Annotated in this window: 111 protein-coding genes, 2 riboswitches and 1 other annotated feature (2 of these 114 cut by a window edge); of the genes, 84 read left to right on the forward strand and 27 right to left on the reverse strand. The window is 35.1% G+C overall.

Going from position 1 to position 115343, the window contains the following annotated elements; all coding sequences use genetic code 11:
• The 21 genes from DM447_RS06650 to DM447_RS06755 form a co-directional block, all read left to right on the forward strand.
• Positions 1–394, forward strand: the 3' portion of a protein-coding gene (locus DM447_RS06650) for a GNAT family N-acetyltransferase (RefSeq protein ID WP_112180464.1). 164 nt of this gene lie to the left of the window's left edge; only the last 394 of its 558 coding nucleotides appear in the window; the start codon falls outside the window, past its left edge; its stop codon occupies positions 392–394.
• Positions 395–433: 39 nt separating this feature from the next.
• Positions 434–901, forward strand: a complete 468-nt coding sequence (locus DM447_RS06655) for a GNAT family N-acetyltransferase (protein WP_112180465.1) — start codon at positions 434–436, stop codon at positions 899–901.
• A gap of 252 nt (positions 902–1153) precedes the next feature.
• The gene (locus DM447_RS06660) at positions 1154–1936 is read left to right on the forward strand and encodes a class I SAM-dependent methyltransferase (protein WP_112180466.1); all 783 of its coding nucleotides are present in this window, start codon (positions 1154–1156) and stop codon (positions 1934–1936) included.
• A gap of 347 nt (positions 1937–2283) precedes the next feature.
• Complete coding sequence (locus DM447_RS06665) at positions 2284–2808, forward strand: DinB family protein (RefSeq protein ID WP_112180467.1); 525 nt, start codon at positions 2284–2286, stop codon at positions 2806–2808.
• A gap of 201 nt (positions 2809–3009) precedes the next feature.
• Entirely contained in the window at positions 3010–3351 is a 342-nt protein-coding gene (locus DM447_RS06670) for a VOC family protein (protein WP_112180468.1), read from the forward strand.
• Positions 3352–3505: 154 nt separating this feature from the next.
• The gene (locus DM447_RS06675; protein ID WP_112180469.1) at positions 3506–4180 is read left to right on the forward strand and encodes an HAD family hydrolase; all 675 of its coding nucleotides are present in this window, start codon (positions 3506–3508) and stop codon (positions 4178–4180) included.
• Positions 4181–4706: 526 nt separating this feature from the next.
• On the forward strand, positions 4707–5201 hold the full coding sequence (locus DM447_RS06680; RefSeq protein ID WP_112180470.1) for a GNAT family N-acetyltransferase: 495 nt from the start codon (positions 4707–4709) through the stop codon (positions 5199–5201).
• A 261-nt stretch (positions 5202–5462) separates the two neighbouring features.
• Complete coding sequence (locus tag DM447_RS18505; RefSeq protein WP_241964574.1) at positions 5463–5696, forward strand: hypothetical protein; 234 nt, start codon at positions 5463–5465, stop codon at positions 5694–5696.
• A gap of 1054 nt (positions 5697–6750) precedes the next feature.
• Complete coding sequence (locus tag DM447_RS06695; RefSeq protein WP_112180472.1) at positions 6751–7299, forward strand: chlorite dismutase family protein; 549 nt, start codon at positions 6751–6753, stop codon at positions 7297–7299.
• Positions 7300–7605: 306 nt separating this feature from the next.
• Positions 7606–8178, forward strand: a complete 573-nt coding sequence (gene plsY, locus DM447_RS06700; protein WP_112180473.1) for a glycerol-3-phosphate 1-O-acyltransferase PlsY — start codon at positions 7606–7608, stop codon at positions 8176–8178.
• 310 nt (positions 8179–8488) lie between these two features.
• Positions 8489–8932, forward strand: coding sequence for an NUDIX hydrolase (locus DM447_RS06705; protein WP_241964575.1), 444 nt, complete (start codon positions 8489–8491; stop codon positions 8930–8932).
• A gap of 123 nt (positions 8933–9055) precedes the next feature.
• On the forward strand, positions 9056–9598 hold the full coding sequence (locus tag DM447_RS06710; RefSeq protein WP_112180474.1) for a GNAT family N-acetyltransferase: 543 nt from the start codon (positions 9056–9058) through the stop codon (positions 9596–9598).
• Positions 9599–9688: 90 nt separating this feature from the next.
• Positions 9689–9945: a binding site (T-box leader), on the forward strand.
• Positions 9946–10026: 81 nt separating this feature from the next.
• On the forward strand, positions 10027–11289 hold the full coding sequence (locus DM447_RS06715; RefSeq protein ID WP_112180475.1) for an MFS transporter: 1263 nt from the start codon (positions 10027–10029) through the stop codon (positions 11287–11289).
• A gap of 175 nt (positions 11290–11464) precedes the next feature.
• A complete protein-coding gene (locus tag DM447_RS06720) occupies positions 11465–11734 on the forward strand; it encodes a YesK family protein (RefSeq protein ID WP_112180476.1) in 270 nt (89 codons plus the stop codon).
• 82 nt (positions 11735–11816) lie between these two features.
• The gene (locus tag DM447_RS06725) at positions 11817–12593 is read left to right on the forward strand and encodes a class I SAM-dependent methyltransferase (RefSeq protein WP_112180477.1); all 777 of its coding nucleotides are present in this window, start codon (positions 11817–11819) and stop codon (positions 12591–12593) included.
• Between the two features lie 107 nt (positions 12594–12700).
• Entirely contained in the window at positions 12701–13201 is a 501-nt protein-coding gene (locus DM447_RS06730) for a GNAT family N-acetyltransferase (protein WP_112180478.1), read from the forward strand.
• A gap of 310 nt (positions 13202–13511) precedes the next feature.
• A complete protein-coding gene (locus tag DM447_RS06735; protein ID WP_112180479.1) occupies positions 13512–13973 on the forward strand; it encodes a GNAT family N-acetyltransferase in 462 nt (153 codons plus the stop codon).
• A 508-nt stretch (positions 13974–14481) separates the two neighbouring features.
• Positions 14482–14949 carry a GNAT family N-acetyltransferase gene (locus tag DM447_RS06740; protein ID WP_112180480.1) on the forward strand — a complete coding sequence of 156 codons (468 nt, stop codon included), beginning with the start codon at positions 14482–14484 and terminating at the stop codon, positions 14947–14949.
• A 180-nt stretch (positions 14950–15129) separates the two neighbouring features.
• Positions 15130–15858, forward strand: coding sequence for a phosphatase PAP2 family protein (locus DM447_RS06745; RefSeq protein ID WP_112180481.1), 729 nt, complete (start codon positions 15130–15132; stop codon positions 15856–15858).
• Positions 15859–15992: 134 nt separating this feature from the next.
• Positions 15993–16520: a DUF421 domain-containing protein gene (locus DM447_RS06750; RefSeq protein ID WP_112180482.1), complete on the forward strand. Its 528-nt coding sequence runs from the start codon at positions 15993–15995 to the stop codon at positions 16518–16520.
• Positions 16521–16701: 181 nt separating this feature from the next.
• Entirely contained in the window at positions 16702–17247 is a 546-nt protein-coding gene (locus tag DM447_RS06755; RefSeq protein WP_112180483.1) for a DUF421 domain-containing protein, read from the forward strand.
• A 418-nt stretch (positions 17248–17665) separates the two neighbouring features.
• Here the strand turns inward: DM447_RS06755 and DM447_RS06760 are convergent, their stop codons facing one another.
• Together DM447_RS06760 and DM447_RS06765 are read right to left on the reverse strand one after the other, a co-directional pair.
• The gene (locus DM447_RS06760; protein ID WP_112180484.1) at positions 17666–18616 is read right to left on the reverse strand and encodes a calcium/sodium antiporter; all 951 of its coding nucleotides are present in this window, start codon (positions 18614–18616) and stop codon (positions 17666–17668) included.
• 126 nt (positions 18617–18742) lie between these two features.
• On the reverse strand, positions 18743–19723 hold the full coding sequence (locus DM447_RS06765; protein WP_112180485.1) for a calcium/sodium antiporter: 981 nt from the start codon (positions 19721–19723) through the stop codon (positions 18743–18745).
• A 1616-nt stretch (positions 19724–21339) separates the two neighbouring features.
• Between DM447_RS06765 and DM447_RS06775 the strand changes: the two genes are divergently transcribed.
• Complete coding sequence (locus DM447_RS06775; RefSeq protein ID WP_112180487.1) at positions 21340–21900, forward strand: GNAT family N-acetyltransferase; 561 nt, start codon at positions 21340–21342, stop codon at positions 21898–21900.
• An 80-nt stretch (positions 21901–21980) separates the two neighbouring features.
• Complete coding sequence (locus DM447_RS06780; protein ID WP_112180488.1) at positions 21981–22853, forward strand: MBL fold metallo-hydrolase; 873 nt, start codon at positions 21981–21983, stop codon at positions 22851–22853.
• Between the two features lie 106 nt (positions 22854–22959).
• On the opposite strand, the gene DM447_RS06785 is transcribed toward DM447_RS06780, so the two are convergent.
• On the reverse strand, positions 22960–23562 hold the full coding sequence (locus tag DM447_RS06785; protein ID WP_112180489.1) for a TetR/AcrR family transcriptional regulator: 603 nt from the start codon (positions 23560–23562) through the stop codon (positions 22960–22962).
• 84 nt (positions 23563–23646) lie between these two features.
• On the opposite strand from DM447_RS06785, the gene DM447_RS06790 reads away from it, so the two are divergent.
• Positions 23647–24123, forward strand: a complete 477-nt coding sequence (locus DM447_RS06790; RefSeq protein ID WP_112180490.1) for a small multi-drug export protein — start codon at positions 23647–23649, stop codon at positions 24121–24123.
• Between the two features lie 197 nt (positions 24124–24320).
• On the opposite strand, the gene DM447_RS06795 is transcribed toward DM447_RS06790, so the two are convergent.
• On the reverse strand, positions 24321–24524 hold the full coding sequence (locus DM447_RS06795) for a helix-turn-helix transcriptional regulator (RefSeq protein ID WP_112180491.1): 204 nt from the start codon (positions 24522–24524) through the stop codon (positions 24321–24323).
• Positions 24525–24827: a hypothetical protein gene (locus tag DM447_RS06800; RefSeq protein ID WP_112180492.1), complete on the reverse strand. Its 303-nt coding sequence runs from the start codon at positions 24825–24827 to the stop codon at positions 24525–24527.
• A 362-nt stretch (positions 24828–25189) separates the two neighbouring features.
• Between DM447_RS06800 and DM447_RS06805 the strand changes: the two genes are divergently transcribed.
• From DM447_RS06805 to DM447_RS06830, 6 genes are all read left to right on the forward strand, one after another.
• Positions 25190–26014 carry an alpha/beta fold hydrolase gene (locus DM447_RS06805; protein ID WP_112180493.1) on the forward strand — a complete coding sequence of 275 codons (825 nt, stop codon included), beginning with the start codon at positions 25190–25192 and terminating at the stop codon, positions 26012–26014.
• A gap of 162 nt (positions 26015–26176) precedes the next feature.
• Positions 26177–26614, forward strand: a complete 438-nt coding sequence (locus tag DM447_RS06810) for a MarR family winged helix-turn-helix transcriptional regulator (protein WP_112180494.1) — start codon at positions 26177–26179, stop codon at positions 26612–26614.
• 93 nt (positions 26615–26707) lie between these two features.
• On the forward strand, positions 26708–27799 hold the full coding sequence (locus DM447_RS06815; RefSeq protein WP_112180495.1) for a YhgE/Pip domain-containing protein: 1092 nt from the start codon (positions 26708–26710) through the stop codon (positions 27797–27799).
• A gap of 195 nt (positions 27800–27994) precedes the next feature.
• A complete protein-coding gene (locus tag DM447_RS06820; RefSeq protein ID WP_112180496.1) occupies positions 27995–28522 on the forward strand; it encodes a hypothetical protein in 528 nt (175 codons plus the stop codon).
• A gap of 194 nt (positions 28523–28716) precedes the next feature.
• The gene (locus DM447_RS06825) at positions 28717–29820 is read left to right on the forward strand and encodes a hypothetical protein (RefSeq protein WP_112180497.1); all 1104 of its coding nucleotides are present in this window, start codon (positions 28717–28719) and stop codon (positions 29818–29820) included.
• A 22-nt stretch (positions 29821–29842) separates the two neighbouring features.
• Complete coding sequence (locus DM447_RS06830) at positions 29843–30337, forward strand: NUDIX hydrolase (protein ID WP_112180498.1); 495 nt, start codon at positions 29843–29845, stop codon at positions 30335–30337.
• Between the two features lie 55 nt (positions 30338–30392).
• On the opposite strand, the gene DM447_RS06835 is transcribed toward DM447_RS06830, so the two are convergent.
• Positions 30393–31094, reverse strand: a complete 702-nt coding sequence (locus DM447_RS06835) for a class I SAM-dependent methyltransferase (protein ID WP_112180499.1) — start codon at positions 31092–31094, stop codon at positions 30393–30395.
• 233 nt (positions 31095–31327) lie between these two features.
• Here DM447_RS06835 and DM447_RS06840 point away from each other — a divergent pair, with 233 nt between their 5' ends.
• Both DM447_RS06840 and DM447_RS18510 read left to right on the forward strand, forming a co-directional pair.
• Positions 31328–32284 (forward strand): tRNA dihydrouridine synthase, encoded by a 957-nt coding sequence (locus DM447_RS06840; RefSeq protein WP_112180500.1) that lies wholly within the window; start codon positions 31328–31330, stop codon positions 32282–32284.
• Between the two features lie 234 nt (positions 32285–32518).
• Complete coding sequence (locus DM447_RS18510; RefSeq protein ID WP_232824211.1) at positions 32519–32608, forward strand: putative holin-like toxin; 90 nt, start codon at positions 32519–32521, stop codon at positions 32606–32608.
• A gap of 300 nt (positions 32609–32908) precedes the next feature.
• Here DM447_RS18510 and DM447_RS06845 read toward each other — a convergent pair whose 3' ends face one another.
• Together DM447_RS06845 and DM447_RS06850 are read right to left on the reverse strand one after the other, a co-directional pair.
• Positions 32909–33679, reverse strand: coding sequence for a class I SAM-dependent methyltransferase (locus DM447_RS06845; RefSeq protein WP_112180501.1), 771 nt, complete (start codon positions 33677–33679; stop codon positions 32909–32911).
• A gap of 86 nt (positions 33680–33765) precedes the next feature.
• The gene (locus DM447_RS06850; protein WP_112180502.1) at positions 33766–35505 is read right to left on the reverse strand and encodes an ABC transporter ATP-binding protein; all 1740 of its coding nucleotides are present in this window, start codon (positions 35503–35505) and stop codon (positions 33766–33768) included.
• A gap of 266 nt (positions 35506–35771) precedes the next feature.
• On the opposite strand from DM447_RS06850, the gene DM447_RS06855 reads away from it, so the two are divergent.
• The 17 genes from DM447_RS06855 to DM447_RS06935 all read left to right on the forward strand — a co-directional run bounded on the left by DM447_RS06855 (position 35772) and on the right by DM447_RS06935 (position 55939).
• Positions 35772–36476: a response regulator transcription factor gene (locus DM447_RS06855; protein WP_112180503.1), complete on the forward strand. Its 705-nt coding sequence runs from the start codon at positions 35772–35774 to the stop codon at positions 36474–36476.
• The gene (locus tag DM447_RS06860; RefSeq protein ID WP_112180504.1) at positions 36473–37474 is read left to right on the forward strand and encodes a sensor histidine kinase; all 1002 of its coding nucleotides are present in this window, start codon (positions 36473–36475) and stop codon (positions 37472–37474) included. The genes DM447_RS06855 and DM447_RS06860 overlap by 4 nt, the downstream gene beginning before the upstream one ends.
• An 82-nt stretch (positions 37475–37556) precedes the next feature.
• A complete protein-coding gene (locus DM447_RS06865) occupies positions 37557–38321 on the forward strand; it encodes an ABC transporter ATP-binding protein (protein WP_112180505.1) in 765 nt (254 codons plus the stop codon).
• Entirely contained in the window at positions 38296–40200 is a 1905-nt protein-coding gene (locus DM447_RS06870; protein WP_112180506.1) for an ABC transporter permease, read from the forward strand. Before DM447_RS06865 ends, DM447_RS06870 begins: the two co-directional genes overlap by 26 nt.
• 50 nt (positions 40201–40250) lie before the next feature.
• Positions 40251–40598, forward strand: a complete 348-nt coding sequence (locus tag DM447_RS06875; protein ID WP_112180507.1) for a YxeA family protein — start codon at positions 40251–40253, stop codon at positions 40596–40598.
• A 174-nt stretch (positions 40599–40772) separates the two neighbouring features.
• A complete protein-coding gene (locus tag DM447_RS06880; protein ID WP_112180508.1) occupies positions 40773–41981 on the forward strand; it encodes an MFS transporter in 1209 nt (402 codons plus the stop codon).
• Between the two features lie 150 nt (positions 41982–42131).
• On the forward strand, positions 42132–44264 hold the full coding sequence (locus DM447_RS06885; RefSeq protein WP_162632614.1) for a LysM peptidoglycan-binding domain-containing protein: 2133 nt from the start codon (positions 42132–42134) through the stop codon (positions 44262–44264).
• Between the two features lie 145 nt (positions 44265–44409).
• Positions 44410–46443, forward strand: a complete 2034-nt coding sequence (locus tag DM447_RS06890; RefSeq protein ID WP_112180510.1) for a BglG family transcription antiterminator — start codon at positions 44410–44412, stop codon at positions 46441–46443.
• A gap of 300 nt (positions 46444–46743) precedes the next feature.
• Positions 46744–47205 (forward strand): PTS sugar transporter subunit IIA, encoded by a 462-nt coding sequence (locus DM447_RS06895; protein WP_112180511.1) that lies wholly within the window; start codon positions 46744–46746, stop codon positions 47203–47205.
• Positions 47202–48266: a PTS fructose transporter subunit EIIC gene (locus DM447_RS06900; protein WP_112180512.1), complete on the forward strand. Its 1065-nt coding sequence runs from the start codon at positions 47202–47204 to the stop codon at positions 48264–48266. The genes DM447_RS06895 and DM447_RS06900 overlap by 4 nt, the downstream gene beginning before the upstream one ends.
• A gap of 20 nt (positions 48267–48286) precedes the next feature.
• Entirely contained in the window at positions 48287–48595 is a 309-nt protein-coding gene (locus tag DM447_RS06905) for a PTS fructose-like transporter subunit IIB (RefSeq protein WP_112180513.1), read from the forward strand.
• A 33-nt stretch (positions 48596–48628) separates the two neighbouring features.
• Positions 48629–49897: a class II D-tagatose-bisphosphate aldolase non-catalytic subunit gene (locus DM447_RS06910; protein ID WP_112180514.1), complete on the forward strand. Its 1269-nt coding sequence runs from the start codon at positions 48629–48631 to the stop codon at positions 49895–49897.
• A 111-nt stretch (positions 49898–50008) separates the two neighbouring features.
• Complete coding sequence (gene tkt, locus DM447_RS06915; RefSeq protein ID WP_112180515.1) at positions 50009–52003, forward strand: transketolase; 1995 nt, start codon at positions 50009–50011, stop codon at positions 52001–52003.
• Positions 52004–52081: 78 nt separating this feature from the next.
• Positions 52082–52795 carry an HAD family hydrolase gene (locus DM447_RS06920; RefSeq protein WP_232824195.1) on the forward strand — a complete coding sequence of 238 codons (714 nt, stop codon included), beginning with the start codon at positions 52082–52084 and terminating at the stop codon, positions 52793–52795.
• A 34-nt stretch (positions 52796–52829) separates the two neighbouring features.
• On the forward strand, positions 52830–53360 hold the full coding sequence (locus DM447_RS06925; RefSeq protein WP_112180516.1) for a 5' nucleotidase, NT5C type: 531 nt from the start codon (positions 52830–52832) through the stop codon (positions 53358–53360).
• A 219-nt stretch (positions 53361–53579) separates the two neighbouring features.
• Positions 53580–54431 (forward strand): DegV family protein, encoded by an 852-nt coding sequence (locus DM447_RS06930; protein WP_112180517.1) that lies wholly within the window; start codon positions 53580–53582, stop codon positions 54429–54431.
• A 326-nt stretch (positions 54432–54757) separates the two neighbouring features.
• The gene (locus tag DM447_RS06935) at positions 54758–55939 is read left to right on the forward strand and encodes a DUF4317 domain-containing protein (protein WP_112180518.1); all 1182 of its coding nucleotides are present in this window, start codon (positions 54758–54760) and stop codon (positions 55937–55939) included.
• 48 nt (positions 55940–55987) lie between these two features.
• Here the strand turns inward: DM447_RS06935 and DM447_RS06940 are convergent, their stop codons facing one another.
• Positions 55988–57304, reverse strand: coding sequence for a methyl-accepting chemotaxis protein (locus tag DM447_RS06940; RefSeq protein WP_112180519.1), 1317 nt, complete (start codon positions 57302–57304; stop codon positions 55988–55990).
• A gap of 55 nt (positions 57305–57359) precedes the next feature.
• Positions 57360–58322, reverse strand: coding sequence for an HD-GYP domain-containing protein (locus tag DM447_RS06945; protein ID WP_112180520.1), 963 nt, complete (start codon positions 58320–58322; stop codon positions 57360–57362).
• 334 nt (positions 58323–58656) lie between these two features.
• A riboswitch (purine riboswitch) is annotated at positions 58657–58761 on the forward strand.
• A gap of 140 nt (positions 58762–58901) precedes the next feature.
• A riboswitch (ZMP/ZTP riboswitch) is annotated at positions 58902–58980 on the forward strand.
• Between the two features lie 108 nt (positions 58981–59088).
• On the opposite strand from DM447_RS06945, the gene DM447_RS06950 reads away from it, so the two are divergent.
• Together DM447_RS06950 and DM447_RS06955 are read left to right on the forward strand one after the other, a co-directional pair.
• Positions 59089–60285, forward strand: coding sequence for a phosphoglycerate dehydrogenase (locus tag DM447_RS06950; RefSeq protein WP_112180521.1), 1197 nt, complete (start codon positions 59089–59091; stop codon positions 60283–60285).
• 263 nt (positions 60286–60548) lie between these two features.
• Positions 60549–61220 carry a serine/threonine protein kinase gene (locus DM447_RS06955; RefSeq protein WP_112180522.1) on the forward strand — a complete coding sequence of 224 codons (672 nt, stop codon included), beginning with the start codon at positions 60549–60551 and terminating at the stop codon, positions 61218–61220.
• Positions 61221–61442: 222 nt separating this feature from the next.
• Here DM447_RS06955 and DM447_RS06960 read toward each other — a convergent pair whose 3' ends face one another.
• Positions 61443–61721, reverse strand: a complete 279-nt coding sequence (locus DM447_RS06960; protein ID WP_112180523.1) for a hypothetical protein — start codon at positions 61719–61721, stop codon at positions 61443–61445.
• A 194-nt stretch (positions 61722–61915) separates the two neighbouring features.
• On the opposite strand from DM447_RS06960, the gene DM447_RS06965 reads away from it, so the two are divergent.
• The 3 genes from DM447_RS06965 to DM447_RS06975 all read left to right on the forward strand — a co-directional run bounded on the left by DM447_RS06965 (position 61916) and on the right by DM447_RS06975 (position 63804).
• On the forward strand, positions 61916–62467 hold the full coding sequence (locus DM447_RS06965; RefSeq protein ID WP_198663156.1) for a DNA-3-methyladenine glycosylase I: 552 nt from the start codon (positions 61916–61918) through the stop codon (positions 62465–62467).
• A 137-nt stretch (positions 62468–62604) separates the two neighbouring features.
• Positions 62605–63384 carry a polysaccharide deacetylase family protein gene (locus DM447_RS06970; RefSeq protein ID WP_232824213.1) on the forward strand — a complete coding sequence of 260 codons (780 nt, stop codon included), beginning with the start codon at positions 62605–62607 and terminating at the stop codon, positions 63382–63384.
• 216 nt (positions 63385–63600) lie between these two features.
• Positions 63601–63804, forward strand: coding sequence for a hypothetical protein (locus tag DM447_RS06975; RefSeq protein WP_112180526.1), 204 nt, complete (start codon positions 63601–63603; stop codon positions 63802–63804).
• A gap of 71 nt (positions 63805–63875) precedes the next feature.
• Here DM447_RS06975 and DM447_RS06980 read toward each other — a convergent pair whose 3' ends face one another.
• Positions 63876–64259 (reverse strand): hypothetical protein, encoded by a 384-nt coding sequence (locus DM447_RS06980; protein ID WP_112180527.1) that lies wholly within the window; start codon positions 64257–64259, stop codon positions 63876–63878.
• Between the two features lie 210 nt (positions 64260–64469).
• Here DM447_RS06980 and DM447_RS06985 point away from each other — a divergent pair, with 210 nt between their 5' ends.
• Positions 64470–64742, forward strand: a complete 273-nt coding sequence (locus DM447_RS06985; protein WP_112180528.1) for a DUF1292 domain-containing protein — start codon at positions 64470–64472, stop codon at positions 64740–64742.
• A 94-nt stretch (positions 64743–64836) separates the two neighbouring features.
• Here the strand turns inward: DM447_RS06985 and DM447_RS06990 are convergent, their stop codons facing one another.
• Positions 64837–65943 (reverse strand): collagen-like domain-containing protein, encoded by a 1107-nt coding sequence (locus DM447_RS06990; protein WP_241964588.1) that lies wholly within the window; start codon positions 65941–65943, stop codon positions 64837–64839.
• Positions 65944–66352: 409 nt separating this feature from the next.
• Positions 66353–67189, reverse strand: coding sequence for a YheC/YheD family protein (locus DM447_RS06995; RefSeq protein WP_112180529.1), 837 nt, complete (start codon positions 67187–67189; stop codon positions 66353–66355).
• Positions 67190–67420: 231 nt separating this feature from the next.
• On the opposite strand from DM447_RS06995, the gene DM447_RS07000 reads away from it, so the two are divergent.
• The 6 genes from DM447_RS07000 to DM447_RS07025 are packed head-to-tail and all read left to right on the forward strand — an operon-like array spanning position 67421 to position 77948.
• Positions 67421–69043 (forward strand): diguanylate cyclase, encoded by a 1623-nt coding sequence (locus tag DM447_RS07000; protein WP_112180530.1) that lies wholly within the window; start codon positions 67421–67423, stop codon positions 69041–69043.
• 2 nt (positions 69044–69045) lie between these two features.
• Positions 69046–70092 carry a HEAT repeat domain-containing protein gene (locus DM447_RS07005; RefSeq protein WP_112180531.1) on the forward strand — a complete coding sequence of 349 codons (1047 nt, stop codon included), beginning with the start codon at positions 69046–69048 and terminating at the stop codon, positions 70090–70092.
• Positions 70093–71496, forward strand: coding sequence for a glycosyltransferase family 2 protein (locus DM447_RS07010; protein WP_112180532.1), 1404 nt, complete (start codon positions 70093–70095; stop codon positions 71494–71496).
• On the forward strand, positions 71493–74711 hold the full coding sequence (locus tag DM447_RS07015) for a hypothetical protein (protein ID WP_112180533.1): 3219 nt from the start codon (positions 71493–71495) through the stop codon (positions 74709–74711). Before DM447_RS07010 ends, DM447_RS07015 begins: the two co-directional genes overlap by 4 nt.
• A gap of 2 nt (positions 74712–74713) precedes the next feature.
• Positions 74714–75082 (forward strand): response regulator transcription factor, encoded by a 369-nt coding sequence (locus DM447_RS07020; RefSeq protein ID WP_112180534.1) that lies wholly within the window; start codon positions 74714–74716, stop codon positions 75080–75082.
• Positions 75072–77948, forward strand: coding sequence for an ATP-binding protein (locus DM447_RS07025; protein WP_112180535.1), 2877 nt, complete (start codon positions 75072–75074; stop codon positions 77946–77948). The genes DM447_RS07020 and DM447_RS07025 overlap by 11 nt, the downstream gene beginning before the upstream one ends.
• 129 nt (positions 77949–78077) lie before the next feature.
• On the opposite strand, the gene DM447_RS07030 is transcribed toward DM447_RS07025, so the two are convergent.
• Positions 78078–78785, reverse strand: a complete 708-nt coding sequence (locus DM447_RS07030) for a lysophospholipid acyltransferase family protein (RefSeq protein WP_112180536.1) — start codon at positions 78783–78785, stop codon at positions 78078–78080.
• Between the two features lie 323 nt (positions 78786–79108).
• Here DM447_RS07030 and DM447_RS07035 point away from each other — a divergent pair, with 323 nt between their 5' ends.
• The 4 genes from DM447_RS07035 (at position 79109) to DM447_RS07050 (ending at position 84069) form a co-directional block, all read left to right on the forward strand.
• A complete protein-coding gene (locus DM447_RS07035) occupies positions 79109–80362 on the forward strand; it encodes an ATP-binding protein (RefSeq protein WP_112180537.1) in 1254 nt (417 codons plus the stop codon).
• A gap of 205 nt (positions 80363–80567) precedes the next feature.
• Positions 80568–80768, forward strand: coding sequence for a cold-shock protein (locus DM447_RS07040; RefSeq protein WP_112180538.1), 201 nt, complete (start codon positions 80568–80570; stop codon positions 80766–80768).
• Positions 80769–81303: 535 nt separating this feature from the next.
• Entirely contained in the window at positions 81304–81999 is a 696-nt protein-coding gene (locus tag DM447_RS07045; protein ID WP_112180539.1) for a TetR/AcrR family transcriptional regulator, read from the forward strand.
• A gap of 18 nt (positions 82000–82017) precedes the next feature.
• Positions 82018–84069 carry a CocE/NonD family hydrolase gene (locus DM447_RS07050; protein ID WP_112180540.1) on the forward strand — a complete coding sequence of 684 codons (2052 nt, stop codon included), beginning with the start codon at positions 82018–82020 and terminating at the stop codon, positions 84067–84069.
• A gap of 58 nt (positions 84070–84127) precedes the next feature.
• Here the strand turns inward: DM447_RS07050 and DM447_RS07055 are convergent, their stop codons facing one another.
• A complete protein-coding gene (locus DM447_RS07055) occupies positions 84128–84667 on the reverse strand; it encodes a GbsR/MarR family transcriptional regulator (protein ID WP_112180541.1) in 540 nt (179 codons plus the stop codon).
• Positions 84668–84929: 262 nt separating this feature from the next.
• On the opposite strand from DM447_RS07055, the gene DM447_RS07060 reads away from it, so the two are divergent.
• The 5 genes from DM447_RS07060 to DM447_RS07080 are packed head-to-tail and all read left to right on the forward strand — an operon-like array spanning position 84930 to position 89529.
• Positions 84930–86051 (forward strand): betaine/proline/choline family ABC transporter ATP-binding protein, encoded by a 1122-nt coding sequence (locus DM447_RS07060; RefSeq protein ID WP_112180542.1) that lies wholly within the window; start codon positions 84930–84932, stop codon positions 86049–86051.
• Positions 86052–86693: an ABC transporter permease gene (locus tag DM447_RS07065; protein WP_112180543.1), complete on the forward strand. Its 642-nt coding sequence runs from the start codon at positions 86052–86054 to the stop codon at positions 86691–86693. It begins immediately after the preceding gene.
• Between the two features lie 33 nt (positions 86694–86726).
• Entirely contained in the window at positions 86727–87638 is a 912-nt protein-coding gene (locus DM447_RS07070) for an ABC transporter substrate-binding protein (RefSeq protein ID WP_112180544.1), read from the forward strand.
• 48 nt (positions 87639–87686) lie between these two features.
• On the forward strand, positions 87687–88328 hold the full coding sequence (locus DM447_RS07075; RefSeq protein WP_112180545.1) for an ABC transporter permease: 642 nt from the start codon (positions 87687–87689) through the stop codon (positions 88326–88328).
• A gap of 19 nt (positions 88329–88347) precedes the next feature.
• Positions 88348–89529, forward strand: a complete 1182-nt coding sequence (locus DM447_RS07080; protein WP_112180546.1) for a M20 family metallopeptidase — start codon at positions 88348–88350, stop codon at positions 89527–89529.
• 295 nt (positions 89530–89824) lie between these two features.
• Here the strand turns inward: DM447_RS07080 and DM447_RS07085 are convergent, their stop codons facing one another.
• The gene (locus DM447_RS07085; protein WP_112180547.1) at positions 89825–90472 is read right to left on the reverse strand and encodes a glycoside hydrolase domain-containing protein; all 648 of its coding nucleotides are present in this window, start codon (positions 90470–90472) and stop codon (positions 89825–89827) included.
• A 435-nt stretch (positions 90473–90907) separates the two neighbouring features.
• Between DM447_RS07085 and DM447_RS07090 the strand changes: the two genes are divergently transcribed.
• Together DM447_RS07090 and DM447_RS07095 are read left to right on the forward strand one after the other, a co-directional pair.
• Positions 90908–91594 (forward strand): alpha/beta fold hydrolase, encoded by a 687-nt coding sequence (locus DM447_RS07090; RefSeq protein ID WP_277871512.1) that lies wholly within the window; start codon positions 90908–90910, stop codon positions 91592–91594.
• A 98-nt stretch (positions 91595–91692) separates the two neighbouring features.
• The gene (locus DM447_RS07095; RefSeq protein ID WP_241964577.1) at positions 91693–92562 is read left to right on the forward strand and encodes a metallophosphoesterase; all 870 of its coding nucleotides are present in this window, start codon (positions 91693–91695) and stop codon (positions 92560–92562) included.
• A 32-nt stretch (positions 92563–92594) separates the two neighbouring features.
• Here DM447_RS07095 and DM447_RS07100 read toward each other — a convergent pair whose 3' ends face one another.
• The 3 genes from DM447_RS07100 to DM447_RS18345 form a co-directional block, all read right to left on the reverse strand.
• On the reverse strand, positions 92595–93110 hold the full coding sequence (locus DM447_RS07100) for a nucleotidyltransferase family protein (protein ID WP_112180549.1): 516 nt from the start codon (positions 93108–93110) through the stop codon (positions 92595–92597).
• A gap of 80 nt (positions 93111–93190) precedes the next feature.
• Positions 93191–93487, reverse strand: a complete 297-nt coding sequence (locus tag DM447_RS07105) for an antibiotic biosynthesis monooxygenase family protein (protein ID WP_112180550.1) — start codon at positions 93485–93487, stop codon at positions 93191–93193.
• Between the two features lie 454 nt (positions 93488–93941).
• Entirely contained in the window at positions 93942–94106 is a 165-nt protein-coding gene (locus DM447_RS18345) for a hypothetical protein (RefSeq protein WP_157967393.1), read from the reverse strand.
• Between the two features lie 209 nt (positions 94107–94315).
• Between DM447_RS18345 and DM447_RS07115 the strand changes: the two genes are divergently transcribed.
• The 10 genes from DM447_RS07115 to DM447_RS07160 all read left to right on the forward strand — a co-directional run bounded on the left by DM447_RS07115 (position 94316) and on the right by DM447_RS07160 (position 101139).
• Complete coding sequence (locus tag DM447_RS07115) at positions 94316–95182, forward strand: hypothetical protein (RefSeq protein WP_112180552.1); 867 nt, start codon at positions 94316–94318, stop codon at positions 95180–95182.
• 112 nt (positions 95183–95294) lie between these two features.
• Positions 95295–96110: a metallophosphoesterase gene (locus tag DM447_RS07120; RefSeq protein WP_112180553.1), complete on the forward strand. Its 816-nt coding sequence runs from the start codon at positions 95295–95297 to the stop codon at positions 96108–96110.
• A gap of 155 nt (positions 96111–96265) precedes the next feature.
• On the forward strand, positions 96266–96805 hold the full coding sequence (locus tag DM447_RS07125) for a CueP family metal-binding protein (RefSeq protein ID WP_112180554.1): 540 nt from the start codon (positions 96266–96268) through the stop codon (positions 96803–96805).
• 328 nt (positions 96806–97133) lie between these two features.
• On the forward strand, positions 97134–97460 hold the full coding sequence (locus DM447_RS07130; protein WP_112180555.1) for a PadR family transcriptional regulator: 327 nt from the start codon (positions 97134–97136) through the stop codon (positions 97458–97460).
• Between the two features lie 4 nt (positions 97461–97464).
• Positions 97465–98217, forward strand: coding sequence for an HAAS domain-containing protein (locus tag DM447_RS07135; protein ID WP_112180556.1), 753 nt, complete (start codon positions 97465–97467; stop codon positions 98215–98217).
• 467 nt (positions 98218–98684) lie between these two features.
• Positions 98685–99062 carry a hypothetical protein gene (locus tag DM447_RS07140; RefSeq protein ID WP_112180557.1) on the forward strand — a complete coding sequence of 126 codons (378 nt, stop codon included), beginning with the start codon at positions 98685–98687 and terminating at the stop codon, positions 99060–99062.
• 78 nt (positions 99063–99140) lie between these two features.
• Complete coding sequence (gene fosM, locus DM447_RS07145) at positions 99141–99563, forward strand: FosM family fosfomycin resistance protein (RefSeq protein WP_112180558.1); 423 nt, start codon at positions 99141–99143, stop codon at positions 99561–99563.
• A gap of 49 nt (positions 99564–99612) precedes the next feature.
• Complete coding sequence (locus tag DM447_RS07150; protein WP_112180559.1) at positions 99613–100077, forward strand: hypothetical protein; 465 nt, start codon at positions 99613–99615, stop codon at positions 100075–100077.
• 105 nt (positions 100078–100182) lie between these two features.
• The gene (locus DM447_RS07155) at positions 100183–100428 is read left to right on the forward strand and encodes an alpha/beta-type small acid-soluble spore protein (protein ID WP_112180560.1); all 246 of its coding nucleotides are present in this window, start codon (positions 100183–100185) and stop codon (positions 100426–100428) included.
• Between the two features lie 102 nt (positions 100429–100530).
• Positions 100531–101139 carry a flavin reductase family protein gene (locus DM447_RS07160; RefSeq protein ID WP_112180561.1) on the forward strand — a complete coding sequence of 203 codons (609 nt, stop codon included), beginning with the start codon at positions 100531–100533 and terminating at the stop codon, positions 101137–101139.
• Between the two features lie 91 nt (positions 101140–101230).
• Here DM447_RS07160 and DM447_RS07165 read toward each other — a convergent pair whose 3' ends face one another.
• The 7 genes from DM447_RS07165 to glgB all read right to left on the reverse strand — a co-directional run bounded on the left by DM447_RS07165 (position 101231) and on the right by glgB (position 111215).
• The gene (locus tag DM447_RS07165) at positions 101231–101677 is read right to left on the reverse strand and encodes a hypothetical protein (RefSeq protein WP_112180562.1); all 447 of its coding nucleotides are present in this window, start codon (positions 101675–101677) and stop codon (positions 101231–101233) included.
• A gap of 321 nt (positions 101678–101998) precedes the next feature.
• A complete protein-coding gene (gene guaC, locus DM447_RS07170; RefSeq protein WP_112180563.1) occupies positions 101999–102982 on the reverse strand; it encodes a GMP reductase in 984 nt (327 codons plus the stop codon).
• Positions 102983–103133: 151 nt separating this feature from the next.
• Positions 103134–105563, reverse strand: coding sequence for a glycogen/starch/alpha-glucan phosphorylase (locus DM447_RS07175; RefSeq protein WP_112180564.1), 2430 nt, complete (start codon positions 105561–105563; stop codon positions 103134–103136).
• Between the two features lie 34 nt (positions 105564–105597).
• On the reverse strand, positions 105598–107022 hold the full coding sequence (locus DM447_RS07180; protein WP_112180565.1) for a glycogen synthase: 1425 nt from the start codon (positions 107020–107022) through the stop codon (positions 105598–105600).
• Between the two features lie 23 nt (positions 107023–107045).
• The gene (gene glgD / locus DM447_RS07185) at positions 107046–108152 is read right to left on the reverse strand and encodes a glucose-1-phosphate adenylyltransferase subunit GlgD (protein ID WP_112180566.1); all 1107 of its coding nucleotides are present in this window, start codon (positions 108150–108152) and stop codon (positions 107046–107048) included.
• A 13-nt stretch (positions 108153–108165) separates the two neighbouring features.
• Positions 108166–109299 carry a glucose-1-phosphate adenylyltransferase gene (locus DM447_RS07190; protein ID WP_112180567.1) on the reverse strand — a complete coding sequence of 378 codons (1134 nt, stop codon included), beginning with the start codon at positions 109297–109299 and terminating at the stop codon, positions 108166–108168.
• 2 nt (positions 109300–109301) lie between these two features.
• Positions 109302–111215 carry a 1,4-alpha-glucan branching protein GlgB gene (glgB, locus tag DM447_RS07195; RefSeq protein WP_112180568.1) on the reverse strand — a complete coding sequence of 638 codons (1914 nt, stop codon included), beginning with the start codon at positions 111213–111215 and terminating at the stop codon, positions 109302–109304.
• A 305-nt stretch (positions 111216–111520) separates the two neighbouring features.
• On the opposite strand from glgB, the gene pulA reads away from it, so the two are divergent.
• Together pulA and DM447_RS07215 are read left to right on the forward strand one after the other, a co-directional pair.
• On the forward strand, positions 111521–113626 hold the full coding sequence (gene pulA, locus DM447_RS07200) for a type I pullulanase (protein WP_112180569.1): 2106 nt from the start codon (positions 111521–111523) through the stop codon (positions 113624–113626).
• Positions 113627–114743: 1117 nt separating this feature from the next.
• Positions 114744–115343, forward strand: the 5' end (the start) of a protein-coding gene (locus DM447_RS07215; protein ID WP_112180572.1) for an EAL domain-containing protein. The gene runs 615 nt beyond the window's last position; only the first 600 of its 1215 coding nucleotides appear in the window; its start codon is at positions 114744–114746; its stop codon lies off the right edge, out of view.

Raw genomic sequence — 115343 nt, forward strand, 5'->3', positions numbered from 1 at the left:
AAAAGCTTTTGTTGAATCTATATTAAAAAAATATGAAAATAAACAGGTTTCACCGTGGGGGATTGAATACAAGGAAAACGGTAAATTCATCGGAACAATCGATTTTGTTTGGTGGGAACCTAGTCATAAAATTGCTGAACTTGGATATGTAATTTCTAAAGATTATTGGGGAAAAGGTTTAATTACTGAAGTTGCAAAGGAAATAATAAAATTCGGTTTTGATGAAATGGATTTAGTACGGATTCAAGCAAGGTGTGATGTAGAAAATATGGGTTCAGCACGTGTGATGGAAAAGGCAGGAATGTCTTTTGAAGGTACAATTAGAAAAGGTATGTTTGTGAAAGGAGAACATAGAGATTTAAAAAGGTACTCTATTTTAAAAGAAGAGTTTTAATTATTTCGATGGAATTTGAGTTTGAAGAGGGAGAATAAAATGGATATTAGGAAACTTAATAAAGGTGAAAAACTTCCTATCGAATTATTGTTACTGGCTGATCCTTCCATAGAAATTGTTGAGGAATATGTCAATAGGGGCGAATGTTTTGTAGCTGAGAGCGAACAGCAAATTGTTGGAGTTTATGTATTACTTCCAACAAGACCAAAGACAGTTGAACTGGTGAATGTTGCAGTCATAGAAAAGAAACAAGCTAGAGGTATAGGAAAACTGTTAGTAATGCATGCACTCAAGATAGCTAAGACAAAAGGCTACAAAACAATTGAAATTGGCACTGGGAATTCAGGTATTGGACAATTGGCTCTTTATCAAAAATGTGGCTTTAGAATAATTGGTGTTGATAGGGACTTTTTTGTTAAACATTATCATGAAGAAATTGTTGAAAACGGTATTCCGTGCAAAGATATGATTCGTTTATCTCAAGATTTAGTAGACGAGAAAAAATAATTCTTAACCAATTATCCGGTCGTTCCTTTTAATAAGGCTAAAGCAACTTTGTTTAAACTAAGAAGCAGGATGTTATTGTGTTTGTTTTTTTATCTACAGGTAAAACAGCTCAAATACAAGTTGGATATATAACACAACAACTTTAAATGCAAAAAGATCTTAAAAAAGAAGATAAGAACAGTGGGGACAAATAACAAGCTAATAAATGTTAGCATTAAAAATGAAATCCAGAAAAATACGAGGGGGATTACTATGGATACAACACAACAAAATAGCAACGCTTGGGATAAAAAAGTTGAAGAAGGTTCTAGGTATACCCAATCTGTAAGTAGCGAAATCATTGAACAAAGTAAAAATGGTGAATGGGAAATTACAGTGACTACTGAAAAATCAGTCCCGAGGAATTGGTTTCCTAAATCATTAGCTGGATTAAAGATACTTTGTTTAGCGTCGGGAGGTGGGCAACAAGGACCAGTTTTAGCGGCTGCTGGTGCAGATGTAACAGTTATCGATATATCTAAAAAGCAATTGAAGCAAGATGAAAAGGTAGCTGAACGTAATGGATTAACTTTAAAAACGGTACAAGGTGATATGTCAGACCTTAGTGAATTTGAAAATGAATATTTTGATATTGTTGTTAATCCAGTTTCTAATTTATTTGTAAAAGATGTTCGTCTTGTATGGAATGAAGTGTCAAGAGTATTGAAAAATAATGGCATCTTAATTGCTGGATTTACTAATCCTTTATTATGGATTTTTGATGATAAACAAGAAAGAAAAGGTAATCTTGATGTTAAACATCCTATACCTTCATCTACATTGGACTATTTACCCGAGGACAAAGTTCAAGACTATATCAATTCAAGCCAAACAATAGAGTACGCCCATACTTTAGAAGACCAAATGAAAGGTCAAATTGACGCAGGATTCGTTATTTCAGGTTTTTATGAAGATGATTTTGGAGGTTCAAGGGTTTTAGATAAGTATATTAAAACTTTTATTGCAACAAGAGCTATAAAGTGTAAGGTTGATTAAAATACCTTGTTTGGCCAACGGATGGTTTTATTGTGATAAGACGAAAACAAGGGGCCTAGTGTGACCGCTGAACGAGATGAGACTGCTTTTGCTTGGTAAAATGAAACACTGCTCATTTCTTTGTATTTTTGGTGCTCACGAAAATGGATTTGAAGAAGATTTTAGATGTGCTGATTTCATGGTGTTTAAATTAAAAAAATAAGCTGATTATATTGGATTTTGTTCAACAAGCGGAATGTTTTACTTTAATAATGAGCAGAGCCTATATAAGCATCGCTATTAAATTAACAACCATGAAAGATTAAGGTTAAAGTGTGAATATTATAAAGCTAGGGAGGAAATCTGGGATGTTTAAAGATTTAAAAGGTGAAGCAACTATGTCACCAACTGTGGGGTTATTATATTCCACTGTGAAAGAAAATAGCCAACGAATAAAATTTATTGTTGATGGTATGTCACAAGAAGAAGTAGATTACAAAGGACCAAATTACAACTTTAATAGTACCGCCCAGTTAATCAAACATATCATGTATGTTGATCTTAATTGGGTTTATAGAATAAAAGGACAACCACTTCCTGATTCCCTAAAAGAGCATTATGGACCTATGATAGATGCAAATAATAGACTTCCTATGGTCAAAGGGAAATCTTTGAACGATCTTATATCTGAATATGATGGTGTATTAAAAATGTTTAAAGATACATGTACACAATTAACAGATGCTGATCTAGATAATGTTGTCACTTTTGGACATGAAAACGAAAAGCAAGCAACCATTCGATGGGGCATATGGCATATGGCTGACCATAACCGTTATCATCAGGCTCATATCAATCAGCTTAGAAAGTGGTACCACGAAAATTTAAATTAAAGATGCAATTCTATAATCAGTGTGTCCTTTCTACAAATATAATGTATTTTCATGTTTAAAGTAATGTACTTAAATAAACGGGGCTTTCCTTTAACAAGGAATTCCACCCTTGTTCAACTATAGGGCAGGTTAATTGAACAACGTTGAAACTACCTAATATTAGAAATAAGCTATTAAATTCTTTAAAGGGAGTGTAGTTATATGTTTGAAAGGATAGACACTGTATGTTTAACGGTTAGAAATGTGGAGCAATCAAGTATTTGGTACCAGGAGTTAGGTTTTAAAGTAGCATTCAAAGGAGACGGTTATCAAGTATTCACGATTGGGAATAGTGGAGTTCCATTAACTATTGAAGAAGGAAGTGTATCTTCGCAAGAGAACTCAACTTATCCGATTTTTTTCACTACTGATATTAAAAATACATATTTAAAGTTAAAAGAAAAAGGTGTAGAAGTAACTAAATTAAAAGATGATGGCGACAATAAGTTTTTTGATTTTTACGATTTAGATAATAATAAATTGCAAGTTTGCTTTTGGGAGTAAAGCAGAAAATCCCTATACTTCAACGATCGGGTGCTTTAGTACAACATGGAAAAGGCATTTTTAATCCAATTAACGAGCAGTAGTGTGGAAGAAGAAGGGCATAAGGCTTTATTAGCTGAACAAAATAAAAAAGGAGATTTAAGGGGGAGTTTTAATGTCTATTAAAGCATTATTTTTAGACTTTTATGGAACTGTTGTACACGAAGATGGAGAGGTGATTTTAAACATATGTAATCAAATTAAAGAAAATTCAAAGACTGAAGCCACTTTAACTGAGATAGGAGGCTTTTGGTGGAAGGAATTTTCTAAGTTATTTGAAGAGAGTTATGGTGAAACTTTTAAAACACAAAGAGTATTAGAAACTATCTCTCTAAAAAATACACTTTCTCACTTCGGATCAACGCTAGATGATAAGGCATTAAGTGAATTAATGTTTAATCATTGGATGAAACCCTCTATTTTTGAGGATTCTTTAAAATTTTTTGAATACAATACCATTCCCATATACGTACTCTCTAATATTGATACTTTTGATATAAAAACGGCAATTGAATTTCATAAATTAAAAGTCAATGGATTGGTTACAAGTGAAGATGTAAATTCCTATAAACCACGCCCTGAAATGTTTCAAAAAGCTCTAAAATTAAGCAATCTATCAAAAAATGAAGTTATTCACATTGGTGACTCTCTTTCTAGTGATGTAAATGGTGCGATGAAGATAGGGATTAAGAGTGTTTGGATAAATCGAAATAAAAAGGTATTTAAAGATAAAGCTAAGCCGAACTATGTTATAAATCAGCTAGATGAATTGCTTGATTTAAAGGTTTAAGTGTAGACTTATTTGAATTCCTTGTTTAACGGGTGCTTTAGTTCAACAAGGGTAGTAGAATATTGTGCTAAATTAGCAGAATTGTTAAAAAATTGATATGAGAGGAATAGAGAAAAAAGGAGGAATTTTTCTTTTGAAAAAAGGTCTTTTTTATATTTTAGTAATTTTTTCAGTACTACATATCATTTCTTTTATTTATTCAATAATCCAATACGATAATATCAGAATACTTGATTTGGCGTCTACAATAGCATTTTTATGGACTGCAATTATAGTAAGGGAAAAATTGTCGATGGATAATTCTTATTAAAGACACAGGTTTGTTAAAAATAACTGAGAATTAAAATTGGTAACTTCTTTTATTAAAAAGAAAAAACAGATAAAGCCTTGGAACGTCGCTCCTCAAAATTGGCAATATCTCTGTTCAACAAACGGGTGCAAGAGTGGAAAAAGATGCAAGAATAGATGTCTTGATAAACTTAAAAACGTGAATATATAATCTAAATACAAAACAAGGAGAGATAATTTGAAAAAAATTCGGGAAGCAACAAAAGAAGATATGATAGATATATATATGATGGGTTATGATGTTTGGGGAGATAACATGTCATCTGAAGAATATGTAACTATGTGCCAGGATTCTAGTAAGTATAAAAAGGGGAAATGGTACGTTCTTGAAGCAACAGATACAAAGGAATTATTAAGCTCTCTCATCGTATATGAACTAAATCCTTCAGAAGACATAATTGTAAAAGGTATTGGTTCAATTGCTACTCCTTTAACATTTAGAAAAAAGGGATATGCTTCTTTATTAGTCAAAGAAACGATAAATGAATTAGAACAGGAAGAAGACTGTAACAACTTCTTCCTGTATAGCGATATTGGGGCAGATTTTTACAAAACATTAGGTTTTATTGAACTACCTAATGAAGGACAAAAATATAAAGACAGTGATTGTATGTATTATTCAAAAGAAAATGCTATCGACTCCATATCATTTGAAATCCCAGACTACTTTTAAGAGCCATCCTTATTGAAGTAATAGATTCTTTAGTTTACCAAGCTGTTACTGCCGTTATTGTTAACGTAGCAGGAATGAATGTTTAATAAGCTATTAGAAAAATTTTGTGTCTAATAAAAAATATCATAGGGATTTTGGGGTATATGGAATATGTGTGAAGGATGGGAAACTATTGGTGATAGATAAGAATGTGGTGCTTATATAAACCGATATGACCTTCATGGAGGAAGCTTAGAAGATGGTGAAACTTTATCCACTGCTATGAAAAGAGAGTTCCTTGAAGAAACAGGTCTTGAAATTGAAATTGAAATTGAAGAAAATATTGGAGTTATCGATATCAAACTCTCTTGGTTGTGGAGAGATTTTACGGTATCGGAAAAAGATGTATCGTTGGAAAATGCTTCACCACTTGTACTAAAAGCTTTTGAATGGTTAAGAACTAATAATCTAAGTATTGATGCTAATATTTATGAAGATTGGAAAGATTTAAAATAACTAAGTTTCCTAATTTAATTACTAACGGACAGTTTAACAGAGAAATCAGTTACTCTCTTTCTCTTATGAACTTACCTCAATCAACTTATCTATGGAGATGATTATTGTGAAAGTATTTCTTGGTCATGTTAGTTTTTTCATTGTTCTTATATTTCTCTCCCTGGTATCGTTTGTTATGATATTTGGCGCAGGATTTGGTGGAGATATTAACATACTCGTATTATTTACGCCTTTTACCTTCAGTGTGTTTTGGCTCATTGGTTACACGTGGTTTATTCTTAGAACAAATCCAGATAAGATAAACTGGGTACTTCATCCGTCTGAAAATTGGGGATTTATCATTTTTCTTCTTTCAGGTATTTTTACTGCATATTGTTTATTTCTAACATTATTTTTCGGGTTCATACCGATGTTTGGGTCCTCGATAATAATACTTATTATTTGGTACTGGTTACTTTATAGATATATAAAGAACAAAAACAAAGGTAAATATACGCAGTGGCTGCCGAGTACGATTTTATTTATCCTTGCTTTGATATATGCCATTCAAATGTTTAGGTTTTATCTTATTAATACTTGAAATATTGAATTCAGTTTAACAAGGGATCGCCAAATATGGCGATCCTATTTTTTATATTGAATATTATTTTTACATTTTATGTTAAAATAAACATGTTAACAGTACTACTTCAGGTAGTTTAACGCAAAAAGGATTTCAGGATGATTACAGCCATTGAAATGTACCACCTCTGACAAAGTATTTACCACCAAATGACAAGAAATGTACCAAATAATGACAGGTTGTTTACCACTGAACTCTTACTGATTATAGGGTAACAGTAACTCTTGTATTACAAAGTAAACTAAATACTGTGCAACAATACCTTCATTGATAGGTCACATTGTAAAAGCGATTCATAAGTATGGATACTGACAACTGGTTACTTAAAATAATTGGTAGATTTACTTACAACAAAATAGATATGTTTTCCAGATTATAGTAGTATGAACTTATATTATTAGGTTCTCATTTATTGAGAGATTGGAGTAGAAAATGTCAAAAATAGTTTCATTTGTTGGTGGATTTCAAGGACCATGGAAAGTTGTCCGAATTGAAAATGTAGTTGGAAAACCCTTGGAACCAGTTGAGAAAATCCAAATAGTTGATGGTTCTATAGAAATTCCTTCTTTCAACACAAATTGGATACTACGGGGTGTAACAAGCAACTTGCGTTATACCACAAGTCAAGAGAAAGAACATTTAAATAAACATTCACCGACACTTGGTAGAAAAGAAGATACTTGTGCTGCATTGATACCAATAAAGAAATCAGTCGAATGGTGGGAGCTTGCACAGGACGAAAGACGTGAGATTTTGGAGGAACAGTCTCAACATATTAATCTAGGACTACGATACTTGCCTGCCATTGCACGAAGATTACACCACTCGCGTGACCTTGGTGAACCTTTTGATTTTGTCACTTGGTTTGAGTATTCTCCAGATTATTCTAGGGAGTTCGAAGAGTTAGTATCAAGTCTTCGTACTACACTTGAGTGGAAGTATGTAGAGCGAGAAGTTGATATTAGATTGGTTTTAGACTGATTTTCCATAAGATAAACCAATAATCGTTTTTAAAAGTATAATTTAAAAATAAGAAGGCGTTAGTGATATAACCTTAAATTTCAAAAAAGCCCAAATATGCATTATTTTATGCATTTTGGGCTTTTTAGTTATTCAGGAATGCTTTTTATTTCATTGGTAAATGTATTGGCGATGTTTGGTAAAACACTTGTCATTTGGTGGTAAAAAACATGGCGTAGGTGGTAAATTTACTTGGCTGTAATCACAGGAAAAAATACAAAACAAATAGAAACGCAATAACAAACTAAGTGAGGAGATAATACCACTTTGAACATTTTAACTTTGATTTTAAGTTATTTATTAGGCTCAATTTCATTTGCTTTAATAATGGGTAAACTATTTTATAAGAAAGATATTCGAGGTTACGGTAGTGGTAATCTAGGGGCAACTAATACTTATAGAGTTTTAGGCTTAAAAGCAGGATTAATTGTTGCAGTTGCTGATATATTAAAAGGTACACTTGCTTGTTTACTGCCATTAATACTCAGTTCTACGGTTAATCCTATTGCATGTGGTTTATTAGCAATATTAGGACACATTTTTTCTGTGTTTGCCAGTTTTAAAGGTGGAAAGGCTGTTGCGACGGCAACTGGAGTTTTTTTATATTTAACGCCTTTAGGTGTTTTGGCTGGTTTTGTTGTGTTTGTGTTAACTTTGTTATTTTCTAAGTATGTATCACTAAGTTCAATGTTAGCTAGTCTAGCATTATTTATTTATAGTCTACTATTTGAAGATAAAGTTATCATAGCACTTTCTATACTAATAAGTGTATCAATAATCATTCTCCATCGACAAAATATAAAGAGAATTCTAAATGGAACAGAGAATAAAATAGTATAAAAATATTTAGATTGAGTATTATTAGTTCAGCTAATGGTTGCTTCAGAAGATGATTCTCAGAATAGAGGTGAAATAGTGCCGACTCCAATTATAATGCTCCTTATACTCATTTCGATCTTAGTATATAGAAGAGTACAGAACGGAAGTATGCAATTTACTGTTAAAAAGTTTATATGGAGTTTAATTATAACTATTGTATTTATTAACGTTATTATGTATTTCATTTTGTAGACATATTCGTAAATTGTTGTACTCAATGTAACGAGTGGTGATTTTTAAGAAGAATTTAAAGTTAAGGTGTTGTTTGATAATGGATATTATTACATTTGGAAAAAGGGAAGAAGGCAAAAAGTACATAGCAAGACCAGCGGTTTATAGTGTAATGTTCAATAGCCAGAACAATAAAGTAGCTATTATTCAAACAGGTGATGGACAGTTTTTTCTCCCAGGTGGTGGAATAGAAGGAAATGAGACACACGAGGAATGTCTAAAAAGAGAAGCTTTAGAAGAAATGGGAATGGACATTAAAATTGTTTATTATATAGGACGTGCTAATAGATATTTCTATTCTACAAATGAATTTAAGTATTATCTAAGTAAAGGCTATTTTTATGTTTGTGAAATTGAAAAAAAAGTTAGTAAACCAATAGAGGAAGACCACTTCTTAAAATGGATTGAACCATCCCAAGCTATAAAGATCTTGTTTCACGAACATCAAAGTTGGGCAATTAGTGAAGCTTTAAAGCAATTGTAGATTATTCAATTATTGGGTACAAATGTAAACGTGTGGCCGTTAAAAATAAATCTATCAATATTGAAAGAAGTTAAATATATGGAAAAACATAAATAGAACAATAAGAAAAGAAGGTATTATTTTATGTTGTTAAAATTAGAAACTAAAAGGTTAATATTACAACGATTTAAAAAAGAAGATGCAATTAGAATAAGAGACTTAGCAAATGATAAAGAGCTAGCAGATATTCTAGGTCTTCCTCACCCATATGAACTCAAAGATGCAGAAGAGTGGATTGCAATCCATCCAGAGCAAATAAAAAATGGAATTGAATATCCTTTAAAAATTACTTCGAAAGAGTTAAGTGAAGTAATAGGTACTATTACTATTAGGGTTGATAAAAGAAACAATAAAGGTGAACTTGGCTACTGGATAGGAAAGGAATATTGGTGTAATGGTTTCGCAACGGAAGCAGTAAATAAAATAATTGATTTTGGATTTAATCAGTTAAAATTGAATAAGATATGTGCTTCAGCTACTTCTAGAAATATAGCTTCAACCATAGTTTTTGAAAAAGTGGGTTTACTAAAAGAGGGTAGATTAAGGCAAAATAGATTCCTTCTTGATAAGTATGAAGATGTTGCTGTGTACGGTCTTTTAAGAGAAGATTATGTAAAAGGTTATTAAAGAAGAACATAGCAGATATGTTGTATATCGACAGTTTTGTTAATAATTTGCTTTACAATAATTATTAACGTTGATATTATAAAAACAATATCAAAGGCAATGAAGAGAAGAGTAGGTAAATCAATTCTTTACAGAGAACTCCAGTTGGCTGAAAAGGAGTAAGAATATGTTTATTGAACCAAGTCTCTGAGCATTACACTGGAACCTAACAAGGGGATAGTGTAACAGGAGCTCCTGTTATAGAGCTAGGGTATAAGTATTTTATTGCCGTACCTGACAAGGTTAATATGGTGACATATTAATAAACTGGGGTGGCAACACGACGATTATATAATCTCGTCCCCAAGACGAAAAGTCTTGGGGGTGGGATTTTTTTGTTGGTCAAAATATATCTAAGTCAGAAACAACAATATACGAGGAGGTTTACTATGAATATTAGAAAAATAGCTGATGCATGGAAGTATCCATCTATTTTATTATTTGGTATAGGGATTTCAAGTATTGGCTCGTGGATATATTTTCTTGCACTAAATCTAATCGTTTTTAATATGACAGGTTCTCCCCTTGCAGTAGCAGTGTTTTATATTATAAAACCTTTAGCTACGGTATTTACTAATTTATGGGCAGGGAGTGTCATTGACCGCATAAATAAAAAGCATCTCATGATTGCTTTAGATTTAATCCAGGGAACTCTGATTACTTGTTTAGCATATTTCACTTACACAATGTGGATAATCTATTTGCTTGTCTTTCTTATTAATATGGCTTCGTCTGTATATGGTCCAACTTCGGTTAGTTATATTACAAGGTTAATTCCAACCGAGCAAAGGCAAAGGTTTAATTCATTGAGAAGTTTACTCGATTCTGGTGCATTTTTACTTGGACCAGCAATTACAGGGGTTCTATTTATGATTGGCACGCCTCTATACGCTATTGGTATTAATGCGATTGCTTTTTATTTTTCAGCGTTAGTCACCTTATTTATGCCTAATGTTGAAAAAAGTCGCGTTAGCAAATCATTAGATCAACGATTATCATTTAGCTTATTAATGCAAGATTGGAAAGAAGTATTGCAGTTTAGCCGACAGTTTTTATATGTCATGACTGTTTATTTTTTATTTAGTGTTTTCATTGTCATACAAACTGCTATTGATTCACTGGAAGTAGCTTTCTCAAAAGAAGTTATTTCTTTATCAGATAGCGAATATGGCTTTCTTGTTAGTATTGCAGGTGCAGGGATTCTGATAGGCTCGTTGATGAATGTCCTATTCCTATTCACAAAAAGATTAGCAGTTTCTTTACTCATTGGAATAGGTTCAGTTACGGTATCGGTAGGGTACATTATTTTTGCATTCTCTACTAATTTCTTAGTTGCATCCATTGGGGTATTTATACTAGCGGTCTCACTTGCCTTTGCAAACACTGGCTTTTACACCTTTTATCAAAACAACATTCCGGTTGAAGTCATGGGGCGGATAGGAAGTATTTACGGATTTGTGGAAGCTTTATTGGTGATAGTGATTACTTTTATATTTGCTGTAACATCTCAATTAATATCCATTCAGTTTGTTGTTGTCTTTGGTGCAATTTTTATGTTTTTATTAACGCTAGCATTAATGTTACTTAGTATGCAACCATCAAAGAGTAAATACTACAGAACTACTCCAGAAGAAGTCAAAGAAATAATTTAATAAACCTAGCTTTTATGTACCTAAAACTTATCCAGGTAATTACAAGTATTTAAAAATATACCTGTCAATTTAGTTTTGCTACTTTTTTCTAATTAAAATAGGAATATTATGTTAAAATTAAATTAACGTTTGGTACTCGAAAGAAGATAGCTATAAGGTTAGGAGCTTGCGGATTATGCAAGGATTTGAAGTATTCATCTTTATTAGTTTTGCAGTTAATATATTATTGGTTAGTACCTCAATGTTTTTGAAAAGAAAAAAACAGGAGAAGTCTATCGGTGTAATTTCTGTTGGGCTAGTTTTAATAAGTATTGCAATAATTATTAGTAGCTTTTTTGTTGGTGGATGGGCCGGAATGGGATTAGGATTTATTGGTCTTTCCATTCTTATAGGTGCAATTACTGGGAGTCTTATTACTAGTTTAATTATGTATATACGAAAATGAAATGAACATTTTTACTAACTGCTGCTTTCTTTAATAATACGAAAATGCTAGTTTTGATAAAATCTAGAGATGAGGGATTGAAGTGGGAATTGATTTTCATAGTAAGAAGAATCGTATTACTTACACAACTCGAAACGCTGATAACTCTTGGATTGAAGTAATGAAGGGCCTTTTACCTATTGAGAAGATTTCAAATGCTTTAGATATTGGTTGCGGTGGAGGGATTTACTCTAAAGCTCTATCGGACATGGGAGTGGATTCTGTTACTGGTGTTGATTTTTCTAAATCAATACTTGAGGGTGCAAGAGAAAACTGTAAAGAATATAAAAATATTTCCTTTCAGCATGGGAATGCTTTTGAGACAAATTTAGACAGTGAAAGTTATGATTTATTACTTGAAAGAGCTTTAATACATCATATTGAAGATTTGCGCTCTTGCTTCATAGAAGCATTTAGATTGGTAAAGGATAATCGATATTATATTATACAAGACCGAACTCCTGGAGATTGTTTATTGAAGGGAAATGACAGTCACATAAGAGGGTATCTCTTTGAACTGTTTCCGAGGTTAGTTGAAAAAGAAACTAACCGAAGACATAGAAGCCAATTGGTGATGGAAACATTAAAAGAAGTAGGATTTAAAAACATCGAAGAAATTAAACTGTGGGAAACAAGAAGAGTTTATGATAACAAAGAGCAATTATTAAAAGACTTAAGCGAAAGAACTGGGAGAAGCATTTTACATGAATTAAACGATAAAGAATTAAATTTATTAATCACTCATATTGAAAAGTCGTTATCAATAAATACTAATATAATTGAAAAAGATAGATGGACGATATGGAAGGCAATCAAATAGAAATGTATTATTTTGATCTAAAGTGCCAGCTGCATTGATAAGGCGAATACAACCTTGTTTAATGATTTTCTTTCTCGTAAATAAGAGAGGATAGGAGAAAAATCTATATGATTCAAATTATGAAGGCTAATGAAAGCCATGTTGAAGGAGTTTCTAATATATGTATTAAAGGATATTGGGCGACATATGGGGAAACGCATTCAAAAGAGTGGATTGAAAGAGTTATTAGAGAGTTTTATAATCACGAGAGAATATTAAGAGAAGTAACAGAATTTAATCGTGATTGGGGTGGATATTTTGTAGCTGTTGAGAACGGAAAAGTAGTTGGTGCAGCAGGAGGAGGTATGATAGATGATGAAATCGGAGAATTATTCGTTATATACCTTGACCCTTCAAGAAGAAATGAAGGGATTGGCACCGAATTACTGAATGCTGTTACGAAACAGCAGAAAGCAGAATATGGAGCCACAGAGCAGTGGGTGTCTGTTCAAAAAGGTAATATGAAAGGAATTCCGTTTTATCAAGCAAAAGGCTTCAAATTTCAATTTGAAAAAGTTACGGAAGAGAATCCAACCTATATTAAATTAAGACATTGTAGGAAAATATAAAATTATTCTTCATTGAACTAATGGGATCGTCAATTACGGCGATCTTATTTTTGTATCTAAATATTAGTTGGGATTTTATGTTAAAATAATTATATAAAGAGTTACGGGAATAAAGATGAGTTTAATAGTACCTTTTCTTATAGTTACAGTTTATTTGATTTTTCTATTGGTCAAAAAAAGCCACGCATCAGGAATGAAATTTATGTTATTAGGATTAAGCATTATTTTATTATTTATAGGTTTAATAATTTCATTTGTAGGTTTTGCAAACGAATATATTACTATAAGTTGAGATAGATGAGGTGATATTATGGAAGTAGAAGTAATTGAAAAACTAATAACTCTTGACGAGATAGAGTTATTAAGAGAACCTTTAGAAAAATTACATGAATATCATAATAGTAAATCTGAATATTTTTCAGGTGATTATCCAAGGTTAACATTTGAAGATCGGATTCGCCATTATAGAGAAAATGCGAGATTTGGAGAATACAGGATTGAACTATTGTTTGAGACAAATACAATGCATTTAATTGCTTTTTCGGTAGTTTATGCCAAGAAATCAAGTGGAAAGATAGAAGTTTTATATGTTGATGAAGGTTATCGCAGTAACAACTTAGGAACAAAACTTATGGATAATGTAATTAAATGGTTTAGTGAAAAAAATATATACGATATTGAACTAAAAGTGGTGTACGGGAATCAGGCTGTATCATTTTATGAAAAGTTTGGATTTTTGCCTCGTTCAGTAATTATGGGGACTAAAACATAATAATAGTAAACAACTTATTCAACTAAAAGGCAGGTTGCTTCAGAACAATAGTTATAGTTGAAATAGTATATGCAATTTTACCATCGCTTCTAATTACAATGTACCAAGAGACATATGCAAGTGGTATTAATACTATTTCATGCGATGGTAACGGTGATTGCGGTTTTGAGTATGTGGATGAAGACTTTTTGAATGCGGAATGCCATCTCGTATTACACAATCGAGGCTGAAAGGCGAATGGAGTCACTAATGAATTTATCTGGTCCATATAGTATTACGGTAGAAGCTAATCAAGAAAAAATATTGATTTAATCAAATTACTAGATGTATCAGGTGTTCCAAGACATTTTGATGGTGGAACATCTAACGCTATTAATATCAAGTTAATAGATGAGGAAACTGAACGTATTTTATAGTTCATGAATGACGCTGGATTGTTTAGGATATTTAATACTTTTCTTCCATAAAAAAATAAAATCGATAATAATTATAACCAAAAGGAGGTAACATGGTAATCAAGTCTGCGATAGCTAGTGATGCACCAGTAATTCATGATTTAATGATCAAGGCATTTATGCAATATGAAAACGAAAATCCGCCATCAAGCGCTTTAGAAGAAACTGTACAGTCGGTTTCTACTGCTTTGGTACAAGGGGAACAGGCATTGATTGCTTTTGAAGAGAATAAACCAGTTGGTATGGTACGATTTCAAATTAAAGACGAGGGTTTATATTTTTATCGTTTGTCAGTTATTCCTGAAAAACAAGGAAAAGGCTTTGCAAAAAAGATATTAACTTCTTTAGAGGAATACGCAAATAAAGTTGATATAACTACTATATTATGTAAAGTCCGTCTGTCAATGCCTAAGAATATACAACTATATAATTCCATAGGTTATGCTGTTTATAGTGAAGAAGTTTTACGTAATCGAAAGGGTATCAATATTAAAGTTGTTTCAATGAAGAAAGAACTTTAGTTATTTAAATAACTGCTAAAATAGTTTCCAAGGGATCGTCGATTCAGGCGATCCTATTTTTGTACTTGAATAATATTGGGTGTTTATGGGGTTTCTCAATGTTTTCAATGTTTGTTTTAGCTATACAAAAAAAGGGGATTGGATAGGAATACATAAATTTATAACTTTAGGAGGATCTGAATGCTTTTCAAAGGAACCAACATTAAAAATCCCTCAAAAATGTCCATTGTCCTCATCTTAGTTGGCTTTGTCACGATATTTGGAGGTTTCTATTTTTTTCTTTCTTTAGCAGAAGAAGTACTGGAGAATGAAAGTTTTCAAATTGACGAAGTAATTAATCAGTTTATCATTTCAATTAACGCGCCTTGGCTAACTAATTTAATGGGGTATATTACGGAAACAGGCTCGGTTATTTGGATTACTATAGGAACGATTATTGTTGTTGTATATTTATTATTCTTCTCGAAAAAAAGTAACTGGATGGCTACTTTTCTTATCATTAACATGGTAGGAATCAGTGGCTTAACCAAAGGATTAAAACTACTGTTTGAACGTGAGAGACCTGAAGTGATTGCTCAGTATGATGGCACTGGATTTAGTTTTCCAAGTGGACACTCTACAGGTGCTGTAACGTTTTATGGCTTTATGATTTACTTAATCGCTGTCAGTAGGATTAGTCGATTTTGGAAGTGGATGATTAATCTTTTTCTCGGTTTTTGGATTGTTATCGTGTCCTTAAGTAGAGTAGTGATAGGGGTACATTATATAACAGATATTATTGCAGGACTAATCTTTGGCCTTGCGTGGCTACTTGTTTGTATAGCAGCACTTGAAGTGATGCTTTGGAGAAAAAGAAAAGATAAAAAAAGTGATCTTATCCTAAATGAGAGAGGTTTTTTAAAAAGATAATCAACGTAACTGATTTTACTGAAATCAGAGATGAAGCTGAATTATCTGCATTGTACATTATCGAAGGTCAATCAGCAATCTTGCTGATAACTAATCTTGATACTCACGGTATAACATACTAAGGAGAGAAGCCTATGTTTGAAACATTTCTTTTTGACAAGTGGGAGGATCTCTTGTGGATTTTCCTGATGTCTTTACTTATTTATCCATCCCTTGTTGCAATTCTGAGAGGATTTGGAAAACGAACATTAACGAATGTTAACATGTTCGATCTAATTATCACTATCGCGTACGGAAATGCATTATCGAGTATAATCATCACCCGTGAAGTTTCATACGTGGACGGATTCACGATTCTACTTGCTATGACGGTTCTGCAGGTCATCCTCTCCAAACTACAAATGTATTCAAAGACACTCCAAAAGTTAGTCAAAGCAAAACCGATTTTTCTTTACTACGATGGTGAGTTCAATGAATTAGCAATTAATCGCCAACGTCTGCAGCAAGATGATCTGTTGCAGGCTATCCGTAAGAAAGGAATCCGTTCATTTACAGATGTAACTGCCATAACACTGGAAGGGGATGGGACACTGGCAGTCATGCAAAAAGACAATGATGTTCCGCATGATGTCTTTGATGACGTCATTTGGCTGGATAAATAGAATTCAACCACTATTCTGTTAAGAATGACAGGGTTTCTTTCGACATTCATGAAACTCAATTTCTTAATTCTATTATCTGAGCTATAAATAGAACCACCGAGGGATAGTGGCAAAAATTGCTATAACAAGACAGACTTAAATACTAGAATGTTGTATATTTTTTACACAAGGGGGTTAGGTGATGTTCGATTCGTTACTGTTTGACAACTGGAAAGACTTGCTTTGGATTGTCTTGATGGGTGTACTGATGTACCCGACATTCCTTATCATTTTTAGGATTTTCGGAAAACGTTCACTGACACAGGTAAATATGTTTGATTTCATCATAACTGTGGCTTACGGGAATACCTTAGCGAGCATCCTGATAATTCAGAGCATCTCCTATATGGAAGGTGCTCTTATGATTCTAATGCTGGCGGTCCTGCAGTTTATTTTTTCAAAACTCCAGACCAAATTTAAAAGCTTTAGGAATTGGACCAAGGCGAAACCGATTTATCTTTATTCCCAGGGGGAGTTCAACCAAGAAGCCATGAGACAGGAGCGCCTCAAGTTTGAAGACGTAAGTTCGGCTGTGCGAAAACAAGGATTAGTGTCTTTTCAGCAGCTTGATGCGATAATATTGGAAGGTGACGGTACCATCACTGCAGTCATGAAAGGGGATGGTGGTGTGCCGGAATCAGTTAGTGATGTTTTGTGGACGAAAAAAACCGAAAGAACGCTTAAATAAAACGTAGCTTAAATTTTTCATTTATATGTTGTCGTAAAGTCTTTTACGGTAATAATGGAAGACAGTTAAATGCAGATTTAATAAAGATAGATATATTTATATTTCACTTTTTTTCTAATATATTTGATATAGTACTAATCATTGAAGAAGCATTTGGCTTATATGTGATTACGGACACTGAAATGTACCACCTCTGACATGTGTTAGCGTAACATTTTAATATATTATAAAATAGAGGGTTAGTTCCGTAATGGACTAACCCTCTCCATATAGCTATTGAACGATTGCGACAATAGTCATCATGAATTTAATGGAAAAGGTGCCAACCACTTTCGCCTGTTGTCGAACTTCGACATGTAACAGGACTGTGAATGACACCTTTTCTGGCATGGAATATTCCTAAGACAGGAATAACCTCTTAGTTTCTTATGAGGATAAAAATCATGTAGGCAATATAAGCAGCTGCCAACAAGCCTCCTTCAACTTTACCTATTCTAAAGTTGGTTCTTGAGAAAATAAGTAAAATAATTGTTAAAACATTCATCAAAAGGATATCAAAGAATATTTTATTATCTACTGCAAGTGGAGAAATAACCGATGAAATACCGAGCACGAATAAAATATTGAAGATATTGCTTCCAATGATATTCCCTACAGCAATTTCACTTTCTTTCTTTATTGCGGCAGTAACTGAAGTAATTAATTCAGGTAAGGATGTACCAACTGCAACAATTGTTAGACCTACAAGGGTTTGACTCATACCAAACGATAGGGCAATATCCGTAGCACTGTTTACGACTAGGTCTCCACCGAAAATAATTGCTCCGAGACCACCAACTGTCAAAAGCGTATTTTTACCCATTGGTACTTTTTCTTGAATGGTGTTTTCTAGCTTATCCCGGCTATTTCTAGCAACCTCAAAGATATAGTATAGGAAGATAGCAAAGAACAGTAAAAAGATTAATCCATCACTTCTCGTAATAAAGTTATCACCTAATTGCTGAAGGGTAACATCACTAATAAGGATTAGTAACGCAATGCCCCCAAGAAATGTAAAAGGAATTTCTTTTCTGATTGTTTCATTCTCAACCTTCAATGGAAAAATTAATGCGGCAACTCCAATGACAAATGTTATATTGAAAATATTGCTTCCAACAACGTTACCTATCGCAACTCCTGCATTCCCTTCCAATGCAGCAACAATACTTACTGTTGCCTCCGGCGCACTAGTTCCAAAGGCAACGATAGTTAACCCAATTAAAAGTGGGGAAACTCTAAGGGCAGTGGCAATTTTTGAAGCGCCATTCACAAAAAAGTCTGCTCCTTTAATTAGTAAAACAAAGCCGATAATTAACAAAACATAAGTCATTTATTATATTCCTCCATTATAGTAAGCGATCATAAATTATTCAGATATAGAAGTGATAGAGACAATTGATTATGAAAAAATCCAATTAAAAATAAGTGATGGTTTTCGAATAGACAGCTTTACATGTTAATTTCTTATTAGTATAAAAATCGTATATAGAATATATGAAACCACTAGAAAGATACCTTCATATTTTCCGATTTTAAAGCTTGTTCTTGAAAAGACAAGCACGGCGACTGTTAGTAAAATCATAATAAAAACATCAACAATTAACTTACTTTCGATACTAAGGGGATGAATAACAGCTGTCGTACCCAGCACGAATAAAATGTTAAAGATATTACTACCCACGATGTTTCCTAGCGCAATCTCACTTTCCTTTTTAAGAGCTGCGGTGACAGAGGTCATTAATTCTGGTAAGGACGTACCGATTGCAACAATCGTTAAACCAACTAAAGCTTCACTCATTCCAAAAGAAAGTGCTATATCAACAGCATTGTTAACTACCAGTTCTCCACCAAAGATAATTCCGATCAGTCCACCAATAGTTAATAAGATGTTTTTCGTCCATGAAGTGGTCACTTGCTCTTGCTCCACTTCTTCCACTTGTTTCTTTGTTTCTTCTTTGTTCTTCACTCGATTTCTTTTGGCAACTTCAAAAATGTAGTATAAGAAAATGACAAAGAACAGTAAAATGATCAGGCCGTCACCTCTAGTAACGAGGTTTTGACTAGCTCCTTGAAGTGCTATATCACTAACTAAAACCAGTAATACTACACTTACTAACAAGGTGTACGGTAATTCTTTTCTAATTGTTTCATTCTGTACTTTCATCGGATAAAGGAATGCAGCCACTCCAAGTACTAAAGTAATATTCATAATATTACTTCCAACAATATTCCCAATAGCTACACCAGGATTTCCCTCCACTGCAGCAATGATACTGACTGTAGCCTCCGGTGAACTTGTTCCCAAAGCTACAATAGTTAGACCAATTAACAATGGGGAAATATGAAGGGCTCGTGCAATACTTGAGGATCCATCTACAAATAAATCAGCCCCCTTGACCAATAATACAAATCCTAAAATTAATAAAATATAAATCATCAAATCCAACTTTCCTAATGTGGTTTCTTGTTCCTTTTATATTTTTTACTAAAGTAGTGCCCCTCATTCATTAAGAGTAAACACAAAAAAACCTTTACCGATGTGGTAAAGGTTTTAGAATAGAGCAGACCTTTACCTAAGTGCGGCAAAGGTCTTGCTAACAACGTATCGTTGCCAACAAAGCCGAGAGTTATGAAAACTCCGTAATGACGACTTTGCTGTAAAAGCTACTCCCCTAAGACAATTTAACTTGTTACTAAATCTTATACAAACTGTTTGATTTAGTCAACTCTTTTTATACTTTTCATTTAATTATGTTAGTTAAAGGAGGGGATGATAGGATTGCTCCTTAAATTCGTTATTGTTCTGTACTGTGTTTTTACAATAGTGATAATTCAAGGACTGGTAACTGTTGCAATCATACGCCACGTGCCTTATCTTCTTCGCAGTTGGTTGTTACTTATTCCACCTCATTAATAAAATGAGCAATATTCCAGCGTTCCCAATTTGTAATATTTGGATAAATACTGAAAGATTATTTTAAAGTATCACTAGAAACGGGATATAATAAAACTTGGACGAACCACTACTCTGTTTAAGCCAATCACCTTAAAATGTAGGATTGCCTGAGAGGTAAAATATATCTTGTGCTTTTTTGAAGGTCGCTATATGATATATCCACATGAACTAAAATGTTTGAAATTTCAGTTAAAGTGAGGTGGGTATGATGTTGGTGTATTTAATTGTTAGCCAAGTTTTATTCATTTGCTCGTTACTGCCGTGGGTTATTATTTGGGGAATGTCGTTTATGAGTTTTGACGCTGGTATTGGTCTTTATAATTCATTGTTTGTACTAACTATTACAGTGTACCCGTTGGCTATAATTATTTGTTCTATTTTAGCGTGGGTTTTCCGAGTCAAAAAGAAACGGTTTGCTATAATTATAAATTTAGTACCGCTGCTATGGGTAATAAGCTTTATTAGTTTTATGTATATAGTTGATTAATTTGCTATTTATGACGCTATTCTTTTTATAAGGATTGCGTTTTTTATTTTTAAAAATACTCAATCAATCTAGCATCGTCGAGAAGCAGAGGACGGTTCTCTTCTTACATATTTCATAAAGTGGGGCAAAGAAATGTCCCCTGCTTCTTACCCGATTTTCTTTGGGGATGGATTGTGTGCATTGTGGAAGAAGGAATAAACTTTTTCACTACTGCACAATAGAAAAATTATATTCAACAATCAGACGTGATTACGAGAGTATAACAATCATCATATCACTCATAGAGAACACATAAGCTTCTCATCCTCCAATACAAACTCCTTGTAAAGAGCTTGGATTTTTCTTTTTCTATAGAATCGTAAATATCATTTAATAACATCTTAAAATATGCATAAATGAAAATAGAAGATGCCGTAATGGCTAAGACAGTTTTTTGAAATAACTCGCAGCTCTGCGGTAAATACATAGACACCAAGTGGTCAACCCCTAGGCAATAGCTGGTAAAAAACATGGCAGAGATGGTACATTTATGTGGAGGTAATCAATATGGTCTTGCTTAATGTTTGAAGTGAATTAAAGCAGTCAAAAATAAGTTTCGGGAGATAGTGAAATGAAAACAAACAACTTACCGATAGTGCAATTAAGGGAATTAACACTTGCAGACGCGGAAGACCGTTATCAATGGTGTTTAGATAAAGAATTGACAAAACATTTGAATATGCCAGAGAAATATCCACCATTTAACAGAGAAGAAACACGAAACTGGATTAACATGTGCATAAACAAGACAAACGGATATGAACAAAAGGCAATCCTATCAGAAGAGGGAAAACACATTGGATGGGTTGATCTAAAGAACATGGATAGTTTAAACAAACATGCTGAATTAGGGATTGCTATTGGTGATAAAAGTTATTGGGGCAAAGGTTTTGGGCTAGCTGCAATGAAAGAGATGCTTTCATGGGGGTTTAATGAACTGGATTTAAATAAGATATGGCTTAGAGTTGAAGTGGATAATGATAAAGCAATTAAATCCTATAAGCGTATGGGTTATGTAGAAGAAGGGATTTTAAGGCAAGACCGATTAAGAAATGGAGAGTTTGTTGATCGCCTTCGAATGAGCATGTTAAGGAAAGCGTTTTTTCAAATGATTAATGATAAAAATGAATAATAAAACAGAGCCATCAAAACTTAGTTCACAATGATAAAATTGTTAGTCTAATAGGTTAGTAGTAGAAGGAGGGATCATGGATGCAACAGTTAAAAAGAATAGGAAGTTCATTTTGGTATATGACACCCGTTTCAGAGACAGACAGACCTACGTTAGGAATGGTTGTTGGCACTGAAATGAGCTTGATGATAGATGCAGGTAATTCAGATGCGCATGCACGTTTGTTTTTAGATAAGTTAGGTGAACATAATATTTCGAAGCCAGATTTCGTTGCAATAACCCATTGGCATTGGGACCATATTTTCGGAATGTCGGCACTAAAAGATTCTTTGTCAATTTCATCTTCAGAGACGAAAAAAGAAATTAATAAACTGACTGATTACGAATGGACAGATACAGATAAGGCTTTAGACGAACGGATTAAAGAAGGAATTGAAATTGAATTTTGTGCTACTTGTATAAAAAAGGAATATGGTGAAGAAAGAAATATACAGATTCAATTACCTAAACTAACATTCGATAAGCAGCTTGAAATAGATCTTGGTGATGTGACTTGTGTATTAAAACATGTGGGAGGCGACCATGCACAAGATGCTGTTGTAGTTTATATTAAGGAAGAAAAAATATTATTTCTAAATGATAGTATTTATCCAGATATTTTTTCCTCCAAAAATAACTATACATCGAAGCGTACGTTAAAATTGATAGAAGAATTAGAAGCATTTGATGCAGAAACATATATCCTTTCACATTCAGAAAATATGAATCGAAATGAGTTTTTGCAAGAAATAGAATTGTTAAAAGCAGTTGGGTTCTATACTGAGAAGTATGAAGGTGACGCTGAGAAAATAAAATCAGAGTATAAACAAACGGTAAATAGAGAGTTAAATGAAGACGAATTAGAAACAATAGAATATTTTATTAATGGTTATGAAATGGATAAAGAACTTTAGTAAGTTCAACCAAAATAAAAAGAATTACATGGGCGTAACCTTAAAGTAAAAGGTTTCCGCCCATGTAATTCTTGGATTTGAAAACAGAACAAACAAACTGTACTTATTAATTGTAGTTACAAATTCTTCGTAAATATTCTCTGATTTCTTTTTCAATAATATGATCGTCGTATAAGTTGGCGTAAATAACAGATTCAAATACTAAGCCGTGGATGAATATCGTTAATGAATTTGCGCTGTCTTCAATACTTATAAGTTTTTTAATGTACCCTTCTGTATGAAGCATCCTTAATACATCCTTTGCAAAATTAAGGTTTACTTCTCGAGATTTATCCTTCGTCTCGTGGTATTCTGGGTTCATTGTTGCCATTACGGAAAATTTCATCCAAATATCATTTTCCATTCTTTCTTCTTCTGTATTTGCTTGCACAATTTGTTTTATCATGCGAATTGCATTTTCAAACACATCCTGATCCTTCTGCATGACCTTTTGCATTCTTTCCTCAAATCGTTGATAGATAACATCCATTGCGACCATATATATGTCTTTTTGTTTTGGAAAAAAGTATTGAACAGAACCTAAAGAAAGGCCTGCTTCTTTGGCAATTTCACGTGAAGTTGCTTTTTCGAAACCTGAATGGTGAATAATGCGAAACATTGCTTCTACAATTTGATTTTTTCTTTCAGCATGATCTATTTTTTTAGGCATAGGATAACTCCTTTGATTTTTTAAGTCAGTTGTATTATAATTTTTGTAAGTCAAGTGACTTAATAAAATGAGTGAGGTAATTATATGGAAAACCTTTATCTTCAGTTTCTTTTTGTGTTTTTTGTAAGTATGGTTCCTTTTCTTGAAGTATTTCTAACTGTTCCAACGGCAATCATTGTTTTTAACTTTCCGCCTTTTGTAGCATTAATAGTAGCTATTCTCGGAAATGCGTTTAGTGTCTTTCTATTTATGTTTTTTGGAACTGAAATTAACAAATTATTTAATAAGATATATAATAAATTTCGAAAGAGCGAAAGTACGCCTAAGAAAATTAACCCTCGAATAAAAAGTACCTTCGATCGATTTGGTGCAATCGGAGTATGTTTTTTATCTTCTATTTTGTTTAGTAGCCAGTTAGGTGCTGGTGCAATAACAACTCTTGGGGCATCAAGAAGTCAAGTGTTTATTTGGACAAACGTAGGAGCTAGTGCAGTAGCGGTAGTGATGGCAATATTATCTGTAGTGGCAGAAAAATTAGTTTCATCACTAGTGAATCTATAGTGAATTATAAAAGAAAAGTAGAGTTGAAACAAGCTTAATCCTATAATTAGGTTTGGCATGTTCCAATTTGTAGAAAGTCAATCTTGTTTGAAAAACAACTACCTTTATTGGTTTCACTAGCTCGAATTAGTGAAAGATTCAGGATTTGATAACGTGTTGAGCAGTGCATTAAAAGACCTCGATATGAGGCCTTTTTATCACTTTCTAATAGAATTACTTATGAAAAGTTGATCTACTGAGGTGTCCAATACAGAGGCTAATTCAAACGCTAATTGTAACGTAGGGTCATATTTATCATTCTCAATTGCATTTATTGTTTGTCTGGATACTTTACAATGTTTAGCCAGTTCTTCCTGTGATAATTTAGCTGATTTTCTTAATTGCTTAATGTTATTTTTCATTTAATCACCATATTTTTTTCTGTAAAAAATTAATGTTGCCAGATATATAATGGAAATCACTGTCAGCAGAACTATCGGCGAATTTACATTACTATTATCAGAAGTGTTCCCTTGAATAGTTAGATAAATTGACTCTCCAACTTCTAAAAGTAACATACCTATAACTACGATAAATGCATATGATTGAGCCTTCGTCTTGATAAAATTCCTTCTTTCATCACCCTTTTGAGAAAATGGTGCAATAAAAATCAAAATTCCGCAAACTAATAATATGACAGAATACACAATTTTAACCCAATCCATTTTTGCTTCCTCCTCGTTAAAATGTAAAAAGTATTTGACATTTATTATTATAGCAACAGAATTAGTAATGTCAAATACTTTTTACATTATTTAATTATAATTAAAACAACAATCTTTTAGAAAACAGTCAAATCACAAAAGAACTGGATGAATTAGTGGAAGTTTTATAAAATCGAGAAAGTAAAATGGAAAATAATTTAATAGAAAGCATATGTTTTAAATTAAATTGAATATGGTATTATTGTTGGGAAACCCACCTTATATGAAAAAAGGTTACCAATGTACTCTCTATTTCAGGGAAGCCATTTGGGTTACATTTGGATAAAAGTAAATTTAATTCATCTTAGACCTGCGGTAATAATGTGAAAAAATGGGAATTAACAAAACAGTTTGATTCTTCTCATGGTACGGTTCGTTTTGAAGTGGTTGGGCAAGGTCCTCCATTGGTATTAGTACATGGAACTCCATGGTCATCATTCAACTGGAGACATATTGTTCCGGCATTGAGTGAATGGTACACAGTTTATTATTATGATTTATTAGGATATGGTCAATCCGAAAAAAAAGAGGATCAGAATGTTTCGTTAGGTATTCAAAATGAAATTTTAACAGAACTTCTTCAATATTGGGAGTCAGATTCACCAATTATTATCGGTCATGATTTTGGTGGTACGACCGCTTTGCGAACACATTTATTAAATAAAGTTCATTTCAAAAAAATGATATTAATGGATCCAGTTGCTGTTGGACCATGGGGTTCTTCCTTCTTTTCACATGTTAATAAACATGAAGAGGCATTTAGAGGAGTTCCTTCATTTATACATAAATCGATAGTATCAACTTATATTCAAGGAGCACTTTACAGTAAAATGAGTGACGAGACAAAAGAGGGGATTACACAATATTGGTTAGGAGAACATGGTCAGCCTGCATTTTACAGACAGATTGCCCAAGCAAACCAAACTTACACAGATGAAGTGGAAAATCTTTATAATGAAATTAGTATTCCAACTTTGATATTGTGGGGAGAGAAAGATGAGTGGGTACCCATTGAAAAGGGATATGCTCTACGTGAAAAAATTAGTGAATCCAAATTCAAATCTATTCCAGATGCAGGTCACTTGATACAAGAGGAAGCTCCCGCTATCGTATTAGGGCATATCATTAAATTTTTAAATGAAACTTGATTATGAGTGATAACTTTTACTATTATAGTAACATTGTATAAAATTATTCTAACGTAAGAATAGTAAAAGCAAAATAGATTCCAATTGACAACAGTTAACTTTAATCATATACTAGCATAGGCTATTAATGCATGTGCTAGTATTTAATAGGAGGTTTTAGTAATGCCTTTTGATATAGAGCAAAACTCAATCGGCTTCTTATTATCAAGAACTTTTTATACATATCAGAAATATCTAACTAATTTACTTCGAGATTATTCTATAACTCCAGAACAATTTGGCGTAATTCATCAATTAAGGAAACATCCAGGGATATCTCAAAAAGAATTGGCAGCTTTGCATGGAAAAGATCAAACAAGTATAGGTAAAACGTTAGATCGTTTAGAAAAAAAGGAATTGATAATACGTTCTAAAGATCCATCAGATAGAAGAGCTATTAAATTATTTATATCACCAAATGGAGAAGAGATTTATAATACTGTTTCTCCAATGGTACAAGATTTAAATAATCAACTCAATCAACTTCTAACTGACAACAAGTCAGAACAATTAATAGAATCTCTTAATGAGATATTCAACAATTTATCCAGTTCAAAATGAGCTGGAGTTTTTTACGCTAAATACATGCATAACCTATTATGTCCTATGCATGTATTATTACATCGTATTTTCATTATGAGAGGAATGTTATAAATGGATATTTATTCAACTTTTAAGGACTTTTTTAAAATTTTTCAAACAAAACTGGGATTGGTATTTGCTATTGGTCTTCCATTGTTTTTCACCGTTATTTGGATGACAGGTTATGATGGAGCCACGGAAAGAATTGATCAATTAACAGTTGGGATAGTTAATCAAGAAGGTGCGGATAGTGAGACAATTGCAGAGTCGATTGAGACTTATGTTCCATTTCAAACCGAACAATATGCTGACCTAACTAAAGCACAAGAGGAAATGGATGATGGTGAATTAGTTATGATCGTTTCAATTCCTGAAAACTTTATTAATGACGCCAATGATGGGAATTCGGAATTAACGTATTATATTAATCAAGCAAATTCAGAAATTGCCTTAGCTATTGCTGAATCATCTGTAGCACAAATAACATCAAGTATTAATGAAGGTGTATTTACAGATACAGATGACGCAATCGTAAGTACTAATATTGTAAAGACGAACAGCATAAATAATTTTGCAGTGACAATGCTTCCAATGATATTAGGGTTTGTTACGTATATTGGTGTTATGACGATGAATATACAATTTAACCTCTCATCTATGTTTATCCAAAAGAACCATACAAAATATCAAATATTTTGGGGAAGACAATTATTGCTACTACTTGTATCAATTTTTGGTTCATTAATTGTTACAAGTGTTGCCATGCTGTTCGCAGATACAGTAGCATCTTTTTGGCAGATGTGGGGATTTCATATATTAGTTTATATGGCTAGTATAAGTGTTACACAAATGTCGTTTGCTTTATTTGGTGGTTTGGGCGCATTATTTAATACAGCTTTAGTTCCCCTGCAACTTATGACAGCAGGTAATATCATCCCAGCTGACATGCTAACAGGCTTTTACCGCCATTTAGGCAACTTTTTACCAGCATCTAATGCGATACAAGGTTATATGAGGTTAATTTATAGTGGTGCTTCTATTAGTCCTTTTATTATGAATTTGTTGTTAATCACAGTTGTCACATTTGGCATATCACTTCTTCGTTTATATTCGAGTGAATTATCATTTAAACAGAAAATCAAAGCTAAACCAGAAACTACTTAAAAATTACGCAAAGCAGACTATTTATAGTTAGTTATATGTTTAAAAGCCAAAATATTATTTACGAAGGAAGTTGGGGATTTCAATTTATTGAAACTTCTCAATTTCCTTTTTGTAGTGTGAAACACTAATTTAACATATTTTTACTTTGTGTTATCATAGGTTGTATAGAAAATACGGTGATGAAGGGGTGATCTTTTGAAGAAACTTCTGCTATATATGGGGTTAGTCTTAATTTTACTTGGGTGTACGAATGTAGAGAATGAAGAAGAACAAACACAGCCTGTACTTAGTTTAGAAGAACAAATAGAAGAAGTAATGAATCAACATGATTATCCATCGCACACTATCGTAAACTATGAAATTAAAAATGATTTTATTTATGTATTCACAGATACGAACAGTTCATTAAATGTTGCAGTTCTAGAATACTCGACTGAATCAATAGAGTGGATCATGGATTACAAATCTATCGAGAAGATGTCTATACTAGATCCAGAATACGAAAACATGCCGGTTCTAACTGTTGTAAAAACCGAAGACGCTAATATAGCTAGTGTTAAAGTATTGGGAGAACCTGCAAAAGGACTTCAATATTCTAAAGAAGTTACCGATGACTACACAATAGATACTAAATACTGGATCCACTTCACAGAAATGAAGGAAGAGTATGCTGACTTCGAAAATCAAAACCTTCCTGTTAATTCAATCGAATTTATTGAGTGAAAACTTATAAAGAAGGCTATTGTGACGAAAAAAGTTAGACTTTTATCGGAGTAGAAAATCTACTTCGTTTTTTTACGCCAACCCCGTCCAAGTCGTAGTACTTATCCTGTTTCATTCTACTAGGCGTAATTGTTGAATTTAGTTTAGCGATTACAGTATTTTATTAACTATTTAACTATCTAGGGGAGATAATTATGTATACAGATAACATTTGGAACAGGGTTTTAGATAAATTGAATTTTAAAGACAAAAAGCATGATCACATAACTAAAATTGGTGAAGGTGCCTGGCATTCAGTTTATAAGTTAGACAGAATAGATAGCGATGATCTTGTCATAAGAATCAAAAAAAAAATAGCTTACGGCGAGTTACAAGAATTTGATGAGAATGAGTTAATTACAGAGTATGAAGCTACTAAGGCGTATTATGAACAGGCTAATAAAAATCATCAAAACATTTGTCCTACATATTTTAGATATTTTATAGAACCCGACATAGTTTTCACAGCAGAAACCTATATGGGAAAGGGACAGGAACTAGCATTGCTGGAACAAACAGATGGCTTTGCTTATGGAAAAAAATTAGGTCAATCTTTTAATCAAATACAAACAAGTAAGTCAGAAATAAAAGGCTTTGGAAATTTACACTGGAATGGGACGTATCTTAGTGGTGAAAATCAGCAAGAAAGCAATAAAATATGGGAGAATGATAATAATCATTATCTTATGGTGTTAGATTCCTTAAATGAATCTAGATTGAGTTTTAATAGGGAAATAGTTAATAGAAAGATAAAAAAATTGATTGGAAACAGAAGGAATTGCGCTCAAACAATATCATTAGTAAATCGGGATATAACTCCTGAAAACTTAATATTACATTCTGGAAGAGTATCAATAATTGATCCTTCACCAAAGTTGGATTTTGACTTAAAATTCGCAGCTTATTTTGTTTTTTGCTATCAGTTTCTCTTGCCGTCATATTCCAATGCCCCAAGGTACTTACATAATACATATGAAGAGAATAAAGGTATTCTAGGAGAAATTGCTGAAGGTTTTAAACAAGGTTATTTCTATTCTTTCAGTAAGGATGAATATATAGTTCAAGAAAAAAGATTAATGGATGAATATATTTTATGGATGTTACTTGAAACATATGAGCATTATGAAATTCTAAATAATACGCAGCCAAGCCATAAAGTGTTACAACAAATGGGAAGTAAGGAAGTTATTCAAAATAGGCTAGATTTATACTTAAATGAGTTAGAAATATTATGTTCTTCATTTAATTATGACACATAAAACTTAAAGGGTGGATATTCTTATGCCAATATCGGATTACTATAAAAAACTTCGTGGGAAAGTGGGTACAGAATTAATATTTATGCCAAGCGTTGCGGCAATTATTAGGAATGAGGATAATGAAATTTTGTTTCAATATCCTAAAGAAAGTGAACACTGGAGTTTACCATCGGGAGCAATCGAACCAGGAGAGACACCTGCGCAAGCACTTATTCGTGAAGTTTGGGAAGAAACTGGATTGACGGTGAAACCATATAGATTAATAGGTTTATTTGGTGGCGAGGATTTTCGGTTTACCTATCCTCAAGGTGACCAAGTAGAATATAATGTGTTTGTTTTTGAATGTATAATAATTAGGGGAGAGTTAACGCCAATTGATGGTGAATCTGCTGATCTACGCTTTATTAAGGAAGAGTGCAAACCGAAACTTGCTTTACCATATCCAGAAAGTATATTTAAATCGTCTCAAGCAACTAGCGTTTATTTTCAATGGAAAGAAAACTGGCTTAATGAATGATGCATCGAAGCAGGGGACGGTTCTTTGCTTCGGAAGCAGAGAACCGTCCCCTACTTCATTTTACCCCGCCAAAGACAGCAAGTTCAAACCATTTAAAATAACAATCTGGATGTTTAAAACCAATTTCTCTGAGCCAGTTAACCTGAATATCTACTCTTTCCAATTTGTTATCTTCTATATCAGGACGGTTGTAATAGTCCATTTCAACGTCTTGCTTATCCCTATTATTATGAATAGCAAGATGATCTATAAACAGCCCATCATATAATTTTTCTACCTCTGGAGTGGCTGAAGCTGTATGTTCAATATTTATGAAGATCCCGTCATCTGTTAAAAGATTATATATCTCTCTATAAAGTTCCTTTTTCTTTTCGTGCGGAAGGTGATGAATTGCAAAACCGGAAACAATACAATCAATTGAATTAGGTGTTGCAAATTTTTTAATAGAATTACTAAGGTCAGCGTGGATAATGTCACAACGATTACTGTATGCATGCATGTGCTCAGTAGCGGCTTGAATCATTGGCTCTGAATGATCTAGTAATATTGCGTGAGCATCTGGATATGTTTTAAGTAAAATTTCAGCTAAAAAGCCATTTCCGCATCCTAAATCGATTACTTTTTTCGGGTTAGGGGAGAAATGATTAATTACTTGTAGCATAATTTTCGCTTGATCCGCGCCATAAGGAACTGCACCTCTAACTTGTTCTAGATAATGTTCTGTCACATCTTGTCTTTGCCAATTAGTAGTTGCCATTGCCTCGCCTCCGTTTTAAATAGTTTTAAAATTTCTACTAGCTTATAATGAAACAAGTAACGAGTCAACCATATTTTGTTAATTATAATTATCGAAATTTTCTATCGGTTGATAAAAAGTACTGAATCATGGTATAAGTGTTATTGAAGCAGAGATATCTTTGCTTTTTATTTTTGTGGATTACATCAAGATTTATCATGATGAGTTAATAATGAGGGGATTTGAATTTAGATATGAAAGATAATTTTTGGCTTGATTTACCACGGCCATTTTTTATATTGGCACCAATGGAAGATGTGACAGATGTTGTTTTCCGTCATGTAGTTAGTAAAGCAGCTAGACCGGATGTTTTTTTTACAGAGTTTGCAAATACGGTAAGTTATTGTCATCCACAGGGACACCAAAGTGTGCGTGGTCGTTTAGCTTTTACAGAAGATGAACAACCAATGGTGGCTCATATATGGGGAGATGAACCCGAGTATTTTCGACAAATGAGTATTGGAATGGCAGAAGAAGGTTTCCGTGGGGTGGATATCAATATGGGTTGTCCTGTCCAGAATGTAGCAGCAAATGGAAAGGGATGCGGTCTTATCCGTCGTCCAGAAGTTGCCGCAGAGATAATCCAAGCAGCAAAAGCAGGTGGATTGCCTGTTAGTGTGAAAACAAGACTTGGTTACACCGATGTAGAGGAATGGCGCGAATGGCTTAAACACTTATTGGAACAAGATATCGTTAATCTATCGATCCATCTTCGTACAAAAAAAGAAATGAGTAAGGTGGATGCGCATTGGGAACTAATTCCCGAGATTAAAAAACTTCGTGATGAGGTGGCACCAAATACACTTTTGACAATCAATGGGGATATTCCAGATCGTCAAACGGGCTTGGAACTTGTTGATAAGTATGGTGTTGATGGGGTTATGATTGGACGTGGTATTTTCACAAATCCATTCGCCTTTGATGAGCATGCGAAAGAGCCTACTAGTGAGGAATTACTGGATCTATTAAGGTTGCATCTTGACCTCCATGATCACTATTCGAACGAACTTGAACCTCGTCTATTTAAACCACTTCGTCGCTTTTTTAAGATCTATGTTCGAGGATTTAGAGGTGCAGGTGAATTAAGAAATGAATTGATGGAAACAAAGACAACAGATGAAGTACGTACATTGCTCGATAACTTTGAGTGAAAAGGAAGCAGGGGAGGACGTTTCTCTGCTTCCTTGTTTATATCCTTCATCAAATCTTTAGTAGTTTCAAGAGTAAAAACGGAGATATACTAAATGTTCTAACTTTGAGCAATTATATTTAAATGAAGAACATACGTTCCTTATCTTGATTCATTACGGTACAATCTAGTAGGATAATTTTCTTTTAGGGAGCGGTCGGCTAACCCCACTTAAAAGGGGATGATGCTTATGGGTATGTATGAGAGTTTCGTGGTGCTGATTAGCTTTGGCACTTTCTTGATTGCATTACTCGCATTGACCAATTCTATGATCAATAAAAAATAGACCTCCCTATTTACCCGTAAAGTGATTAGGTGAGGTCTGCTCCTAACAAGGATAGCCGATCCCTCTGGGGGGAACTGATTATCTAGGGCCACAGTTGGTAGCTGTGGTCTTTTATAGTTTTCTGCTAATCTTAAATAAATTATACCATATTGATATTGAAATATAAATTATGTAATGCTTCATGTTCTAAAGATGTACAGGCGTTAGTTTTTCTCTTATTTATAATATATTTATCGCAACTGTTATTTCATTCTATTTCGATTAAAAAAATTAAAATGCAAAAAACTTAAGAGTAGAGTCTCAATCCTTTATTCCGACAACTCGAATCCTTTTATAATCCGCTAACCATTTACCATTCTTATATAAGACTTCTTTTAAGTTGTTTTCTGCCTCGGTGATTATAAATTGCTTTGTCTCGTTCGTCTCACTTCCAAACATATTACCTGCGAACATCTCAATCCAATTTCTTAATCCATTTTCCCCATCTAAAGGTGTTGGCCGTTCAAAATGTTGAGCAAATACCACTCTAAAACCTGCTTCTTCCATTAAAATTGAATATTCAGCTATACTGGGAAAGTACCACGGGAAATTTTTAGGCTCATATTCCATTCCTAGTACGTTAAACTGATTGATAATCTCATTAGTTATTAACTGTACATTTCCTTTACCACCAAACTCCGCAACAAATCTCCCACCTGCCCTCAGACTATTGTAAATGCAACGCAAGGCGTGCTCGGGTGGTTTTACCCAATGAAGCGTAGCGTTAGAGAACACAGCATCAAATTCATCGTTGTATTTCAAGTCTGTTGCATCGTCAACACTAAACGTTAGATGGGGATATTTTGCCCTTGCTTGATTGATCATGTTAGCTGATTTATCTATTCCTACAACATTAACCTGATTGTTAGATAATTTATTTGCCAGGTCTCCAGTTCCACAACCAATGTCAAGGATGTGTTCATTTTTAACTGGTGCCAATAACTCTACTAACCCACTTCCAAATTGAGATACAAATACATGCTTCTCATCATATAAATTAGCATTCCAATTATCTGAATTACTTTTCATCATAATTGCTCTCTCCTAATACCAAATTTAATAACTGAGAAAGTAGGATCCCTGCTGTTAAAGAAGCAGAGAACCGTCCCCTGCATCCATTATTGAGTCAATTGCTGTTCGGAAAACTCTCTATAGAGCTGATGTGATTGAACGAGTTCTTGGTGCGTGCCAATTCCGGTTATTTTACCTTTTTCAATAAAAATAATTTTATCAGCATTTATTATGGTTGATAACCGGTGAGCGATAACAAAGGTTGTTCTGCCCTCCATTAAACGAGCTAAAGCTTGTTGAACGATTCCTTCCGATTGGCTGTCGAGACTTGCAGTTGCTTCATCCATCATTAAAATTTTTGGATCTCTCAGAAATGCACGAGCGATTGCAATTCGTTGTCTTTGACCGCCAGATACTTTCACCCCACGTTCGCCAACCTCTGTGTCAAGATCTTTTGGAAACTCTTTGATAAAATCTGCAGCATAGGCCATTTTCGCAACTTCCCACAGACGCTCGTCGGTAATATCTGTTCGATCTTCTAATCCGTAACAAAGATTTTCACGGATCGTACCTGCCATCATCGGACTATCTTGAGAAACATACCCGATTTGACTTCTCCAGGAACGCATAGACAGCTCTTTAATAGGTGTGTTTCCAATTGTAATCACGCCTGTTGTAGGGACGTAAAAGCGTTCAAGAAGTCCGAACATTGTTGTTTTCCCGCCACCGCTTGGACCTGCAAAAGCAACCATCATTCCTGGCTGCACGTTAAAGGAGATATCTTTTATGACAGTTTCCTCTTCACTGTATGAGAAGGATACGTTACTAACATTGATGGCTTGATTGGCGATATCTAGGTCTTTTCCTTTTTGGCCTTCTTCTTCGTCAATTTTTAATATATCAATAATGCGTTCCGTGGCACCCATTGCTTTTTGTAATTGGGTAAAAAACATGGCGAAAGATGTAATCGGAAAGATGATTTGGAAAAGATAGAGTAAAAAGGCAACAAGCGAGCCAGTGGTCATCGTTCCATCTGCTACTCGAATTCCACCGTAACCAATAATAACGACTATAACGACCATGACGACAAGATACATCAGTGGAGCAATCAGTGAAAAAACGAGTCCTTCTCTTAATCCAAAGGAGAAAAGCTTATTAATTCTAGATAGACCTTTCTTTTCCTCTGTGTTTTCTGCATTGGAAGCTTTCATTAATCGGATTTCACTAAGTGTTTGCTGGACACTTCCTGTAAAACTTGCTGTTTCATCTTGCAAACCACGCGATATTTTCGACATTTTCCTTCCAAGTGGCACCATAAAAAGAACAGTGATTGGAACAGCAATTAACATTAATAACGTCATTTTCCAATCCATAAATAGCAAAATCGTAACAGCACCAATTATGGTAATAATGCCGCCAATAAATTGTGGAAAGTGTTGGGAAATTAAGTCTTTGACAATTCCAGTGTCATTAACAACACGACTAACCGTTTCCCCGCTTTTATTTTTGTCATAATAATTTACTGGTAAGCGTAAAAGCTTGAACCACATTTTTTCTCTAAGATTGGCGACTATTTTTTGCCCGACATATGCCAGGGCATACATGGATAATCCATCGGTGACTGCCTGTAAAATAAAAACGAGTATGATGATCCCAATTAGAAAAACATTTAATGATTCCATTGAAAAGCCATCGACCATTTCTCTTGTCAGGAGTGGAATGGAAAGCCCTACTAGTGTGGTAACGAGACTTCCAACTAATCCTAGAGTTAGTGCGATTTTTGGTATTTTAGTAGATAGTATAAGAGAGAGAAAAGGTTTTAAAGTATTTGTTTGTTTCTTTGTCATGCTAATAAGCACCTTCTTTTTATGTAATTTTTAAATCATGTATAAAATAATGTAGGTGAACGAAAACGTAAGGATAGTCAGTGTGATAGGTACTAATTATTATATGGTATTTGAGGAAAAAATTATGGTACAGTAAACGTAAGCGAAAATATGGAGAAACGTTAAAGTTAAACTTACAATAACAGAAAGAATAGCGATAAACAATATAAAAGATGGGTAATTAAGGTAAACATATTAAATAACTTTTGAGCTAGGAGAAACCAAACATGGAGAAAATTATGATTGTGGAAGATGACATGAAAATTGCAGAATTCTTATCTTCCTATATGAAAAAATATGGATATCAAGTCACAGTTGCTAAAGACTTTGAACGGATATTGGACACATTTCGTGATGTGCAGCCTAAGCTTTTATTACTAGACATAAACCTACCAAGTTATGATGGGTATTATTGGTGTAGGCAAATTAGGAAAGAATCGATTTGTCCGGTCATTTTCATTTCGGCTCGAACAGGTGAGATGGATCAGGTCATGGCATTGGAAAATGGCGGGGATGATTTTATTACGAAGCCTTTTCATCCCGATATTGTCATGGCGAAAATCAGAAGTCAGATGCGCCGAGCATATGGTGAATATGCAACGAAGTATGAAGAAAGAGTGGTTACTCAAGGAGACTTGCACTTTTATCCTGAGCGGTTGGAACTTCGATTTAAAAATGAAGTGACTGCCTTAACAAAAAAAGAAACTGACATCATCGAAACGTTGCTGGAGCGTTATCCTCGGGTTGCTGGTAGGCAGGATTTATTGGAGAAACTTTGGGATGACCAAGCCTATGTAGATGAAAATACGTTGAATGTTAACATTACGCGCGTTCGAAATAAGTTTCAAGCGTTAGGGATAGAAAATGCAGTAGAGACGGTTAGAGGCGCAGGATATCGTTTAAACGTGACTTGGATTGATGAGGAATTATGAGACTATTTCTTCGTGAACATCTGATTCTCATTGTGTTTCAACTCATTCAATGCTTGATGATTCCTACACTATATTGGCTTGATGGCTATCGTGGGACAGGTGTAATCATCTACGCTATTTTTCTATCCCTCGTGTTTTTAACAGCATTTCTCATCTTTCGGTACGTGAGTCGAAAAAAATTCTATCAAAGGTTACAAAATCCACTGGAAACAATGGTCGAATCACTCGAGACTACGGAACAAACACCAATATCCGAAGCACTCGATCGGTTGCTTCTGACACAGTATTGTTTGTACCAGGAAGAACTTCAACAAGCAGAAGATAGACAGGATGAGCATTTGTTGTTTATGGATCGCTGGGTTCACCAAATGAAAACACCACTTTCTGTTATTGAATTAACTGCACAAACGTTGGATGAACCTGAATCATCTAGCATTCGTGAGGAAACAGATCGGATGCGCAGTGGCTTAAATACTGTGCTTTATATGGCGAGACTTCGAACAATTGCAGAAGACTTTCAGATTAAGCCAGTCCTCCTATCCAAGCTAATCCATGAAGTGAATCAAGAAAATAAGCGTTTTTACATCCGACATCAAGTGTATCCGCAATTAAAGGAACAAAGGTCAGGTATAACAGTCGAGACGGATGAGAAGTGGCTTTTTTTCCTATTAACACAACTTGTACATAACGCTGTCAAATATTCTACTGGAAAAGCGAAGCATCTTCTCCTGACCGTTTATGAGAGAGATGAAGAGGCGATTCTTGAAATAAAGGATTTTGGAGTTGGTATTCCAGTTGTTGATAAGAAACGGGTTTTCAAGAAATTTTATACCGGGGAAAACGGCCGGAATTACCGGGAATCAACAGGTATGGGGCTTTACTTGGTAAAAGAAGTGGCTGAAAAGCTAGAGCATGGAATTGAACTAGAAACAGAGGTGGGAGAGGGAACGACGATTCGAATCATTTTTTCAACTACACAAAACCTTACAACGATGTAAGGTTAGTGAAAGCATAATCGATAGTTTAAGGCTGCGTGCTTCGGCTATACTTGTTGTAGAAACTTAGCAGAGGAGAATGATTATGCTCACACTTACAAATGTAAGTAAGATTTACGAAGGAAAAGTGGCCTACCGTGCACTTACAGATATTAGTTTAGAAATAGAAACAGGTGAATTTGTTGCGATTATGGGTCCATCTGGTAGTGGAAAAACGACATTACTAAATATTATTTCCACCAACGATGCACCTACTACTGGACAAGTTGAAGTAGAAGGGAAAAATCCACATGAGCTGAAGAAAGATGCGTTAGCTAAATTCCGTAGAACCGAACTTGGATTTATTTTTCAAGACTTTAATCTGCTGCATACACTAACTGTCGAAGAAAATATCGTCTTACCACTTACGCTAGATGGTGCGCGTGTAAAAGAGATGAAAGAAAAGGCACATAAAATCGCGGAGAGTCTTGGTATTACTGCAATTATGAGTAAACGCACCTACGAAATATCAGGAGGTCAAGCACAGCGGGTAGCCATTGCTAGGGCGATGATTCATCATCCAAAGCTACTGTTAGCCGATGAACCAACTGGTAACTTAGATTCAAAAGCATCAAAGGATGTCATGAATATGCTTGAAGACATTAATAAGCAGGAACAAACGAGCTTATTGATGGTCACACATGATCCCCAAGCAGCAAGCTATTCTGACCGAGTTGTCTTTATCCAAGACGGAAAGTTGCATTCCGAAATTCATCGTGGGGAGAGTAGACAAGCATTCTTTCAGAAAATAATTGACATGCTTTCCTTGATGGGAGGCGATGGAAATGACTTTTCGTCAGTTCGCGTTTAATAATGTATTGCGTAATAAACGGCTGTATATAGCCTACTTACTTAGTAGTATGTTCACAGTAATGGTATTTTTTACTTTTGCTATTTTTGCATTCCATCCAGCATTTTCAGATACTTCAATCAATAAAAATATACTACTGGGAATGGGTGTTGCGGGAGCAATCATTTATGTGTTTTCTTTCTTCTTTGTCCTATACTCGATGAGTTCCTTTTTACAATCGAGAAAGAAAGAGTTTGGCTTGTTAATCATGCTTGGAGCCTCGAATAAACAAATTCGTCTGATGGTGTTTTTGGAAAATATCTTAATCGGCTTTTTCGCAACAGTCGGTGGGATTCTAATCGGCTTGGTATTTGCAAAAGGCATTCTTTTGATTGCTGAAAACGTATTAATTATTAGTGAGACACTGGATTTTTATTTTCCTACACTAGCAATTGTTGTGACGTTTGTTAGCTTTATCTTTCTATTTTTCTGTATATCGATATTTGTTTCGTTTGTTCTACGTACGAAAAGATTAGTTAATTTAATGAAAGGGGATAAACAGTCTAAAGGCGAACCAAAAGCATCTGTTATGCTATCGGTGCTCGCAGCATTCCTACTTATCACGGGATATATTACTGCAACATTGGTTGAGGGTATTTATGTTGTCTATGCGATGATTCCGGTTATTTTAGTAGTATCGCTTGGAACTTATCTCTTATTTACCCAATTAAGTGTATATATTATCCGCCTATTAAAAAATAATAAATCAATCTTTTGGCGTAAGACAAATATGCTCTTATTTTCTGACCTGTCCTTTCGATTGAAGGATAACGCAAGGACATTTTTTATGGTGGCTATTATTTCTACAGTTGCTTTTAGTGCTATTGGTTCTTTATTTGGATTCCAATCGATAATTAATGGAACAAAGGAAAATAATCCTTATTCCATTACGTATAGCCCGTTTCTTAATGACGGTCAAACGTTAATTGAGGAAGATACGAAGACAATTAATGCTATCTTGCAGGAGGAAAACATCGATGCAAAGATGGAAACGCTTGAGCTGAACTTTTTTGAGATAGCTGATGGGAATGTATTAATCTTAAGCGCTTCTGACTACAATCGCTTTGCAACACTTAATGGTGACAAGGAACTACACCCGGAGGAAGATGAGGCCATTGTAGTGGAACAAAGTGGTGAGGGTCAGATCGCGGAGGAGGGCCCAAAAGCTAGTCAAGTGTTAATGGAAGCAAGTATTCAACTAGAAGACGAACAAGAAATTCAACCTATAAAAGTAGTAGAATCAGATGTATTACCATCATCAACAAATGGGTATTATGTGGTGAATAACTCGGTTTTTGAGCAACTTGGATCACCTGTAAGCAAGGATCATCGTGTCGCATGGAAAGCGGAAGAAGGGCAAACGGATCAAATAATTGAGGCAGGCAGAAAGATAACTAACTTGGATGGCGATTTACAATATAAAACGTTCATCAATGAATATACAATTTATGAAATTAACAAAGCATACGGACCGATTCTTTTTATTGGCTTGTTTATTGGAATTGTCTTCTTTGTTTCCGCTGGTAGCTTTCTATATTTTCGTTTATTTACAGATCTGGATGAAGAAAAGCGCAAGTTCCAGGGTATTGCAAAAATTGGATTAACACAATCCGAGCTTCAAAAGGTAGTCAACAGACAAATCGCGATTCTATTCTTCTCACCAATTGTTGTAGCGTTACTTCATGGTGCTGTAGCACTTACTGCTTTATCCCGTTTGTTCAATTACAATTTAACAGTAGAATCTTCACTAGTATTAGGAAGTTTTGCTTTGATACAAGTGGTCTACTTCTTGATTGTCCGATTTTTTTATGTCAAGCAAGTAAAGAGAATGGTCTTTTAAAGAAGTATAGATCAATTGTTTCTGAATTGTAAAAAAAGGAGAGGGAGAAATTGAATAAAAAAGTAAGAAACAGTGTTATTGCTGTTGTAGTTATCTTCGTTAGCTTTTTGGTTATTTTTCCGAAAGAAGAAATGGCTCGTATCAATCCCTTCCTTAATGTTGGAAAAGTTTATGTCCAAATCAATGAAGAGCCTGTTGTAGATGAAGGAAGATATTACTATGATTTAACTGGCTATCATGAAGACGGAGACAAAACAGAATTAGCTTTCAGTGCAGGCAAAGATTTAAAGGAAAATGCATTTTTAAAGATAGCCGCAAAAGGTGCCTTTGTGAAAGGTTGGGAAGAAGTGCAGGCAGAAGAATTGCCTGAGGATGTAAAAAATAAGTTTGATAATTAATTTCATAGCTAAGACTTCAATCAATTTTGATTGAAGTCTTTTTTGTTTGAAGTTTATATACAGCTTTTTATTATGTGAAACGACATATTATAAACTAATCTGTGGTTTCATCACATTTTTTGTTATAGTGAAAAGAAGCAGAGAACCGTCCCCTGCATCTTTGGAGGAGATACGATGACATTATTACTTTTACTTATTATTTATTTGGCTTTTATTAGCTTAGGGTTACCTGATTCGTTATTAGGAGCCGCATGGCCTGTAATGCAACAGGATCTGGGTGTTCCGCTTGAGACAGCTGGGTTGATATTTATGACAATTGCAAGTGGTACGATTGTTTCCAGTTTAGCTAGTGGAAAAGTTCTTAAACGATTTGGAACGGGAAAGGTCACGTTTTTTAGTGGCTTAATGACAGCAAGTGCTTTGCTGGGCTTTTATTTTTCTCCATCGATCAGTTGGTTAGTTGTATGTGCAGTTCCGCTTGGCTTAGGTGCAGGAGCTGTGGATACCGCATTAAATAATTATGTTGCTGTAAATTATAAGGCGCACCATATGAGTTGGTTACATAGTTTTTGGGGTGTAGGAGCTACCTTTGGTCCGATCATCATGGCGAAATTTATAGCGGGACAAAATACGTGGAGAACTGGTTATCTTGCCATTTCAGGGATTCAATTTGGGTTAGCTATTATTATTCTGTGTTCGATACCATTGTGGGTTATTGTTTCGAAAAAAAGCGATATAACGTTGAATGATCATTCGGAAGATATCACTGATATACCAGTTGATGAGAATGCGAAACATGTAAAGCCTCTGAAGATTAATGGAGTGAAATTTGCAATGTTGACCTTCTTATTTTATTGCGGAGTTGAATCTACGATGGGACTTTGGGGAAGTAGCTTTCTCGTAAATGTTAAGAATTTGCCAGCATCGGTTGCAGCACAGTGGGTTTCTTTTTATTGGGGAGGATTAACAATTGGTAGATTTATAACCGGGTTTGTTACGTTTAAGATGAGTAGTCGCATGCTTATTCGAACAGGTCAAATTATCGCATTATTTGGTGCCACGTTACTTTTACTGCCTTTACCTTCTATTTTATCGCTTACAGGCTTTATTTTGGTTGGGTTTGGTTTAGCACCTATATTTCCATGTATGTTACACGAAACACCAGCACGTTTTGGAAAGACACATTCTCAGTCAATCATGGGCTATCAAACGGCCTTAGCTTATACAGGTAGCACATTTATTCCACCTATTCTTGGTTTTCTTTCATCCTATACAACAATAGGAATCTTCCCGTTTTTCATAGTTATTTGTATTGTAATGATGCTTTTTAACTCAGAACAATTAAATTCGCTATTAAGAAAAAAGGTTCACGCATCCAATTAAACAATAACTTCTACCAGCATACTTTTAGTGGTTTACATAAAGCATTATCAAGTAATGGCTCTCCACCTTTTTGTGAGTAATTTTAATGAATTCCTCTATATTGTGCAAACTAGGTCTAAACATTTTTGCCATGGAGGAGAGCAGCCAATAGTGAATAATATTAATCGATATGAACTTACAAGAACAGATCAAACAACTGATAATTACACATTAGTTATTTATCTCAATGATGATCAAACTGAATTTGCAAAAGAATTAGGTCACATACCAGATTCAAAAATGAATTTAGTTACACAAGCTAAACAAATAGCAAAAAATCGTTATCCAAATCTAAAAGTAAGTATAGTTAAGGTTATGATTGGTGGAATGGTAATTACCGCTTTCCCTTTGATGAATAATGATGCATCACCCGTAGAAGCGGCCGAATTAAAGCCTACTAATGATGTTGAAAAATCTGAGTTAATTTACTACGAGGTGAGAGCTGGAGATTCGTTGTGGACGATTTCAAGAGAATTTAACACTTCAATTGATGATATTAAACGTGCAAACAAGCTCCCATCAAATACGTTACAACTCAATCAACAGTTAATCATCCCAAAAGCATTTCATACGATTGGAACAGGTGATTACTTAACGGTACTGGCCAAAAACTATCAAACTTCAGTCCAAGCCATTAAAGAAGCTAATGGTCTAACAAATGATGCAACAAAATTAGGACAAACCCTGCTTATACCTAGATTAATTAATGATCAATCAACAACCCCAAACCCTGTTGCAAACACGTCAATTCTGTACACGGTCGTATCAGGAGATAGTTTATCTGTAATCGCAAAGAATAACGGAACGACAGTTGAAGCACTAAAAAGTGTGAACAATTTATCAACGGATATTTTGAGTATAGGTCAAGTGATAGCAATACCAAGTGTAACAACCACACCAGATCCGGTAGAAGAGACAAAGCAAGAGGCTAAAACGTACACGGTCGTATCAGGAGATAGTTTATCTGTAATCGCAAAGAATAACGGAACGACAGTTGAAGCACTAAAAAGTGTGAACAATTTATCAACGGATATTTTGAGTATAGGTCAAGTGATAGCAATACCAAGTGTAACAACCACACCAGATCCGGTAGAAGAGACAAAGCAAGAGGCTAAAACGTACACGGTCGTATCAGGAGATAGTTTATCTGTAATCGCAAAGAATAACGGAACGACAGTTGAAGCACTAAAAAGTACTAATAATTTATCAACGGATATTTTGAGTATAGGTCAAGTGATAGCAATACCAAGTGTAACAACGACACCAGAACAGGTAGAAGAGACAAAGCAAGAAGCTAAAACGTACACGGTCGTATCAGGAGATAGTTTATCTGTAATCGCAAAGAACAACGGAACGACAGTTGAAGCGCTAAAAAGTACTAATAATTTATCAACGGATATTTTGAGTATAGGTCAAGTATTAACTATTCCAAGTCCAACAATAGAAGCTCCAATAGCAGAACCTGTAGAAGAAGTGCGGTCTACCTTTTCTTATTCTGTGCGATCGGGTGACAACCTGTCTCTTATCGCAAATAGGTTTGGTGTAACAGTCCAAAATATCCTTATTGAAAATCAATTGAGAAGTGATGTACTACAAGTAGGACAGAATTTGTCGATACCAAATGGAATTAGCACGCCTGACCAAGTAAATAATAATTCCATTACCCATATGACACATACGGTTCAATCTGGTGATAATATGTGGAACTTAAGCATCCTTTACGGTATTCCACAAAGTGAATTGCTTCGAGTCAATAACTTAACAACAACTAGTATGTTAGTAATTGGTCAACAATTAACCGTTCCTGTACACAACATTGCTGTAAAATCAGTCGTTAGTGAAAACCATGGGGAATATCTCGATTGGTGGACAGAAGCTCAATATGTGTTTGGAATAGGCAAGACAGCAACAGTTATTGACTTTGTAACAGGTGAAACCTTTGCGATTACACGTACGATTGGTGCCAATCATGCCGATTCCGAAACAGTCACGAGTAATGATTCAGCAATTGCAAAGTCAGTTTGGGGTGGTTATTCCTGGACGCCACGAGCAGTACTTTTGGAGATTGATGGAAGAACAATTGCTGCTAGCATGAGTTTTATGCCACATGAGCGGGAATACATTCAGAATAACGGAATAAATGGTCATTTCGATGTTTACTTCGGAAACAGCACTCGCCATGTAGATGGTAAACCTGACCTATCACACCAGACACAAGTTGAAAAAGCAGCAGGCATTCGCTAAAATCCTGCTGCTTTTCGTTATGGATAAGAGTAAATAGGTATAGTATTAATCGTTTAACAACAACTTGTAATAAAACCCATGTTAGGAAGTTCCATTTACTTTTCACTTGATCATGATAGTCTATAAATATAGTGAGGTGTCCTACATGATTAGTGGAAGAATGATTCATATAATAAAGTATCTTGAAGGAAAAGAAGAATCTAGTTTTCGTGAATTAGGTCAAGAGTTAGGTATAAGTGAACGTAAGATTCGTTACGATATTGATAATATCAATGAACATTTAAAGTCGATTAAGTCAGATCTAATAATTAAAAAAAGTAAAGGTAAGTTAGTAATTCCTAGCACATTAACCTATATTGATCTTCAGGAAGAAGAAAATTATTTTTTTAACCAAGCAGAAAGAACAAATATCATATCTTTCTTAATTTTTTTTAATATTGATAGTTTGAATTTGAATAAGCTGTCTGATCAGTTTATGGTCTCACGTACGACATTAAAAAATGATTTATTCTTGATCGAGTCAGATATAAAGCAAAAAGGATTTATTTTAGAATACGATCGTGGCTTTCATCTTATAGGTAATGAAACAAGCATATTGAATGAGCAGGTAAGACTATTTCGAGAGTATATCGAATATTTTGAGTCAGAAGATAAATTTTCATATAGTTACCAGCATTCTATACTAATAGAACTAGAAAAAGCATTTAAACAAGTTAATGTTTTTAAAATTAACGACTGGACGAAGAGTTTATTAAAGCAAATAGGTTGGGTATTAAATGATGATTCTTATTATTGGTATTTGGCCAATATATTTGTTTTTATCTGGTATGTTAAAAATAAAGTTGAAAACCCATTGAATGGTACTAATCTGAAGTTTGCACCTTTTTTTAATAAAAAAATTATTTCAGATCTAGAAGAAATAATAAATTACAAACTGAATGATGATGAATTAGATATTTTGGTGAGCTTTGTGTTTTTTACTAGTAAATATACTAGTTTAAATGAAGAATTGGACTTAATAACTACAGAAAAAACGGTGAACGAGCTTGTAGCACAAATGTCTGTCCGCTTAAATAACAGTTTTGAGCAAGATTCTATATTATACAAAGGTCTCTTAAATCATGTAGCACCGTTACTTCACAGGATTCGCAGTAGCGTTCAAATTTATGATGAAGTTTTTGATGTTATTCCTCTAGAACATGCGTACATCAAAGAAGCGGTTAAAGAGTCAATCGTAGGTGTGGAGCTATTGAATGAAATTCACAATGAAAATGAAATTACACTTATAGCAATTCACTTTTTAGCGAGTATGCAGCGGACAACAACCTCACAATATAAGAATGTTTTACTTGTATGTGGATTGGGTTATGGTGTTATCGCTATGGTTAAGGACAAATTAAATAGTACGTATCAAATTAATTACGTAGAAACTATCCCGTTATATATGTTGAAGGATTTTAATGATTGGGATAACGTTGATTTAGTTATCACCACTTCTAAATTAGCATTGGACAACGATAAACCTATGGTGAAAATTAATGCTGTTATGAATGAATCTGACTTTACTAATTTGGAGATGGCAGGTTTGTCTAAAAAGAATATCCTTACCAATTACTTCTCTATTAATAGAAGATTAGACTTTTTAGATAATAATACGAAGACAAAGGTAATGGATATAATTAAAGACGAACTCGGTTATTCTCATGTGAGAATTCCGGAAAAGAAGTTGACCTTAAGTGACTTAATAGGTATTGATGCGATTCAAATTATCAGGAAAGAAATAGAATGGCGTGAAGCTGTCAAACTAGGTGGAGAAGTCTTGTTTGAGAGTGGCTTTATTGATAATGAATATATGGAGAATATAATAAAAATTCAAGAACAATTAGGTTTTTATTCAGTAAAGGATAAAGAATTTGCACTACTTCATGGCAATAACAATAAATTAGTGAAGGTTAGCAGTGTCAGTCTCCTAATATGTAAGGAATCTATTTCATTTGGAGATAAACAGGCAAAAATTATATTTTTATTGGCTAGTAAAGACAAAAAAGAGCAGATACCAGCAGTTATTGGACTTACAAAGATGACGTATCAAACAGATTTTATTGCACAATTAGAAAGTGCAGAAAGCCCCATTGAAGCAGTTAAAATTATTAGAGCGTATGAAAAGAAGGTTGAATAACAAGATAGGAGGCCAGGAATAAATTTGTTCCTGGTCTTTTTCTATGGCTTTTTTCTCACTATTTTGTTACTAAAAACCGCTTAGAAATGTAGCTATATGTCTATTCGTGTCGTTTTTTGGATGTAGGATAAGTTTTTGTAAAAAGTTCTTTCGAATTCTTTAAATTGTGAGAACGGTTACATCAAGTTATTCTTGATACATAGACACAGAGGGAACAATAATGAATGCGCAGTCATTACTCGGTCTTTACTTACTCAATTGAACTGATAGTAGTTTATGTTATTCCCGAGGAGGAGAGAAATGGAACAGATAAACACAGTAGATTTTTTGGTTGTATCGAATATTGATGTGGCAACCAAAGAAGAGGTGATTAGCGAATTAATAACCAATTTAGATGTTAAAAACTATTTGTCTAGTAAAGAAGTTTTTTTGAAAGATGTTATTGATAGAGAAAATGAAATTCCAACATATATAGGACACGAAATTGGCCTGCCTCATAGCCAAAGTGATGGAGTGAAGTCATCGACGGTTACAGTAGGTAGACTCGTTAATCCTATCAAGTGGACGGATGATGGTGAGTTAGTAACTACCGTGTTCCTAATAAGTGTACCGAAACAAAATGAGGATAATTTACATTTGAAGATTCTTTCAAAACTTGCAAGATTGTTAATGCATGAAGACTTCAGAGCTGAAGTTGAAAATGCGGATGAAAATGTTCTTATTGAACTTCTCAATCAAAAAGTGAAGGAGGAAATAAAATGAAACATCTTAAATATTTTCAGAAACATCTGATGACAGCTACTTCTTATATGATTCCTTTCGTTGTTGCTGGTGGTATCCTCTTTGCCCTATCTGTCATGTTAAGTGGGGAAGCAGCAGTTCCAGATGGTGGATGGTTATCTAAATTAAACCAAATTGGCTCAGCGGGTTTGACATTATTCATTCCAATATTGGGTGGTTTTATCGCATTCAGTATAGCGGATAAACCTGGTTTAGCTCCAGGTATGATAGGTGCTTTTCTTGCTAATGAGATTGGTGCTGGATTCATTGGTGGTATTATCGCAGGTTTCTTAGCAGGGTATGTTGTTCAACAATTGAAGAAAATTAAATTGTCTTCTTCATTTAGAACGTTGGGTACAATTTTTATTTATCCATTAGGTGGTACGATTATTGTCGGATTTATCATGGTTTTCTTAATAGGTGAACCAATTGCATTATTTATGGAATGGATGACTGCATCACTAAATGGAATGTCAGGATCTGCGAAGGTTCCATTAGGTGGCGTGTTAGGGGCTATGATTGCATCTGATATGGGTGGTCCAATCAATAAAGTAGCTGCAACTTTCGCACAAACACAAGTAGATACACTACCATTCTTAATGGGTGGAGTTGGTGTAGCAATATGTATACCACCAATTGGTTTAGGCTTAGCAACACTAATTTTCCCAAGGAAGTTTAATAGTTTGGAAAGAGATTCAGGTATTGCGGCACTCTTTATGGGTGGAGTAGGAATTACAGAAGGAGCAATTCCATTTGCGACTGCTGATCCACTAAAAGTAATTCCATCTATCATTATGGGAGCTGTAGTAGGAAACATATCAGCATTCTTATTTGGTGTATTAAATCATGCCCCATGGGGAGGATTGATCGTCTTACCAGTTGTTGAAGGACGGTTTGGCTATATTATTTCCGTTCTATTAGGTGCACTAGTAACAGCTATTGCATTAAGAATACTGAAGAAGGATGCAGTAGAAGACGAACAATCAACTGAAAGTAACGATGATGATTTCGAAGACTTAGATATTTCAATTGACCAACTATAAAATGAGGGGAGTTTTATAATATGAAATTCGTTGCTGTAACATCTTGTCCGAGTGGGGTCGCACATACGTATATGAGTGCAGAATCTTTAGAACTATCGGCTAAAAAATTAGGGATTGATATAAAGGTAGAAACACAAGGTTCTTCAGGTATAGAAAATCGTTTGAATGAAGCTGAAATAAAAGAAGCAGCATGCGTGATTCTAACAAACGATGTGGAAATTAGAGAAATGGATAGGTTTAAAGGGAAAAAGGTTGTTCAAATGGGAGTTTCAGATATTATCAAAAAATCTGATCCTTTATTAAGAAAATTAAAAGCAACTTTTGAATAAAAAATATAAATATAATTATTGGAGGACAATCAAATGAAATTATCGATAAAAAAAACAGTAGAAGGATTACTAGAATTACAAAAAAGTGGAAATAGTGCAACTATTCTTGGTATTGGACCAATGTCTAAAAACTGTTTGCAAGCTAGTTTAGAGCTTTCTAATGATGATGATTATCCAGTAATGTTCATAGCAAGTCGTAATCAGGTTGATATGGATGAGCTTGGTGGTGGATATGTAAATGGATGGAACCAGTTCACTTTTGTAGAAGCAGTAAAAGAAGTTGCAGAGAAAATAAATTACAAAGGTCTATATTATATTTGTCGAGATCATGGTGGACCGTGGCAACGTGATAAAGAAAGAAATGATCATCTTCCAGTTGAGAAAGCAATGGAAATGGGTAAGAAATCGTATATTGCGGACATTGAATCAGGATTCGATCTATTAATGATTGACCCAACGAAAGACCCTTTTGAAATTGGCAAGGTTATTCCTTTAGAAGTTGTATTGGAGAGAACGGTAGATTTAATTGAATTCTGTGAAAAGGAAAGAAAAGCGCGTAACCTTCCTGAAATTGGCTATGAAGTCGGAACCGAAGAAACAAATGGTGGCCTAACAACAACTGAAACTTATGAAACGTTTATTAAACGCTTAAAAGTAGAATTAGAGAAACGTGACTTACCAATGCCAACATTTATTGTAGGGCAAACTGGTACACTTGTAAGAAAAACCGAGCAAGCTGGAAAATTTAACTTTAGCAACGCTTATGATTTAGCACAAATGGCCAAACGCTATGGTGTCGGTCTAAAAGAGCACAACGGAGATTATTTAGATGATGTGTCATTACTAGAACACATCCCATCAGACATAGCAGCTACAAATGTTGCACCACAGTATGGAACAGAAGAAACAAGAGCTTATTTAAAATTAGCGGCACTTGAAGAGAAATTAGCTGAGAATGAATTAGTAGTGAACAAGTCAAATACAAGAGCTGTTTTGTTAGAACACGCAATTAATAGTGAACGTTGGAGAAAATGGATGATTGGTGATCAAAGGAATCTGACTACTAAAGAGATAATAGAAGATCCTAAACTATCAGGTGAGATATTAGATATAGCTGGTCACTATACATTCAATGATGATGAAGTAAAAGTCGAAATTGAAAAAATGTATATCAATTTAAGCAAAGTAAATGTAGATGGACAGCGTTATGTTATTGATCATATTAAACGCCCAATTAGAGATTATGCAGAGTGTTACAATTTAAAAGGAGCTACGACAAGAATTAAAAATAGTGTGAAGTAACGTGAAACGTTTGAAATAAATCCTTTAAATTGTTAATTATCTAGTAAACTTATAAATCTAAATGGAAAGCCAGTCAATGATTTGATTGGCTTTCTAAAGGGGGACATTCAATTGTTCGATCATATTGATCAAAAAGCAGTAAATACCATTCGTACGTTAAGTATAGATTCTATTAACAAGGCAAAGTCTGGACATCCAGGACTGCCGATGGGTGCTGCACCTATGGCATATGTTTTATGGACCAATTATTTAAAAATAAATCCATCAACTTCAACAAATTGGGTTGATAGAGATAGATTTATCCTTTCTGCAGGACACGGATCGGCTATGTTATATAGTTTACTACATTTGTCTGGATATAAAGTTAGTATTGCTGATTTAAAGCAATTTAGACAATGGAATAGTAATACGCCAGGTCATCCTGAAGTGCATCATGTCGACGGGGTAGAAGCAACAACTGGTCCATTAGGGCAAGGGATCTCAATGGCAGTTGGAATGGCAATGGCTGAGGCACACTTAGCAGCAACGTATAATAAGCCAGATCACAAGATTGTTGATCACCATACGTATGTACTTTGTGGAGATGGCGATTTAATGGAGGGCGTTTCACAAGAAACTAGTTCCATGGCGGGACATATGAAACTTGGGAAACTCATTGTTTTATATGATTCGAATGATATATCTTTAGACGGACCCACTTCCAAATCTTTTACAGAGGATGTAGGTAAAAGATATGAAGCGAATGGTTGGCAATATATTTTAGTCGAGGATGGAAATGATATGGATGCCATTTCAGAGGCTATCGAGACCGCGAAAAATGAGGAAGGAAAACCGACATTAATTGAAGTCAAAACCATTATTGGATATGGAGCAAGTAAGCAAGGAACAGCGGCCGTACATGGTGCTCCGCTTGGGGAAGAAGAAGCAATGAAAGTAAAAGAGTTCTATGGTTTTGATAAAGAGAAATCATTTTATGTACCTGAAGATGTAAAAAAAATATTCAAAGAAAGAATTACTTTAAAGGGACAAGCAGAAGAAGATAAATGGCATGCACTATTCGCTAATTATAAAGAAGAGTTTCCATTATTAGCTTCACAGTTTGAAGCGGCATGTAATGACACATTACCACATGACTGGGATGCTGGACTACCAGTTTATGATATAGGTCAAGGTTCTGCTAGTCGTGTTTCTAGTAAAGAAACAATTCATGCGCTTTCAAAGGTATTACCTAACTTTTGGGGTGGGTCAGCTGATTTATCATCTTCCAATAATACAATGGTTGCTGGTGAAAAAGATTTTCGACCAGGTCAATATGAAGGGAGAAATATTTGGTTTGGTGTAAGAGAGTTTGGTATGACTTGTGCACTAAATGGGATTGCCTTGCATGGTGGAACGAAAGTATATGGTGGAACATTCTTCGTATTTGTTGACTATTTACGTGCTGCCTTACGCTTAGCTGCTATCCAGAAAACACCAATCACATTAGTTTTGACACATGACTCAATTGCTGTGGGAGAAGATGGACCGACACACGAACCTGTTGAACAGCTATCTAGTGTGCGATCTATACCTAATGTACAGCTATTCAGACCAGCTGATGGAAATGAAGTAGTGGCTGCTTGGAAAATTGCAATTACTTCTAAAGAAACACCAACAGTTTTAGCATTAACGCGTCAAAACTTACCTGTTATAGAAGGGACAAAAGAAAAAGCACATCTTGTTGCAAAAGGTGCTTACCTACTTTCACCTGCTAAGAAGGAAGTACCAGATGGCATTATCATTGCCACTGGATCAGAAGTGAATTTAGCTATTGAGGCTCAAAAACGCTTGGGCTTAAAAGGGGAAGATGTAGCGGTCGTCTCTATGCCAAGTATGGAAGTGTTTGAACAACAGGATGAAAGTTATAAAGAACAAGTCCTGCCAAGTGATGTTCCAAAGCGGTTAGTAGTAGAAATGGGATCCAGCTTTGGATGGGATAAATATCTTGGACTAAAAGGAAAAGCCGTGACTATTGATCGCTTTGGCGCAAGTGCCCCTGCAGACAAAATTTTAAGCGAATACGGGTTTACCGTTGAGAATGTTGTGCGCGTCTATAAATCAATATAAAGAAGTAGAAGGTTTAAGGCATATGTCTTAAACCTTCTACTTATTGTACTAACACGAACCTTTAAGGAGGATGAGTAAGTGATAAATTTATTATTTGATGTTGATGACACATTGTATGATCAATTAAAACCATTTGAAGATGCGTATCAAGAGGTTTTTGGGGAATTTAATTTTGACTTAGCGATTGATATCTTATTTGTAAAGAGTAGATACTATAGTGATGAAGTATTTGATCTGGTTACTAACGGTGAAATGGACAAAAAGTTTATGCATGTGTATAGAATTAGTAAAGCATTTGCCAGTATGGGAATAGATATTTCCAAAAAAGATGCTTTATTATTTCAATCCACTTATCAACGAAATCAAGCGGAAATAGTAATTGATCCGGAAATGAAAAAACTACTTGACCATGCAGTTGCTAAAGGAATAACGCTTGGGATAATTACGAATGGACCTGCTGTACACCAAGCGAATAAGGTGAAGCAATTACAATTAACTAACTGGATTAATGAAAACAATATCTTTATCTCTGGAGAATTAGGTATTTCAAAGCCTGATAAAGCGATATTTACCTATGTAGAGAATAAGATGGGGATTTCACCAGAAGTAACCTTTTATATTGGAGATTCTTATAGAAATGATGTTGTCGGTGCTAAAGAGGCTGGATGGAATTCTATTTGGGTTAATAGAAGAAAATACGAAATACCCAGTGGAAGCAAGCATTTGGCGGATTATATAATAGATGAACAGTCTACCCCTAGTGCAATAATAAATTCTATTATAGGGAATTAAGGAAGTAGAATCTAATATGATGGAGGGACAATCCATGAAAAGAATAGCAATCGATATGGATGAAGTTATAGCTGATGCTTTATCTAAACATGTATCACTTTACAATCAAAAGTATAATGAACATATTACAAGTAAAGATTTAAATGGAACAAATTTAACTGATTTACGTCCTGAATTAAAGGAAGAAATAGATAGATTAATAGCAGATCCTTTATTCTTTCGTGACTTAGGTATCATTAAAGATAGTGTTAAGGTAATAAGAGAATTAATGGAGCATTATCAAGTTTTTATTGTCACAGCCGCTATGGAGTTCCCGCCATCTTTTAACGCTAAATATGAATGGTTAAAAGAGCATTTTGGCTTCTTAAATGATTTGAATTTCGTGTTTTGTGGTGATAAAAGCATTATAAATGCAGATTATCTTATTGATGATAATGTTCGCCATTTTAAACATTTTATTGGGCAAGGAATCGTGTTTACATCTCCACATAATATCAATGAAACAGGCTATGTTAGGGTAAGTAATTGGAAAGAAGTAAGGGAGTATTTTTTAGAGAATAAATAAATTAAGCTGCAACACAATTATAATGCGCTATTGGATGCAGTTATGCTTTAAAGTGTTACAATGTAAAAAACATATGACTGACTTTATTTCGGCTTCTAGAGGGTATAATAGAAATCTAATTGATAAAGTAAAAAAAAGTAGCCGGTAATCTTATTAAAATACAAGAAATTCAGGCATAATAGTTAACAGAATGAAAGTTGAAAGGGGACCTAGATAGATATGCAAAAAATTATTTTAACGACAGAAAGCGGTGCTGATGTACCAGAAGAATTAGCTGCCAAATACGACATAAAGGTTGTTCCAATGCACGTGATCATGGATGGACAGGATTATTTAGATGGATCATTACCTGTACAGGAGATTTATGATCATTATGACCGCACGAAAAAAATCCCTTCAACAACATCCACAAATGCACATGAATACACTGCTTTTTTTACTGAGATTAGAAAAGACCATCCTGATTGTACAATTATACATATTGGTTATACATCAAAAGCCTCATCATCTTTTCAAAATGCGATAATTGCATCAGAAGATTTTGATAATCTTTTTCTAATTGATGCGTTAAATGTTACCGGAGGATTAGCTGCAATTGTACTTTATGCGGCTGACTTGTTAGCTAAAGATCCTATGATCAAACCCGAAGAATTAATAGAAAAAATTGAGTCGATCGTTCCTAAAGCAAGGCTGGCATTTGTGCCAGGTAGATTAGACTTTTTGAGAGCTGGTGGGCGTGTTAGTAATGTCGCTTATATCGGTGGTGCCTTGCTAAAGATAAAACCACGAATTGAATTAGTAGAGGGTAAACTTGTATCAACAAAAAAATATCGTGGGAAGATTAATATAGTCGCAGAAAAACTTGTCGAAGATTTTTTAAATGATTATAACATTGACAGAAAACAGCTTTATTTCCAATACTCGATCGGACTTGATGAGACAATTAAAGAACGGATGAATAAAGTTGCAAAAGATGCAGGTTTCAAGGATATTATTTGGGTACAAGCAGGTGCTATGATTTCTACTCATGCTGGACCTGGTGGCTTCGGTATAGCTGGATTAGAGATGTAAAAATAATTAATGTGCATCATAAATAAAAAGTAGATCTCATTTTAATAGAAGATCTACTTTTTGTTTTTCTGTAGATTAGAAACTAGAGTAAAATAACTATGGTTTACGGGTAAGGATGTGTTCCTCTTTATTCATTAAATCACTCCTCTAAGTTGTATATTGTAAGCAAAACATTCGTTCCTATAATAGTTTTGCTTGTGCTATAATCTAGTAAGATAATGATATCTAGTAAGTTATCCAAGTGATCGAATAGCCATAAAGCGCGTGGATATACAATTAAAAAAATAGAAAAAATGGTAGAAACGGTAAAAGGAGCGGGACAAACGATGAACAAAAAAGATATCGCAAATATTCGAAGACAATTTAAAGTAGGGAATGACTTACTTAAAATAACCGATATTTATAATGTTTACATTATGAAGGAATCAAGTGAAATATATCATGAGCAAAGCCAGCCTTTTGAATTATTAGATGAAGATCAGCAAGAATTATTTTTAAATAATTTCAAAAAAGTACTGACAGGTCAATTAGACGAAAAGTTATTTGAATTAAAATTTCAACGAGAAGTGGAGAATAGTAGTCAACTTATTCTTCATCAAGGGTTATTGAGCAGTGAGGTAGAGGACTGGAAAGCACAGATGCTTCTTCTAGTGGAAAAAATGCTCCAAGATAAACAATATGAAAATGATGTTGTCGTTACATTCATTCGGGCTGAATATTTAAAGCCAATGAAACGAAGTAGTGAAGAGTCGGAGCAAAGTGATCGTGATACTGTCTATTCACATGCGTTTATCTTATGCAGTATTAATAATACTCAAGAGCCAAAAAAGGAATTGCAATTTGATTATGTCGAGAAAGAATTTAGATATAATGTAAAAGTTGATCCAGTTATCAACCTTAATACGCCAGTTGCCGGATTTTTATTCCCTTGTTTTTCCGATAATGCAGCTGACGTCAATCACATTTTATATTTATCAGGTAAAGCACATGAACCAGATCCAGAGTTCATTGAAGAAGTGTTAAATGCTGAGGAGACGATGACTGCACAAGAAGATAAAATCGTTTTTGAGGAAATTGTTAAAGATGTAACTGGAAATCAATTAAATACAGCAACACTCGCAAATGTTTATGAAGAAATTAATCGCGTAATCCAGGATAACGAAGAGGATGAGCCACCAAAGTTAGACCGTCAAGATGTTGAACGAGTTTTAAAAATGAGTGGGGTAGAAGAGGTGAATACGGAAAAGGTAGAAGCAGCTTTTAATAAGGTTATTGATGACAATAATTATGAGCTTAAAGCAAGTAGCATCTTACCAAAATATAATTCCAAATCTATCAAAATTAGTACGAAGATTGCTAACATTTCACTAAGCCCGCAGGATCTAAAATACGTTAGGCAGGTTAACTTTAATGGTAAACTGTGCATTATGATTGAAGTAGAAGAAGACACAATAATCGAAGGATTCACGATGATTCCAGAAGCGTTTGGGAATAATCAAGAGTCGTAACAAAAAAGGAAACCTCATCTTGTTTAAGATCAGGTTTCCTTTTTATTTTTAGACTTTAAATTTATTAATCTCTATATTTAACTCTCCAGCTAATTGGTGTAAATCATTTGTCGCTTGTGAGATTATCTCTGTTGCATTTAATTGTTCTTGTCCTGAAGCTGAAATTTCTTCTGTACTTGCAGCAAATTCTTCTGCCGTTTTGGTCATGTCTTGCATCTGGATAGAGATTTGTTTCGACTTTTGATTAACTGTTTCAGCTGATGTTGCAGTATGTTTAAAACTTTTAACAATGCTATCATAAGCCGTTTTGATTTTTTCAAAAGTAGATGTTGTAATCTTAAGGTCATCTTTTTGTTCTTGAATTAGTGCAGTTGATTTACTAATATTTGTAACCGAAGCAGCTGATTTTTCTGTTGTTTTTGTAATCAAACTCGCTATTTCTTTCGCTGCTGTGGCTGATTTATCAGCGAGGTCTCTAACTTCCCCTGCGACGACGTTAAATCCTCTACCGGCATCTCCTGCTCTGCTTGCTTCTATTGAGGCATTTAACGCTAATAGTTTTGTTTGTTCTGCAATAGAATCAATAACTGTAACAATTCCCCCTACTTGTTTAATCATTTCACTAAGCTCATTAATTGAGTTATTTGCAAGCATGGACACTTCTATATTTTCATCCATTTTTGCAGTCTGTAAATCAATAGACTTTTGTCCCTCTGAAACAGCATCTATAGAAGAAACGGCATAATCTGATCCACGAGAAGCTTCATTCGTCATTTCTTCTATTAGGTTAACAACCTCCAACAAGGTTGCATTACTATCATTAATTGTTTGTGCGTGCACGGTGTTTTCTACGGCAATACCATTAATCGTAGTTACAACCTGTGTAATGGATTGGACATTTTCTTCTGTATTCTTACTAAGACTACTAGAATGAGAGGAAACCGTAGATGAAAAATCCTGTAATCGGATCGCCATCTCTCTTAATACTTTTCGAGTTTGTCCTAGTGCTGCTGCCATTTTACCAATTTCGCCTTCCTTTTTTTGAATTGCTTCAAGGAATGCTTCATCATCTTGTAAATCTAAGCTTGCTGTTTTCTCGGCAACTTCTGTCATTTGCAAAATAGGTTTTGAAATAATTCTTCCTAATATATACGAAAGTATTACACCAATAATAAGCGAAACAGCAAGTCCAATTATAATAGTATTTGGAATCATAAAACCTGGAGTTGCAGCCATATCTCCTGTAGCCTCTGTAGTAGCATCATTAGTTGAAGTCATAAAAAGCGAACTTCCAACATTAATTGCTGCAACAATAATCGAGTTAATTAAGGATAGTATAATAATTTTCGTTGATATTTTTTTCATATAAATTCCTCCGTTGTATGTAAAGTATGTTGTTTTATCAATTGGATTTATAAAACTAAATAATTGCTTGGTTGTGAGTAAGTATATCTTTCTCTCTATGATTTTGATCCTTATTGTAAGTAGTTTGAAATTTTTCTGCTTTTAATACTGTTACAAAAGCATTTACTACAATTGGATCAAACTGTGTTTCTTTATTTTTAGTAAGTTCCTTTAAAACTTCTTCCCAATCAGCTTGTCTTCTATAGACTCTTTTTGAAGTCATCGCATCGAATGAATCAGCTACAGCCATTATCCTTGCTTCCAGTGGGATGTTATTTCCCTTTAATCCATGTGGATATCCTTTACCATCATAGCGTTCGTGATGATGTAAGATCATGTTTAGAATACCGCTAGATTCAAATCTATTAATATGTTTAACAAGGTTAAAGCCAATAAGCGGGTGTTGTTTTATCTGATTATATTCTTGCTCAGTTAATTTAGCTGGTTTATTTAATGTGTGTTCTGAAACTCCAATTTTCCCGATATCATGGAGTAGACCTCCGAAGTAAATATTGTCACAGGCACTATTACTAAGGTTCATTTCTTTTGCGATTTTTCTGGAATAAGTGGCGACATTATGTGAATGCAATGCCGTATATTCATCTCTTGAATCTAAAGATTTAGCTAAGCTATTAATCAAATCTATTGTATTCCTTTTTTCATTAAGATACTTTTCGATTAAGGTCATTATCAAAGCAGATACTACGAAAGATGAGAACCAATGAAACAAAAACATATGTGGGTTCCATTCTGAAACGGTAAAATTACTTATGTACGAGATAAGGCCACTTGAAATTACTTGGATCCAAATTTTACGAAAAGACAAAGCGGAAAGAACAAGTATTGATAAATTTATTGCAAAAATAACATCTCTCTGTGTAATAAACTGATCTGTAAAATAGTAAAATGGTAACGCGATGATAATTAGCCATCTATAGACTAACGTATTCTCTAAAAAAAATGATGATTTCGATTTCAATCTGTTGCAACTCCTCTATATTGTTTTTACTCTCTGTAGATAACTTATTGAATGAAACTTAAAATAACCTTTAAAAAATAGTTCTTTCTGCACGTGTTAATATATCTATTAGCTAAAATGAGCAGAAACAAGTCCCATAATTCATTGAGATTAAAGGTTTTTTAACGAAAAATATAGTGCGATAATATTATATTTTAAAACAATAAAATGCATTTTATGATTTAAATGAATTAGGTTTGGAGAAAAAATATTTTAAATGAACATGTTATTTCCCTTTTAGAAATATTCAGATTTTTATTGATTATCTATTGTGGGTTTGTTATATTATCCTTGTACCTAACAAAGTAATAATCCTCGTATATTCTCGGTAATATGGTCTGAGTGTTTCTACCTGGTTCCCAAATTAAAGAACTAGACTACGAGTTAAAGTAAGGTTGTTGGTTTTTGTAACTTCCTTTTGATGTTCTGCATGAGTCGATGCTTGGCATTGGATTCTTTAACTTCCGTATGTCTAGAGGTGGAAAATATTCTGCATATTCTAGGCTTTTTTTATTGAGATACGAGTAAAAAATAAAAGACAAGTCTATGTGTGACTGGCGAAACGCGGATAACCGTGAGGGAGCACATAGTGTTTTAGCCGTTCGCCTGGGCAGAGGTAAGGGAATTATTTCTCTTACCTCTTTCTGTTTTTAAAAAAGGGGGATAGTTGGCTATTACGCATTACGTCTTGTTGAAATGGAAGATAAGATCATGAGGAGGAATAAATATGAACACAATTACATTAGAAAAAATGAATACAATAAAAACATTAAATCCTATATCTGAAAATGGGCTCAAAGTATTTAGAGATAATTATAAATTAGATGATGAAAATGACAATCCTGATGCGATCGTCGTTCGTAGTTTTAACATGCATGATGGAACGTTTGGTGATAACTTAAAGGCGATTGCTCGAGCAGGTGCGGGTGTTAATAATATCCCAGTCGACAGTTTTACAAATAAGGGTGTTGTTGTATTTAATACACCTGGTGCTAATGCGAATGCTGTAAAAGAACTTGTATTGACTACCTTAATGGCTTCATCTCGTAATCTTTTTGCTGGAATTGATTGGACCCGAACATTAGATGGAAAAGGTGAAGACATTCCGAAGCTTGTTGAAGCAGGGAAAAAACAGTTTGTTGGTGAAGAAATTAAAGGGAAAACACTAGGTGTGATTGGTCTGGGAGCAGTTGGTGCACTTGTCGCAAATGATGCACTTCAATTAGATATGGATGTTATTGGTTTTGATCCATTTATTTCTGTTGATACAGCATGGAATTTATCACGGAATGTAAAACGGGCAATGACGATTGAAGAATTGTTTGCTAGTTGCGATTTTATTACGGTCCACGTTCCATTCACTGACGGAACGGGTGGTATGTTTAATGAAGACACATTTAAATTAATGAAATCAGGTGTCCAAATTCTTAACTTTTCACGCGGTGAGCTTGTTAATGAAAAAGATATGGCAGTTGCTCTTGAAAGTGGTAGAGTAGGTAAATACATTTCCGATTTCCCAAATGAAAATATACTTAAGATGAAGAATGTTGTTCCAATTCCACATCTTGGTGCATCTACGAAAGAGTCAGAGGAAAATTGTGCAATTATGGCTGCACGTCAGATAAAAGATTTTCTCGAAACAGGGAATATTAAAAACTCTGTTAATTTTCCGAAAACATACCTTCCTTACACAGGGAGAAAGCGAATAACAGTATTTCACAAAAACGTTCCAAATATGGTTGGACAAATTACTTCCGTACTATCTACCTTCCATTTAAATATTGCTGATATGGTTAATAGAAGCCGAGGAGAGTATGCATATACAATGGTTGATATTGAGGACAATGTGGATGGTGATATTATTCCAAGCTTAACAGAAAAAATCAATCAAATTATGGGTATTGTTACGACTCGTATTATTTGAGTTTGTTGTTAATACAATATAATTATTTCCCGGGATATAATTGGAAAGAAATCACTTGCATATCATAATGTCATACATAGACAGTGTTGTTATGCAAGTTTTTTAATGTTTTCTAAATAGAGGGTTTTTACCGTTCTTTTGCCACATTCTTATAGTAGGATATTTTTATAAACAATGCGTATGGACATAAACAGTACTTTTATTACGTCACTGTTTCTTGTTTCTATCTATTGTTTAATGAAAAGTGAATGAGGGTGTGTTTTATGGAAAAAGACTTCACATCTGTAGATAAATTATTTTCAACTATTAAAGTTACGTCGAATGCTAATAACAGACCTGTTACTATACACGGAAGTGCAAAAGAATTAAGGTGCATTGGGGTTGGAACGGATGCCGCCGTTTTTCAATTACTTTCTGTTCCAACCCATGCGTTTAAGTTATATGCGGATGATAAAAGAATGAAAATAGAAACCGAAGAAAGTGTTTATCAACGATTAGAAGGCTCGCGTTTTTTTTCGAAATGCTATGGTAGTACGGATAGATATTTAGTAGTGGATTTTGAATCAGGCATTACTTTGTATGACTGTCTTTTACAAGGCATTCCTATACCTAAGCAAGTAATGGATGATGTTGAAGAAGCACGGAAATTTGCGCGTGAAGCTGATCTTAATCCGAGGGATATTCATTTTAAAAATGTGATTTTACAGAATGGAAGAGCGAAAATAATTGATGTTTCTGAATATCTGGAGCAGGGTGATGACTCGCGTTGGGAGCATTTAAACCTAGCATATAACGAACACTATCATCTCATCAAGGGTAAGGCAATTCCTTCTTGGATATTGGAGACTATTCCAAAATGGTATAACCAACGCTACTATAATTCATTTGATGATTTTATGAAAGGTATCCTTAAGTTAAAGATGTTTTGTAAATAGAATCAGGTGAACAAGTAACTTGCACATCATAGTCGAAGTTACTTGTTTGTTTCTATTGGTCTTGATTTCCATTTCCTGATACAATTGTGAATGATTCTTCCTCGCCATTTTCAAAAATTTGAATAACTTCATAGTCTTTATCGAATTTTACACTATATAGAAGGTTATATTTTAAGGTCTCATCAGTATAATCATCGGTTTTTACTTCCTTATAGTTAAGTTTTAGAACTTCTCCATCTCCTTCAACACTAAGTCGGTAAAATGAATCGCTTCTTCGCCTTGGGTAACGTTTTTTCCGTTAATCATTACAAATATATTATCTTCCCCAGCAGTATAAAGATAGTTGCCATATGTACCTGTATTACTTTCAAAAAAATCACGTGCATCAGCCTCTAGATTTGATATTTCCACTTCTGAATAAGACAATTCTGATTCAGATTCTGAGTTGCAACCAACTAAAAACAAAAATAATAAGCTATAAACGAACCAAAGTTTTTTCATGATTCTTCTTCTCCTTTAGAATACACGCAAGTATGCGGATTTAGTTAAATTAAAAAAGGCAGAAAATTATTTGTACTTAGTTTACCATATTAACTGTAAGATTAGACCAATTTATTGGAAAAGTTAGTAGCGATTGTGGTTAATATGTTCAGTTGATTTCATTTGATACAATAGATATAGATGGGGTGATGTTAATGAAACGTTGTGATTGGGTGAATGATGATCCATTATATATCGATTATCATGATAATGAATGGGGCGTTCCTGAATACAATGACCAGAAGTTATTTGAATTAATTATACTAGAAGGGGCGCAAGCAGGTCTGAGTTGGTATACAGTACTGAAAAAAAGAGAACATTATCGCGCTGTGTTTGATCATTTTGATCCAGATAAAATCGCGAAATATAATGAGAATAAGAAAGCGGAATTGTTACAAGATCCAGGAATTATCCGAAATAAATTAAAGGTTCAGGCAGCTATAACGAATGCTAAGATTTATTTGGAGATAATTGAAGAAGAGGGAAGCTTTTCTGACTACATATGGTCATTTGTCGATGGTAAACCAATTATAAACAGTTGGGAAAATATTAGTGATGTGCCTGCAACAACAGAGATAAGTGACAAAATGAGTAAAGCATTAAAGAAGAGAGGCTTTAAATTTGTTGGACCAACGATCTGTTATGCTTTTATGCAAGCTAGTGGAATGGTAAACGACCATATTACATCATGTATTTGTTATAAATGAAGTTTCTTGTAGTCTTTTGTTATAATCCTCCCACAAATAGATGAATAAAGATTCTTTTTTATAGAAGGATAAAGATATTACTATATGTGGAGGATGGACAAATGAATAAGAAGAGCTGTAGCTGGTTAGTTTTTATAATGGGCTTACTCGTAATTTGGACTACAACTGGTGTAATAAGCTATGCGCAGCCAAGTCAAGAAAACTTACCAGAACCAGAAGGTGGGTCGGAATTATCGGAGCGCGTTCGTTATCCAGTTTCCAATATTATTTTACAAGAGCGATATCCTGAAACGATTGTCTTAAGTGGCGATCAATCCGAGAATAGAATTGCGCTAACGTTTGATGATGGGCCAGATCCACGTTTTACGCCACAGATTTTAGATGTATTGCAAGGGTATAATGTTAAAGCGACGTTTTTTCTGATGGGTGCAAGGGCAAAAGCGTACCCCGAGCTTGTACAGCGGATAATTGCTGAAGGTCACATTATTGGTAATCATACATATTGGCATCCGAACCTTGTAGAAGAAGGGGATATTCCCACACTTGAGAATGAAGTTAACCGAACCGAAGCTACTTTAACGGAGCAAATCGGTTATCGAACGAAATTATTTCGTGCGCCATATGGTTTTTTAAATAATGAATTAGTTGAGAAACTGGAGGATATGAATTACTCGGTGATTGGTTGGTCAGTTGATTCATTAGACTGGCAAGAGGCTGCGCCAGAAGTGATCACTTATAATGTGTTAAGTAATATTCATCCAGGTGCAATTGTCCTTATGCACGATGGCGCTGATTCGGAGGGTGACCGAACCAACACGATTGAAGCGCTTCGCCAACTAATACCAACACTGAAAGATGAAGGTATGGAATTTGTTACAGTTCCAGTGTTAGTAGATGTTTCTTATAAACAAGATTAAATTAGTAGATAAACAAACAGCCCCTTCGCAGCTATTTGGAGGGGCTTATCTTGGAGATTCAATTATAAAGAGGTTATGCTGCATTTATTTTCTGCTATAATCTAGTGAAAGGTACCATTACTTTGAGCTACAGAAGTTTAATCGCTTTAAGACGCGAGTAGTTAAATCAGGCGAAAAGTAACGTATCGTTAGTCGCACAACAAAGGAGCAAATCTCATGAAGTTTGGTATACGAAAACCGAGTCTAAAAAAGAGGATTTCAGCTAGAACAAGTGTAAAGAGGCAATTAGTTCATCGCGCAGGTTTAAAGATGCCAAAAGGAACTAGTTGGGCAAGGAATCCAAAAAAATATGCATACAATAAAGTCCATCAAAAAACATCTTTTGATATTTTTAAACTAATTAAGAAACTATTTAAGTAAGGTTGATATACTCACTGTGGTGAAGTACGCGTTAGTGCTGATGGTTCAGTTTGAAATGCTGAATCCCTACTTTATGTTTTTTGCAATTTTTTAATTCCTCTATAGGCTTTTGAACTTTTTGTTTTTATAAAGTCCCAGGTCGATTGGACAAAATTCATTACTTCATTATGCTTATACTTGTACAACATGATGGCTACTAAAGAAACTTCGCTTGTAATGTATAGCCAAATCCCTAATTTAAGTCCGTTTATAAATTGCGCTTCGCTTCTTAGGAATGCGTACAGAAACCAGTTAAATATTGCTAAAGAATAGAGTGTTAGATTAAGTACACTAGCTACAATTAAATTTGTGTGAAGGTTGATATGTGTTACTTTCATCGTATAAGTTACATATTTATAACTCGCAAAAAAAGCAGCTCCTAAACTAATAATATATATACTGTATGCTAAAATCATAAGTGAATTCCTCCTTGTTTTTACTAGTATGGTAGCTTAGTAGTTTTTTTATACCCAGTTTATAAAATTATTAGTCATTATCTATCTTATGTACGTTTTAAATATGTATTCTATACTTTTTGTAATTTTTTCATGTTTAGTTTGCATTTTTTGAAAATTTTAAGTTATGCTATATATGACAGTACATAATAGTACATGGGAGGGTTTATGATGGATAAAATTGAAGTTGGTGAAGTATTTACCATTATTGATGAGCAAGAATTGGAACAAACAGTAGAAGTATTGGCGAATGTTACGTTAGAGGGAACGGATTATCTTGCTGTAAGTTTTCTAGCAGATCTAGAAGAGGAAGAGGAAGGCGATATTGATATCTTTTTCCTTAAAACAGATGAAGACGGTGACTTAACTGCTATTGAAGATGACGCGGAATTTGATAAAGTTTCTGAAGCATTTGATGAAATTTTAGATGATGAAGACGAGTAGGTAAGAATAGGCATAAAAAAGGCGCTCAGACAAAATGTCTGAGCGTCTTTTTTTATCTTATCATCTTGAATTAAGTGCTTTATATCCATTATAACTAATCTAATTTTTTAATAACAATCGAAGCATTTACATTTGTTTGTGTGCCTCCTGCTAAAGTTTGAAGTGTAACAGCTGCAGTAGAACTATGATTTCGAAGTGTGAGGACATCTCCAGATGCTATGGCAATTATAGCTTGACCATCGTTTTGCTGGGTACCTGCCCCAGATCCATAGACAGTTCCATCAACATTTGCTCCATTTAAAAATAATGCGAATTGGCTAGGTTCAACACCAGAAGTGGAGAAGGTAACCTCATAATCTCCTGGAGTGGTTACTAAGATTTCAGAGGTCCCAGGAGCATGGGTAATTCCAGGTGTGATTAATCCATTTGAGTCAAAAACAACATCTGCCTCTATAGGAACAACTTGAGCCCCAAGGTTATAAATATATCCGTATTCTGATAATCCAATCGCCGGTCCGGTAGCACCAGTATCGCCAGTAGGTCCAATTGGTCCAGTAGCGCCGGCAGGTCCGATTGGTCCGGTAGCACCAGTAGCGCCAGTAGGCCCGATTGGTCCGGTAGCACCAGTGTCGCCAGTAGGTCCAATTGGTCCAGTAGCACCAGTAGCGCCAGTAGGCCCGATTGGTCCGGTAGCACCAGTGTCGCCAGTAGGTCCAATTGGTCCGGTAGCACCAGTAGCGCCAGTAGGCCCGATTGGTCCGGTAGCACCAGTGTCGCCAGTAGGTCCAATTGGTCCGGTAGCACCAGTGTCGCCAGTAGGTCCAATTGGTCCGGTAGCACCAGTAGCGCCAGTAGGCCCGATTGGTCCGGTAGCACCAGTGTCGCCAGTAGGTCCAATTGGTCCGGTAGCACCAGTAGCGCCAGTAGGCCCGATTGGTCCGGTAGCACCAGTGTCGCCAGTAGGTCCAATTGGTCCGGTAGCACCAGTGTCGCCAGTAGGTCCAATTGGTCCGGTAGCACCAGTAGCGCCAGTAGGCCCGATTGGTCCGGTAGCACCAGTGTCGCCAGTAGGCCCGATTGGTCCGGTAGCACCAGTAGGTCCAATTGGTCCGGTAGCGCCGGTAGGCCCTGTGGGTCCTCCTGGAGGTCCGGTGGGTCCAGTAGGTCCAATAGGTCCTGGAGGTCCGCTAATTATATTAATTACACTATGCTTTACCTTACATCTGTGTGCTTTATAGACAAGTTCTGGACATTCTCTCTTTTTGCATCTGCAAATTCTATGTCCACATGCTTTACATCCATTGTTTTGGTAACTGTAATTTCTACGCAATAATTTTGAGTGCTTGTTTTGTTCATTCAATTTTTTTAACCTCCTTTCATCATACTTCTTTATTCTATGAAAGAAGTAATGATTATGAGAGGGTAAATCTCTTGTAAAAGTGCTTGTTTTTAAAAAATGTGTTGCCCGTTTGTTCTGCTAACGATTATACTATATCAAATATAGTTAATTAGTTTATGAGTAGTTAAAAAATGATTTCAATCCTCTTAGCTATCTTTATATTAATTCCTGTTAGATCCCCTAATCCGCGTTTTAATAATGATAAAACCCATTAAAAATACATGTTGCTTTTCTTCCATATTTTATACCGTCTTTTATCCATTGCAATCATTTGTTTATAAACATTTTTATCGGGTAGTTTTTTAAAAAGATCATAAGCTGGTCGTCCTTTAGCATCATTTGTATTGACTTCAAATAACCAGAGATTTCCGTTTCGATCGAGACCAAAGTCAGCACCAATGTCGACAAATGGATATTGACTATCAAGAACTTCAGAAATGGCGAATGTGGCATTTGCTAGCGTTCTTAACACTTTATTTCCTTTTGAGTATCGAAATAAATGTTGCAGTACGAATTCCGTTTCTACTACGCCACCACCATTTGTGAAATGATTAGAAACAATGGATTTCTCCCCACCAATGCGGGTTAAATCCCCTGCGTAAAGCCATTGACCATGTTCATCTCGTTGTAGATGGACACGAATGTCAAACGCCCGTGAATTAAAAGCGATAGTAGGTGCCTGTTGTTGAATGATGGCAAGCGTATTTTGATAGTATTGGGCCAATTTTTGCCACAAGGCTTGCTTCGTAGGGAGTGTTTCTTCTGATCCGTTCTGTTGTTTTACGTGATAGCCGTTATAAAAAGGCGTAATCCGTGTGATATGCAAACCTGCCCATGTATGGACTGGTTTTACATAAAAGGGAATAGACCTAGAGGTGAATTGATCAAACGATTGGATGGAAAAAATAGCAGTATAAGGCATTTGAAAAGGTAAATCATATTGGGCTAATAACTTATACATTTCCCACTTATTGAAAAACAGGCGTTGCTTATCAAAGGTCACTTCTGTACTAGGCGCAATCCTATTTTCAAAATTGTTACCGTTCATTTTGCTCACGCCCTTTCAATTTAAGATAATACTATATAGATATGGAATAACTAAATAAATGGTTCCTCTATTTTATGCTTAAGAGTATATCGGTATTCAGAACTACATGTTAATATAGAAGGTAATAGTACGAACAAAAAATAATAGAGAAAAGTGATCAGGTTATACAGCGTGTATCTCTTTTAGATCTAACATACTTGTTCCCATTCTAGCTTTAAAGGAGTAACCACAATGGACCTAAAGAAATATAAACATTTACTGTTAAATAATATAAAAAAACAAATAATTGCTTGGTTTGAGAGTGATAATGAAGCGAATATACCGAATGAGGAAGTGTATCGTTTTCTTCATTCGATAAAGGGAACTTCTGGTACGTTAGAATTAGAAGGGTTGTACCAACTTTCATCTGAATTAATTATCGAAGTAAAAGAAGAAGAAGATAGGCACTGGCTCGTAACTGAATTAAGGGAATATTTGTATCCTTTAATCCAATTGAGTTATCACTATGAACATTTTGAAGAGGAAGCGGATATCGAGCCAACGAATGCCTGGTTAGAAAGAGCGCCGCTCATTCATATTATTGGTGACGATGTTTCGATGCTAATTATTCTAAAGGACGCATTAGAAAAACAAGGTTGGATGGTTCTAACCAATACAGATCCTGAAAAAGCAACGAATCAATATTTCGACCTTTTACCAGATTGTTTAGTAATTGATCTCGATATGTCGATGAAGAATGGATTTGAATTATTAGAAGATATTCATGAACATAATAAGAGACAATTTGTACCAAAGGTAATCCTTAGTGTGAATAGTAATAGAGAAGAAAGAATCGCAGCATTTAAAACAGGTGCAGATGATTTTATGAAAAAGCAAATCGATATAGAAGAATTTATTGTGAGAATTAACCGGCATTTACAGAGGAAACAATTATTTGATCAGTCTGTTTCAATTGATGAATTAACGCAAGTATATAATAGAAAGCAATTACAGGATGTTTACCAAAGACAAGCAGATCAGTTTGTTGTGAAACAGCAACCATTTAGCATAGTAATGCTTGATATTGACCATTTTAAACAAGTTAATGATACCTATGGACATTCAGTAGGCGATAAAGTACTGTACGATTTTGCGCAGTTTTTGGTGAAAAACGTAAAAAAAGCAGATACAGTTTTTCGCTATGGTGGAGAAGAATTTATCATTTTATTCGCTGGCATTTCTTATCAAGAGGTACAAGAGAAAATACAAGGAATGATAGATGATTATGCTACAGTAAAACATCGTGCGAACGAATCTTATTTTTCGCTTACTTTTTCAGGAGGTGTATATACTGTGCAAGACCAAGCAACAGATTTATCAGTTGCGCTAGAACAAGCAGATCAAGCGTTATACAAGGCAAAGGAAAATGGCAGAGCACGGGTTGAAATAGGGAATGATACGCTACAAGAAGTTTCAAAGAAAAAGATATATGTATCTGTCATTGATGATGATGGCATAATCAGGACGATTCTAACAAAAATACTTAACAATATTAAGCTTGTACGTGTTGAATTAGATATTGAAGTTTTTGAGAATGGTGCAGCATTCTTTGAGAAGAAGCGACCTGAAGTTAAAGGGAAACATTTCATTATATTAGATGGTGTCATGCCTGTCATGGATGGAATAGAGGTTCTTCAAAAATTAAAAAGTCAAAAACATGCTGCAAATTTCAATATTATGATGTTAACCAGTCGAAAAAGTGAAAATGATATTGTTCGTGCATTAGCTTTGGGTGCAGATGATTATTTAACAAAGCCGTTTAGTATTAACGAATTGCAAGCGAGAATTCAACGCTTACTTCAAAGGATTGAGTAACTATGCTAAGTGGAGAACTTTTTGCTTTATCGGTATTAACCGTTTTTATTTTCGTGTTATTGACTTTTCTTTTAGGTTATTTACTAATTAGAAAAGCACGAGAAAATAGAAGTCGTAAGCGAATTAAACAGTATAAAGAAAATTATAAAGCCTCGGTCTATGACTATTTAGTTACGGGTGATTCCTCCCGATTACTTCGTCCAAGTGGGAAAGAAAGAAAATTGGCGATAGAGGAACTGTTAAGTGATTTCTCAAATGTATTAGAAGGGGAAGATGAAAAGAAAAATCTCTCCAACTATGCAACACTTTACTTAACCGAGACATATCGTAGTTATCTAAAAAGCAGACAGTGGAGTAAACGGATGAATACATTGTTTCTTATCGAAGACTTATATATGGATGGATTAGCCGAAGATGTCAAGAAAAACATAGTGGATCATCCGAGAGTGACGAAGGAAGAAGTTGTCCAAGCTTTATCTATATTAGCACGTTTTAAAAATTCAGAACTTTATTATTATATCGATTTAAAAAGCGAACAACTTTTAGAATTTGATCTTCGTACTATTCTTCGCAGGGTAGAAGATGATGAATTTAACGTTTTTTTAGATAATTTTAAAAAAGAAGCACCTGCGCTTCAATATGCAGTAGTAGAAAAAATAGGGAACTCGAAAGATATAGAATCTATTTCCTTTTTAGAGTCGATCTATCAAGAATATAAAGGTGAAATAAAAATACGTGCATTAAAAGCTATTGTAAAGATTGGATATGTAAATGATATAACGGACTATTTACCTTTATGTGAATCTAGCTCATGGCAAGAAAGAATGCTTGTTGCCAGGTTGTTGAAAATAGAACAAGATCAACGTTCACAAAACTGCTTAAAAAAGTTACTTCATGATGAATCCTGGTGGGTAAGGTCACAAGCAGGGGAGAGTTTAGCTAGTTTTCAAGATGGTTTCGAAATTTTAACAACTATTACACAGGAAAGTCAGGATGCGTATGCACGTGATATGGCGAATGAATGGTTGAATAAAGGAGTTATCACTTAAATGGATTTGCAAACAATTATCCAACTCTATGCGTGGGGAATTGCAATTTATATGATTATTGTAATTACCTTTTATACGGTTATTCTTTTTTTCTCAACGCTTCAAGTGAGAAAACAATATCGCCTAAATCGAACGGAGCCATATGAAAACTATCTAGATGAGAGTTTTACAAGACCTATTTCTGTTATAGTGCCTGCATATAATGAAGAAGCTGGTGTTGTCCAAAGTGTCCGATCATTGTTGACGATAAATTATCCCGAATTTGAAATTATTGTTGTAAATGATGGTTCAAAAGATCAGACATTAACGATTATGCTTGAGAAATATGAAATGGTTAAAATCGATAAAGTAGTTAGAAAACAACTTCAAACAGAAGAGGTACAGGCTATTTATCAATCTAAAATCCTTCCAAATTTATATATGATAGATAAGAAAAATGGAGGAAAAGCAGATGCATTAAATGCAGGGTTAAATGTATCGCATTATCCTTATTTTTGTTCGATAGATGGTGATTCAGTCTTAGAAAGTGATGCTTTTTTGAAAGTAATGAAGCCCATTATAGATTCAGGAGAGGATGTAATTGCATCTGGCGGTAGTGTACGAATTGCAAATGGGTGTGATATCCGAAATGGTAGTTTAGTTAAAATCGGTCTTTCCAATGCGCCAATTGTTGTCATGCAAGTAATTGAGTATTTGCGTGCTTTTTTAATGGGAAGAATTGGTTTAAGTCGCCATAATTTGTTGTTAATTATCTCTGGAGCATTTGGTGTTTTCTCAAAGCACTGGGTTTTAGAGGCGGGTGGTTATAAGCGCAATACGGTTGGAGAAGATATGGAGTTAGTAGTACGCCTGCATTGTTTGATTAAAGAAAAAGGTTTAAAAAAGAAAATAGTTTATGTTCCTGATCCAGTTTGTTGGACAGAAGTGCCAGAAAGTTTTGGTGTATTACGAAGTCAAAGAAGACGCTGGCATAAAGGACTTTTTGAAAGTTTATGGAGTCATCGCAAAGTTACTTTCAATCCTAAGTATGGGGCAATTGGGTTTGTCTCGTTTCCATATTTTTGGATCGTAGAGTTTTTTGGGCCAATTGTCGAACTCTCGGGTTATCTGTTCATTCTATTCACTCTCTTTAGTGGTGGCGTGTATATTGAATTCGCTATTTTATTATTTTTATTATCTGCACTTTATGGTTCTGTTTTTTCAATGGCATCTGTTTTATTAGAAGAATGGAGTCTGCGTAAATATCCAAAAGTATCAGATATCGTTAAGTTATTTTTATTTGCTCTAACAGAAACGCTTTGGTATCGCCCACTTACGGTTCTTTGGAGATGTGAAGGGATATGGCAAATTATCCGCCGTGACCATAGTTGGGGCGAAATGAAAAGAAAAGGTGTATCGAAATGAAAAAGCTATCAATTAAAGGTCCACGTCTATTTATTCTCTATATTGTATTGTTACTTATTGTACTTACTAGTCCATTTTGGCTTTGGCAGCTAAAGCCCGCAGAAGAGCTTGATATATTAATTGTCGATAAAACCGTTCCGAATTTATCCTATCAGGAGCATCAAGGTCTTACTTGGATTTTAAATAACAATAAATATCAGAAAACAGATGGAACTGACTATGTAATGGGACAAGATTATGTAGGGTTTCACCCAACAAGTAATCAAGAATATACGATTAGTAATTTACCTGAAGAACTTGATGGATATCCATTGATTTATTTAACTGATCTGTATGGGGTTTATGAAGATGAATTCTATGGTGCAAATGAAACTGGTGATCAATCAGAATTAATCTATGGTGGCTTACAAGATGAGGAAGTAGACAGATTAGAAGAGACGTTGTATGACAATGGCAATACACTTATTGCAGAATTTAATACATTTGCAAGCCCGACAGAACCTGCTATTCAAGATAGAATGTATAATCTATTAAATATTAAATGGAGTGGCTGGATGGGGCGGTATTTCTCTGATCTAACGAATACGGAAGTGCCAAACTGGGTAAAAGAAAACTTAGCGAATCAAGGACAAGAGTGGGACTATCAAGGTTCTGGGTTTGTCTTTATTAATAGCGAGGATTTTGTCCATGTGGTCTCAGAAGATGGGCTCACGGCAGAAGGTATCCAACTTGAATCAACAGAAAACGGTGAAGCCTTTTTTGGCAAGGAAATTCGTACAAGTTATGGCTATTGGTTTGACGTGATCGCTGCAAATGATGAGGAGGAAGTTTTAGCTACCTATTCACTTCCTGTAAAGGAGAACGAACAGGCTACGCTTGAATCTTTTGGTATTCCAACGCAGTTTCCAGCAATTGTGCAGCAACAAAATGCTAGCTTTACGACGTATTATTTTGCAGGAGATTATGCAGATCAAGCAGAAGTCCCTGGAATATATCAAACTGAAGGATTAGGCTTTCTACGTAAGCTCCAAGGTAATCAAGACTTTTATTGGGATGCTTATGTACCATTAATGAAATCGGTTCTGAATCAGGTAGACGAAAAAACAGTCGAACAAGAACCAGTTAGTATTGTCGAGAATAATGGTATACAAACAAATGCGCAAACAGGTTCTTCCTATATTCAACTATACAAGGATGGCGAATGGGAAGATTTTTTAATTAAAGGTGTAAATATGGGCATCACAAAAGCGGGGTCTTTTCCTGGTGAAACAGCTATTACGAAAGAGGAATACTTTAGCTGGTTTCAACAAATAGGCGATATGAATGCCAATTCCATTCGAGTTTATACAATTCATCCACCAGGATTTTATGAAGCGTTATATGCGTATAACCAACGTGCAGAGAACCCATTATACGTATTTCACGGTCTGTGGGTGAATGAAGAAGATATGTTGAGCGCCCAGGATGCTTTTTCACCTGAAATAGTCGAAGATGTGGAAGCAGAAATAGAGCGAGTAGTTGATGTCATTCATGGTAATGCGGACTTACCAGAACGCCCAGGACATGCCTCTGGTAGCTATACAAAGGATGTTTCTCCCTATATATTAGGGATTATTTTTGGAACAGAGTGGGACCCATATGTTGTGCAAAGTACAAATGATAAATGGGAAGGGATGTCGCAGTTAGCTGGCGAATTTGTGGAAACAACAGTTGCTTCTCCATTTGAGATCTGGCTTGCTCAAATGATGGAATATACGGCTGCATATGAAACAGAGCAATATGATTGGCAACATGCGCTTAGTTTTACCAATTGGGTTACAACTGATTTACTGGATCATCCAGTTGAACCATTAGAACAAGAAGATCTCGTTTCGATTAATCCGAATCATATAAGTACAACGGATCAGTTCACAAGTGGTATGTTTGCTTCTTATCACGTTTATCCGTACTATCCTGATTTTTTAAACCTAGATCCTGACTACACCAATTACTTGGATCAGACGGGTGAAAAGAATAACTATGCGGGCTACTTAAATGAGTTAAGACAAGCACATCAAATGCCTGTTCTTGTAGCAGAGTTTGGTGTACCTGCTTCACGTGGTCTAACCCATCGAAATGTGCACGGTATGGATCAAGGATTTCTATCAGAAGTAGAGCAGGGCAATAGTAATCAAAAACTATTTGAGTCAATTGTACAGGAAGATTATGCAGGGGGTCTGGTATTTTCTTGGCAGGATGAGTGGTTCAAGCGAACATGGAACACGATGGATTATGATAATCCAGACAGAAGGCCTTACTGGAATGACGCCCAAACAAATGAACAACATTTTGGTTTGCTGAGCTACGATGCAGGTACGTTAGATACGGCTATTTATGCTGATGGGAATACCGGAGACTGGGAGCGAAAAGGGATAGATCCAGTCTATCAAGCTTCTGATTCAGAATCATTCTTAAATCAATTATACGTAGACGCAGATGAAGAAAATCTCAACATTCGCATCGATTTAGAAAGACCAATTGATTGGGACAAGGATGATCTCTATCTTGCATTTGATACGATTGAAGCGCAAGGACAAACTGATTTAGCTCTAGGTAACGACCAACAAGTCTCGTTTGATTTTGCTACAGATTTTAAATTGGAGTTACCAAATCCAGAAGAAGCGCGGCTAGTTGTCGATAGTTATTATGATGTATTTTACTATCAATATGGCGAAGATTTAGAAATGATTGAAGCAAATGAATATGCCAAGCAAAAAGATAATGGTGTCTTTCATCCGATTCGTTTAGCTTTAAACAAGGAGTTAATCGTTCCTACGAAGGATGTTACATTACCGTTTGAATCTTATGAGACAGGAAAACTTCTTTTCGGAAATGGCAACCCAACTAGTGAAGATTATTATTCTTTAACCGATATAAGCATTAGTGCAGATAAAATGATGCTAGAAATACAGATTCCATGGCTATTATTAAATGTAAAAGATCCAAGTTTAAAAGAGGTAATTGGTGATATATATAACGGTGGTTTAGCAAGTAGCAATTTCATTGATGGAATAACAATTGGAATGGTTGCATTGGAGAATGAAGAAGTAATCCAGCAAGCTGAAGCGTATTATGAATGGGACACTTGGAATCAACCCACCTATCATGAGCGTTTAAAACCGTCCTATTATATCATGCAGGAGCTATATCAAACTATTCAATTGGTGGAGGAATAAATGTGAAAAAGATTTTATTAGCAGAGGATGAAGAAGTCCTTCGTATGTTGATTGTTGATACGATTGAAGATGGTGACTTTGAAATAGATGAAGCGGCCGATGGCAAAGAAGCATTAACGAAAATTGCTGAAAATGATTATGACCTACTTATATTGGATTATATGATGCCACAAGTTACGGGAGTGGAAGTAATAGAAGAAGTACGAAAGAATCCATTAAAAAATAGTGTTAAAATCCTGATGTTATCAGCAAAAAATCAGCAATATGAACAAGAGAAAGTATTAGCAGTTGGAGCTGATTACTTTATGGCTAAACCGTTCAGTCCATTAGCCTTATTAGATAAAGTAGAGGAAATTTTAAATGAAAATTAAAGGTTATTTAGACCAAAGTTTATCCTTGCAATTTGTTGGTTTAATGGCTCGCTTTCTCCTCTTTATCATAATTGGAGCGGTTATTATTACGATTGGTTATATCCAGTTAAATGCATATCACGCAGCCCAAGATGAAACACTCGAGCGAAAAGAAACGATTATCCAACGAATTGATACGAGTTTTAATCAAGCATTTTTCGATTTTAGAGGCTATTTTGCCTATAATAATGAGGTATTAAAAGATAGTGGATATGCACAGGAAGATAAATTACGTTCCTTTATAGCAGATTTTCAAGAAGTAGCGGTAACAAATGAAGACTTTATTTTTATTGAAAATGTTAGAGAGTTTTTGTCGTACTATTATACTGATTTAATCCCTGTTATGATTGCTGATTATGAACAAGGAAATGTCGACGAGATTCAAACTATTGCGAATGATGGCGTGACAAATAAGCTAGAAATTTTTCAGGAAGAAGTACGTAGCTATCGGTTGAAAGTCGATGGTCAAATTGAATCGAATTATAAATTACATGCTGAGCGTAATGGGTATGTGTTGCTGGTGGTCGGACTTTATTTAGCAGGCATTATTTTTCTGTTATTCAGGATGACACGGACAATGTTTATCAATATTGGTAGACCGATAAGTGAATTTGCAGGAGTGGCTAATGAAATTGCTACTGGTAAAGATGCCGATATGAATTTTATGAGTGATCGAAAAGATGAACTGGGTCAATTGTCAGATGCCTTTAAGAAGATGGTTAAAACTTTACAAAGTAAGGAACAGGATCTTCTGGGCCAAAATGAAGAATTGATCGCACAGCAAGATGAATTAGAAGTGCAAAAAGAAGAGTTAGAAAATGTACTTATTCATTTACAACAAAGTGAAAATAACTTGAAGCTTCGAAATGAATTTGTCAAAGGAATTTCAAATTCATTAAATAAACAAACAGTATTACAAGAAATAATCGTGAATATGTGTAAAGTAACAGAAGCAGATCAAGGTATTATTTCATTTTTAGAAGAAAAAGATTTTGCTTCCTATGGCGTATCAAAAGCTGGAGAAGTGCAATTTCTTGCTAATCTAGATAATGGTTTACATGAAAGATTAATGCAGTCCAAAAATAGTTTTACCGTTACACGTGAATTAGAACAAGATGAGAAAGGTCTTCATGAAGGAAAAAGTTATGCTTATGATTTATATTTCCCTGTAATAGATGTGGAAAATGAAGTCGGAGCAGTACTTGTTTTAAGTCGTTATGGAACACCTTTTCCTACGGATAAAATTGAAGAGTACGAAGGGTTTACTAAACAGATTTCAATTTCGTTGGAAAATATACAAATGTACGATAAAACAGAAGGTGATCGCAAACGCAATCAAGCTATTTTAAATACTGTATTAGAAGGCATTCAATTGGTAGACTTAAACGGGCAAACAGTTCAAGTAAACCAAAAATTACGCTCGGTCTTTAGTTGTCAAGATTGGAATGCAGAAATTATCGGTCTGTCAGCTGCTGAATGGACAAATGAAATGGTAGCACACGTAGAAGATAAAGAAGCATTTAAGGCATTTTTCTCAAGAGCGATAGAAGCTGAAGAAATGGATGACTTCTTCCAGTATACGTTACAAAACAAAAACGAAATTTATAAAGTATATGCAACTAGTTTATTTGATGAAGAAGAGAAAATTGGTACTGTTTTTGTGCACCGAGATATTACAAAAGAAGCAGAAATTGATCAAATGAAGTCGGAATTTGTTAGCACGGTGAGTCATGAGTTACGAACACCATTAGCTAGCATTTATGGCTATACAGAGTTAATGCTGAATCGTACATTAAAGCCAGAAAAACAGAAGAAATACCTGACAACCATTTATCAAGAAACAACACGTTTAACTTCTTTAATAAATGACTTTCTTGATGTGCAGCGTATGGAAGCAGGAAAACAGAGCTACGCAAAAAAATATGTTGATCTAGTAAAAATAATTGATAAAGTAGTCGATACGCAACAGATAAACGCGTCACTTCATCACTTTAACGTAATAATTGATTCTGACCATACCATGGTGCTTGGTGATCAAGATAAGCTGGAACAAGTATTTACCAATCTTATCAGCAATGCCATCAAGTACAGTCCAGATGGTGGAGAAATAGCTATTCAGTTATATCAAGACGGAAACTATCTTAAAACTGCAATTAAAGATGAAGGCTTAGGAATTCCTAAGGATGCATTGGCTAACCTATTCGCTAAATTTTATCGTGTTGATAATTCTGATCGCAAGACAATAGGTGGAACAGGACTTGGCCTTTCAATTGTGAAGGAGATTAGCCATGCACATGATGGGGATGTAGCTGTTTCTTCTGAGTACGGTAAAGGTAGTACATTCACGCTATCCTTACCATTAGTTGAGTCGATAGCTACTACAGAGACTTCTCCTGAAAATGAAGTAGTAGAAAATGCCTTTACTGTTTTTGTGGTGGAAGATGATTATAGTCTTGCTACTTTGATTGAACAGGAATTGATGGAAAATAAATTCTCTGTTTACCACTATACTAAGGCACTAGATGCTATCAATCAATTGAGTCATCATATGCCAGATGCAATTGTACTTGATTTAAATCTTGAAAAAGGTGAAATGGATGGTTGGGAGTTTATGGGTGAACTGAAGAAAATGGATGCTAAATATAGTGATATTCCGATTATTATATCTTCTGCCCTTGAAGAAAAGGATAAAAGCTTTGCACTCGGAGCTATTGATTATCTAGTAAAACCTTATAAAGCAAGTGATTTATCTAGAACAATTCTACAAATTTTATTGATGAAAGAAAAACGTGGTCAAATTTTTATCCCAGATGCGGATAAGAAATAGATCCTTTAGTAAAGATGGTTGATGATTTATACAAACATTAATCTTTTAGAAAAAAGTATAAAAAGAACGCAGATACTGCAAATGGACATGATGTCATTTGGTTAGTATCTGCGTTTTTTATTTGATAAGTTATAAATGTTTCTTTATTTGTGTTAAAACTTCTGATGCTAGTTCGCTTGTATCTTTGAAGTCGCGTGAATCAATTGGATCAGAGTAGTGAACAGCAACTTTCGCTGGTGTATTGCCACCTTTTTTACCAATTAATTTATACGAGTCTTTAAAGGTAACGGGGATTACCTTTACGCCTGCCTTAAGTGCAATTCGTAGACTGCCTGATTTAAAATCACCAATCTCTGGCCCTTTGCTTCGCGTTCCTTCTGGAAAAATCGCGAGAGGATGTCCTGATTTTAAACTTGCAATAGCCTGATTAATTGCCTTAAGCGAGTTACGTGCATTACCTCTATCGATAAATACGCACCCTCGTTCTTTCATCCAATAACCCAATAACGGAATTTTCTCCATTTCTTTTTTTGCAACAAAGGCCATTGTTTGTGGTGCTGTCGAATATAAAATTGGAATATCCATATTACCTTGATGATTTGCAACATATAAGACAGGTTCATCTAACGGAATATTTTCCGTACCTGTTACGGTTAAGTCAGCACCTGAAATTTTAATTAATTTTTTAGTGCATTTTAATATTATTTTATCCATAAGCATTAATTTTTCTTTGTTTTTACCAGCTTTATTTAATTTATTTATAGCAAATGATTTATTTGCCTTACTTAAAATATAACCCCACATATAACCTTGAAATACTAGCGTTCGCATAGGCATAGTATTATTCTCCTTTTCATGTTAGCTATTCTACTGCCATCATACAAGAAATATCGACGCGTAATAAGTCACAAATGCTCATGTTTTAGATGACATATGTCATGTATCGTATGGTTTATTTGAATAAAAACCTTGTTCATTTGAAGCAGACAGAAAAATTAATTAAAAGCGGAACTAGTGACTTTGGAGTTTAACATTTTATTTTATTGTAAAAGTAGTGTTAAGTTTATTCGTTTATTTACTTTTATCTGTAATTTTTTCCTAATGTTATTGTAAAAAAAACCACTATGTGGGAAAATACGTATATATAGAGGGGTGATTGAATGATATTTAATTTTGACGAATTATTGATTAATTTTTTGTTTATATTTATACCGTACTTTATATTTCAAACATTCTGGCTTGATAAAGGAAAATCAAATCATAAATATACTGATTTTATAATTGTTATTTTACTCAGTTTAACTATTACATTTTGTATGGCTCACCCAATTAGGTTTTCAGACGGGATTATTTTTGATTTAAGACAAATTCCATTTATAATAGGATTGTTTTATTTTGGTTGGCGTTTCGGTCTAGTGTTATATTTAACAATACTGGTTAATCGGCTTTTTATTGGTGGCGAAGGTTTTTATATCACTTTTTTAGTTACTACATTTATGTTAATTTTCATATCACTATTTAAAAATAAATATGATTGCTTTGGTATCAAAGGGAAGATAACATCACTTACTGCAGCCGCTATTTTTTCATCTATAGCTATTGTTCTATTATCTCATGCAACGATTCAACCCCTATCTTTTGAACAGAACCTTACCTCAATAAATTTCATTATCATTCAAGGTTTAAGTATGCTTATATTCGCATATATCATACAAAATTCAATACAAGTTATAAAAATTCGAGAAGAATTACTAGAAACAGAGAAATTGAAGGTCGTTAGTGAATTGGCTGCAAGCGTATCACATGAAGTCCGTAATCCGATAACTATAACAAAAGGCTTTTTGCAATTGCTTATGACGCCAGATCTTTCAAATCAAAGCAGAATGAGTTATGCTGCTTTGTCATTAAAGGAATTGGAACGAGCAGAAAATATTATAACGGATTATTTATCTATTACAAAAGCAAAACCTGATAGTTACGTTGTTTCTACGATGGAGTCAGATATTGAATATGTTGTCAGTGTATTATCGCCTTACGCAGCCATACATAATGTCGATATAATAACTAAATGTAATAACCAATTAGTTGTGAAGTATAATCAAAATCAGCTGCAACAAAGTTTTATAAACATTGCTAAAAACTGTATAGAGGCCATGCCAGACGGTGGTGTGTTATCGATTGAAACAGGAGTTAATAAAAATAATGTTATTGTTTCTATCAAGGATAGTGGTTGTGGCATGACTAAAAAGCAACTAACAAAACTTGGAACACCTTACTTCACTACAAAAGAAACTGGGACGGGCTTAGGTATGACAGTTAGTTATAATGCGATTCATCAGATGAATGGAACGATTAAGGTATACAGTACAATAGGAACGGGCACGGAATTTAATATTACATTACCGGGTGCGTAAGTAATTATGTAATAATCGCTATAAAAATTCCAATTGATGCAAAAAAATAGAAAAAACTTGCATTTAAAAAAATCCCATGCTATAGTAAAGAAGTTATTTGTGTTTGGTGTGTAAGGAGTAAGTATTTAAACTTTTCGCCTTTGATATCTAATTGAGCATTGATAGTAATAAATTGTGGAATATATCCACATAGGAGGAAACAAACATGCAAGAAGGTACAGTAAAATGGTTTAACGCAGACAAAGGTTTTGGTTTCATCGAAATTGACGGAGGAGAAGACGTATTCGTTCATTTCTCAGCTATCCAAGGCGAAGGATTTAAATCACTTGACGAAGGTCAAAAAGTTACATTCGAAACTGAAGAAGGCCAACGCGGACTTCAAGCTACTAATGTAAACAAAGCGTAATAGCTTTATAATGAAAGGACTCTATTCTGTAGAGTCCTTTTTTATTTGTGAAAAGGGGCCAGGACCTGTTAAGCGACAATTTGTCGCTTAACAGGTCCTGGCCCTTTTTTGCTTTTCTGATAGACGCTTTAATCCAGCGGAGTGCCCGATAATCCGGCGGAAGAGGGCCATAATCCGACGGAGCGCATGATAATTCGGCGGAAGGGAGCCATAATCCGACGGAGCGCACGATAATCCGGCGGAAGAGGGCCATAATCCAGCGGAGTGCCCGATAATCCGGCGGAAGAGGGCCATAATCCGACGGAGCGCATGATAATTCGGCGGAAGAGGGCCATAATCCGACGGAGCGCATGATAATTCGGCGGAAGGAAGCGATAATCCGACGGAGCACAAGATCATTTTTTACCGATCGACCTTTGACAAAAAAAGTGAGTTTGTTATAATGAACATGTTCATAAGAAAAACACGTTCACAAAATGAATCAATTTTACCAACAATAAGTAGAAGATAAATGCTAGTAGAAAGGGAAGCGAAGATGAACAGTGAAAAGAAGGAAATACAACGAGCAAGGATGTGGCGTTATTTTCTTGATGCAGCAACGGAAATGATTGAGCAGGATGGAATGGACCATGTCACGATTCGCAAAATTGCAGATCGAGCTGGCTTCACAAGCTCTACTGCTTATAATTATTTTAAAGATCTTTCCCATTTAAAATTTTTTGCATCGATGCGTTTTACAACAGACTATATAAATGATTTACCAGATTATTTAAGTAAAGGTGAAAATACGATAGAGAACTGGTTATACTCATGGGAATGTTTTTGTAAGCATTCTTTTGAAAGACCGGAGATTTATGAAATTATTTTTATGGAAGATCTAGGTGGATCTGTGGATGACTTATTAGAAGATTATTACAAGATATACAAAGAAGATTTAATTGGGTTACCCGAAGAAATTAAACCAATTGTATTGGAATTAAATTTTTCTAAAAGAAGTAGCCTCTATTTAAAAGATGCTGTAGAAGAAGGATTTATTTTAGAGGAAGATGTTGATCTATTAGCTGATACAACATTGATGATTTGGAAGGGTATGATGAATACCGTGTTAAATCGACGCAGAAGGTATACCAAGGAAGAAGCTGTCCAAAAGACGCTTTCTTTTGTTTATGATTATGTCCGACGTGTCGTTGTAACAGATAAACAAAAAGAAATTAATTACACCATAAGATAAGACGAGAGGTTGTGCAAAGTGGTTTTTAATATTAAAGATTCAGATAAACGTACAGTGAAAACAGATTATCCAAGAAAAATTGAAAAGATAGAACATGTATGGATTCCAATGTCTGACGGTGCTAAGTTAGCTGCGACAATCTGGCTTCCAACAGATGCAAAAGAGAAACCGGTACCAGCTATTTTGGAATACATTCCATATCGAAAAAATGATTTTACCGCTATCCGAGACTCAGCAAGACATCCTTATTTTGCCGGCCATGGTTATGCAAGTATACGTGTTGATATTCGTGGTTCAGGTGACTCTGATGGCATTTTACTTGATGAGTACATCAAACAAGAACAAGATGATGCATTGGAGATCTTCGATTGGGTTGTTAAACAAGACTGGTCAACAGGTTCAATTGGAATGATCGGTAAATCGTGGGGTGGATTTAATGGTTTGCAAGTCGCAGCAAGACAACATCCTGCATTAAAAACAATTATTACACTAGATTCCACAGATGACAGATATGCAGATGATGTGCATTATCGTGGTGGTAACGTGTTAGCTTCTGACATGCTTTGGTGGTCATCCACTATGTTTGTTTATAATGCAAGACCACAAGATCCACAAGTAGTAGGTGAAAGCTGGAGAGAAAACTGGTTGGATCGACTTGAAAACACGCCGCCATTAGTTGAAGAATGGATGAGACACCAACGGAGAGATGCTTATTGGAAGCATGGATCGATATGTGAAGATTATTCAGCTATTCAAATCCCTGTATTTGCGATTAGTGGTTGGCAAGATGCTTATACGAATACCGTTTTCCGTCTGCTCGAAAACTTGCCAAAAGAGAGTAAAGGATTAATTGGCCCATGGGCACATGAATATCCAGAAGTTGCGACACCAGATCCAGCTATTGGCTTTTTACAAGAGTGTTTGCGTTGGTGGGATCAGTGGTTAAAGGGAATTGATACTGGAATAATGGATGAACCAAAATTAACTTCGTGGATCCAAGATAGCGCATTACCACAAGTAACCTATACAGAACGCCCAGGTAAATGGGTAGGTGATACATCATGGCCATCTACAAATGTAAAAGATAAATCATTGTGGCTAAAAGATGGAAAGCTAATGAATGAAGCTAGGGAAGGCGAGAAAGTTCTGATACCAAGTGTGCAAGAACATGGTTTTTATACAGGTGTATTCTGTCCGTTCGGTCAACCTGGTGATTTGCCTGGCGATCAGCGTCTTGAAAACGGGAAATCAGTTGTTTATACTTCCGATCCACTTGAAGAAACAACCGAACTATTAGGACATCCTATATTTCATGCAGAGATTTCATCAGATCAAGAAAATGCACTGTTAAATGTTCGGCTCTGTGATAAAGCACCAACTGGAGAATCAACGTTAATTAGCTGGGGGATGTTAAATCTGACACATCTTTCGTCACATGAGCATCCAGAAAAACTGGTACCCGGCAAGAAGTATAAGGTTGAAATTAAATTGGATGCTCTAGGACAAAACTTACCTAAAGGACATCAACTTGAAGTAGCAATTTCACCAACCTCTTGGCCACAAGCTTGGCCGTCAGCAAAACCGGTTACGCTCACACTTTATAGTGGGAAAGAGACAAGGTTAACGATACCTGTACGAACACCGCAAGCTGAAGATGTTAACGCTGGAAACTTTGAAGCACCAGAAACAGCAGAAATAATGGAAAAAGAAGTACTTCGTGAAGAAAAGCGTACGCGTGAAGTAAGACATGATCTGATTAACGGTGTATGGAAATTAGAAGACTTTTCTGATGAAGGGGAACGAAGACTGCCACATAACGGTATAGAATATGGTAGTACAAATGCAAATACATTTACAATTGAAGAAAATAGGCCATTGTCTGCACATGTAAAATGTGATTGGGAATTGAAATTAGGTAGAGCCGAATGGCAAACGAAACTAGTTAGTAGTAGTGAAATGACTAGTGATGAAAAGACTTTCTATCTGACTAATACATTGACAGCTTATGAAAATGAAGAAGAGGTATTTCATAAACAATGGAAAACAGAAATTCCAAGGGATTTTGTTTAAAAGAATTTCCGAGGAAATAAAAAATAGTAAGCATCTAATCGATGCTTACTAGTAAATCTTACTTTTCATCTTTTTTAGGAACATGATTGAAGATGTCATGTGATTCAAATAAATCGACTAAACGTTCAATCCACTCAAAATATTCTTGGGACTTTTCGGATTCATCGATAAGTATTTGTGCTTGTTGTTTTGCTTCAGCATCTAGCGTTTGATCTTGAAGTGCTTTCTTTAAGTCTAGCTTATTCTTTTGTTCAGAATGTTTGTTGCGTTGCACAACTTTCTTCCAGTTAGATGTGAATAGAGAAATGAAATTCTGATAATAATCTGGATCGACCGTATAAAAGTCTTTGCGAGAACCTTTAATAAAAACTTTCTCAGCAAGATTCAGATCGACCATTTCTCTTAATACTTGACTCATTCTGGTTTTGCTCATACCAGTTTTGTCCGCTAGTGTACCCAAGTCAAGTGGCTCGCCTGCAAAATAAATGAAGGCATAAACACGACCAATCGTACCAGGGAAACCATAAGATTTCATATTTTCAGCTACTTGCTCTATCGTGCGATTATAAACTGTTTCTAAATAGTGATTATTTTCCATCAATACCAACTCTTCTAAATTTAGTTAGTAACAGATTAGCATAGTTGGAACAAAATAGGAAGTGTCTGATCGTGTCGGAAAACAGAGAAAAATGAAGTAAATGTATAAACGTAAATGTTGTACACGTTATAAACTTAATATTTTATAAAGTTTGTGCAATTATAAGTTTATACGGTGTTTTATTCTTTTACAGATCAACTATATAATTGTATGAGTGAAAGCACGTGGAAAATTACTTTTTGAAAGATGAGGGGGAGAACTCTTGATTCAATTAAAACAGATAAACAAAGTTTACGATGATGGTTTTCAAGCATTAAAAAATATTGATCTTACATTTGAAGAAGGCAAAATTAATGTATTAATCGGTCCAAGTGGTTGTGGTAAAACAACAACAATGAAATTACTTAACAAGTTAACAGAACACACGGATGGCCAAATTTTGATTGATGATAAAGATATCAATGATATAAATCCGATACAGCTTCGCCGACAAATGGGATATGTAATTCAAAGCATTGGTTTATTTCCACACATGACGATCTACGATAATGTAGCAACAGTTCCAAAGCTACTAAAGTGGGATAAATCACGTACTAGAAAACGGGTAGAAGAGTTACTAAATATGGTGGATTTGGCACCAGAAACTTACATGAAACGTTATCCTTCCGAATTAAGTGGAGGACAGCAACAACGAATAGGTGTTATTCGAGCGCTTGCTGCAGAACCTTCTACAATTCTTATGGACGAGCCCTTTAGTGCACTAGATCCAATCAGTAGAGAACAACTACAGGATGAACTCGTTCGCCTTCAAAAAGAAATCAAGAAAACAATTGTATTTGTAACCCATGATATGGATGAAGCAATCAAGATTGCAGATCAAATCATTCTAATGAAGGGTGGCGAAATTGTACAAAAAGGATCCCCAGAGGAGATTCTAACTAACCCAGTTAATGACTTCGTTAAAGAATTCATTGGATCAGACAGACTTGGTAAAGCTAAAAAACTACCATCTTTAGCTGAACTTCTCGTAACAGAGACTATTACACTTTCTCCCGATTTAACTATGGAAAAAGCAATAGAAGAAATGGTTGCCAACAATGTTGCAGAACTGCCAGTTGTCGATGGTCAAGAGAATTATTTAGGTGTACTAAGTCTTTATAAGGCTTTAGCAAATAAAGAGGCACGCCTATCAGAAATAGTTGATAATTCAGTCATTACTATCTATGAAACAACTGATCTTAATTTAGCGATGGGTGACTTAAGTAAATCAAAATCTATCATTCCTGTTCTTTCGGAAGATAAGAAATTTGTTGGAATTATTGAAAACAGTACATTGTTCAAAGCTCTTCATCAAATATATGAGAGTAAGAGTGGTGTGGCATAAATGGAAATAATTTTAGATTACATTGATTTTTGGCAGAGAAAATATGATTCTATACTTGGTTATACCTATGAACATATTTTGATTTCCTTTACGGCTATCCTAATTGCTATTGTTATATCTGTTCCATTAGCTATTTATATGACGAAAATGAAAAACGAAAAGCTGAAAAATATGATATTTAATATCGCTAATATTTTTCAAACAATACCTACGATTGCCTTATTAGCAATCATGATACCTATTTTAGGAATTGGTTTTAAACCAGCTGTCGTAGCGCTTTTCTTATATGCGCTCCTACCTTTGTTACGGAATACGTATGCTGGGGTCCAGTCGATAGATCCAGGTATTGTCGAGGCTGCTAAAGGAATGGGTTTTAATACGTTTCAACGTTTGTTTAAGGTAGAGTTACCTGTTGCATTACCTTATATTATGTCAGGTATTCGCGTTACAACAGTTTATGTAATCAGTTGGACAACTTTAGCTGCTGTAATTGGTGCTGGTGGTTTAGGTGGACTAGTACTTGCTGGTATTGGGTTTAATGATAAAGAAATGATTTTTACCGGAACGATACTAGCAATTGGTATCGCGCTATTACTAGATTTTGTTTTTGCAAAAATTGAAAAAGGCCTTTCTAAAGCCTAAAATAAATAAAAATGAAAAAGGGGACAATACATTATGAGAAAGATGTTATTTGCAAGTTTATTCGCAGTATTAATGTTAGCACTAGCAGGATGTGGAGATAGTGAATCAGCTGATGGTGGAACAACACTTGAATATGGTGCACAATCCTATACAGATCCGAAAATTATGAGCCAAATTGTTAAATTATTAGTAGAAGACCAAACAGATCACGAAGTAAATATTACAGAAGATATTCAAGCAAGCCCACAAATTATGGCTGCTTTAGATCGTGAAGAGTTTGATATTGCAACACTTTATTCTGGTGAAGTATACAATAACCACTTTGATGAAGATGAAGTAGAATATTCAACAGATCCACAACAAACGATTGAACAGGCACAAGAATTATTTGGTGCAGAGTATGACATGAAATGGTATGACTCAATTGGATTTAGTAACCAATACGGTATTGCAGTCCAAGGTGATTTTGCAGAAGAAAATAATATTACAACAATGACTGATCTTGGTGAATATGCTGACGAATTAATCGTAGGTACTGATAGTTCATGGATTGAAAGAGAAAATGACGGCTATACAGGCTATCAAGAAGCATATGGATATAGCTTTGAAGATGTAAGAGGTATGGAAGTTTCGCTTATGTATGAAGGTATTAATAATGATGAATTAGATGTTGTTACGGCTTATACAGTTGACCCACAAATTTTAGAGTATGATTTAAAATTATTAGAGGATGACGAAAACTTCTTCCCTCCATATGATGCATCACTAGTTGCAAGAAATGAAATTATTGAAGAATATCCAGAAGTTAGCGACATTCTTGATTCCATTGTTGGTTTAATTAGTACGGAAGAAATGACACAATTAATTCACGAAGTAGATATTAATCGACGCACTCCTGAAGAAGTTGCAGCAGAATTCTTAGAAGAAAAAGGTATGCTTGAATAAGTGTTGCACTATTTTGTAAAATAAAATCTTTAAAAAAGGTGATTTGACATGAACTTTATCACTGAACTTGGTCAATATATGCTAGAAAATTATGCAGAACTATTAGCGTTAACAGTAGAACATATATTAATGGTTGCCTACGGGATTGCTCTTGCACTCCTTGTAGGTATTCCCTTAGGTATTCTTGCTGCAAAATTTGAAAAAGTAGCACCATATATTCTTTCTTTAACAAACATTTTGCAATTAGTACCTAGTTTAGCTATGTTAGCAATCTTAATGATTTATTTTGGTTTAGGATTTGAAACAATGGTTATTGGATTGTTCTTCTATTCTTTATTACCAATTGTAAGAAATACGTATGTAGGCATACGAGAAGTAGAAGATGGCATCACAGAGGCTGGTATCGGCGTTGGTATGACATCGTTACAACTGTTAGCAAAAATTCAGTTACCACTGTCGATTCCATTCTTAATGGCAGGGTTACGTGTTGCTTCTGTTATAGCAGTATCAGTTGCTTGTATTGGGCCGTATATCGGAGCAGGCGGTTTAGGAAAAGAAATAATCTCTGGTATTAGTCTTCAATCAGATGTGAAAATCTACGCTGGTGCTATTCCTGCAGTATTATTAGCAGTTATTGCGGATTTCATTTTAGGTAAAGTTGAGAATAAGACAAAAGAACGAACAACGTAAGATAGGAGTGACGATTCATTTGAAAAAACAAATTTTTTCGAAACTAGACGAATTGTATGACGAAATGGTTGATATACGTCGACACTTACACATGAATCCAGAGTTGTCTTTTCAAGAACATGAAACAGCTAAATTTATTGCGGACTATCAGAAAAAATTAGGATTAGATGTACAGACTAATGTTGGTGGTTTAGGTGTTATTGCGACATTAAAAGGCGCTAAACCTGGTAAAACCGTAGCAATTCGTGCGGATTTTGATGCTTTACCAATAGAAGAAGAAAATGATGTACCATATAAATCTCAAAATCCTGGTGTGATGCATGCTTGTGGCCATGATGCCCATACGGCGATTGCGCTTGGAATGGCTAAAGCTTTAGTCAGTGTAAAAGATGAGCTAGAAGGTACCGTTGTCTTTATTCATCAACATGCGGAAGAAGAAGATCCAGGTGGGGCGAAATCGATGATCGAAGCCGGTGCATTAGAAGGTGTCGATGCTATTTTTGCCACACATATGGAAAACTATATTCCGGTTAATCATATTTCTCATAGTGATGACTATATTTTTGGATCATCTGATGACTTTGTGATCGAAATAAAGGGTGTTGGTGGACATGCAGCATTTCCACATGATACAACCGATGTAATTGCGATTGGAAGTCAACTTGTTAGTAACTTACAACAAGTAGTGAGCCGGAAAGTAGATCCATTAAAGGCGGCTGTCTTGACGATTGGTTCGTTCCAAGCTGGCAGTAAAGCTAATGTTATTTCTGGTACTGGCATAATGGAAGGGACAGTAAGGACATTTGATAAAACTGTTCGTCAAGAAATGCATGACTGGATCCAGCAGATTACCGAACATACATGCAAAGCATTTGGTGCAGATTATCATATTGATTATCAATTTGGTTACCCAGCCACTAAAAACGATAAAACGATGAATCAATTGCTTGTTAATGCAGCAAAAGATGTATTACCAGCAGAAAATATTAAAGCAGAACCACCAACAATGGGTGCTGAGGATTTCTCTTACTTTCTTGAAAAAAAACAAGGAACCTATTTCTTCACAGGATCCGCGAATGAGGAGAAAGGATTTATTTATCCTTACCATCATCCAAAATTTGATATCGATGAAAAAGCACTTGAAAATGGTGCGAAAGTATTAACAGCAGCGATTTTTGATTTTTGGAAAACATACAATTGATTAGTGAAAAACACTTATGTATATTATGCATAAGTGCTTTTTTTATGAAATGCGTGCTGGTGATTTAATCAGTGAGAATGATAAATTTAACATTGTCCTTTTTGTTTAAGCGTGATATAGTATTATAGCGATGAGCTATTTTGTGTAAGTCGAAGGATTTGCTCTAGGGCTAAACGTTGAATGTGGTCAACGGTTCTTCGCCTCAAAACGTACATGACACGTGATTTTAATTGCGTGTATAAAAAAAGTCGGTACCAGCAATGGTACCGACTTTTTTGTATATAAATTTTATTATTCACCACAAAATATTGTGTAAGCGCCGATTGATCAGGTTCGTGTTAATCGCATATGTTGGAGCATCTCTCCCATATTGCCATGCCCAAATGTTAGCAGTGCAATTTGGTGTTGATGGTTCGAACTTCGGTGCTTTTCTCTGTTTTGAAATACCTGTATCAGGTTCCGCGCTCCAAAGTACAGCTTGGACTGCTATTTGATCGTTTTCTGATACTGCTTGGCAGTATGCAGAACTGAAATCACCCTGATTCGGATCATTATAAAATCCTGGTTTATACCCAGTTGGATACATTGCTTCTACATAACCAACGACCCAATCCTTATCTACCTCTAATAGGTTCTCAATATTTGCAAAAATAATCGTGCCTTCTGGAATACCAAGTCGTCTAGCATGGAAAACGGCATTTTGCGCCATCGTTCGTCCTTCTCTACTACCTATAGCAGTTGCGAATTTACTGTAAATTGGTAAAATCTTTGTCCCACTATTATGTAAAAGTTCTACCTCTGTTTGGGTTAACCCTTCAGTAACACCTTCCACCGATGTTATATATCTTCCCCAGTATTCCGGTTTTCTATATTTTTTTAAAACAGAGTTATATAAATCTTTTGTTACATTAGTTGTTGAATCTACTCCCCACAAATAGCTCAATTACAAAACCCTCTCCATACAAAGTGTCGTTTGTACATGTATATGTCCACAGAATCCTTCTATGAATAGATACTAGATTTTCTTAAGTTTCTGTTGACCTAGATGGGAAATAGTAATTCGACGGAAGGAGCGGATAATTCAGCGGAAGAAGCAGATAATTCGGCGAAGCGAGCGGTAATCCGACGGAAGGAGTGGATAATTCGGCGGAGCGAGCAAATAAGGTAATCAAAAAAAGGAGGACACGCAACTAGTTTGTTGTGTTGCATAGATTAGAGAATGGGCTAAAGGAAGGTGGTTATAATCGTGCATCACGAATATAAAGTACAGGTAGGCAATTATCAAATGAACACACGTTTTTACAATGAAAATAACTGTAGTGAGGTTGTCGTATTAATTCATGGGATTCCGACTAACTCTCATCTATAGGATCTTGTTATTCCTTACTTACAGGAAAGGTATGCGGTTCTTGCAGTTGATCTAATCGGCTATGTGGAATCAGATCGTGGACCGGCAAATGATTTGACATTACCAAAACAGGCTACGTATATTATTGAGGCTTTAGACCAGTATAATATACCCGCGGCACATGTTATCGGACATGATCTTGGTGGAGGCATTGCACAGATTCTAGCGGTTACACAACCAGAAAGAGTAAAAAGTCTCGTCGTAATTGATGGCGTTTGTTTTGCGAATTGGCCACTTCCAAAAGTTGTGTCGATTCGTTACCCTGTCGCTGAAGAATTTGTGCCGTCCCCTTTATTTATTGAAAGAATGTTACTTGAAGGACTCTATTATCCTTCGATGCTAACACCTGAGTTACTGCGCGCTTTTACGGAACCATTCGCAACACCAACAGGATCTGAAGAGCTTCAGCAAGCATCCTTTGCACTTAATCATCATCAAACAGAAGACCTCGTACCATACTTGCCAAACTTAACATGTCCGGCAACGTTTTTATGGGGGCAGCATGATCGCTATCTTGTTCCTTATTGGGGCTACCTTTTACATCAAACAGTACCACACTCAACTTTTAAACTAATTCCAAATGCTAATCATTATTCGATGATTGATCAACCAAGTATTGTTGCGGAGGAATTTTTAGCACATTTATCCCGATCTTAACAAAACGAGTCAACTACACGTCTTAGTAGTTGACTCATTGATTATTTAGAAAAAAATGCTAATGATTAAAGACAATCAAGCATCCGAATGGTAAAATAATGACACTAAGTAAGTTGATCACAGATAGAGATGGAGATGTAGAGATGAAAAAGGGAAAACAATTCATTATTATATCCAGCATTTTAGCGGTAGTTTCTACGGTAATTAAAATATATCATGATACTAATTTCTTTAAAGTACAACCTGTTCATATCCAAACTAAAAAAATACCCAAAGGATCTTCCTTTTCGATTTTACAGTTAAGCGATATACATAATAAAGTTTTTATAAATAATAATGAAATGTTCATTAATAAAGTTAGCAAAATTAATGCAGATGTAATTGTACTGACGGGCGATCTAATTGATAGGAAGACAAAAGAGTTAGTCCATGTATTTCATTTAGTCGAAAAGTTAATTGCAATCAATCCACGTGTTTATTTTGTATCTGGAAATCATGAATGGGATAATCCGAAACGAGAAGAACTATTTAATGGATTACGTAATCGAGGTGTGATCTTACTTGATAATAAAAGTCGCACGATCACCCTTGCAAATACAAGGCTCACGTTGATTGGTGTGGCGGATTTCACTACACAGCATGCGGATCTAGATCTGGCAATGCAGAGTCGTGAACAAGCGGATTACACTGTGTTATTATCACATGCGCCAGATATATCATGGATGCTAGCAGATACACCAATAGATGTAACACTTAGTGGCCATACACATGGTGGACAAATACGCTTTCCTTTCATTGGCGGTATCGTTGCGCCTGGACAGGGTTATTTTCCTAAATTGGATAAAGGGCTTTATCCTATGAAAAATGGAAAATATGTCTATGTTGATAGTGGAGTTGGGACAACATGGTTTCCAATCCGATTTCTTAATCAAAGCCAAATGAGCTTGATAAAGATAACGGGTGAATAACTTAGCTTTTCACAAGTTAATCGAAAGCCATGTTACATGTGGTGGATTTTTAGTTTTGGCCAAATAGATTGCCAATTCTTCTGTTTTATTCTCTCTTCATAAAGTAGCGCACGTTTTTCTGATGCTTTAAAATAAGTAGTTGGTCTTACTTCTAACTGAAGAACATCCTCAATGCCACATGGGGCAGTTAGAATGACATATCCCTGCGCATCTAATTTAACTCCAAGTGCAGTGGCTGTTTCTGGGAATTTTGAGATTGCATCTTCAGATGATTTATAGGGTGTTATGTCATTTGGAAGGTGCATTCTTGCTTCATTCTTAACGGACCAAGGTACATTAGGCAGCAGTTTTTTTAACGCAGCTTCTAAGTTCTTTTCTGTAACTTCATTTGTATTTTCTTTATCAAAATAAATCACGTCGATATCAGTCGGATTGGTCTTAACTGTAAATTCGTGAAGGGTATCCCAAATTTTCGCCCGTATAAAGCCAGCACAGATCCACCAATCAGGCAAATTCAATGTCTTTGCTGTCTGTAAAATAGTCATCATTTCACTGTCATCCTGAATACATTTGATAATATCATTTTTGTTTTTCAATATAGCCACATCTTTTCATGATTTATATATAACTAACGAAAATTGACGTTTTCAAAATGTTCTACCACTGGAAATGGATCATAGAAATGGTGTAATTGTTTTTTCCATTCTTGATAGCCGTTTGATTGTCTAAATCCGATTGTATGATCGTCAAGTGTCTCCCATTTAACTAACAATAAATATCTTCCTTTCACCTCTAAACAAGCCTGTAATTCGTGCGATATGTATCCTTTCATTGAAGAAATGATGGATGAAGCAGTACGAAATGCTTCTTCATATTCAAATTCTTTTCCTTGCTTAACCTGAAGGGCAACAGCCTCTAATATCATAAAATCTCTCCTTATTATATTTTTTTATTTTTTTTTGAAATAATTAAACGTACAAGCGCATTTAGAAAACCTATCAAGCAAATAAACAATACTGTATAATCTAGAAGATCAACATTATTCTTAGTATTCATGAAAATCAATTGCATTGTGAAAATAATAACAAGGACAAAACAACCAACTATGTGTATGATGTTTTCAATTTTTTGTTTTATAGTATTCCCCTCCATTTAAATCAAATAAAAGTAATAACTAATTATAACTCTCCTTCCCTTTATTTGGGATTATAACAGAAATCTAGTAGATTATTAATTATAAAATTGTTTTAAGGAACTAAATATGAAGGGATTTCATTGAATTTGGAGGATGCAAAAAAAGAGGCCTCCTTGGCGCGATAGAGAGTTTCATCGATGACCTCGAAATTAGGTAACAAAAGGAGATTTTTAACGCTTTTGTTCTAATCGTTGTATTTTTTTTGAAAATATTCTAGTGCTTCTTTTAGTTTATCATTCTCTTTTTTTAATTCTAAATTTTTTTCTTTATAGACTCTCAACATAAAACTGATGCCAATGAACATTACTAAAGCTGCAATTCCCCATGGATCAAATGATACGGAGTACAAACTTGATCACCTACCTTAATATCAGGGTGTATAACGTTAAACATTATTTCAAAAGATCTCCAATTAATTATAGCAGATTAAGCGAAAGAAGTAGTTAATCTTATTTGATAAAAAGTAATAAATTTCCTTTTATTTGAGACATCACTGTGATTAAATGATAGAATGACAGGTAATAAAAGCGCGTTCACCTACTGAGAGGAGAGTCCATCTTGAAAAAACTAGTAATTATCTTTTTATTAATCAGTTTTATAACAGCATGTTCGAATGACACAGAACAGACAGTTGAATCAGATCGGGACTGGTCACAGATCGGTTTAGAAGACTGGGAGGAAAAGGAGATTCGTCTAACTAAAGATGAATTCAAGCAATATTTAGAATGGTTTGAAGCGAAAGAAAGTGCTGGTGTTTTAACGCTTGAACTACTAGATAATGAGACAATCGAAGCAAGCTATATTGTTTTACAAGAAATTGGTTCAGAAGAGGAGATTAGTGAAGGTGAAGCAGATTTCTTGGATCAAAATCTTCGTCAAGCATATAAGGCTTCTACCTATTACCGAAATCAAACTGAACCAACGATTCGTTTTGTTGATTCTGAAGGAGAAGAAATTATTACTTTTGAAAAATCAGTTGAACAACGGAAGGTGGAAAGTGAAGAAGAACTGGAAGCAAATCGAACGGATTTAGGGACATTTGCGATGCGTGAAGAGGTGGAGATTGGTGGGGCTAATATCACTTTCACTGGTGGGACTACCGTTACCAGAAGGTTAGAGGATGAAATCTATTCCCCAAAATATGTCGTGCGAATGGAACTTTTGTTTGAGAATGTTTCAACTTTAAGTAAATATGCTTCTGCAAGAGCGTTTATCGTTGAGGATTTTTCTAGACAAGAACTAGATATATATGGATTGGATGATCTTGTACATGAAAGAAAAGTTGAGCCAGGTAATACAATAAATGGACCACTATATTTCACTGCATCTGGAAAAGGTCCATATCGGATAACTTATCAAACGGATAACTATAGTGCAACGTGGTTAATTGAAGATGCAGAAGTTGGGATACCACAATATGAATAAGTAAAATGGTGTAGCTACTCTGCTTTTTAGCGGTAGCTATTTTTTGTTTTACATTAGAGACAATAAGGTGATGACATGGTAAAATATTGCTAATTAAGATGGAGGTAGTTCGATGAAAAAGAAACGGATTTTTATTTATATTAGTCTAGTATTTGTTTTACTTATAGTATTTAAAGTCTACTATGATACGAACTTTTTTAAAGTAAATCAGGTTGAATTTGAGTCGAACAAGATTCTGGATCGTTCATCCTTTACTATTCTGCAGATAAGTGACCTACATAATAAAGTTTTTGGTGATGAAAATGAAAAATTATTAGATAAGATAATGGATTTAAATGCGGATATTATTGTGATTACTGGTGATCTTATTGATCGGAAAACAAGTGATTTTACGGATGTATTTGCTCTAGTCGACGAACTTATGGCAGTAAATGAGAATACTTATTTTATATCAGGAAATCATGAGTGGGATAACCCAGAAACAGAAGCTTTTTTTGCAGGACTAGAAGAACGAAATGTCAACATGCTAGACAATACGCATACGACAATTACCATAGAAAATGCAACAATCAACCTTGTTGGCGTTGGAGATAGCTCAACAGAACATGACAACCTTGGAAAAGCCTTAGAAGGCCTAGACGAAGTCAACTACACAGTGTTGCTGTCACATACACCTGATACATCAAATCGTTTCATAGAAAGCCCGGCAGACTTGGCATTGAGTGGACACACGCATGGTGGGCAGGTGCGATTACCGTTCATTGGTGGTGTTATTGCACCAGATCAAGGCTTCTTTCCAGCATTTGATAAAGGAATATTTAAACGTGGAAATGACAAGTATCTTTATATTGATAGTGGATTAGGAACAAGCATCCTGGCGATCCGTTTTTTAAATCAGAGTCAAATGAGTCTAATTACAGTGAAATAGCTCTAAACGATTAATGTAGAAGACAGTCAAATCTGATTGTCTTCCTGATTAATTAATTTAAATATATAGACACTTCTTTTTACTTTTTATGTTAAGATAGTTTATGTGAATAAGTGAACTTGATTTACAGAATGGGAGATAGGAGATGAATAGAGATGAAAAAAAGTGTTTTTGGAGTAATTGGGATTTCTATAATAGCAGTTATGGCATATTTCATTATAGTAAGTTCTGACGGAGATGATTCTAAGGGAAATAAAACACTAAATATAAGAGAATTAGTGAACGATTACAGTATCGGTGCCAAAACAGCCGAAGCTGCCTCAATTACGTCAGAACAACTTGTCGTAACGAACAGCGATGGAGAATCAACATATGCCTTACCAGAAGATGATTTCTTTGTTTCTATTGCTCCTTATATTGAAGAAACACATCCTTGTGCTATACACAGTTTAACAGGCTGTCGTGGCGAATTGGCTAACCAAAATTTTGATGTACACATTGAAGATACAGAGGGTAATATTTATCTAGATGAAGTCATGACGTCCCAGGCAAATGGTTTTATTGATTTATGGCTTCCTCGTGATAAAACGTATCACGTTACAATTGAACAAGATGGTAAGAAGGTAGAGTCTGAAATAGCTACATTTGTAAGTGATGATACTTGTATCACAACGATGCAATTGATGGACAAGTAGAGGATTTAATAATAAGAGCCTCTGTAGTTTGGATAACGGCTCATATAAGAGGAATTCGAGTAAATATGAGCCGTAACGGAAATATATGCGCCCTTCCGCTAGATATTTAAGCCGTTACGAATTTATATGCACCCTTCTAGAAGATATATGAGCTGTTAGCAAAATATATAAATCATTAATAAATGATTCAAAAAAGTTTGACCTAAATTATGGTATGTGATAAATTATAACTAACTTGTAATGCAAAGTAGTTGCAATCACCTCTTTTTTTGCGTAACTATATTGTTTAACAAGTTAGTTGATGAATTATTTAAGAGGTGGAATGTTAATGTCTTCAAGCCAAATGTTAAAGGGGATTTTAGAAGGATGCCTTTTATCAATTATAGCAAAGGATGAAACTTACGGATATGAAATGATTGAAAAGCTAGATGCCTATGGCTTTGCAATGGTCAGTGAAGGAAGTATATATCCATTATTGCTTCGTATGAAAAAAGAGGGGCTTGTGATAACCAATCAAAAGGAACTTCCATCTGGAGGACCAAAACGAAAATATTATTCTTTAACATCGAAGGGAATGGAAGAATTAGAAATGTTTAAGGAGCGGTGGTCTGTTATCTCAAGTAGTGTACATCAATTATTGGGAGAGGAAGGATAGTTGTATGGACGTATCAAAATCAAGCAGAGATTTCTTAGATGATCTAAGGCTATATTTATTTTCAAGTGGAAAAAAAGAAAATGAAATTGATGAGATTGTTGGTGAATTAGAAGACCATTTACATGAAGCAGAAACAAATGGGAAGAATGTTGAAGATATTATCGGGAAGACACCAAGCGCTTATATGAAACAAATAGCAAAAGAAATGCCATTTGATCTTAAAGGCTGGTTGAAGTATCTTCCAATTTTAGTTGTAGCTATATATGCTTATGATATATTAGGATATGCTTTTGAAGGCGATGTAGAATATTCTTTATTGAGATTAGTCGGAAATTTTCTGGTAATGGTATTATTTATAGTACTGATAGCAATTACATTTAAATACGTAGCTAGTACAAAATCTAAAATAAAAGAATATGGCGCATTTGCGTTTCTTGGCTTTTTCCCGCTTAGTTTATTTATTGGTTTAATCTATTTAGATAGATTTATTGAAACACCAGCTATTCAATTTGGTATTACTGCTAAAATTGTTATGATAGCAGTTTCTGTATTGGTGCTTGTTGGAGTTTCAATATGGAGTAAAACATGGATTTCTATTATTATTCCAATCATTATGTATTTACCAGATTATTTGTTAAGTAAAAGTAGCCTGTCTGATGATGCACAGCTATTATGGGGCGCGTGGTCAATACCGATCTTCTTTGGTATCTACTTGCTGATTACAATTAAAATAGAAAAAAGGAAAGCGAAAATTTAATGCTACATTCATGTACTGCATCTTTTATAAATAGAGATGTAGTATTTTTAATTAAATTGTAAACTTTTTTACTGGTGAATACGTCTTATAGATATAGAGGGAGGGAAAATGGGAGACAAGGGTAAAAATGATGAACTGAATATAGAACTTAATATTGTTTTTCGTTATTTAGTGAAAAAAGATAAGTGGTACCCCCGAGGAATTAATAAGGTTTCAAGATTTAGAAATAATTAGAGCCTCTATTATTGGCGTAACGTTAGATAAATATTAATCAGTTAATGTGTCAGGTACGCAATAGAATTGGTGATTAACAACGGTCATAAGTTCGTGATCAAGTATATATGTGCCGTTGAATGCAATTTAAAAATTTATTTAATTAGTAAATTCATGTTAAAATATTTATGTAAATTGTAAAATAATGTGTTTAAACTATCTTAGACTTTCACTTGAATGAAGGGGGTAAATTAATGAAGAAACGTGTAACTTATTTATTAATCTTCATTGTAGGGTTATTTCTTTTTACATTTTCAATTAATATGCCTTCATTAGGCTATAAAAATATTGTTTATGTTGAAGAGACATCTGATTATCAAGTTACTGATTATAGTTGGTATGGAAAACCAACAAATAGTGGAATCTTTATAGGGAATTCCGAGGAAATGTTAGAAATATTACAAAAACAAATAAAAATTCAAAACTTGCAAGCTTCAATAATATTATTCACTTTAATCTCTATCGTTTCATGGTTCATTCGGGAAAAACAATTTTTTATATACAGCAACATTTTTATAACGATTGTAATTATTTTAGTTGACATAGCAATTGTAAATGATTTGATTCAATAAATGGTATTATATATCTTATTTCATTCTATATTAATGAAGAATGTGTATAATAGTAGTATTCTGAAAGTGGTGTTTTAATTGGCGATCGAAGGTCTTAATCATTTTTTATTTTCTGTTTCCGACTTAGATAAATCTATCCATTTTTACGAAAAAGTATTTGATGCTAAATTATTAGTGAGGGGTAGAAGTACAGCTTATTTTGAAGTGGCTGGTATTTGGCTTGCTCTCAATGTTGAAAAGGATATTCCGCGTAATGAAATACATGACTCCTATACACATATTGCTTTCTCAATTAAAGAAGAGGAATTTGATCTTATATATGAAAAATTAAAAGCATGTAATGTAACTATTTTACCTGGACGGCCAAGGGATAAGAGAGATAAAAAATCAATTTATTTTACTGATCCAGATGGTCATAAATTCGAGTTTCATACTGGAACGCTTCAAGACAGGCTAGCGTATTATAAACAAGAAAAGGATCATATGACGTTTTTTGATTGATATTTTCACCATTATTAGAATGAGATAAGGATATTCTCGGGAGGTAGAAATGAAGCTATTAAAAGTGTGTATCTTACTTATTGCTTTTGTTGGTATCGGTATTTATACAGCTAGTCATTTGATTAAAGAAGATCGTGAGACCACAAATTATGCCTATACTTTTGTAGGTGAAAGTGAAAATTGGCGAGCTGCATACACGGTTAATGGTAAAGAAGTCTGGGATAAAGAGAACGGGGTAGTAACTTACGCACATGATGATAGTGATCAATTCGTTTTAAGTTTTATTGGGGATAAAAGTATATATGCATCAATCAAGCAGCTGAATTATTCATATGAAACTTCCAATGGTGGTGGAGGGGGAACTACGTATAGTAATGAATTAGGCAGTCCGAAAAAGGCAGCAACTAATAGAGGCAGTTCGAGGGGTGGAGCAAAAATTCAAGAAGATGAAGTGATACAAGTAACCGTTAAATGGGACGATTTTGAAGAGTCATTTGATTTGTATAATGAGTAAAAAAACACTTTGATTTTTTGACGAAAGACTTGTTAAAACTGGCATCTATAATTAGCTGATCTTTAGGGATACTATGTTCATAAAGATTAGAGGAGATGAAGGCACGTGTCCAGAAGAAATAAGATACTTGTCCCAGAAGCAAGAATAGGTTTAGATGAATTAAAAGCAAAACTATCTAATGTAAATAAGGAACAAGAAGCAAAATATGAAATCGCTAAAGAACAGGGAATTGAATTAACGAGAGGTTACAATGGTGAAATGAAAGCAAAGGATGCTGGCAAAGTTGGCGGCTCCATCGGTGGGAATATGGTTAAGGAAATGGTCAAAATGGCGAAGGAAAATATGAAATAGATGAAAGTAAGAGACTAAGCACTGAGTCATTCAGCGCTTAGTCTCTTATCATATACATGTTATACTAATTTTAAATCGATTAAATGAAAAAGGGGTATCACTATGCTTTCTATTGAGCCATCAGAAAATAGCGAAAGAGATAATTATAAGTTTTTGATTGGGAGTGTCATTCCACGTCCAATTGCCTTTGTAACAACGAAGGCAAAGGATGGTACATTAAATGGTGCGCCATTTAGTTACTTTAACGCGGTAACAGCTAATCCACCATTAGTTTCAATATCCTTACAACGAGGGGCAAAAGGCGTGCGGAAGGATACAGCACGAAATATTAGTGAGTTAGGTGAGTTTGTTGTACATATTGTTGATCAGGAAAATGTTGACCAAATCAATCAAACGGCAGCAAGTCTACCGCCTAATCAAAGTGAAATTGAATTAGCAAATTTAACTGAGATAGAAAGTACGAAGATTTCAGTGCCAGGTGTGAAAGAAGCAAAAATTCGTATGGAATTTGTGCTTGAACAGGTAATTGAATTGGGCGATAAAGAATCCACATGTGATTTAGTGATTGGAAGAGTAGTCCAATTTCACATAGATGAAGCGATTTATCAAGATGGTAGAATTGATCCACACGGTTTAGGTGCTGTTAGTCGTTTAGCAGGAAATGATTATGCGAAAATCGGAGAGATCTTTACTATCGAGAGACCTAAATAAGCTTTTGTTTAGGGTATGAAGTTAATATGTAGCATGAAATTCACCAGATTAGGCGTACCTAATCTGGTACGTTTTGTTATGGGAGTTTGAACTAAAAGTTGTTGTGAGGGAAAACGTGGGTTTTCATTTTGGCAATATCGCGCTCGTTGTTGACAGCTTTTCCCCAGATTAAGGTGTGATCCGCTTCCATCGTTGAAAACATTTTTAAAACTTCTACGTGTCTATCTTCGTTCTCTGCTTTCATAGAAGTTTGTTCATCTTTGATATGAGCAATATCTGCTTTCATAAGAGTTTGTTCTTCTTTGATAGCAGTAATATCAGCTTTCATAGAAGTTTGTTCATCTTTGATATGAGCAATATCTGCTTTCATAGAAGCTTGTTCTTCTTTGATATCAGCAATATCCGCTTTCATAAGAATTTGTTCTTCTTTGATAGCAGTAATATCAGCTTTCATTTCCTTTTGTTCTTTACTCATCGCTCCAACCATGGTAATTAGCTGGCCAAGCATGTTCTCCATGCGATCAAATCGTTCTTCCATTTCTTATTCACCTCCTCATTTCCTTTCAATTATATATCATTTCTCTACAATAATCGATTAAAAAAGTATAACTTAATATAATTTTTATAGCACTCTTTTTGGTGGAAAATGCTTATCTAAGTAAAGCAAAGCTCTATTCTAAGCATCGTATTTGAGAGATAATCCGACGGAAGCAGGCGGTAATCCGGCGGAAGCAAGTGGTAATCCGGCGGAAGCGAGTGATAATCCGACGGAAGCAGGTGATAATCCGACGGAAGCATGCTAATAAGGAAGCTAAAAAACGGGAAAGAACTAACAAACTAGTTCTTTCCCGTTTATGATTTAATAAACTTTATCTCCGTTGAAGATTGAGTTTTTAACAACGACATAGTCGACATTGCGAATTGCTTCTAATTTTCGTCCACCTGAGTAGGAGATGGAGGATTGGAGGTCTTGCTCCATTTCATTTAATGTATCTTGAAGCGCTCCTTTGTATTCAACGTGCATTTTTTTACCTTCAACATTTTTCTTTTCGCCTTTTTGAAATTCAGAAGCGGAGCCAAAGTATTCTTTAAAAAGTTTCCCATCTTGTTCAACGATTTCTCCTGGTGATTCTTCGTGTCCAGCAAATAAAGAGCCAATCATGACCATAGATGCGCCGAATCGAACCGATTTTGCGATGTCACCGTGGGTTCTGATTCCACCATCTGCAATAATTGGTTTACTTGCAGCTTTCGAACACCAACGTAGTGCAGCTAACTGCCAACCACCAGTACCAAAGCCTGTTTTAATCTTAGTAATACATACTTTTCCTGGCCCGATACCAACTTTTGTTGCATCAGCACCTGCGTGTTCTAATTCTCTTACCGCTTCGGGAGTTCCGACATTTCCTGCAATAAGAAACGTTGTTGGCAAGTGCTTTTTAATGTGCTGAATCATTTCAATTACAGCATTTGAATGACCGTGTGCAATATCAATTGTAATAAATTCAGGTATAAGTTTTGCTTGCGCTAATTGCTCGACAAAGTGATATTCTTCTTCTTTTACGCCGACACTAATCGAAGCGATTAATTTGCGTGTTTGCATATCCTTAATAAAAGCCGTGCGTTTGTCTGTTTCAAAACGATGCATAATATAGAAATAACCATTTTCGGCTAAATATAAAGCAATTTTTTCATCAATAATTGTCTGCATGTTTGCAGGAACTACTGGTAATTTAAAGCGATAGCCACCTAATGTAACAGATGTATCACATTCAGATCTACTATTCACGACACATTTTGCTGGAACTAATTGAATATCTTCGTAATCAAATACATTTTCCATTTTAAACACCTCTAAATACGAATATTAAATATAAGGTTAACAATAATCGTTCGCCCATTTGGTAATATACCTTATTTTTAACGTCATGTCAAAAGGAATTATTTAAAAATTAAATGATTTGATCACGAAGCACTATTTAAGCTGTCAAACGTTATTGTTTTTGTATTTTCCAAATTCCTGTAGCGTATTCTTGAATGGTTCGGTCGCTTGAGAATTTGCCAGAATGTGCGATGTTGATCAGTGTTTTTGAAAACCATTTACTTGGATCGCGATAGTTGCGGTCAACTAGTTGTTGCGTTTCTACATAGCTATCGAAATCTTTTAAGATAAAATATGGATCATTGGTGGAAAGGAGGTGGTAATAAATATCGGTAAATTCGACGTTCCACCCGAATGCGCCACTTCTCAGTTGATCCATGATTTGTGTTATACGTTCATCATTTTGATAGATTTCATTTGGATTGTAGGAGCCATCTTGATAATAGCTAAAAACTTCCTCAGCCTGTAAGCCGAAAATGAATATATTAGAATCGCCAACTTGGTTCTTAATCTCAATATTTGCACCGTCTAATGTTCCGATAGTTAGGGCGCCATTCATCATCATCTTCATGTTTCCAGTTCCAGATGCTTCTTTCCCAGCTGTTGAAATTTGTTCACTCACGTCTGCTGCAGGAATGATCTTTTCCGCTAAACTGGTATTGTAATTTTCTAGAAAAACTACTTTAAGTCTATCTTTCACTCGAGGTTCATGGTTAACAACAGATGCAACGGTGTTGATAAGTTTAATTACTTCTTTTGCGAAATAATAACTTGGCGCTGCTTTTGCACCGAAAATAAATGTTCGTGGTGTGATATCTAAGGCAGGGTTTTCTTTTATTTCATTATACAAATACATGACGTGAAAAATGCTGAGTAATTGACGTTTGTATTCATGTAGTCGTTTGATTTGCACATCAAAAATCGATTGATCATCTACTAAAATACCGGTTGTTTGGTGGATATATCCTGCTAAGTCTTGTTTATTCTTTTTCTTCACGTTTTCCAGTTTTGCTAGTAATGGTTGGTCTTTTGCATAACGAAGTAGGTGGGTCAATTCACGTGGCCTGCGTTCCCATCGCCTTCCAATTGTTTCTGAAATGAGATCTGATAAACGTGGATTTGCCATTAGTAGCCAGCGACGATGCGTAATGCCGTTTGTTTTATTATTAAAGCGTTCCGGAAAAAGACTATAAAAGTTTTTCATTTCTTGTGTTTTTAAAATATCCGTATGCAATTTGGCAACACCATTCACACTAAAGCTGCCGATAATCGCAAGGTGTGCCATATGGATTTGATCATTTGCGATAATTGCCATACCGGGTATCTCGTCGCGTAATGCAGGGTGATCGAACCATATTCCTTGGCAAAAGCGTTCATTAATTTCATCAATAATCATATAGAGGCGAGGTAGTAAACTTTGCATCATTGTGGTGGGCCATTTCTCCAATGCTTCGTGCATAATCGTGTGGTTCGTGTAGGCAAAAACAGCTGTTGTAATATGCCAAGCTTTATCCCAACTTAGCCCTTCTTCATCCATTAGTATCCGCATTAGTTCGGGTATTGCCAGACTTGGGTGGGTATCATTTATTTGTATCACCACTTTTTGAGGGAGGTGGGTCAGTGGTAGTCGGTTGTTTGTTTTATAGTCCGTTATGATTTTTTTAAGACTTGAGGCGACAAGAAAATATTGCTGTTTAATTCGTAATCTTTTGCCACTGTCGTTCGAATCATCGGGATATAACATGCCAGATATTTGCTCGATTGCGTGATTATGTTCTAATTCCTTATAATAGGAAGGTTTATCCTTATCCGTTATCGACTGATTTGCTGTGAGTATTGGTTCGGCATTCCATAAGCGTAGTGTATTGACGACCTTATTTTCATAACCAACTATCGGTACATCATATGGAACAGCTAATACTTTATCGGTATTTTCATATTTAAATTCAAGTGTTCCGTCGCTTTGTTCCAACATATGAACGGTACCGCCAAACTGTATTTCAAACGCTTCTTCGGCTTTTCTCGTTTCCCATGGATACGGATCTTTTAGCCAATAGTCTGGAAGTTCTGTTTGGTAGCCGTTAATAAATCGTTGCTCAAACATCCCATAGCGATAGCGAATACCAAAGCCATGACCTGGATAGTGTAGGGTTGCCATCGAATCCAAAAAGCATGCAGCTAATCGTCCGAGTCCACCATTTCCTAAACCAGGATCTTGTTCTTCTTTGTAAATAGTTTCAGGAGAAAAATCAAGAGCGATTAAAGCATTGTCACATATAGTTAACATACCTGTATTTAATAAATTACTTTTAAGTAAGCGTCCAATTAAAAATTCCATTGATAAATAATAAACTTGTTTTGGTTTCCTATGCGAATAGACTGCTTCCGTATGATGCCAATCTTTTGTTATTTCGTCGTTAACAATTGCACATATTACTGCATATATCTCATCCGGTGATGCTTCTTTGACTTTTTTCTTGTAAAGCTTTTTCAACTTATTTTTGATTAGCACAATAAATTGATCGACGGTAGGTTTTGGCAATGGTTAAACGCCTCCTTTTTTAAAAACGAAATCGTTACGTATCCTCAACTAACGTTTGATATAGATCAGCATATGCATGACTGGAATCTGTCCAGCCAAATTGACTTTTGTTACTGTTTTTTAGTAAGGAAGCCCATTGATCTGGATCAAGATAGATATCTAAGGAATAGCGCAAGACGTCTAACAATTCGTGTGCATTATAATTGGAGAAACTAAATCCGTTTCCAGCTCTTGTTATTTCATTATAAGCCGTTACGGTATCTTTTAAGCCTCCCGTTTCTCTTACAATGGGAATAGATTTATATTGCAAGGCGATCAGTTGAGACAAGCCACATGGTTCGAACAAAGAAGGCATGACAAAAAAATCACTTGCAGCATAGAGTTGTCGTGCTAAGCCTTCATCAAAGCTTAAATAGGACACTAATTTATCTTTATTCCTTTCTGCAGCATGGTAGAAATAGTTTTCGAATGAATAATCTCCAGTGCCTAATAAGACAAATTGCACATTTTCTTGTAAAAATGTATCAATGATCGCCTCGACTAAATGAAGCCCCTTTTGTTCGACTAATCTGGTGACCATAATATATAATGGTATTTCCTCATCAATCGGGAGGCCTAATTTTTCCTGGATGTATTTTTTATTCTTTTTTTTCTTTAGTCGTGAATACGCATAATTGTAGGGAAGGTGCGGGTCGGTCATTGGATCATATTCATTTAAGTCAATGCCATTAATAATACCAACTAAATCGTTATGACGATCATTCAAAAGTGGATAGAGTCCTTCTCCGTAATATGGTGTTTTAATTTCGTCGGCATAGCTCGGGCTTACGGTCGTAATTTTATCAGCATGAAAAAGGCCAGCTTTCATGCAATTTATTAGACCATTCCATTCCAATCCACTAATATGATCAGCTGGTAAATTGAATAGATCGTTGTAGGCATCGATTTGCATGATACCTTGATACTTAATATTGTGGATCGTGAAGACAGTCTTTATGTCCTTAATGGGTTGCTGGATTTTTGCGAATGCTAGTGCTAAACCTGCTTGCCAGTCATGGGCGTGAAGAATGGTGGGCTGGAATTCTAGTTTTGGAATCGCGTCGATTACAGCTTGACAGAAAAAAACAAAGCGTTCCCCATCGTCATAATATCCATAGACACCTTTACGGGTAAAGTAGTAGTCGTTTCCAATGAAATAATAGACGATATCTTGGTGGGTTAATTTATAGAGACTTGCCTCCTGATCACGCCAACCAACTGGTACAAAAACAGAGGCAACTTCTTCTAATTCATCCTGCCACTTATCGATAACTTCTTGATAAAGTGGCAGGATAACGCACACGTTTATGTTTTTATTTTGATTGAGCGCCTGTGGCAAGGAGCCAACCACATCTGCTAAACCGCCTGTTTTCACAAAAGGGGTACACTCAGAAGCAACAAATAAAATATCATGAACCATTCGTTCGTGCTCCTTTCCAAATTTTAAACTTTTCTTCTCTTTGCGATCACGAAAGGTTGTTCTTTGGCGCCGTGAAGTGCTTGATCATTTGTTATCGTTACATCTTTATCTAAAATCACATTTTCCAAGTGGGCACCATCTTCAATGATGCAACGTTGCATAATGATAGAATTCTTAATCACGGCTCGTGCGTTAACTTTGACACCGCGAAATAAAATACTGTTAGCTACTTCTCCATTAATCTCACAACCGGTTGCAATTAAAGAATTTGTGACGTCTGCTTGATCATGGTACGTTGTTGGTGCCTGATTCCCAACCTTAGTCAATACATGTTCCCCAGTAAAAAATAATTTTTTATAGGCTTTATCATCAAGTAAAGCCATATTATTTCGATAATAACTCGATACAGAGTTAACAATTGCACTGTAACCATCATATTGATAAGACTGTATGTGTAGTCGATCTAAATTTGCTTTTATCCCATCCAAAAAGAAATGACCTTTGTAATGGGCAATACATTCATCAACCAGTTGGAGTAAGAGATCCCTGTGTAGGACATAAACCCCAGTGAAAACACAAGGGTTCTTGCTATCATTTGAAAGACCTGTTACCCATGCATCCGCATCTTTGTCTACCTTCATGCAAGCTCCATGTTCTGGGAGCAAATTTTCGTAAGTTGTTGTTAAAAGTGTTACATCTGCTTTTCTTTCAAGGTGGAACTGGAAAAGATCATGATAAACTGTATTTGAAATGAATTGACTTCCACTTATTAAGACATAGTCTGATTTCCCACGTTTAAAATAATCGATGTTGTTGTGGAAATGTTTTAAATCTCCTTTAGAAATATCGGTCGGATCGTTCCAATCTGGTGGGAGTATAAATAGACCGCCATGTCGTCTATCTAAGTCCCAATCTGCTCCAGACCCAAGATGGTCCATAAGGGAGCGGTATTTACTTCTAGCAAAAACGGCAACTTCTTGAATGTTGGAGCGGACCATATTAGATAAAGTGAAATCAATTAAGCGGTAACGTCCAGCGAACGGTACAGAAGCCCCACTGCGAAAATAGGTTAATTCATCTAAGAAATCTTGTTCATGCTCTAAATTAATTAAACCCATCATTGTGTCCATTCTATGCACCTCCTCACATTGCTTTTATCTTTTCATTTGATAGCACAATTGGTTCTTCGTCTGGATTTGAAATGATTTTCGTTCCAGCAGGGATGGAGACATTTTCTTGAACTATCACACGTTCTAGTTGGACATTTTCCCCAATACGAACACCTGGAAGAATGATTGCTTGGCGAATAACCGCTCCCGCATCGATGACAACATTCTCAAACAAAACGGATTCTTCAACAGTTCCAGCCACTATGCAGCCATTATTTACGAGGGAGCGTCGAATAAGTGCATGCTCGTGAATAAGTTGTGGTGGAAATTGCGAATCATGGGAATAGATTGACCAGTCTTTATTACTTAATAACTGTGCTAAATCCTTATCAAACAAGTCCATATGTGCTTCCCAATAACTTTGAATGGTACCAACATCTTTCCAATAGCCTTCAAAACGGTAGGCACAAAGATAGCGATCATCGGCGAGCATTGTTGGTAAGATATTCTTGCCGAAGTCATGTTCAGAATCTTCTATTTTTGCATCTTGCAGAAGGTATTCTTTTAAGACTTTCCAATTAAAAATATAGATTCCCATTGATGCCAGATTACTAGTTGCATGGACTGGTTTTTCGTCAAACTGATAGATTCGTAAATCATCTGTTGTATTCAGTATGCCAAATCGATAGGTTTCTTTCCATGGGACTTCAAGAACGGAAATGGTCACATCTGCCTCGTTCTCTTTGTGGTGCTGTAATAATTTATCATAATCCATATGGTAAATGTGGTCACCAGAGATGACGAGTAGATACTCAGGATCATAGCCTTCAATATAATTAATATTCTTGGTAATTGCATCGGCAGTGCCAAGGTACCAGTTCCCACCATTGTTCTCGATAAAAGGGGAAAGGGTTGTTAATCCATCATGCATCCGGTCTAAATCCCACGGTTTTCCCACACCGATATGCTTATGAAGTTCAAGTGGAGAATACTGGGTAAGTACCCCAACTGTATGCATATGGGAGTTTAAGCAATTGCTTAAAGCAAAGTCGATAATGCGATATCTTCCACCAAAAGGAACAGCGGGTTTTGCAAGATTCTTCGTTAATAATCCTAATCGCTTTCCAACACCACCCGCTAGTAGCATAGTCACACATTCTTTTTTCATGGTCAATCTACCTCCAAAGATAAGACCTGATAGTTTTTAAAAACAGAGATGGCTAAAGGCGAAACTTTTACTTTAATATGGTTTGCACAGCCATGCCATTCTGTTGGGAAACTGTCGTGTAAGTCTGTATTACATTGATTTGAACCACCATAAATAGAGGAGTCAGAATTAAATATTTCTTGGTATTTTCCTGGTTCTGTAACGCCAATTTTGTAATCGTAGTAAACGTGTGGTGTGAAATTGCATAGGATATAAACAGCTTCGGAATGCTTATCACTTTTTCGCTTAAACGCAATGATACTTTGATCAACGTTATCTGCATCAATCCATTCAAAACCTTTTGGGTCATGGTCTAGTTTAAAAAGGGCAGGTGTCTTACGATAGAAATGATTGAGTGCTTTTACATAGTCAAGTAATTGGGCATGAAGCGGGTATTCTAACAGTAACCAATCGAGCTCATGTTGGTCTCGCCATTCGATATACTGACCAAATTCGCCCCCCATAAAGAGTAACTTTTTACCTGGATGTACCATCATAAAGCCGTAAAGTAATCGTAGGTTAGCAAATTGTTGCCACCTATCACCTGGCATTTTGTTTAACAAGGAACGCTTTCCGTGGACAACTTCATCATGTGAAAGTGGTAGGACAAAGTTTTCACTGTACATATACATAAATGAAAATGTTAGAAGATTATGGTGCCATTTCCGATAAACAGGATCATATTCCATATAGGTAAGGAAATCGTTCATCCATCCCATATCCCATTTGAAATTAAAACCAAGACCACCAAGATAGGTAGGTTTGCTAATACCAGGAAGGTCTGAGCTATCTTCCGCCATCATTAATACATTTGGGAAAAACTTAAAGACAACTTCATTCAATTTCTTTAGGAACGCAAGCGCTTCTAAATTTTCATCGCCTCCAAAACTATTCTTCAGCTTTTCTTCCTCATCTTGCCGATCAAAATTTAAAAAAACCATACTAGCAACCGCATCAATTCTAAGTCCATCGATGTGATACGTGTCTAACCAAAAAATTGCATTTGAGATAAGAAAACTTTGTACTTCTGGTCGACCAAAATCAAAGGTAAGCGTACCCCATGATTTTTTTTCTGCCTTACTTGTATCACTGTATTCGTATAAAGCCTCTCCATCAAATTGCCTTAGTCCATGGGCATCTTTACAAAAATGGCCAGGTACCCAGTCCATGATCACACCAATATTGTTTTGATGGCACTGATCAACGAAATATTTGAAATCATTTGGGCTGCCGAAACGACTTGTCACCGCATAGTAGCCAGTAATTTGATAGCCCCATGATAAATCAAATGGATGTTCTGCAAGAGGTAGTAATTCAATATGTGTATAACCAAGATCTTTTATATACGGAATCAATTGTTCGGCTATTTCTTGATAAGAATAAAGGCTACCATCTTCTTTTGTTCGCCACGAGCCGAGGTGCATCTCATAAATAAGAATTGGTTCACGATAGGAATAATACGTTTGTTTTTTCTGTTGCCACGCTGCATCATTCCACATATACAGCTCAGAATTAGGTGTGATTGAAGCAGTGCGTGGTCGAACTTCAGCTTGTTGTGCATATGGATCTGCTTTTAATAAAATCGATCCATCTGACGTTGTGATCTGGTATTTATAGCATACATTTGGCATGATTGTAGTGAAAAAGCCTATCCAAAGTCCTGCTGAATTAATCCGTTCTAACGGATAGTCATTACCAGTCCAGTCGTTAAAATCGCCAACAACACTTAATGAAACGGCATGGGGTGCCCAGACAACGAAACGTAGTCCTTTTATATTGTTTTGTATTTTCTGGTGGCAACCGAGTAATTGATGACTATAATAGTTAGTGCCTTGATGAAATAAAAACACGTCTGAGTCAGATGTAAAAGTTGACATGGAACCCCCCTGGACACTCTTTTTTAGTGAAATGGTATAAGAGAATGTTCAAAAAGGCCTCAAATGGTAAGCGGCACATCGCTTAATTGGCTCATTCTTCCAGTCATCAGAAACTTTGCCGCCTGACCTGCTAGCTTCTAATTTAAGGACTTTATGAACACACATTATAAAACAGAAATAATTTAGCTTGTGCTCGCATAATCATTTGCAGTGGAACAGTTCTCTTATTGTTAGATATACGTTTTTGATCGATGTTTTATAACCTAATTTGAGATTATCTAGTAAGTAGAAATGAGGACAAACAAATGAAAAAAAGCTGCGCATGGTTAGATGATACAAATAAAATACGTGTCGAATTTACAGAGATTCCAGATCAAACGACAATAAACCCAGTTATAAAAAACAAGCAGCGAAACTTTGAGATCGAATCAACGGAATGGAATGAAAAGGTAGTAACAATCATACTGAAGCAAAGCGTAGATTGTGAAGAGGATATGATGTTATATTGGCAAGACATGGAGCTTCAAATCCATCCAAGAGGGATTGTACGTACGGTCGCTTTTGAGAAAAAATATGATGCAAGTGATACGAAACTTGGCGCGCAGTATGGTCGTAGAAAAACGTCCTTCTCGATTTGGGCGCCGACAGCGACAAATATGGTGCTAGTCTTAAATGAGAAAGCACACATCATGTATAAAGAAACAAAAGGTGTTTGGACAGTTACCGTGCGTGGCAACTATCATTTAGCACGTTATTATTTTTTAGCTACAGTAAATGGTGAAAAACAAAAGATCAACGATCCCTATGCAAAAGGTATGACGGCAAACAGTGAAGAAGGCGTTGTTTTAGATCTTCGCAGAACAGATCCAGAAGGTTTTCGAACCCATACGTATGCACCAGTGTCAAAAGCAGATGCAATTATTTACGAGCTTCACGTTCGTGATGCGACAAGCTCGGTAGAAAGTGGGATCAGTAAAAGCCATCGAGGCAAATTTCTTGGACTAACAGAATTGAACACGACAAATCCTGCGGGTTATTCAACAGGTTTGTCTTATATAAGTGAATTAGGCTGTACACATGTTCAATTCCTGCCACTGCAGGATTTTGCGCGAGCAGATGAATTAAATCCTAGTGAAAGCTACAATTGGGGCTATGATCCACTCCAATACTTTGTGCCGGAAGGAAGTTTCGCAACAGATGCAACAGACCTAGTGTTACGTGTGAAAGAATGCAAAGAAATGATTCATGCCTTTCACAAAGAGGGATTGTCCGTCATTTTAGATGTCGTCTTTAATCACGTCTATGATTTCGAAAATTCTAATTTTGAAAAAGTGTTACCAGGCTACTTTTTTCGATACCAAACGGATGGTACAGTTAGCGACGCGACAGGCACAGGAAACGATCTCGCAACAGAGAGAAGAATGGTTCGCAAGTTTATTCTGGAATGTGTCGATTATTGGTTAAAGGAATACCGTGTCGACGGTTTTCGCTTTGATTTAATGGGGGTAATCGATATACAAACGATGCTGGCGATTCAGGATCGATGCAACCAAGAAGACCGTCCAATTTTATTGCTAGGTGAAGGATGGGAATTAGATACACCACTTTTACCTGAACAGAAATCTTCCATGGCTCAAAGTGATCACTTGCAAGGTATTAGTTTCTTTAACGACAGCTTTCGTGACGCGATAAAAGGAACGTTATTTGATCAATTAAATACAGGTTATGTGAATGGTAATGGCGCATATATCGAGAAATTACCTCAGCTGGTTGCCGGTTCCAGTGACGAACGATTTGGAGATCGATTGTTTTCCAATCCGTTTCAATCGGTTAATTATGTCGAGTGTCATGATAATCATACGTTGTGGGATCGATTCGTTCTGTCCAATCCGACAACTTCAGATAAAGATAAACAATACATGCATCAATTAGCAACAGGATTAACCCTTCTAAGCCAAGGTATCCCATTTATCCATGCAGGACAAGAATTTTTTCGCACAAAGAATGGTGACGAAAATAGCTATCTCTCAGGTGACCAGATTAATCAATTGGATTGGTCGCAGCGCGGGAGAGAGGACCAAAATGTGCAATGGATAAGACGTTTAATTCAATTTAGAAAAGCATCTCATTTATTTCAAATTGGAAATGTAGTTGAAATGGAACATCGTTTGCATATCATTCACTCTCCAAACCCAGTGTTTGGATTTCTATTAGCGGGAGCGGATGAAGATTTGGTCGTCTTTATAAACCCAACCAATGATGAAATACAAATAGAAATGCCTGCCCTTGGTAGATGGGAAAAGTCACTTAGTAATCACTCACAAGTAGTAACGGAAATAAGTTGCCTGTTAGATTCATGTGTAGTTATTCAAGGTTATGAGTTAGCTGTTTTAAAAAAAGAAAGACGCTGATAAAAGCATATGATAAAAAATCTAGCCAACAGGTATAATTACTAAACTTTCTCGCTTAAAAAATAAGCTGATCGTTGGCTGTGTTCACAATATAACAGAACTTATGCCCCGCTCCTCAAGCGAAATGGGCTCCCTTTCCGCAGGCACGGCTTCAGCTAACTCGGATAAGCAAAGAACGCTTTCCGAGTGGATCTTCAGCTCGCTCTGTTCCTGCAGGAGTGTCACCCATTTCGCTTGATACGCTAGGTTTAGTCCGTTAATTGAAATTGCGTAAAAGACGCTATTATTCGTAATTAATGGGTAACTAAAGCAAGCGTAAGAAAAAATGAATAGTGATTTTATCACCTCTATAAAAAAAGATGCACTTATCCCGCGAAGGTAGCAAGTGGTTGACACTCCTGTGGGAACAGCAAATGTTTTAGGGGGGATGAGTAATCGCAATCCCACAAACCGAAGATTCTCTATAGAAGCGTTCTTTGGGCCTGCGATTACTCGACCCACCTAAAACATTTGCTTCTATAGATAGCTAAGGTTGTGTCCACGGAAAGGGAGACCATTTGCTACCGTAGCGTGTCTAAAATTTATAAGACTCTCACCACAGAGTTTCTCTCAAGTTCGTAAGATGATTTTAAAAGAAGTGTGAAGTCAACTACTAGTAATACCAATACTTAAATGACTGATTCACTCTGCGAAAGTTGATCAATTATGCTAATATAGTAAAAGAAGTTATTACTATTAGTTGGGGGCTTTTAAAATTGAAAGATTTTTTCAAATATAAGATTTTTTTAGTAATGGGTGGCTTTCAGTTACTCGTATGTTTAGGATTTGGTTATTTGCTAGTTACAAGGTTCGAAAATAATCCACTATTAATTGTTGTGGAAGTTCTCTTGGTTATAGGTGTTTTATTAAATTACGTGTTTTATCGCTATTTTAAAAAAATATATACTAAAATAGATAAGTAAATATGTAGGGAGCAATGATGATAGCGATCATTGCTCCCTTTCCCATTTTTATCTGTTGTTTAAATTTTCTGATAATTATCAAAATGAAAAGCTGTGAATGAAATTTTTGTTGCTAATTATGATACAATAGTAGTGTTGTAAAGGAGGGGAAAGACATGGATCCACTAGATATTGTCGGTAATTTAGATCATGTAAAACCAGCGTACCAGCCCATTTTTAGTGCGATTACCCACTCGATTACGGGTTATGAAGTATTGGGCCGTTTTTATAATGGCGAAGAATGGGTAAGTTTAAGCGATTTTTTTCACGATATAGAAGTGCCTGATGAATTTAAAGTTGAAGTTGATCAACATCTCTTACATATTGCAATTAGAGAAATGTTGGCATCAGATCAAACGTCTTTTTTATGTATTAATCGTAATGCAAAGCAATTACTACTGAATGATGGGGAAGATTTATTGCAAGCATTACAGAAGTTTGAAAAAGAGGGCTTCGCAATGAATCGAATTGTGATTGAAGTGACAGAAGAAGACATAGACGAAGATTTTGAAAATATAAATCATTTATTACTTTATTATAAAACGTATGGCATTCAGATTGCGATTGATCATGTCGGTGCTAAAAGTGCTAATATCGATCGAATTCGCCAACTGGAACCGCATATGTTAAAAATAGATACACGCATAATTGGTAGCTATAAAGAGGAAGGATTTCAAGACATCATGTATTCACTTGCAATGCTAGCGCATCGGATC

The organism is Paraliobacillus zengyii (assembly GCF_003268595.1).
Lineage (GTDB): Bacteria > Bacillota > Bacilli > Bacillales > Amphibacillaceae > Paraliobacillus_A > Paraliobacillus_A zengyii.

Excerpts from the sequence above, each read along its gene's own strand:
- DM447_RS07005 (WP_112180531.1), top strand. The coding sequence starts at position 69,046 with ATGCTAAGTGGAGAACTTTTTGCTTTATCGGTATTAACCGTTTTTATT.
- DM447_RS06980 (WP_112180527.1), bottom strand. The coding sequence starts at position 64,259 with ATGATTTTAGCATACAGTATATATATTATTAGTTTAGGAGCTGCTTTT.
- DM447_RS06750 (WP_112180482.1), top strand. The coding sequence starts at position 15,993 with ATGTTTGAAACATTTCTTTTTGACAAGTGGGAGGATCTCTTGTGGATT.
- DM447_RS06810 (WP_112180494.1), top strand. The coding sequence starts at position 26,177 with ATGCCTTTTGATATAGAGCAAAACTCAATCGGCTTCTTATTATCAAGA.
- DM447_RS06720 (WP_112180476.1), top strand. The coding sequence starts at position 11,465 with ATGCAAGGATTTGAAGTATTCATCTTTATTAGTTTTGCAGTTAATATA.
- DM447_RS06715 (WP_112180475.1), top strand. The coding sequence starts at position 10,027 with ATGAATATTAGAAAAATAGCTGATGCATGGAAGTATCCATCTATTTTA.
- DM447_RS06905 (WP_112180513.1), top strand. The coding sequence starts at position 48,287 with ATGAAATTCGTTGCTGTAACATCTTGTCCGAGTGGGGTCGCACATACG.
- glgB (WP_112180568.1), bottom strand. The coding sequence starts at position 111,215 with ATGTCAACTTTTACATCTGACTCAGACGTGTTTTTATTTCATCAAGGC.
- DM447_RS06890 (WP_112180510.1), top strand. The coding sequence starts at position 44,410 with ATGATTAGTGGAAGAATGATTCATATAATAAAGTATCTTGAAGGAAAA.
- DM447_RS07100 (WP_112180549.1), bottom strand. The coding sequence starts at position 93,110 with ATGATGACTATTTTACAGACAGCAAAGACATTGAATTTGCCTGATTGG.
- DM447_RS06930 (WP_112180517.1), top strand. The coding sequence starts at position 53,580 with ATGCAAAAAATTATTTTAACGACAGAAAGCGGTGCTGATGTACCAGAA.
- DM447_RS06975 (WP_112180526.1), top strand. The coding sequence starts at position 63,601 with ATGAAGTTTGGTATACGAAAACCGAGTCTAAAAAAGAGGATTTCAGCT.
- DM447_RS06965 (WP_198663156.1), top strand. The coding sequence starts at position 61,916 with ATGAAACGTTGTGATTGGGTGAATGATGATCCATTATATATCGATTAT.
- DM447_RS06765 (WP_112180485.1), bottom strand. The coding sequence starts at position 19,723 with ATGATTTATATTTTATTAATTTTAGGATTTGTATTATTGGTCAAGGGG.
- DM447_RS07095 (WP_241964577.1), top strand. The coding sequence starts at position 91,693 with ATGACACTAAGTAAGTTGATCACAGATAGAGATGGAGATGTAGAGATG.
- DM447_RS07000 (WP_112180530.1), top strand. The coding sequence starts at position 67,421 with ATGGACCTAAAGAAATATAAACATTTACTGTTAAATAATATAAAAAAA.
- DM447_RS06760 (WP_112180484.1), bottom strand. The coding sequence starts at position 18,616 with ATGACTTATGTTTTGTTAATTATCGGCTTTGTTTTACTAATTAAAGGA.
- DM447_RS06970 (WP_232824213.1), top strand. The coding sequence starts at position 62,605 with ATGGGCTTACTCGTAATTTGGACTACAACTGGTGTAATAAGCTATGCG.
- DM447_RS06675 (WP_112180469.1), top strand. The coding sequence starts at position 3,506 with ATGTCTATTAAAGCATTATTTTTAGACTTTTATGGAACTGTTGTACAC.
- DM447_RS06950 (WP_112180521.1), top strand. The coding sequence starts at position 59,089 with ATGAACACAATTACATTAGAAAAAATGAATACAATAAAAACATTAAAT.
- DM447_RS06670 (WP_112180468.1), top strand. The coding sequence starts at position 3,010 with ATGTTTGAAAGGATAGACACTGTATGTTTAACGGTTAGAAATGTGGAG.
- DM447_RS07055 (WP_112180541.1), bottom strand. The coding sequence starts at position 84,667 with ATGGAAAATAATCACTATTTAGAAACAGTTTATAATCGCACGATAGAG.
- DM447_RS06745 (WP_112180481.1), top strand. The coding sequence starts at position 15,130 with ATGCTTTTCAAAGGAACCAACATTAAAAATCCCTCAAAAATGTCCATT.
- DM447_RS07045 (WP_112180539.1), top strand. The coding sequence starts at position 81,304 with ATGAACAGTGAAAAGAAGGAAATACAACGAGCAAGGATGTGGCGTTAT.
- DM447_RS06960 (WP_112180523.1), bottom strand. The coding sequence starts at position 61,721 with ATGAAAAAACTTTGGTTCGTTTATAGCTTATTATTTTTGTTTTTAGTT.
- DM447_RS06785 (WP_112180489.1), bottom strand. The coding sequence starts at position 23,562 with ATGCCTAAAAAAATAGATCATGCTGAAAGAAAAAATCAAATTGTAGAA.
- DM447_RS06895 (WP_112180511.1), top strand. The coding sequence starts at position 46,744 with ATGGAACAGATAAACACAGTAGATTTTTTGGTTGTATCGAATATTGAT.
- DM447_RS07010 (WP_112180532.1), top strand. The coding sequence starts at position 70,093 with ATGGATTTGCAAACAATTATCCAACTCTATGCGTGGGGAATTGCAATT.
- DM447_RS18505 (WP_241964574.1), top strand. The coding sequence starts at position 5,463 with ATGAAAAGAGAGTTCCTTGAAGAAACAGGTCTTGAAATTGAAATTGAA.
- DM447_RS06660 (WP_112180466.1), top strand. The coding sequence starts at position 1,154 with ATGGATACAACACAACAAAATAGCAACGCTTGGGATAAAAAAGTTGAA.
- DM447_RS06775 (WP_112180487.1), top strand. The coding sequence starts at position 21,340 with ATGAAAACAAACAACTTACCGATAGTGCAATTAAGGGAATTAACACTT.
- DM447_RS18510 (WP_232824211.1), top strand. The coding sequence starts at position 32,519 with ATGTATGAGAGTTTCGTGGTGCTGATTAGCTTTGGCACTTTCTTGATT.
- DM447_RS07035 (WP_112180537.1), top strand. The coding sequence starts at position 79,109 with ATGATATTTAATTTTGACGAATTATTGATTAATTTTTTGTTTATATTT.
- DM447_RS07150 (WP_112180559.1), top strand. The coding sequence starts at position 99,613 with ATGAAGCTATTAAAAGTGTGTATCTTACTTATTGCTTTTGTTGGTATC.
- DM447_RS07105 (WP_112180550.1), bottom strand. The coding sequence starts at position 93,487 with ATGATATTAGAGGCTGTTGCCCTTCAGGTTAAGCAAGGAAAAGAATTT.
- DM447_RS06795 (WP_112180491.1), bottom strand. The coding sequence starts at position 24,524 with ATGAAAAATAACATTAAGCAATTAAGAAAATCAGCTAAATTATCACAG.
- DM447_RS06730 (WP_112180478.1), top strand. The coding sequence starts at position 12,701 with ATGATTCAAATTATGAAGGCTAATGAAAGCCATGTTGAAGGAGTTTCT.
- DM447_RS06740 (WP_112180480.1), top strand. The coding sequence starts at position 14,482 with ATGGTAATCAAGTCTGCGATAGCTAGTGATGCACCAGTAATTCATGAT.
- DM447_RS07160 (WP_112180561.1), top strand. The coding sequence starts at position 100,531 with ATGCTTTCTATTGAGCCATCAGAAAATAGCGAAAGAGATAATTATAAG.
- DM447_RS06995 (WP_112180529.1), bottom strand. The coding sequence starts at position 67,189 with ATGAACGGTAACAATTTTGAAAATAGGATTGCGCCTAGTACAGAAGTG.
- DM447_RS06835 (WP_112180499.1), bottom strand. The coding sequence starts at position 31,094 with ATGGCAACTACTAATTGGCAAAGACAAGATGTGACAGAACATTATCTA.
- DM447_RS06860 (WP_112180504.1), top strand. The coding sequence starts at position 36,473 with ATGAGACTATTTCTTCGTGAACATCTGATTCTCATTGTGTTTCAACTC.
- DM447_RS06755 (WP_112180483.1), top strand. The coding sequence starts at position 16,702 with ATGTTCGATTCGTTACTGTTTGACAACTGGAAAGACTTGCTTTGGATT.
- DM447_RS07130 (WP_112180555.1), top strand. The coding sequence starts at position 97,134 with ATGTCTTCAAGCCAAATGTTAAAGGGGATTTTAGAAGGATGCCTTTTA.
- DM447_RS06925 (WP_112180516.1), top strand. The coding sequence starts at position 52,830 with ATGAAAAGAATAGCAATCGATATGGATGAAGTTATAGCTGATGCTTTA.
- DM447_RS07025 (WP_112180535.1), top strand. The coding sequence starts at position 75,072 with ATGAAAATTAAAGGTTATTTAGACCAAAGTTTATCCTTGCAATTTGTT.
- DM447_RS07135 (WP_112180556.1), top strand. The coding sequence starts at position 97,465 with ATGGACGTATCAAAATCAAGCAGAGATTTCTTAGATGATCTAAGGCTA.
- DM447_RS06940 (WP_112180519.1), bottom strand. The coding sequence starts at position 57,304 with ATGAAAAAAATATCAACGAAAATTATTATACTATCCTTAATTAACTCG.
- DM447_RS06705 (WP_241964575.1), top strand. The coding sequence starts at position 8,489 with ATGGATATTATTACATTTGGAAAAAGGGAAGAAGGCAAAAAGTACATA.
- DM447_RS06815 (WP_112180495.1), top strand. The coding sequence starts at position 26,708 with ATGGATATTTATTCAACTTTTAAGGACTTTTTTAAAATTTTTCAAACA.
- DM447_RS06790 (WP_112180490.1), top strand. The coding sequence starts at position 23,647 with ATGGAAAACCTTTATCTTCAGTTTCTTTTTGTGTTTTTTGTAAGTATG.
- DM447_RS06710 (WP_112180474.1), top strand. The coding sequence starts at position 9,056 with ATGTTGTTAAAATTAGAAACTAAAAGGTTAATATTACAACGATTTAAA.
- DM447_RS06800 (WP_112180492.1), bottom strand. The coding sequence starts at position 24,827 with ATGGATTGGGTTAAAATTGTGTATTCTGTCATATTATTAGTTTGCGGA.
- DM447_RS06985 (WP_112180528.1), top strand. The coding sequence starts at position 64,470 with ATGGATAAAATTGAAGTTGGTGAAGTATTTACCATTATTGATGAGCAA.
- DM447_RS07190 (WP_112180567.1), bottom strand. The coding sequence starts at position 109,299 with ATGAAAAAAGAATGTGTGACTATGCTACTAGCGGGTGGTGTTGGAAAG.
- DM447_RS06935 (WP_112180518.1), top strand. The coding sequence starts at position 54,758 with ATGAACAAAAAAGATATCGCAAATATTCGAAGACAATTTAAAGTAGGG.
- DM447_RS06780 (WP_112180488.1), top strand. The coding sequence starts at position 21,981 with ATGCAACAGTTAAAAAGAATAGGAAGTTCATTTTGGTATATGACACCC.
- DM447_RS06825 (WP_112180497.1), top strand. The coding sequence starts at position 28,717 with ATGTATACAGATAACATTTGGAACAGGGTTTTAGATAAATTGAATTTT.
- DM447_RS07070 (WP_112180544.1), top strand. The coding sequence starts at position 86,727 with ATGAGAAAGATGTTATTTGCAAGTTTATTCGCAGTATTAATGTTAGCA.
- DM447_RS06870 (WP_112180506.1), top strand. The coding sequence starts at position 38,296 with ATGACTTTTCGTCAGTTCGCGTTTAATAATGTATTGCGTAATAAACGG.
- DM447_RS07120 (WP_112180553.1), top strand. The coding sequence starts at position 95,295 with ATGAAAAAGAAACGGATTTTTATTTATATTAGTCTAGTATTTGTTTTA.
- DM447_RS06850 (WP_112180502.1), bottom strand. The coding sequence starts at position 35,505 with ATGACAAAGAAACAAACAAATACTTTAAAACCTTTTCTCTCTCTTATA.
- guaC (WP_112180563.1), bottom strand. The coding sequence starts at position 102,982 with ATGGAAAATGTATTTGATTACGAAGATATTCAATTAGTTCCAGCAAAA.
- DM447_RS06695 (WP_112180472.1), top strand. The coding sequence starts at position 6,751 with ATGTCAAAAATAGTTTCATTTGTTGGTGGATTTCAAGGACCATGGAAA.
- DM447_RS06830 (WP_112180498.1), top strand. The coding sequence starts at position 29,843 with ATGCCAATATCGGATTACTATAAAAAACTTCGTGGGAAAGTGGGTACA.
- glgD (WP_112180566.1), bottom strand. The coding sequence starts at position 108,152 with ATGGACACAATGATGGGTTTAATTAATTTAGAGCATGAACAAGATTTC.
- DM447_RS06880 (WP_112180508.1), top strand. The coding sequence starts at position 40,773 with ATGACATTATTACTTTTACTTATTATTTATTTGGCTTTTATTAGCTTA.
- DM447_RS06665 (WP_112180467.1), top strand. The coding sequence starts at position 2,284 with ATGTTTAAAGATTTAAAAGGTGAAGCAACTATGTCACCAACTGTGGGG.
- DM447_RS06840 (WP_112180500.1), top strand. The coding sequence starts at position 31,328 with ATGAAAGATAATTTTTGGCTTGATTTACCACGGCCATTTTTTATATTG.
- DM447_RS07015 (WP_112180533.1), top strand. The coding sequence starts at position 71,493 with ATGAAAAAGCTATCAATTAAAGGTCCACGTCTATTTATTCTCTATATT.
- DM447_RS07065 (WP_112180543.1), top strand. The coding sequence starts at position 86,052 with ATGGAAATAATTTTAGATTACATTGATTTTTGGCAGAGAAAATATGAT.
- DM447_RS06900 (WP_112180512.1), top strand. The coding sequence starts at position 47,202 with ATGAAACATCTTAAATATTTTCAGAAACATCTGATGACAGCTACTTCT.
- DM447_RS07030 (WP_112180536.1), bottom strand. The coding sequence starts at position 78,785 with ATGCCTATGCGAACGCTAGTATTTCAAGGTTATATGTGGGGTTATATT.
- DM447_RS07040 (WP_112180538.1), top strand. The coding sequence starts at position 80,568 with ATGCAAGAAGGTACAGTAAAATGGTTTAACGCAGACAAAGGTTTTGGT.
- DM447_RS07140 (WP_112180557.1), top strand. The coding sequence starts at position 98,685 with ATGAAGAAACGTGTAACTTATTTATTAATCTTCATTGTAGGGTTATTT.
- DM447_RS07075 (WP_112180545.1), top strand. The coding sequence starts at position 87,687 with ATGAACTTTATCACTGAACTTGGTCAATATATGCTAGAAAATTATGCA.
- DM447_RS06955 (WP_112180522.1), top strand. The coding sequence starts at position 60,549 with ATGGAAAAAGACTTCACATCTGTAGATAAATTATTTTCAACTATTAAA.
- DM447_RS07165 (WP_112180562.1), bottom strand. The coding sequence starts at position 101,677 with ATGGAAGAACGATTTGATCGCATGGAGAACATGCTTGGCCAGCTAATT.
- DM447_RS07180 (WP_112180565.1), bottom strand. The coding sequence starts at position 107,022 with ATGGTTCATGATATTTTATTTGTTGCTTCTGAGTGTACCCCTTTTGTG.
- DM447_RS06655 (WP_112180465.1), top strand. The coding sequence starts at position 434 with ATGGATATTAGGAAACTTAATAAAGGTGAAAAACTTCCTATCGAATTA.
- DM447_RS06865 (WP_112180505.1), top strand. The coding sequence starts at position 37,557 with ATGCTCACACTTACAAATGTAAGTAAGATTTACGAAGGAAAAGTGGCC.
- DM447_RS06910 (WP_112180514.1), top strand. The coding sequence starts at position 48,629 with ATGAAATTATCGATAAAAAAAACAGTAGAAGGATTACTAGAATTACAA.
- pulA (WP_112180569.1), top strand. The coding sequence starts at position 111,521 with ATGAAAAAAAGCTGCGCATGGTTAGATGATACAAATAAAATACGTGTC.
- DM447_RS06735 (WP_112180479.1), top strand. The coding sequence starts at position 13,512 with ATGGAAGTAGAAGTAATTGAAAAACTAATAACTCTTGACGAGATAGAG.
- DM447_RS07125 (WP_112180554.1), top strand. The coding sequence starts at position 96,266 with ATGAAAAAAAGTGTTTTTGGAGTAATTGGGATTTCTATAATAGCAGTT.
- DM447_RS06855 (WP_112180503.1), top strand. The coding sequence starts at position 35,772 with ATGGAGAAAATTATGATTGTGGAAGATGACATGAAAATTGCAGAATTC.
- DM447_RS06845 (WP_112180501.1), bottom strand. The coding sequence starts at position 33,679 with ATGATGAAAAGTAATTCAGATAATTGGAATGCTAATTTATATGATGAG.